At 64.6% G+C, this 106,403-nt stretch carries 133 protein-coding genes (1 of these 133 running past the window's edge); 86 read left to right on the top strand and 47 right to left on the bottom strand.

Features of this window, described 5'->3' with window-relative positions:
• Window positions 1–299, bottom strand: partial view of a lanthanide-dependent methanol dehydrogenase XoxF5 gene (gene xoxF5 / locus QX132_RS30135; RefSeq protein ID WP_315796437.1) — the beginning only. It extends 1,507 nt beyond the left edge of the window; only the first 299 of its 1,806 coding nucleotides appear in the window; it begins with the start codon at window positions 297–299; the stop codon falls past the left edge of the window.
• Window positions 300–706: 407 nt separating this feature from the next.
• On the opposite strand from xoxF5, the gene QX132_RS30130 reads away from it, so the two are divergent.
• Window positions 707–1,654, top strand: coding sequence for a helix-turn-helix domain-containing protein (locus QX132_RS30130; RefSeq protein WP_315741265.1), 948 nt, complete (start codon window positions 707–709; stop codon window positions 1,652–1,654).
• Window positions 1,655–1,674: 20 nt separating this feature from the next.
• Here the strand turns inward: QX132_RS30130 and QX132_RS30125 are convergent, their stop codons facing one another.
• Genes QX132_RS30125 through QX132_RS30115 form a run of 3 tightly spaced genes read right to left on the bottom strand, consistent with a single transcriptional unit; the run spans window position 1,675 to window position 4,641 of the window.
• Window positions 1,675–2,577 (bottom strand): transporter substrate-binding domain-containing protein, encoded by a 903-nt coding sequence (locus QX132_RS30125; RefSeq protein ID WP_315796620.1) that lies wholly within the window; start codon window positions 2,575–2,577, stop codon window positions 1,675–1,677.
• A gap of 32 nt (window positions 2,578–2,609) precedes the next feature.
• Window positions 2,610–2,951 (bottom strand): cytochrome c, encoded by a 342-nt coding sequence (locus tag QX132_RS30120; protein ID WP_315771598.1) that lies wholly within the window; start codon window positions 2,949–2,951, stop codon window positions 2,610–2,612.
• 25 nt (window positions 2,952–2,976) lie between these two features.
• Window positions 2,977–4,641, bottom strand: coding sequence for a methanol/ethanol family PQQ-dependent dehydrogenase (locus QX132_RS30115; protein WP_315796440.1), 1,665 nt, complete (start codon window positions 4,639–4,641; stop codon window positions 2,977–2,979).
• Between the two features lie 382 nt (window positions 4,642–5,023).
• Here QX132_RS30115 and QX132_RS30110 point away from each other — a divergent pair, with 382 nt between their 5' ends.
• Both QX132_RS30110 and pqqA read left to right on the top strand, forming a co-directional pair.
• Window positions 5,024–5,296: a hypothetical protein gene (locus QX132_RS30110; protein WP_315741268.1), complete on the top strand. Its 273-nt coding sequence runs from the start codon at window positions 5,024–5,026 to the stop codon at window positions 5,294–5,296.
• A 217-nt stretch (window positions 5,297–5,513) separates the two neighbouring features.
• Window positions 5,514–5,594 (top strand): pyrroloquinoline quinone precursor peptide PqqA, encoded by an 81-nt coding sequence (gene pqqA, locus QX132_RS30105; protein ID WP_009031067.1) that lies wholly within the window; start codon window positions 5,514–5,516, stop codon window positions 5,592–5,594.
• A 168-nt stretch (window positions 5,595–5,762) separates the two neighbouring features.
• Here the strand turns inward: pqqA and QX132_RS30100 are convergent, their stop codons facing one another.
• On the bottom strand, window positions 5,763–6,071 hold the full coding sequence (locus QX132_RS30100) for an EthD family reductase (protein WP_315796444.1): 309 nt from the start codon (window positions 6,069–6,071) through the stop codon (window positions 5,763–5,765).
• A 215-nt stretch (window positions 6,072–6,286) separates the two neighbouring features.
• Here QX132_RS30100 and QX132_RS30095 point away from each other — a divergent pair, with 215 nt between their 5' ends.
• Window positions 6,287–6,499, top strand: coding sequence for a hypothetical protein (locus tag QX132_RS30095; protein ID WP_315741270.1), 213 nt, complete (start codon window positions 6,287–6,289; stop codon window positions 6,497–6,499).
• 30 nt (window positions 6,500–6,529) lie between these two features.
• On the opposite strand, the gene QX132_RS30090 is transcribed toward QX132_RS30095, so the two are convergent.
• The 4 genes from QX132_RS30090 to QX132_RS30075 are packed head-to-tail and all read right to left on the bottom strand — an operon-like array spanning window position 6,530 to window position 9,335.
• The gene (locus QX132_RS30090; protein WP_315741271.1) at window positions 6,530–6,877 is read right to left on the bottom strand and encodes a hypothetical protein; all 348 of its coding nucleotides are present in this window, start codon (window positions 6,875–6,877) and stop codon (window positions 6,530–6,532) included.
• A 40-nt stretch (window positions 6,878–6,917) separates the two neighbouring features.
• Window positions 6,918–7,628, bottom strand: a complete 711-nt coding sequence (locus tag QX132_RS30085) for an ABC transporter ATP-binding protein (RefSeq protein ID WP_315741272.1) — start codon at window positions 7,626–7,628, stop codon at window positions 6,918–6,920.
• Entirely contained in the window at window positions 7,618–8,355 is a 738-nt protein-coding gene (locus tag QX132_RS30080; protein ID WP_315741273.1) for an ABC transporter permease, read from the bottom strand. The genes QX132_RS30085 and QX132_RS30080 overlap by 11 nt, the downstream gene beginning before the upstream one ends.
• Window positions 8,355–9,335 carry an ABC transporter substrate-binding protein gene (locus QX132_RS30075; RefSeq protein WP_316163580.1) on the bottom strand — a complete coding sequence of 327 codons (981 nt, stop codon included), beginning with the start codon at window positions 9,333–9,335 and terminating at the stop codon, window positions 8,355–8,357. Before QX132_RS30075 ends, QX132_RS30080 begins: the two co-directional genes overlap by 1 nt.
• Before the next feature lie 86 nt (window positions 9,336–9,421).
• On the opposite strand from QX132_RS30075, the gene QX132_RS30070 reads away from it, so the two are divergent.
• Entirely contained in the window at window positions 9,422–9,781 is a 360-nt protein-coding gene (locus tag QX132_RS30070) for a hypothetical protein (RefSeq protein WP_315811365.1), read from the top strand.
• Window positions 9,782–9,801: 20 nt separating this feature from the next.
• Here the strand turns inward: QX132_RS30070 and QX132_RS30065 are convergent, their stop codons facing one another.
• Window positions 9,802–10,623 (bottom strand): quinoprotein dehydrogenase-associated SoxYZ-like carrier, encoded by an 822-nt coding sequence (locus QX132_RS30065; protein WP_316163579.1) that lies wholly within the window; start codon window positions 10,621–10,623, stop codon window positions 9,802–9,804.
• A gap of 56 nt (window positions 10,624–10,679) precedes the next feature.
• The gene (locus QX132_RS30060; protein WP_316163578.1) at window positions 10,680–11,606 is read right to left on the bottom strand and encodes a quinoprotein relay system zinc metallohydrolase 2; all 927 of its coding nucleotides are present in this window, start codon (window positions 11,604–11,606) and stop codon (window positions 10,680–10,682) included.
• Window positions 11,607–11,767: 161 nt separating this feature from the next.
• On the opposite strand from QX132_RS30060, the gene QX132_RS30055 reads away from it, so the two are divergent.
• Together QX132_RS30055 and QX132_RS30050 are read left to right on the top strand one after the other, a co-directional pair.
• Entirely contained in the window at window positions 11,768–12,649 is an 882-nt protein-coding gene (locus QX132_RS30055; protein WP_315796450.1) for a substrate-binding domain-containing protein, read from the top strand.
• Window positions 12,646–13,206 carry a PQQ-dependent catabolism-associated CXXCW motif protein gene (locus QX132_RS30050; protein WP_316163577.1) on the top strand — a complete coding sequence of 187 codons (561 nt, stop codon included), beginning with the start codon at window positions 12,646–12,648 and terminating at the stop codon, window positions 13,204–13,206. Before QX132_RS30055 ends, QX132_RS30050 begins: the two co-directional genes overlap by 4 nt.
• A gap of 32 nt (window positions 13,207–13,238) precedes the next feature.
• Here QX132_RS30050 and QX132_RS30045 read toward each other — a convergent pair whose 3' ends face one another.
• The 5 genes from QX132_RS30045 to QX132_RS30025 form a co-directional block, all read right to left on the bottom strand.
• The gene (locus QX132_RS30045; protein ID WP_316163576.1) at window positions 13,239–13,850 is read right to left on the bottom strand and encodes a hypothetical protein; all 612 of its coding nucleotides are present in this window, start codon (window positions 13,848–13,850) and stop codon (window positions 13,239–13,241) included.
• Window positions 13,847–14,701 carry an ABC transporter permease gene (locus QX132_RS30040; protein WP_316163575.1) on the bottom strand — a complete coding sequence of 285 codons (855 nt, stop codon included), beginning with the start codon at window positions 14,699–14,701 and terminating at the stop codon, window positions 13,847–13,849. The genes QX132_RS30045 and QX132_RS30040 overlap by 4 nt, the downstream gene beginning before the upstream one ends.
• Window positions 14,698–15,513, bottom strand: a complete 816-nt coding sequence (locus QX132_RS30035) for an ABC transporter ATP-binding protein (protein ID WP_316163574.1) — start codon at window positions 15,511–15,513, stop codon at window positions 14,698–14,700. Before QX132_RS30035 ends, QX132_RS30040 begins: the two co-directional genes overlap by 4 nt.
• On the bottom strand, window positions 15,510–16,478 hold the full coding sequence (locus QX132_RS30030; protein WP_316163573.1) for a YVTN family beta-propeller repeat protein: 969 nt from the start codon (window positions 16,476–16,478) through the stop codon (window positions 15,510–15,512). The genes QX132_RS30035 and QX132_RS30030 overlap by 4 nt, the downstream gene beginning before the upstream one ends.
• Before the next feature lie 221 nt (window positions 16,479–16,699).
• Window positions 16,700–17,908 carry an ABC transporter substrate-binding protein gene (locus tag QX132_RS30025; protein ID WP_315796454.1) on the bottom strand — a complete coding sequence of 403 codons (1,209 nt, stop codon included), beginning with the start codon at window positions 17,906–17,908 and terminating at the stop codon, window positions 16,700–16,702.
• Window positions 17,909–18,050: 142 nt separating this feature from the next.
• Between QX132_RS30025 and QX132_RS30020 the strand changes: the two genes are divergently transcribed.
• Window positions 18,051–18,530: a DUF3280 domain-containing protein gene (locus QX132_RS30020; RefSeq protein WP_315796621.1), complete on the top strand. Its 480-nt coding sequence runs from the start codon at window positions 18,051–18,053 to the stop codon at window positions 18,528–18,530.
• Window positions 18,531–19,178: 648 nt separating this feature from the next.
• Here QX132_RS30020 and fghA read toward each other — a convergent pair.
• Together fghA and QX132_RS30010 are read right to left on the bottom strand one after the other, a co-directional pair.
• Window positions 19,179–20,024 carry an S-formylglutathione hydrolase gene (gene fghA, locus QX132_RS30015; RefSeq protein ID WP_316163572.1) on the bottom strand — a complete coding sequence of 282 codons (846 nt, stop codon included), beginning with the start codon at window positions 20,022–20,024 and terminating at the stop codon, window positions 19,179–19,181.
• 85 nt (window positions 20,025–20,109) lie between these two features.
• Entirely contained in the window at window positions 20,110–20,730 is a 621-nt protein-coding gene (locus tag QX132_RS30010) for a response regulator transcription factor (protein ID WP_315713180.1), read from the bottom strand.
• Between the two features lie 154 nt (window positions 20,731–20,884).
• Here QX132_RS30010 and QX132_RS30005 point away from each other — a divergent pair, with 154 nt between their 5' ends.
• From QX132_RS30005 to QX132_RS29990, 4 genes are all read left to right on the top strand, one after another.
• Window positions 20,885–22,231, top strand: a complete 1,347-nt coding sequence (locus QX132_RS30005; RefSeq protein ID WP_316163571.1) for an ATP-binding protein — start codon at window positions 20,885–20,887, stop codon at window positions 22,229–22,231.
• Window positions 22,232–22,436: 205 nt separating this feature from the next.
• Entirely contained in the window at window positions 22,437–22,625 is a 189-nt protein-coding gene (locus QX132_RS30000) for a DUF2934 domain-containing protein (protein WP_315771581.1), read from the top strand.
• A gap of 59 nt (window positions 22,626–22,684) precedes the next feature.
• On the top strand, window positions 22,685–22,840 hold the full coding sequence (locus tag QX132_RS29995) for a hypothetical protein (protein ID WP_315740937.1): 156 nt from the start codon (window positions 22,685–22,687) through the stop codon (window positions 22,838–22,840).
• A gap of 271 nt (window positions 22,841–23,111) precedes the next feature.
• Window positions 23,112–23,972, top strand: coding sequence for an SDR family oxidoreductase (locus QX132_RS29990; RefSeq protein WP_316163570.1), 861 nt, complete (start codon window positions 23,112–23,114; stop codon window positions 23,970–23,972).
• A gap of 82 nt (window positions 23,973–24,054) precedes the next feature.
• Here QX132_RS29990 and QX132_RS29985 read toward each other — a convergent pair whose 3' ends face one another.
• Window positions 24,055–24,297 (bottom strand): bacterioferritin-associated ferredoxin, encoded by a 243-nt coding sequence (locus QX132_RS29985; protein ID WP_315740939.1) that lies wholly within the window; start codon window positions 24,295–24,297, stop codon window positions 24,055–24,057.
• A gap of 65 nt (window positions 24,298–24,362) precedes the next feature.
• Window positions 24,363–25,217, bottom strand: a complete 855-nt coding sequence (locus QX132_RS29980; RefSeq protein WP_315811376.1) for a xanthine dehydrogenase — start codon at window positions 25,215–25,217, stop codon at window positions 24,363–24,365.
• A gap of 396 nt (window positions 25,218–25,613) precedes the next feature.
• Between QX132_RS29980 and QX132_RS29975 the strand changes: the two genes are divergently transcribed.
• Window positions 25,614–26,462 (top strand): SDR family oxidoreductase, encoded by an 849-nt coding sequence (locus tag QX132_RS29975; RefSeq protein ID WP_315771573.1) that lies wholly within the window; start codon window positions 25,614–25,616, stop codon window positions 26,460–26,462.
• A gap of 425 nt (window positions 26,463–26,887) precedes the next feature.
• Entirely contained in the window at window positions 26,888–28,627 is a 1,740-nt protein-coding gene (nifA, locus tag QX132_RS29970) for a nif-specific transcriptional activator NifA (protein ID WP_315740942.1), read from the top strand.
• A gap of 334 nt (window positions 28,628–28,961) precedes the next feature.
• On the opposite strand, the gene QX132_RS29965 is transcribed toward nifA, so the two are convergent.
• Window positions 28,962–30,164 (bottom strand): integrase core domain-containing protein, encoded by a 1,203-nt coding sequence (locus tag QX132_RS29965; RefSeq protein ID WP_315796132.1) that lies wholly within the window; start codon window positions 30,162–30,164, stop codon window positions 28,962–28,964.
• 347 nt (window positions 30,165–30,511) lie between these two features.
• On the opposite strand from QX132_RS29965, the gene QX132_RS29960 reads away from it, so the two are divergent.
• Genes QX132_RS29960 through QX132_RS29940 form a run of 5 tightly spaced genes read left to right on the top strand, consistent with a single transcriptional unit; the run spans window position 30,512 to window position 35,651 of the window.
• Window positions 30,512–30,706: a 4Fe-4S dicluster domain-containing protein gene (locus tag QX132_RS29960; protein WP_006609648.1), complete on the top strand. Its 195-nt coding sequence runs from the start codon at window positions 30,512–30,514 to the stop codon at window positions 30,704–30,706.
• Window positions 30,707–30,744: 38 nt separating this feature from the next.
• Window positions 30,745–32,262 carry a Fe-S cluster assembly protein SufB gene (gene sufB / locus QX132_RS29955; protein WP_315811378.1) on the top strand — a complete coding sequence of 506 codons (1,518 nt, stop codon included), beginning with the start codon at window positions 30,745–30,747 and terminating at the stop codon, window positions 32,260–32,262.
• Between the two features lie 37 nt (window positions 32,263–32,299).
• Entirely contained in the window at window positions 32,300–33,061 is a 762-nt protein-coding gene (sufC, locus tag QX132_RS29950; RefSeq protein WP_315740944.1) for a Fe-S cluster assembly ATPase SufC, read from the top strand.
• Between the two features lie 19 nt (window positions 33,062–33,080).
• Window positions 33,081–34,406 (top strand): Fe-S cluster assembly protein SufD, encoded by a 1,326-nt coding sequence (gene sufD / locus QX132_RS29945; protein WP_316163569.1) that lies wholly within the window; start codon window positions 33,081–33,083, stop codon window positions 34,404–34,406.
• 3 nt (window positions 34,407–34,409) lie between these two features.
• On the top strand, window positions 34,410–35,651 hold the full coding sequence (locus QX132_RS29940; protein WP_316163568.1) for a cysteine desulfurase: 1,242 nt from the start codon (window positions 34,410–34,412) through the stop codon (window positions 35,649–35,651).
• A gap of 487 nt (window positions 35,652–36,138) precedes the next feature.
• Here QX132_RS29940 and QX132_RS29935 read toward each other — a convergent pair whose 3' ends face one another.
• Entirely contained in the window at window positions 36,139–36,600 is a 462-nt protein-coding gene (locus QX132_RS29935) for a SufE family protein (protein WP_315740947.1), read from the bottom strand.
• A gap of 46 nt (window positions 36,601–36,646) precedes the next feature.
• Complete coding sequence (locus QX132_RS29930; RefSeq protein WP_315740948.1) at window positions 36,647–37,039, bottom strand: response regulator; 393 nt, start codon at window positions 37,037–37,039, stop codon at window positions 36,647–36,649.
• A 449-nt stretch (window positions 37,040–37,488) separates the two neighbouring features.
• Here QX132_RS29930 and nifH (QX132_RS29925) point away from each other — a divergent pair, with 449 nt between their 5' ends.
• The 10 genes from nifH (QX132_RS29925) (at window position 37,489) to hspQ (ending at window position 46,581) form a co-directional block, all read left to right on the top strand.
• Window positions 37,489–38,376, top strand: coding sequence for a nitrogenase iron protein (gene nifH / locus QX132_RS29925; RefSeq protein WP_315740949.1), 888 nt, complete (start codon window positions 37,489–37,491; stop codon window positions 38,374–38,376).
• Window positions 38,377–38,450: 74 nt separating this feature from the next.
• Window positions 38,451–39,953: a nitrogenase molybdenum-iron protein alpha chain gene (nifD, locus tag QX132_RS29920; protein ID WP_315740950.1), complete on the top strand. Its 1,503-nt coding sequence runs from the start codon at window positions 38,451–38,453 to the stop codon at window positions 39,951–39,953.
• Window positions 39,954–40,035: 82 nt separating this feature from the next.
• A complete protein-coding gene (gene nifK, locus QX132_RS29915; RefSeq protein WP_315740951.1) occupies window positions 40,036–41,595 on the top strand; it encodes a nitrogenase molybdenum-iron protein subunit beta in 1,560 nt (519 codons plus the stop codon).
• Between the two features lie 127 nt (window positions 41,596–41,722).
• Complete coding sequence (gene nifE, locus QX132_RS29910; protein WP_315796469.1) at window positions 41,723–43,396, top strand: nitrogenase iron-molybdenum cofactor biosynthesis protein NifE; 1,674 nt, start codon at window positions 41,723–41,725, stop codon at window positions 43,394–43,396.
• Between the two features lie 10 nt (window positions 43,397–43,406).
• Window positions 43,407–44,804: a nitrogenase iron-molybdenum cofactor biosynthesis protein NifN gene (nifN, locus tag QX132_RS29905; protein WP_316163567.1), complete on the top strand. Its 1,398-nt coding sequence runs from the start codon at window positions 43,407–43,409 to the stop codon at window positions 44,802–44,804.
• 25 nt (window positions 44,805–44,829) lie between these two features.
• A complete protein-coding gene (nifX, locus tag QX132_RS29900; protein ID WP_315756230.1) occupies window positions 44,830–45,225 on the top strand; it encodes a nitrogen fixation protein NifX in 396 nt (131 codons plus the stop codon).
• Window positions 45,226–45,235: 10 nt separating this feature from the next.
• Window positions 45,236–45,706, top strand: a complete 471-nt coding sequence (locus tag QX132_RS29895) for a NifX-associated nitrogen fixation protein (protein ID WP_315740955.1) — start codon at window positions 45,236–45,238, stop codon at window positions 45,704–45,706.
• A gap of 17 nt (window positions 45,707–45,723) precedes the next feature.
• The gene (locus QX132_RS29890) at window positions 45,724–45,924 is read left to right on the top strand and encodes a CCE_0567 family metalloprotein (protein WP_012045814.1); all 201 of its coding nucleotides are present in this window, start codon (window positions 45,724–45,726) and stop codon (window positions 45,922–45,924) included.
• A gap of 23 nt (window positions 45,925–45,947) precedes the next feature.
• Window positions 45,948–46,235, top strand: coding sequence for a ferredoxin III, nif-specific (fdxB, locus tag QX132_RS29885; protein ID WP_015665404.1), 288 nt, complete (start codon window positions 45,948–45,950; stop codon window positions 46,233–46,235).
• A gap of 19 nt (window positions 46,236–46,254) precedes the next feature.
• Window positions 46,255–46,581 (top strand): heat shock protein HspQ, encoded by a 327-nt coding sequence (gene hspQ, locus QX132_RS29880; RefSeq protein ID WP_315785954.1) that lies wholly within the window; start codon window positions 46,255–46,257, stop codon window positions 46,579–46,581.
• A 269-nt stretch (window positions 46,582–46,850) separates the two neighbouring features.
• On the opposite strand, the gene QX132_RS29875 is transcribed toward hspQ, so the two are convergent.
• The 3 genes from QX132_RS29875 to QX132_RS29865 form a co-directional block, all read right to left on the bottom strand.
• On the bottom strand, window positions 46,851–47,168 hold the full coding sequence (locus QX132_RS29875) for a hypothetical protein (RefSeq protein WP_316163566.1): 318 nt from the start codon (window positions 47,166–47,168) through the stop codon (window positions 46,851–46,853).
• A gap of 30 nt (window positions 47,169–47,198) precedes the next feature.
• Window positions 47,199–48,041: a sulfurtransferase gene (locus tag QX132_RS29870; RefSeq protein WP_316163565.1), complete on the bottom strand. Its 843-nt coding sequence runs from the start codon at window positions 48,039–48,041 to the stop codon at window positions 47,199–47,201.
• 66 nt (window positions 48,042–48,107) lie between these two features.
• Window positions 48,108–48,566, bottom strand: coding sequence for a hypothetical protein (locus QX132_RS29865; RefSeq protein ID WP_315785950.1), 459 nt, complete (start codon window positions 48,564–48,566; stop codon window positions 48,108–48,110).
• A 197-nt stretch (window positions 48,567–48,763) separates the two neighbouring features.
• Between QX132_RS29865 and QX132_RS29860 the strand changes: the two genes are divergently transcribed.
• Window positions 48,764–49,183 (top strand): Rieske (2Fe-2S) protein, encoded by a 420-nt coding sequence (locus tag QX132_RS29860; protein ID WP_315756225.1) that lies wholly within the window; start codon window positions 48,764–48,766, stop codon window positions 49,181–49,183.
• 71 nt (window positions 49,184–49,254) lie between these two features.
• On the opposite strand, the gene QX132_RS29855 is transcribed toward QX132_RS29860, so the two are convergent.
• Window positions 49,255–49,863, bottom strand: coding sequence for a hypothetical protein (locus QX132_RS29855; protein WP_315785949.1), 609 nt, complete (start codon window positions 49,861–49,863; stop codon window positions 49,255–49,257).
• Between the two features lie 324 nt (window positions 49,864–50,187).
• Here QX132_RS29855 and QX132_RS29850 point away from each other — a divergent pair, with 324 nt between their 5' ends.
• From QX132_RS29850 to QX132_RS29755, 20 genes are all read left to right on the top strand, one after another.
• Complete coding sequence (locus QX132_RS29850) at window positions 50,188–50,508, top strand: HesB/IscA family protein (protein ID WP_257170758.1); 321 nt, start codon at window positions 50,188–50,190, stop codon at window positions 50,506–50,508.
• A 38-nt stretch (window positions 50,509–50,546) separates the two neighbouring features.
• Window positions 50,547–50,837 (top strand): NifU family protein, encoded by a 291-nt coding sequence (locus QX132_RS29845; RefSeq protein ID WP_315713137.1) that lies wholly within the window; start codon window positions 50,547–50,549, stop codon window positions 50,835–50,837.
• A gap of 9 nt (window positions 50,838–50,846) precedes the next feature.
• Window positions 50,847–52,058, top strand: a complete 1,212-nt coding sequence (gene nifS / locus QX132_RS29840) for a cysteine desulfurase NifS (protein ID WP_316163564.1) — start codon at window positions 50,847–50,849, stop codon at window positions 52,056–52,058.
• Entirely contained in the window at window positions 52,058–52,279 is a 222-nt protein-coding gene (gene nifT, locus QX132_RS29835) for a putative nitrogen fixation protein NifT (protein ID WP_315713133.1), read from the top strand. Before nifS ends, nifT begins: the two co-directional genes overlap by 1 nt.
• A complete protein-coding gene (locus tag QX132_RS29830; protein ID WP_315740964.1) occupies window positions 52,279–53,145 on the top strand; it encodes an SIR2 family protein in 867 nt (288 codons plus the stop codon). Before nifT ends, QX132_RS29830 begins: the two co-directional genes overlap by 1 nt.
• A 264-nt stretch (window positions 53,146–53,409) precedes the next feature.
• Window positions 53,410–54,972 carry a nitrogenase cofactor biosynthesis protein NifB gene (gene nifB / locus QX132_RS29825; RefSeq protein ID WP_315756221.1) on the top strand — a complete coding sequence of 521 codons (1,563 nt, stop codon included), beginning with the start codon at window positions 53,410–53,412 and terminating at the stop codon, window positions 54,970–54,972.
• Window positions 54,973–55,027: 55 nt separating this feature from the next.
• Entirely contained in the window at window positions 55,028–55,252 is a 225-nt protein-coding gene (locus QX132_RS29820; protein WP_006609676.1) for a YfhL family 4Fe-4S dicluster ferredoxin, read from the top strand.
• A gap of 10 nt (window positions 55,253–55,262) precedes the next feature.
• Window positions 55,263–55,592 carry an iron-sulfur cluster assembly accessory protein gene (locus tag QX132_RS29815; protein ID WP_315740966.1) on the top strand — a complete coding sequence of 110 codons (330 nt, stop codon included), beginning with the start codon at window positions 55,263–55,265 and terminating at the stop codon, window positions 55,590–55,592.
• A gap of 11 nt (window positions 55,593–55,603) precedes the next feature.
• Window positions 55,604–56,137, top strand: a complete 534-nt coding sequence (locus tag QX132_RS29810) for a hypothetical protein (RefSeq protein WP_315771545.1) — start codon at window positions 55,604–55,606, stop codon at window positions 56,135–56,137.
• Entirely contained in the window at window positions 56,130–56,903 is a 774-nt protein-coding gene (locus tag QX132_RS29805; RefSeq protein WP_315740968.1) for a 4Fe4S-binding leucine-rich repeat protein, read from the top strand. The genes QX132_RS29810 and QX132_RS29805 overlap by 8 nt, the downstream gene beginning before the upstream one ends.
• Window positions 56,900–57,223, top strand: coding sequence for a nitrogen fixation protein NifZ (locus tag QX132_RS29800; RefSeq protein ID WP_315740969.1), 324 nt, complete (start codon window positions 56,900–56,902; stop codon window positions 57,221–57,223). The genes QX132_RS29805 and QX132_RS29800 overlap by 4 nt, the downstream gene beginning before the upstream one ends.
• A complete protein-coding gene (locus QX132_RS29795; RefSeq protein WP_315740970.1) occupies window positions 57,220–57,459 on the top strand; it encodes a nitrogen fixation protein NifZ in 240 nt (79 codons plus the stop codon). The genes QX132_RS29800 and QX132_RS29795 overlap by 4 nt, the downstream gene beginning before the upstream one ends.
• A 15-nt stretch (window positions 57,460–57,474) precedes the next feature.
• The gene (locus QX132_RS29790) at window positions 57,475–57,831 is read left to right on the top strand and encodes a DUF3024 domain-containing protein (RefSeq protein WP_315740971.1); all 357 of its coding nucleotides are present in this window, start codon (window positions 57,475–57,477) and stop codon (window positions 57,829–57,831) included.
• Between the two features lie 19 nt (window positions 57,832–57,850).
• Complete coding sequence (locus QX132_RS29785; RefSeq protein ID WP_316163563.1) at window positions 57,851–58,111, top strand: hypothetical protein; 261 nt, start codon at window positions 57,851–57,853, stop codon at window positions 58,109–58,111.
• Between the two features lie 2 nt (window positions 58,112–58,113).
• Window positions 58,114–59,328 (top strand): DegT/DnrJ/EryC1/StrS family aminotransferase, encoded by a 1,215-nt coding sequence (locus QX132_RS29780; protein ID WP_315740973.1) that lies wholly within the window; start codon window positions 58,114–58,116, stop codon window positions 59,326–59,328.
• A gap of 36 nt (window positions 59,329–59,364) precedes the next feature.
• Window positions 59,365–59,673, top strand: a complete 309-nt coding sequence (locus QX132_RS29775) for a 2Fe-2S iron-sulfur cluster-binding protein (RefSeq protein WP_315740974.1) — start codon at window positions 59,365–59,367, stop codon at window positions 59,671–59,673.
• Between the two features lie 12 nt (window positions 59,674–59,685).
• Complete coding sequence (locus QX132_RS29770) at window positions 59,686–59,898, top strand: hypothetical protein (protein ID WP_284423618.1); 213 nt, start codon at window positions 59,686–59,688, stop codon at window positions 59,896–59,898.
• Window positions 59,899–59,936: 38 nt separating this feature from the next.
• The gene (locus QX132_RS29765; RefSeq protein ID WP_315796480.1) at window positions 59,937–60,251 is read left to right on the top strand and encodes a DUF6156 family protein; all 315 of its coding nucleotides are present in this window, start codon (window positions 59,937–59,939) and stop codon (window positions 60,249–60,251) included.
• 12 nt (window positions 60,252–60,263) lie between these two features.
• Window positions 60,264–60,431: a hypothetical protein gene (locus QX132_RS29760; RefSeq protein ID WP_315796482.1), complete on the top strand. Its 168-nt coding sequence runs from the start codon at window positions 60,264–60,266 to the stop codon at window positions 60,429–60,431.
• A 16-nt stretch (window positions 60,432–60,447) separates the two neighbouring features.
• Complete coding sequence (locus QX132_RS29755; RefSeq protein WP_315796484.1) at window positions 60,448–60,906, top strand: group II truncated hemoglobin; 459 nt, start codon at window positions 60,448–60,450, stop codon at window positions 60,904–60,906.
• 254 nt (window positions 60,907–61,160) lie between these two features.
• Here the strand turns inward: QX132_RS29755 and QX132_RS29750 are convergent, their stop codons facing one another.
• The 4 genes from QX132_RS29750 to QX132_RS29735 form a co-directional block, all read right to left on the bottom strand.
• On the bottom strand, window positions 61,161–61,403 hold the full coding sequence (locus QX132_RS29750) for a hypothetical protein (RefSeq protein WP_315740978.1): 243 nt from the start codon (window positions 61,401–61,403) through the stop codon (window positions 61,161–61,163).
• Window positions 61,404–61,429: 26 nt separating this feature from the next.
• Window positions 61,430–62,188 carry a dienelactone hydrolase family protein gene (locus QX132_RS29745; protein ID WP_316163562.1) on the bottom strand — a complete coding sequence of 253 codons (759 nt, stop codon included), beginning with the start codon at window positions 62,186–62,188 and terminating at the stop codon, window positions 61,430–61,432.
• A gap of 37 nt (window positions 62,189–62,225) precedes the next feature.
• Window positions 62,226–62,588: an iron-sulfur cluster assembly protein gene (locus tag QX132_RS29740; RefSeq protein ID WP_315741024.1), complete on the bottom strand. Its 363-nt coding sequence runs from the start codon at window positions 62,586–62,588 to the stop codon at window positions 62,226–62,228.
• 92 nt (window positions 62,589–62,680) lie between these two features.
• On the bottom strand, window positions 62,681–63,172 hold the full coding sequence (locus QX132_RS29735; RefSeq protein ID WP_315740980.1) for a hypothetical protein: 492 nt from the start codon (window positions 63,170–63,172) through the stop codon (window positions 62,681–62,683).
• Window positions 63,173–63,444: 272 nt separating this feature from the next.
• On the opposite strand from QX132_RS29735, the gene QX132_RS29730 reads away from it, so the two are divergent.
• From QX132_RS29730 to QX132_RS29720, 3 genes are read left to right on the top strand one after another with little or no spacing between them, the layout of a single operon-like run.
• On the top strand, window positions 63,445–63,678 hold the full coding sequence (locus QX132_RS29730) for a BolA family transcriptional regulator (protein ID WP_315740981.1): 234 nt from the start codon (window positions 63,445–63,447) through the stop codon (window positions 63,676–63,678).
• 48 nt (window positions 63,679–63,726) lie between these two features.
• Window positions 63,727–64,056, top strand: a complete 330-nt coding sequence (grxD, locus tag QX132_RS29725) for a Grx4 family monothiol glutaredoxin (RefSeq protein ID WP_316163561.1) — start codon at window positions 63,727–63,729, stop codon at window positions 64,054–64,056.
• Window positions 64,053–64,415, top strand: a complete 363-nt coding sequence (locus tag QX132_RS29720) for a (2Fe-2S) ferredoxin domain-containing protein (RefSeq protein ID WP_316163560.1) — start codon at window positions 64,053–64,055, stop codon at window positions 64,413–64,415. Before grxD ends, QX132_RS29720 begins: the two co-directional genes overlap by 4 nt.
• A 19-nt stretch (window positions 64,416–64,434) precedes the next feature.
• On the opposite strand, the gene QX132_RS29715 is transcribed toward QX132_RS29720, so the two are convergent.
• The gene (locus tag QX132_RS29715) at window positions 64,435–64,854 is read right to left on the bottom strand and encodes an ArsC/Spx/MgsR family protein (protein WP_315740984.1); all 420 of its coding nucleotides are present in this window, start codon (window positions 64,852–64,854) and stop codon (window positions 64,435–64,437) included.
• A gap of 1 nt (window position 64,855) precedes the next feature.
• Window positions 64,856–65,287, bottom strand: coding sequence for a response regulator transcription factor (locus tag QX132_RS29710; RefSeq protein ID WP_315741025.1), 432 nt, complete (start codon window positions 65,285–65,287; stop codon window positions 64,856–64,858).
• Window positions 65,288–65,705: 418 nt separating this feature from the next.
• On the opposite strand from QX132_RS29710, the gene nifH (QX132_RS29705) reads away from it, so the two are divergent.
• The 11 genes from nifH (QX132_RS29705) to QX132_RS29655 all read left to right on the top strand — a co-directional run bounded on the left by nifH (QX132_RS29705) (window position 65,706) and on the right by QX132_RS29655 (window position 74,803).
• Complete coding sequence (nifH, locus tag QX132_RS29705; protein WP_315756203.1) at window positions 65,706–66,593, top strand: nitrogenase iron protein; 888 nt, start codon at window positions 65,706–65,708, stop codon at window positions 66,591–66,593.
• An 83-nt stretch (window positions 66,594–66,676) separates the two neighbouring features.
• Complete coding sequence (locus QX132_RS29700) at window positions 66,677–67,411, top strand: nitrogen fixation protein NifQ (protein ID WP_316163559.1); 735 nt, start codon at window positions 66,677–66,679, stop codon at window positions 67,409–67,411.
• A gap of 17 nt (window positions 67,412–67,428) precedes the next feature.
• Window positions 67,429–67,923 carry a Fur family transcriptional regulator Irr gene (gene irr, locus QX132_RS29695; RefSeq protein WP_315756201.1) on the top strand — a complete coding sequence of 165 codons (495 nt, stop codon included), beginning with the start codon at window positions 67,429–67,431 and terminating at the stop codon, window positions 67,921–67,923.
• 316 nt (window positions 67,924–68,239) lie between these two features.
• Window positions 68,240–69,379, top strand: coding sequence for a homocitrate synthase (gene nifV / locus QX132_RS29690; protein WP_316163558.1), 1,140 nt, complete (start codon window positions 68,240–68,242; stop codon window positions 69,377–69,379).
• Window positions 69,380–69,381: 2 nt separating this feature from the next.
• Entirely contained in the window at window positions 69,382–70,173 is a 792-nt protein-coding gene (cysE, locus tag QX132_RS29685) for a serine O-acetyltransferase (protein WP_316163557.1), read from the top strand.
• The gene (gene nifW, locus QX132_RS29680) at window positions 70,170–70,508 is read left to right on the top strand and encodes a nitrogenase stabilizing/protective protein NifW (RefSeq protein ID WP_315740990.1); all 339 of its coding nucleotides are present in this window, start codon (window positions 70,170–70,172) and stop codon (window positions 70,506–70,508) included. The genes cysE and nifW overlap by 4 nt, the downstream gene beginning before the upstream one ends.
• 262 nt (window positions 70,509–70,770) lie before the next feature.
• On the top strand, window positions 70,771–71,616 hold the full coding sequence (locus QX132_RS29675) for an electron transfer flavoprotein subunit beta/FixA family protein (protein ID WP_315713075.1): 846 nt from the start codon (window positions 70,771–70,773) through the stop codon (window positions 71,614–71,616).
• A gap of 36 nt (window positions 71,617–71,652) precedes the next feature.
• Window positions 71,653–72,759, top strand: a complete 1,107-nt coding sequence (locus QX132_RS29670) for an electron transfer flavoprotein subunit alpha/FixB family protein (RefSeq protein WP_315740992.1) — start codon at window positions 71,653–71,655, stop codon at window positions 72,757–72,759.
• A gap of 22 nt (window positions 72,760–72,781) precedes the next feature.
• A complete protein-coding gene (locus tag QX132_RS29665; protein ID WP_315740993.1) occupies window positions 72,782–74,089 on the top strand; it encodes an FAD-dependent monooxygenase in 1,308 nt (435 codons plus the stop codon).
• 41 nt (window positions 74,090–74,130) lie between these two features.
• Window positions 74,131–74,427 carry a ferredoxin family protein gene (locus tag QX132_RS29660; RefSeq protein ID WP_172112536.1) on the top strand — a complete coding sequence of 99 codons (297 nt, stop codon included), beginning with the start codon at window positions 74,131–74,133 and terminating at the stop codon, window positions 74,425–74,427.
• 169 nt (window positions 74,428–74,596) lie between these two features.
• Window positions 74,597–74,803, top strand: coding sequence for a molybdopterin-binding protein (locus QX132_RS29655; RefSeq protein ID WP_315741026.1), 207 nt, complete (start codon window positions 74,597–74,599; stop codon window positions 74,801–74,803).
• 27 nt (window positions 74,804–74,830) lie between these two features.
• Here the strand turns inward: QX132_RS29655 and QX132_RS29650 are convergent, their stop codons facing one another.
• The gene (locus tag QX132_RS29650; RefSeq protein ID WP_315741027.1) at window positions 74,831–75,394 is read right to left on the bottom strand and encodes a DUF2478 domain-containing protein; all 564 of its coding nucleotides are present in this window, start codon (window positions 75,392–75,394) and stop codon (window positions 74,831–74,833) included.
• 73 nt (window positions 75,395–75,467) lie between these two features.
• On the opposite strand from QX132_RS29650, the gene modD reads away from it, so the two are divergent.
• A complete protein-coding gene (gene modD, locus QX132_RS29645) occupies window positions 75,468–76,343 on the top strand; it encodes a ModD protein (protein WP_316163556.1) in 876 nt (291 codons plus the stop codon).
• Window positions 76,344–76,356: 13 nt separating this feature from the next.
• On the opposite strand, the gene QX132_RS29640 is transcribed toward modD, so the two are convergent.
• From QX132_RS29640 to QX132_RS29625, 4 genes are all read right to left on the bottom strand, one after another.
• Window positions 76,357–78,702, bottom strand: coding sequence for an ABC transporter substrate-binding protein (locus tag QX132_RS29640; RefSeq protein WP_315796497.1), 2,346 nt, complete (start codon window positions 78,700–78,702; stop codon window positions 76,357–76,359).
• A gap of 103 nt (window positions 78,703–78,805) precedes the next feature.
• Entirely contained in the window at window positions 78,806–79,723 is a 918-nt protein-coding gene (locus QX132_RS29635) for a sel1 repeat family protein (RefSeq protein ID WP_316163555.1), read from the bottom strand.
• A gap of 503 nt (window positions 79,724–80,226) precedes the next feature.
• Window positions 80,227–80,772, bottom strand: coding sequence for a carboxymuconolactone decarboxylase family protein (locus tag QX132_RS29630; RefSeq protein WP_315740997.1), 546 nt, complete (start codon window positions 80,770–80,772; stop codon window positions 80,227–80,229).
• Window positions 80,773–80,774: 2 nt separating this feature from the next.
• The gene (locus QX132_RS29625; RefSeq protein ID WP_315713058.1) at window positions 80,775–81,329 is read right to left on the bottom strand and encodes a peroxiredoxin; all 555 of its coding nucleotides are present in this window, start codon (window positions 81,327–81,329) and stop codon (window positions 80,775–80,777) included.
• Between the two features lie 595 nt (window positions 81,330–81,924).
• On the opposite strand from QX132_RS29625, the gene QX132_RS29620 reads away from it, so the two are divergent.
• Entirely contained in the window at window positions 81,925–82,059 is a 135-nt protein-coding gene (locus QX132_RS29620; RefSeq protein ID WP_409999314.1) for a hypothetical protein, read from the top strand.
• A 5-nt stretch (window positions 82,060–82,064) separates the two neighbouring features.
• Here QX132_RS29620 and QX132_RS29615 read toward each other — a convergent pair whose 3' ends face one another.
• The 3 genes from QX132_RS29615 to QX132_RS29605 are packed head-to-tail and all read right to left on the bottom strand — an operon-like array spanning window position 82,065 to window position 84,625.
• A complete protein-coding gene (locus QX132_RS29615) occupies window positions 82,065–82,775 on the bottom strand; it encodes a DUF1045 domain-containing protein (protein ID WP_316163554.1) in 711 nt (236 codons plus the stop codon).
• 6 nt (window positions 82,776–82,781) lie between these two features.
• Entirely contained in the window at window positions 82,782–83,966 is a 1,185-nt protein-coding gene (locus QX132_RS29610) for an alpha-D-ribose 1-methylphosphonate 5-triphosphate diphosphatase (protein ID WP_316163553.1), read from the bottom strand.
• Window positions 83,963–84,625 (bottom strand): chloramphenicol acetyltransferase, encoded by a 663-nt coding sequence (locus QX132_RS29605; RefSeq protein WP_315741000.1) that lies wholly within the window; start codon window positions 84,623–84,625, stop codon window positions 83,963–83,965. The genes QX132_RS29610 and QX132_RS29605 overlap by 4 nt, the downstream gene beginning before the upstream one ends.
• Before the next feature lie 181 nt (window positions 84,626–84,806).
• Between QX132_RS29605 and phnC the strand changes: the two genes are divergently transcribed.
• The 9 genes from phnC (at window position 84,807) to QX132_RS29560 (ending at window position 93,184) form a co-directional block, all read left to right on the top strand.
• Window positions 84,807–85,616 (top strand): phosphonate ABC transporter ATP-binding protein, encoded by an 810-nt coding sequence (phnC, locus tag QX132_RS29600; RefSeq protein ID WP_315741001.1) that lies wholly within the window; start codon window positions 84,807–84,809, stop codon window positions 85,614–85,616.
• 79 nt (window positions 85,617–85,695) lie between these two features.
• On the top strand, window positions 85,696–86,628 hold the full coding sequence (gene phnD, locus QX132_RS29595) for a phosphonate ABC transporter substrate-binding protein (protein WP_316163552.1): 933 nt from the start codon (window positions 85,696–85,698) through the stop codon (window positions 86,626–86,628).
• Between the two features lie 95 nt (window positions 86,629–86,723).
• Window positions 86,724–87,608, top strand: a complete 885-nt coding sequence (phnE, locus tag QX132_RS29590; RefSeq protein ID WP_315741003.1) for a phosphonate ABC transporter, permease protein PhnE — start codon at window positions 86,724–86,726, stop codon at window positions 87,606–87,608.
• Window positions 87,605–88,453: a phosphonate ABC transporter, permease protein PhnE gene (gene phnE / locus QX132_RS29585; RefSeq protein WP_316163551.1), complete on the top strand. Its 849-nt coding sequence runs from the start codon at window positions 87,605–87,607 to the stop codon at window positions 88,451–88,453. Before phnE (QX132_RS29590) ends, phnE (QX132_RS29585) begins: the two co-directional genes overlap by 4 nt.
• Window positions 88,454–88,612: 159 nt before the next feature.
• Complete coding sequence (locus tag QX132_RS29580; protein WP_316163550.1) at window positions 88,613–89,620, top strand: ABC transporter substrate-binding protein; 1,008 nt, start codon at window positions 88,613–88,615, stop codon at window positions 89,618–89,620.
• A gap of 52 nt (window positions 89,621–89,672) precedes the next feature.
• Entirely contained in the window at window positions 89,673–90,488 is an 816-nt protein-coding gene (locus QX132_RS29575; RefSeq protein WP_316163549.1) for an ABC transporter permease, read from the top strand.
• 4 nt (window positions 90,489–90,492) lie between these two features.
• Complete coding sequence (locus tag QX132_RS29570; RefSeq protein WP_316163548.1) at window positions 90,493–91,278, top strand: ABC transporter permease; 786 nt, start codon at window positions 90,493–90,495, stop codon at window positions 91,276–91,278.
• A gap of 5 nt (window positions 91,279–91,283) precedes the next feature.
• Complete coding sequence (locus tag QX132_RS29565) at window positions 91,284–92,345, top strand: ABC transporter ATP-binding protein (protein WP_315811424.1); 1,062 nt, start codon at window positions 91,284–91,286, stop codon at window positions 92,343–92,345.
• Window positions 92,342–93,184, top strand: coding sequence for a phosphodiesterase (locus QX132_RS29560; protein WP_316163547.1), 843 nt, complete (start codon window positions 92,342–92,344; stop codon window positions 93,182–93,184). Before QX132_RS29565 ends, QX132_RS29560 begins: the two co-directional genes overlap by 4 nt.
• Window positions 93,185–93,219: 35 nt before the next feature.
• Here the strand turns inward: QX132_RS29560 and phnF are convergent, their stop codons facing one another.
• Complete coding sequence (gene phnF, locus QX132_RS29555) at window positions 93,220–93,945, bottom strand: phosphonate metabolism transcriptional regulator PhnF (RefSeq protein WP_316163546.1); 726 nt, start codon at window positions 93,943–93,945, stop codon at window positions 93,220–93,222.
• 119 nt (window positions 93,946–94,064) lie between these two features.
• On the opposite strand from phnF, the gene phnG reads away from it, so the two are divergent.
• Genes phnG through QX132_RS29510 form a run of 9 tightly spaced genes read left to right on the top strand, consistent with a single transcriptional unit; the run spans window position 94,065 to window position 101,023 of the window.
• Window positions 94,065–94,520 carry a phosphonate C-P lyase system protein PhnG gene (gene phnG / locus QX132_RS29550; RefSeq protein ID WP_316163584.1) on the top strand — a complete coding sequence of 152 codons (456 nt, stop codon included), beginning with the start codon at window positions 94,065–94,067 and terminating at the stop codon, window positions 94,518–94,520.
• A complete protein-coding gene (gene phnH, locus QX132_RS29545; protein WP_316163545.1) occupies window positions 94,520–95,131 on the top strand; it encodes a phosphonate C-P lyase system protein PhnH in 612 nt (203 codons plus the stop codon). Before phnG ends, phnH begins: the two co-directional genes overlap by 1 nt.
• Before the next feature lie 3 nt (window positions 95,132–95,134).
• Window positions 95,135–96,238 (top strand): carbon-phosphorus lyase complex subunit PhnI, encoded by a 1,104-nt coding sequence (locus tag QX132_RS29540; RefSeq protein WP_316163544.1) that lies wholly within the window; start codon window positions 95,135–95,137, stop codon window positions 96,236–96,238.
• Window positions 96,235–97,119, top strand: a complete 885-nt coding sequence (locus QX132_RS29535) for an alpha-D-ribose 1-methylphosphonate 5-phosphate C-P-lyase PhnJ (RefSeq protein ID WP_315741013.1) — start codon at window positions 96,235–96,237, stop codon at window positions 97,117–97,119. The genes QX132_RS29540 and QX132_RS29535 overlap by 4 nt, the downstream gene beginning before the upstream one ends.
• Window positions 97,112–97,906: a phosphonate C-P lyase system protein PhnK gene (gene phnK, locus QX132_RS29530; RefSeq protein ID WP_315741014.1), complete on the top strand. Its 795-nt coding sequence runs from the start codon at window positions 97,112–97,114 to the stop codon at window positions 97,904–97,906. Before QX132_RS29535 ends, phnK begins: the two co-directional genes overlap by 8 nt.
• A gap of 18 nt (window positions 97,907–97,924) precedes the next feature.
• Window positions 97,925–98,623 carry a phosphonate C-P lyase system protein PhnL gene (gene phnL / locus QX132_RS29525; protein ID WP_316163543.1) on the top strand — a complete coding sequence of 233 codons (699 nt, stop codon included), beginning with the start codon at window positions 97,925–97,927 and terminating at the stop codon, window positions 98,621–98,623.
• Window positions 98,624–98,638: 15 nt separating this feature from the next.
• Window positions 98,639–99,796, top strand: coding sequence for an alpha-D-ribose 1-methylphosphonate 5-triphosphate diphosphatase (locus tag QX132_RS29520; RefSeq protein WP_315756178.1), 1,158 nt, complete (start codon window positions 98,639–98,641; stop codon window positions 99,794–99,796).
• Complete coding sequence (gene phnN / locus QX132_RS29515; RefSeq protein WP_315741017.1) at window positions 99,793–100,434, top strand: phosphonate metabolism protein/1,5-bisphosphokinase (PRPP-forming) PhnN; 642 nt, start codon at window positions 99,793–99,795, stop codon at window positions 100,432–100,434. Before QX132_RS29520 ends, phnN begins: the two co-directional genes overlap by 4 nt.
• Window positions 100,412–101,023, top strand: a complete 612-nt coding sequence (locus QX132_RS29510; protein ID WP_315741018.1) for a pyridoxamine 5'-phosphate oxidase family protein — start codon at window positions 100,412–100,414, stop codon at window positions 101,021–101,023. Before phnN ends, QX132_RS29510 begins: the two co-directional genes overlap by 23 nt.
• A 46-nt stretch (window positions 101,024–101,069) precedes the next feature.
• On the opposite strand, the gene QX132_RS29505 is transcribed toward QX132_RS29510, so the two are convergent.
• Window positions 101,070–101,291 (bottom strand): hypothetical protein, encoded by a 222-nt coding sequence (locus tag QX132_RS29505; protein ID WP_315741029.1) that lies wholly within the window; start codon window positions 101,289–101,291, stop codon window positions 101,070–101,072.
• 319 nt (window positions 101,292–101,610) lie between these two features.
• On the opposite strand from QX132_RS29505, the gene QX132_RS29500 reads away from it, so the two are divergent.
• Window positions 101,611–102,642 (top strand): YbhN family protein, encoded by a 1,032-nt coding sequence (locus QX132_RS29500; RefSeq protein ID WP_316163542.1) that lies wholly within the window; start codon window positions 101,611–101,613, stop codon window positions 102,640–102,642.
• On the opposite strand, the gene QX132_RS29495 is transcribed toward QX132_RS29500, so the two are convergent.
• The gene (locus tag QX132_RS29495; protein WP_315741019.1) at window positions 102,580–102,903 is read right to left on the bottom strand and encodes a multidrug efflux SMR transporter; all 324 of its coding nucleotides are present in this window, start codon (window positions 102,901–102,903) and stop codon (window positions 102,580–102,582) included. The two genes, QX132_RS29500 and QX132_RS29495, sit on opposite strands and share 63 nt — an antisense overlap.
• A gap of 195 nt (window positions 102,904–103,098) precedes the next feature.
• Window positions 103,099–103,359: a hypothetical protein gene (locus QX132_RS29490; protein WP_315756174.1), complete on the bottom strand. Its 261-nt coding sequence runs from the start codon at window positions 103,357–103,359 to the stop codon at window positions 103,099–103,101.
• A 213-nt stretch (window positions 103,360–103,572) separates the two neighbouring features.
• On the opposite strand from QX132_RS29490, the gene QX132_RS29485 reads away from it, so the two are divergent.
• Complete coding sequence (locus tag QX132_RS29485; protein ID WP_315785888.1) at window positions 103,573–104,547, top strand: quinone oxidoreductase; 975 nt, start codon at window positions 103,573–103,575, stop codon at window positions 104,545–104,547.
• A 91-nt stretch (window positions 104,548–104,638) separates the two neighbouring features.
• Here QX132_RS29485 and QX132_RS29480 read toward each other — a convergent pair whose 3' ends face one another.
• Both QX132_RS29480 and QX132_RS29475 read right to left on the bottom strand, forming a co-directional pair.
• Window positions 104,639–104,914, bottom strand: a complete 276-nt coding sequence (locus tag QX132_RS29480) for a hypothetical protein (protein WP_315741022.1) — start codon at window positions 104,912–104,914, stop codon at window positions 104,639–104,641.
• Between the two features lie 218 nt (window positions 104,915–105,132).
• The gene (locus tag QX132_RS29475) at window positions 105,133–105,999 is read right to left on the bottom strand and encodes a hypothetical protein (protein WP_316163541.1); all 867 of its coding nucleotides are present in this window, start codon (window positions 105,997–105,999) and stop codon (window positions 105,133–105,135) included.
• Between the last annotated feature and the right edge of the window lie 404 nt (window positions 106,000–106,403).

Genomic DNA, 106,403 nt, shown 5'->3' with positions numbered 1-106,403 from the left:
GCATACACCTTGTTCGGGAACGGCGTATGCACATACATCAGGTTGCCGATGATGAGCGGTCCGCCTTCATGGCCGCGCAGCACGCCGGTGGAGAAGGTCCACGCGACCTGCAGCTTGCCGACGTTCTGGGCGGTGATCTGGTTGAGCTTGGAGTAACGCGTATTGGCGTAGTCTCCCGCCGGCATCACCCAGTCCTTCGGGTTGGCCGACATCTTGACCAGCTCTTCACTGGCCCACGCGCCACCCGCGGCAAGCGCCGCGACTGACGTCAGACATGTTGCGAGTAGCACTCTTCGCATCGTCTTTCCTCCCGGGTTCAACTGAGGTTCCGCATCACGCGGCCCAGTATTCGTTTTCGGCATCATTGATTATCCACTTCCCAACCGGGAAACTTGCCCAAAAGAGAAAAGAGCTTGCTCAAGAGTGAAGCGAATAGAAGTTTTTGAAGGAGATTTTGCTTTGCTGGTCCGCAACATGAGGGCCACTCTTGCTGCGCAGCATCAATTTGCAGCATCGCGGTTCCACCGAGGGTTGACGTTTCCCTTGACCTTACAGAGATGAAGGCGGAGGATCACGCAGGGCGCGTTATGGAACGAGTGCGCCGCGAAAGAGCCGCAGCCTTAAAATGGGAGCAATCTTGCTGCAGTCTCGTTCGCCGTCCTGCGGCGGACCCGTTGCGTTTCGATCATGAATCGGTGGATGAAACATGTCCGATACGATCCGCTCGCTTAATACTTCGGGCTTCTCGCCGAAGAGCCAGATCCAGCGTTGGTCAGATGCACTGACCGACCTGTGCGGACGTTTCGATGTCGATCCGCTGGAGGGGGCCTCATTCGAGGGGCGCATCAATTTCACGACGGTGTCGCGCCTGAAGCTCTGCCAGATCGAGGCCAGCCAGCACCGCATTGCGCATTCCTATGCGCGTGCGCAAAAGGCGGCACATCCCTACATCAAGATCTTGTTCCAGACTTATGGAACGTCCTATTTCGAGCAGGATGGCCGCCAGATCGAGATCGGCCCCGGCGATTGCCTCGCCTACGATGTGTCGTCGCCGCACACGATCATCAGCCCCGCGTTGACGCGCCATGACGTTGTCATCGTGCCCAAGGAGCTGTTGCAGGAGCGGGGCTTCCGGTCGGAGAAGATGCCGGCATACAAGCTGTCGGCGCGGAGCGGGACCGGTCGGATTGCTCATGACGTCACCCATGCCGCGTTCGACGAGGCGACCCGGCTGTCGCCCAACTCGGCGGCCAGCGTCGCCGAGTCGCTGATCGATCTGCTGCTGCTGCCGCTGCGCGAAGCCGATCGAATGCTGGACCGTGCGGGACCCGAGGCGGTCTATATCCGCGCTCAAGCCTTCATCCGCGAGCATCTGCGCGATCCCGATCTGTGCATCGATCAGATTTCGGCGGCCCTGGGTTGCACCAAGCGCTACCTTCACATGGTCTTCAGCGATCGTGGGATGACGGTCAGCGACTACATCTGGCGGGCCCGGCTTCAGCATTGCCGGCAGGAGCTGGAGACGCAGAGCGGCAAGACCATCACCGATGTCGCGTTCTCATGGGGTTTTTCGAGCTCGTCGCACTTCAGTCGCGTCTTCCGCAAATATTTCGGCGTCGTTCCATCGTCGGTTCACAAGACTGCGGCGCGCTGAGCGGTCGTGGAGCGACCGCGCTAGCGTGCGTCGCTCCGGATGATCCTCTGGAATGCATCGCCGAGAATCACCGGCTCGCGCGGCGGAAGATAGGTCAGTCCGGCGGACCGACCGAGATTCGCCAGGGCCCCGGAGCCGTCGAGCTCCGTCAATGCCTTGTCGACCGATGTGATGAGCTCGGCCGAACTGGCCAGCCCGACATAACCTCGGTTCACGCCGATCGGATAGCTGTAGCCCGACCCGCCGAGCTTGGTGTCGGGATGAGCCGCCCGATACGCATCGAAACGTCTGCTATCGAGCAGGGTCGCGTCGAACTTACCCTGTTCGAGCGCGCCGAGCAGATCGTCCCGCGCCGGAATCAAATGAGTGATGTCGTCGATCAGCCGTCCCTTGTCGAACGTCATCAGGATGGCATCCGCCAACGTGCCGCTCTCGATTGCCAGCCGCAGCCCGGCCAGATCGCCGATGTCGGTGATCGGGCGCGGTTTCGCGGAAGGTCCGAGAACGACGGTCAGTGTTGAGAACATATACGGCTTGCTCGGCATCAGCGTGCCGAGCGGAACACGGCGACGGCGATCGTCGCGCGTGGCGCCATCGAAGTCCGGCAGCTTGGCCGTCTTGACGCCCGGCGCAACCAAACCGTCCTGCGTGAACGCATAGCTGCCGAGCAACGAACAGCGTCCGTCCGATAGCAGTGCATTCGCCTCCAGCGCTGGACTGGAATCTTCGTCCAATTTGCTCTCGTACCACTGGATCTCGAGCTTCCTGCCGAGGCGATCGGCGATCGCCTGACCGAGCAGGACATCGAAGCCGCCGCCGGGCTTGCCACGATGATGGACCGAGAGCGGCGGAAGATTTTCGTCGAGGCAGATGCGCAGCACGTCGTCAGCGGCTGAAGCCGCTGACGACACCGTCGAAATCATCAAGGCGGCCAACCAACAGCAGAGATGGCGTATCACTGCGCTCTCCGGCTCGAAACGTAGGCCCACAGCGCGGTGATCTCGTCATCGCTGAGAATGTCGCCCCAGGGCGGCATGCGGCCGTTCTTGCCCTGCTTCACCGTGGTGACGAAACGAGGCTGGTCATCGGGAAACCGGCGCAGGTCGGGCGTCACAGTGCCGGAGTTCACCATGTTGGGCCCGTGGCAGTGCGAGCACTTCTGAGCGAACGTCGTCTTGCCGAGGTCGACCTGGCTGTGTGCAGCGCTGCCATCTTGTTGTTGGGCGAGGGCGGTCGTCGATGGCACGGCCAAAGTCGCCATGACGGCGGCGAAGGCCGCCGCCGTTCTCATGAACATGGTCTGTCTCACGGGCGATCCGCACTCAATTCTTGACCGCGAAGACCCACAACGAGCCGCCTGCCGGAACGTTGGCGAGGCGCTCGTCACCGGAGAACAGCGAGTAGACGCCGCCGTAGCCGGAGGTGACAGCGACATACTGCACGCCGTCCTGCTGCCAGGTGACGGGCTGGCCCTCGATGCCGGAGCCGGTCTGGAACTGCCACAGCTTCTTGCCGCTGTCGGCGTCGAAAGCTTCGAACTCGCCGGTCAGCTTGCCCGAGAACACCACGCCGCCTGCCGTGGACAGCACGCCGGAGAAGCGCGGGATGTCGCTCGGCTGCTCCCACTTGGTCTTGCCGGTCATCGGATCGATGGCCTTGAGCTGACCGCGCGGCCCTTCCGGCCAATCCCACAGATCCGTCAGGTCCATGCCGAGGTACCACTCGCCGGCCTTGTAGGTCGCAGGCTCGGTCTTGTAGTGACCGCCGAACACGAGCGTATTGGCATAGGCCAATCCCGTTTGCGGATTGAACGACATCGGCTCCCAGTTCTTGCCGCCGAGAATCGACGGATAGACCGTGACCTTCTTGCCCTCGCGCGCATCACGCGTCACGTCGGTCTCGACCGGCTTCCCGGTCTTCAGGTCGATGCTGGAGGCCCAGTTCACCTTCACATAGGGGTTGGCCGCGAGCAGCTTCCCATTGGTGCGATCGAGCACGTAGAAGAAGCCATTGCGGTTGGCGTTCATCAGCACCTTGGTCGGCTTGCCCTCGACGTTCATGTCGGCGAGCACCATCTCCGCGACCGCGTCGTAGTCGAACGGATTGTTCGGCGAGAACTGGAAGTGCCACTTCATCTTGCCGGTCTTCGGATCGAGCGCGAGCACCGAGCAGGTGTAGAGGTTGTCGCCCGGGCGCACCGCCGCGTTGAACGGTCCGGGATTACCGACGCCCCAGAACACGGTGTTCTGCTCGGGATCGTAGGAGCCGGTGATCCAGGTCGAGCCGCCGCCCAGCTTCCAGGTGTCGCCCTTCCAGGTGTCGCCGCCGGGTTCATCCGGGCTCGGGATCGTATGCGTGCGCCACAGGTGCTTGCCTGTCGCAGGATCCCAGCCATCGATGAAGCCGCGGGTGCCGAACTCCGCGCCCGAGATGCCGGTCAATACGACGCCGTCGGCCACCAGCGGCGCGACGGTCATCGAGTAGCCTTCCTTGATATCGGCGGCTTTCTGGCGCCACAGCTCCTTGCCGGTTTTGGCATCGAGCGCAATCACGTTGGCATCGAGCGTCGTCCGGAACACCTTGCCGTCGTACAGTGCGGCGCCGCGATTGATGATGCCGCAGCAGACCACGCGCGGCGTCTCGGCGGGATAGTCGATCTTGCTCTTCCAGATCTGCTTGCCGGTCTTGGCGTCGACGGCCATCGTCGCATTGTGGGTCGTGACGTAGAGCACGCCCTGATAGACCAGCGGCTGCGATTCTTCACTGCGATCATCGGCGAAACTGTAGTTCCAGACCGGGACCAGGTTCTTGGCGTTGTCCTTGTTGATCTGGGTGAGCGGGCTGAACCGCTGCAGATTGTAGCCCATGCCGTAGTTGAGGACGTTTGCCGTATCAGTTGCACCCTTGACCAACTGATCGGCGCTCTGCGCGCTTGCACCATGTGATGCAAAAATGGCGAGGCCTGCGGCCAGCGCGATCCGCTTCATTCATTTCCTCCGAGATTTTTATGCGCGCCTATCCTGACGCTGCGGGAACAACACTCCCCTCGAAATCAGGAACCGTCAATACGAAAAGGTGGCAACGATCCTCGTCTCATCGGGAAGCCTTCCTCGTCCGATTCGGACGGGACAGCCAAGCCGTTGTCGCTGCTCGCTGATCGAGTTCGGCATGATGGCACCGCTCCTATGCTGCGTTGCGGCATGAAGATTGCTTCACTGCATCATGCCGGGACAACAGAGGAGTAGGCGGATGAGACGAACCATCCTTTGGCTCGGCATGCTTTGTTGCCTTTGGGTGAGTGCGAGTGCGCGTGATCTCGGTCAGTGGGGAGCGGTCGATCCTGCATTGCGTCAATGGTACGAGGCGTTGATGCAGCCCGATGTCCCGACGGCATCATGCTGCGGTGAGGCTGACGCCTACTTTGCCGATGAGATCCATGTCCGCAACGGCAAGACCTATGTCATCATCACCGATGACCGTCCCGATGAGCCGCGTGGCCGTCCGCACATCGATGTCGGTACCGAAATCGAGGTCCCCGATCACAAGCTGAAGTGGGACAAGGGAAATCCGACGGGGCACGGCATCATCTTCCTGAGCCGCAATCGATATGTGTTCTGCTATGTGCAGCCGGGCGGTGCGTGAGCGAAGCTGCCGTCCCGCTCAGGGGGCACGTCCTACGAGGATTGAGGCGGAACGGCGTCCAGCCAGGCGGCTGGATTTTTGTTTCGTTCAATCGATCGCCAACCGCTGGGAAATGCTCCACGGTTGCGGAGCCTTGCGTTCCACCTGATGCGGTCCTAGCTTCGACGTCGGCGCGAGCAATGCGTCAGTCAATGATAGTCGAACTTGGGAGCTTGAAATGGCCTGGAAGACACCGAAGATCGTCGAAGTGCCGGTTGGCATGGAAATCAACATGTACGCCTGTGCGGCGCGCAAGTAGCGCGTAGCGGTCTGCCAAGCCACGAAGAGCAAAATTTGCTTCGGACTGGCTTGGCGGATCCATTCTGCAGACGACCCGCGAGATCGTCCCGGCGACCGGCCTCTCGGCCGATCGGGTATGACGGGCACACCGCCGAACGTTGGTGACGGCCTGAGGACCGTCCAAGGATCAAACGTCCTGCGTGTCGAAGATATACAGATCGACGCCGCCATCGGCGAAGTTGGGCAGATCGCCCGCCGCCGCCTTGCCTTCGGCAGAGCCCATTCCCGCCTGCAGCGCCTGCATCGAATCGAATACCAGGGTGGCAACGAGGTGGATGTTGGTGGCGCCCGCCGGCCCATTCACCGGGCCGCGGCTGATATCGTAGCTCTTCAGGCCGGGAATCTTCTTCGCCAGCGGCACGTGGACGTTCATGTAGTGTTTGTCGAACGCCTCGGCGCTCTTGGGGGTCTTGTAGAGTACGAGAACCTTGGGCATCTGCTTCCTCCGCATTCGCTCTTTTTGAGGTCGATCGACCGAGTCCATTGCAGCCGATCTGCCGGTTCGGATCAAGCGTCAGGGCCGGCTTGGCCCGGGGATGGTCGTTCCAGCCTTGGTTCCGCTGGATAATTTGTTGTGCAAAGAGAAACTGATGCAGCCGGATGTCGTAGTTTCAGGTACGTTGCTTCAGGCTTATTGAAGGACAACGAGCCATGAGCCCCATCGATCTCGTCATCACCGTCTGCGCAGTCCTGTCTCCGGCCACCTGCGAGGAGCAGCATCTCGTTTTCGCAGATGGCGGCGCCTCCCTGCAGCAATGCGCGATGAAGGCGCCGCCCTACATCGCCCAGTGGATCGGCGAGCACCCGAAATGGACGGCAGTGCGGTGGCGCTGCGAATATCCGCACACTAACGACAAGGCCTGAGGCCGGTTTGGCCGTCGGCGCGCTGGCTGCCTACTTCGTGCACTCCTTGAGGTCCTTGTCCGCGACCGAGATCACGGCGTCGGCCTTGATGTCGAGGCCGCGTACGACGCACTGCCGCTCGCCGGCATAGCTCACCTTGGCGTCGTAGCGCCCAGGCTCGATGCCGGTGAGCTTCAGCCGTTCGTCGTGATCGAGCTCTTTGTCCTTGTCGCTCAGCGTCTGGTTCGGACCCCAGTTGTTCTGGCCGGCCGGAGAGAGCTGAAAACCGGTCATCGTTGCGGTGGTCAGATTCCAGAGCCGGATGCCCTTGCTTTGTGCGACGGCTGCGAGCGGCATGGCGAACAGAATGGTTGCCGTCACGGCGAGTTCGCGTTTCATGGCATTTCCCTGGGTTTCCGACGTCCTTTGATTGCCATGACTATGACACGGAAAAATCCAGTCGCGCCAGATCGGCCTTGGTCGCCGCAACGGTGTCGTTGTTGCGCTGCGCGCGCGGCAGGTCGATCGGGACTGAATGAAGCAGACGGGCGGGGCGCGAGGATAGCAGGAAGATCCGGTCGCCGAGCCGCGCCGCGTCGTCCATGCTGTGCGTGACCAGGAGCGTGATCATCGGCCTGTTGGCCACCAGCGTCGCAATCTCCTCGCGCAGCCGCGCGGCGAGCGCGTCGTCGAGCGAAGCCAGCGGCTCATCCAGGATGAGGAAATCCGGCTCGACCGCAAAGGCGCGCGCCAGCGCGACGCGGCGGGCGAGGCCGAGCGACAACTCGCCTGGAAAATGGCTGCGATGTCCCTCGAGCTCGAGCACGCCGAAGATCGCGGCCAGCCTGTCCTCGGCGACACCGGGCGCTGCCAGCCGGACGTTGTCCTCCACCGATCGCCACGGCAGCAGCCGCGGCTCCTGGAACACCATCGCCAGCCGGGCTCCCTCAGGCCGCGATACCTGGCCCTGATAGTCGTTGTCCAGACCGGCGAGAATCCGCAGCATCGTGCTCTTGCCGCACCCGGAGGGGCCGACGACGACGCCGACCTCGCCCCGCTGCAGCGCAAAAGCAATGCCCGCAATCACCTCCTGGCGCTTGCCATTGGCGCTGGTGTAGCTCTTGGACCTGATATCGACCTCAAGCCGCACGGAGCCGCCACCTCGATGCGCGCTGCTCGAACGGCTGGACGATGACGGCCTCGATCACCAGCACCACGGCAGCAAAGCTGAGCGAGTAGGCGAGCAGCAGCGGAATGTCGAACAGCTGGAAGGCGACGCCGATCTCGAAGCCGATGCCGTTGGGCCGTCCGAGCAGTTCGGCCACCAGCACGATCTTCCAGACCAATGAAAGGCCGGAGCGCGCGGCAGCCGCAATATAAGGTGCGAGCTGCGGCAGCAGGACGTGGCGGAGGATGCGTCCGCGCGAAAAGGCAAACACCTTGGCCATCTCGTCGAGCGATGGATCGAGCGCGCGGGCGCCTTCGCGCAAGGTGACGACGGCGGTCGGCAGCTTGTTGATCGCGATCGCCGCGATCGCAGCGACCTCGGTGAGACCGGCCCAGATATAGGCGAGCACGATCACCACCAGCGCCGGCAGATTGAGCAGCAGGATCAGCCAGGGATCGCCGAGGCGGTTGGCGAGCTGGCTGCGCCCCATCAAAAAGCCGATTGCCGAGCCGAGTGCCATCGACAGAGTGAAGGCGAGGGCGACGCGGGCGAGCGTTGCGCCGAGATGCAGAAACAGCGCGCCGGACCGCGCCTCCGCCACCGCAACCGCAAGCACGGCCGATGGCAATGGCAGCTTGGCGCTGCCGGCGACAGCCGCGGCAATCCACCAAGTGGCGAGCAGAAGCGCAAAGGACAACAGCCGCAGCACTAATCCCTCGCATCCGCCCTGTAGTAGGTGCCGGGACTGAGCTCAGCCGCGGGGCCGACCAGATCGCGGCCGCCGATCGAGGCGAGCACGCCGTAGAGAACGCGGGCGTCGGCCTCTTCCTCGGCCACCGGCCGGCGCGGAATACCTTCGCGATAGCGGTCGCGATAGGCGCGCAAGGTGGCGTCGTCCTGTGCGCCGGTCAGCGGGGCGATCGTTTGCCAGTCGGCGTCGGAAGTCGCCAGGATCTCCTTGGCCTTGGCCGTGACGGTTAGGAAGCGTGCGACGAGATCGCGATGCTTGGCGGCCCAGTCCTCGTCGAAGACATAGCCGATCATCGCGGTGCGGCCCTTGGCGCCGAATGGCGGCAGCAGGTCCTCGACCCCGGCGAGCCGGCGGAAGCCCTTGGCTTCCAGCGCCGCGCAGAAATTCCAGTAGTTCAAGCCCGCATCCATCTCGCCGTCGGCCAGTTTGGCGGCCAGCAGCGGCGGTGCCCCATAGGTGATGGTTGCCTGCGATTTCAGATCGACGCCGTCGCGCTTGAGCGTGGCCTGCAGCAGCAGCCAGCTCTTGTCGAGCGGGCCGCCGGCCACCGCGAGCTTGCGTCCCTTCAGATCGGCAAGCGTCTTGATCGGTGAGGTCGCCGGCACCATCACGGCGCCGAGCGCGCTCGAATAGGGATAGAAGGTCAGCTTGGCGCCGAGCGCACGCTCGCGCGACACCCACAGCCAGTCCGATACCATGATATCGGCATTGCCGGCACGCAGCGCGATCTTGCCGGCCTCCGGGCTCGCAAGCTCGACCGCATCGATCGCGATATCCGCCTGCTTGTCCAGCTGGCGGGCGCGGATCACGGCCAGCTCCCAGGCGAAGGTGCCGGTCTTCTGCACTGCAACCTTGACGGTCTCGGCGGCGCAGCATGCCGTGACCGGCAGCAGGGCGCAGGCGACAATCGCCATCAACAAACGACCGATCTGCGTCATGAGCCCGTCTGCATTTCCTCGAGATGTGTTCTTTTCAGCCTCATTCTCTTAGCATAGCTTCGGCTGCGATGCCGCGGAGGACTGTGATGCGTAGTGCTGTTCCGGTAGGACCGATTGTCGCCACCCTCATTGCCATGATCGCGCTGCGCGGGTCGGCTCACGCCGAGGATCTCAACGACTATCCGACCTCTGCGCGGGCCGAATATGTGTTCGGCTGCATGAAGGCCAATGGCGAGACCCGGGAGGCGATCGCGCAGTGCTCCTGCTCGATCGACGTGATCGCCTCGATCCTTCCCTATGAGCGCTACGTCACGGCCGAGACCGTCCTCAGCATGTCCCAGGTGCACAGCACTCTCGGCACCCAGTTCCGCACGTCCGAGCAGGCCGCCAACGCGCTGAACGATCTCCGTCGGGCGCAGGCCGAAGCCGAAGTGAGATGCTTCTGAAGCGCTGCCGCTCTGCCGCATCAAGTCCCTGAGCCGTCGGCCGGCCAGTCGTGCTCGAACACGTGGCCCTGCGTATCCTTCGCTTCCGCACGGAATTGCTTGGCGCCGTTCGACACGTAGGTGAAGCGGATATTGGGATCCTCCGAGATCGAGATGCCGCCTTCGACCGCCAGCACCAGGCTGCCGTCCTGCGACAGCGTCAGCTGGTCGATGAAGAAGGCCGGAATGTAGAGCTGCGTCACCTGGTCCATCTGGAGCCCGGAATTGTTGGGATGCCCGACCATGACCTGCGCTTCGCGGATGCCGCTCGTGGCGCCGTCGCTGCTCTGCGTGAACTGCCGGTAGCGCATCTGGCCGATGCGCGCCTTGGCCTCGTCCGGATTCTTCGCCGCCGGGGCCGAGCAGCCTCCGGAAGCCTTGACGAAGGTCTTGACCACATAGAGCTGGCCGTCGGTGAGCTCGGCCACCGCATGCACATCCGTGTAGTTGTTGACGCGGACCCGCGTCGAGATCGCGGTCACGTTGGCGTCCGCGCCGAGCGTGAACTTGGCCGCCATGGGCGCGGGATTCTGGTCGATCACCAGCGTGATGGTCTTGATGCGGCGCTCGTCGGCGGGCGACAGTTTGCTGCGCAGGGTGACCGGAACCACCGAGGCATCCTCGGCGCGCGTCGGCATCTCGATCGACAGCACATTGCTGCCGTCCTGCATCGCCTTGTTGTTGAAGATGTCCTGGACGAGTCCCGGCCAGGGATCGTAACCATCAGCGGCCTTCGCAGGTGCGAAGGCAAGCGCGAGGCATGCCCCGAGAAGCAGGGTGGACGGCAGGTGGAGCCGGATCATGGCGCAATCCTCCTCGGGCAGTCGGGTGAATTAACGATCATAGCGCGTTGCCGCCCTCATTCCCATTCCATTTCCGAGAATGCCGCCGTTGCGTTGCGGGCATTGTAGTCGTCGAACAGCTCCCATTTGCCGCGCTCCGATCCGGCGGCCCCAGCGGCGTCCGCGATCGGCTTGCCCGCCTTGATCAGCCCGCGAACGTCGTGGGCCAATATGTCGAGGTAGCGACGCTCGTCGCTGAGCGCCAGTGGCCACGGGCTGACAGGGCCATGGCCCGGGACGACGCGCTCGGCCGGGATGGTCGCGAGCGCGGCCATGTCGGAAATCCAGCCACGCAGGCTGCCATCCATCACCGGGATGTGACGCAGGAATACGAGATCGCCGGCGAACAAGATCCGGCTCCGGTCATCATAGACGGACAGGTCGCAGTCGCTATGCGCGGTGCTCCAGGCCTTGAGCGTGAGGGTACGGCCGCCGAGGTCGAGCATCATCTCGTCGTCCACGAGGATCGACGGGGCGACGAGACGGACCTCGTCGATCAGCTCGGCGCCCATCAGGCGCCGGAACGCCTCGATGTAGTGCGGTCCGCGCAATGCAAGCGCGCGCGGCAGGTTCTTGGCGCCGACGAAGCGCGTGCCGTCGCCCTCGAATGCCGCGTTGCCGAATGCGTGATCCGGATGGGCGTGAGTGTTGACGACGTAGCGCACCGGCTTGGCGGTACGGGCGCGGATCGCTGCCAGCAGCGCGCGGCCTTCGCGGACGCTGCCGCCGGTGTCGATCACGGCGACCGCGTCGTTGCCGATGACGAAGCCGACATTGGCGATGGCGCCTTCGTTCTCGGCATTCATCAGCGCCGTCTGGCCGACATGAACGAACACGCCGGGCGCGATCTCGCTGACCTCGAGTTCCGGCGGCATGGCAAGAGCGGCGCTGCCGAGCGCCAGCGCCCCCCAGGCGGTGATCGCGATGATCAATTGTCTCACCATCGGCTTGCCTTGCTCGCGTGAGAGGTGTGCGTCAGGCGATGGACGTTGCGGTGCAGCAATGGGTCAACTCTTCGCGATGACGGCGGCTGTTGCACCGGAGCGGCCGGCGGCCTAGCATTTTCAAAAATACCGCGATGCGTTCGATAGGGATGGAAATACGGATGACGAAGCGTCACAAACTTGCCTGCTCGCTGGCCGTTGCCGCGGGGCTCACTCTGCTCGGGCCGGCCGCCTCCTACGCCCAGAGCAATGACGGCCTGGACCTGTCGATCGAGCTGGTCGATCCCAAGGTGCTCAGGGTCTGCGCCGATCCGCGCAACCTGCCGTTCTCGAACGAGAAGGGCGACGGCTTCGAGAACAAGCTGGCCGAGTTCTTTGCCGCCAAGCTGCAGAAGAAGGTGGACTACACGTTCTTCCCGCAGGCCACCGGATTCGTGCGCATGACGCTCGGCTCGCACCGTTGCGACGTGATCATGGGCTTTCCCCAAGGGGACGACCTGGTGCAGAGCACCAGTCCCTATTACCGGACGGCCTACGCGATCGTGACCAAGCCGGGCTCCGATCTCGCCGATGTGACGACGCTGGAGGATGCCAAGCTCAAGGGCAAGCACATCGGCATCGTGGCGGGCACGCCGCCGGCGACCAACATGGCGCTGGCCGGGCTGATGCCGACCGCAAAGCCCTATCCGCTGATGATCGACACCCGCGTCGATTCCTCGGCAGAGGCGATGATCAACGATCTGAAGTCCGGCGATATCGATGCCGGCGTGCTGTGGGGCCCGATGGCCGGGTACTACGCCAAGCAGGCGAGCCCGCAGCTGCACGTGACGCCGCTGGTGAAAGAGACCAGCGGGCCGAAGCTGATCTATCGCATTGCCATGGGCGTCCGTGGCGCGGACCAGAACTGGCGCCGTCAGCTCAACAGGCTGATCCAGGAGAACCAGGGTGAGATCAACAAGATCCTGCTGGACTTCGGGGTGCCGCTGCTGGACGAGAGCAATCATCTGATCACCGCCGAGGCTGCGGCGAAGACATCGCCATGATCGTTCGGCTCGCCGCGGCGGCGTTGGCAGGCGTGCTGCTGATCGCCGCGGCGGTGCGAGCCGATGATCTCGTGCCGGAGCCGGACAGCTACCGGACCGAGAACTACCGCGCGCCGGTGCCGACGACCCTGGCCGGTGCGCGCGTGCTGTCGACGCGGGAGACCGAGGCGATCTGGCGCGCAAAATCGGCCGCCTTCGTCGACGTGCTGCCGCGCCCGCCCAAGCCGAAGAATCTGCCGGCAGGGACGGTGTGGCGCGAGCAGCCGCGCCTGGACATTCCCGGCAGCATGTGGCTGCCCGACACCGGTTATGGTGTGCTGGCGCCCCAGACTGAGGACTATCTTAAGCGCGGGCTGGCGCACGCGTCGGGCGGCGACCTCGGTCGTCTGCTCGTGTTCTACTGCCTCGAAGACTGCTGGATGTCGTGGAATGCCGCCAAGCGCGCGCTGACCTATGGCTATCGCAACGTCGCCTGGTATCCCGACGGGACCGACGGCTGGAGCCGCGCCGACCTGCCGCTGCAGCAGACGCAGCCTGAGCCGCGGCCTGAGGAGTGAGCGGGGAGGGCGGCGAGAGCGCATCAAAACAGCTACTCCATGTCCTGCTGGATCTCCCGGGCCAGCGCGAACAGGCGCTGGTCGATTGCGGTCGGCACCTCGCAGACGAACTTCATCACGCGACGCCGATCCTCGAAGATGCGCGTCTCCCAGTTCAACTGGTTGGTCATTTCCTCGACCTTGGCCTGATCCGGCGCGGCGCTGCTCTGCATCTCCTGCAGCTTGATCGTGTCGCCGCGCACTTTGTCGACGGCCTCGCGCTGCTTGCGCATGACGCGCTCGAGGCCGTTCATGACCGATGTCCGCTGCGCGTTCAGCGTGTCGAACAGCCCGACGAACAGCAGCTTGCCCTTGCGTGTCTTCTCCTCGGACGTTCCGGTCAGGAAATCGGCCACGTCCTTCTGCGCCTGCTCCAGCGGGATACGGCGCGCCGCAAGCTTGGCGACGAGCTCGGCCACCTTCGCATCGTCCTTCCAGCTCGCGCCGACATCGTCGATCGGCGGGCCGGACCACACCGCCGCGATGGAGATTTCCGGCACCTTGGCCTGCGGGCAGGGCCAATCCGGATAGCGCGGATCGGCGGCTTGCGCAGCACTGGCTGACGCAGCGATGGCGACGGCCGCCAGTGTCGTTCTGAACCTCATGCCTCGCCTCCGGGACCGCGCCTGACAAACCCCCGCGACGGATCGTAGGCCAGGATCGCGCCGATCATGAATACGGCGGTGCAGCCGCCGACCACCGCGAGCGAAACCCAGTTCAGCTTGCCGTACAGCGCAAAGCGGATGAGCTCGACCGCGTGGGTGAAGGGGTTGGCTTCGCAGAGATAAGCCAGCCAGGGACTGCCTTCCTCGACGCGCCAGAGCGGGTAGAGCGCCGATGAGGCGAAGAACATCGGGAAGATCACGAAGTTCATGACGCCGGCGAAATTCTCGAGCTGCTTGATGCCGGAGGAAATCAGCATGCCCAGCGCGCCGAGCATCAGGCCGGATAGGATCAGCGCCGGCAGCACCGTCAGATAGCCCATCGGCGGCGGGGTGATGTCCCAGAACCAGGCGATGGCGAGAAACGCATAGACCTGCAGCACCGAGACGGCGGTGCCGGCGAGCAGCTTGCAGAACAGGAGATAGCCGCGCGGCAGCGGGCTCACCAGCAAGGTGCGCATGTTGCCCATCTCGCGGTCATAGACCATCGACAGCGACGACTGCATGCCGTTGAACAACTGAATCATCGCCATCAGGCCGGGCGCGATATAGACCTCGTAGAGGATGTAGGTCTCGTAGGGCGGGATGATCGAGATGCCCAGCACCTGGCGGAAGCCGGCGGCGAAGATGAACAGCCAGACCAGCGGCCGTACCAGCGCCGAGACGAAGCGCTCGCGCTGATGCAGAAAGCGCAGGCCCTCGCGCCAGACGATGCCGGTGAGGCAGGTGATGTATTCGCCGGCCGTGAAGCCGCTGCGTGTGGGTGGGGGGGCGTGCACGGTGGTGACGGTCATGGCTCGGAGCTCCGCGCCGGACTGGCCTGGGTCGTCAGCCGCGCGAACGCCGCGTTGACGTCGGTCGCACCGGCCTCGGCGATGACCTGCGGCACGGGCCCGCGCGCCAGCACGCGGCCTTGATGCAGCACGACGAGATCGTCGGTCGCGGCGATCTCATCGAACAGATGCGTCGCCCAGAGCACGCCGATGCCTTGCTCGGCGACGAGCTGACGGACGTGACCGACGATGTCGGCGCGGGCCTTGACGTCGAGGCCGACGGTGGCCTCGTCGAGCAGCAAGAGGCGCGGCCGGTGCAGCAGGGCGCGAGCAATCTCCAGCCGGCGCATCTGGCCGCCGGAGAGGTCGCGCACCTTGCTGCCGGCGCGGTCGGCGAGGCCGATGCGCGCCAGCAGCTCCTCGCTGCGCGCGCGGGCCTCGCGGCGCGAGATGCCGTGCAGCGCGGCGTGGTAGAGCAGGTTCTGGGTCAGCGACAGATCGAGATCGAGCGTGCGCGGCTGGAACACGACGCCGAGCAGCCGCAGCGCCTCGCCCGGCGTCCGGCCGATGTCATGGCCGAAAATGCCGATCTGGCCGGTCTGCACCGCGAATAGCCGCGTGATGAGCGAGAACAGCGTGCTCTTGCCGGCGCCGTTGAGGCCGAGCAGGGCGGTGAAGCTCGCAGGCTGGACGGCGAAGCTGACGTCGTTCAGCGCCTTGCGTGCACCGTAGGAATGGCTGACGCCGGCGATCGACAGCGCCGGGACATGCTCGGGCGCCGTCTGCGATGCAGAGCCTGTCGAGTCGAGAGCGGGGGCGTTTTGCGTCGTCATGGCTGTGCAATCGTGATGCCCCAGGGCAGCTCGCCGACCTGGATGGTCTTGATCACCTTCTGCGCGGCGACGTCGATCACCGAGACGTCGTTGGAGACGCCGTTGGTGACCAGAAGATATTTCTCATCCGGCGTGAACTCCATGTGCCAGACGCGCTGGCCGACCAGGAGATATTTCTTCACCTCGTGGGTGGTGCCGTCGACGACCGCGACGCGGTTGGCGGGGCCGAGCGCGACGAAGCCGGTCTTGCCGTCCTTGGTCAGGGCGATGCCGACCGGCTGGATCGCCTCGCTGCGCAGGCCGGGCACGGCGAACTTGATCTTGCCGGTGACCTCACGCTTGGCCGGATCGATGATCGAGACGGTGCCGCCGATTTCGGCGGAGACCCACAGCTCCGAGCCGTCGCTCTTGAACTCGGCAAAGCGCGGCCGCGCATCGACCAGCACGTTGGCGACGATCTTGCGCGTCGCCGTGTCGATGAAATGCGCCATGTTGGTGGTTTCGGAGGTGCAGATCAGGATCTTGCCGTCCGGGCTGAGCATCATGCCCTCGGGCTCGACGCCGACCTGGACGTCGCCGATGCGGACGCGCTTCTCGAGGTCGAGCACCGTGACCGTGTTGTCGTTCTCGTTGGCGACATAGAGCGTCTTGCCGGCGGCGTCCTGCGCGAACAGCTCGGGATCGGGGCCGGAGGGCAGGGTGTCCACCACCTCCATCTTCTTGGCATCGATCACCTGGATCGTGTCGTCGTCACCGACCGCGACCATCACGAACTTGCCGTCACGCGTGAACGCGATGCCGCGCGGCCGCTGGCCGACCTTGATGGTCTTGGTCACGGTCCAGGTGTCGGTGTCGATGACGGAGACGGTGTTGCCCTTCTCGTTGGACACGAAGGCGACGTAGGCGGAGGCGGGGGCGATGAAGGCCAGGCACAGCGCGGCGGTGAGCAGGCAGGCTGCAAACACAGTGCGCTTCCCAGGTTGATCGCGCAATTTCCTAATTCGACTAGTCGTCCGCTGAACTCGAGATATCGCGGCGCAGACGGTGCGCTCCCTCTCCCCGTTCTTCACGGGGAGAGGGTTGGGGTGAGGGGCTCTCTCCACGAGCACGGTGCTTGGAGAGTCCCCCTCACCCGGCGCCGTCTGTGTCGGACCAAACAGTTTCATCAACATCATCCAATCCGACATCATTGCAGCTTGCACTTGGTTTCGGGGCGGTCGACGCCGAGCGTGTCGAGTTCGGAGACCTGGTGCAGAAAGCCCTCCTGCGGCGAGACCGAGACGATCATGCGGCCGTCGGCAAGCAGGATCGGCTGGCGCAATTGCAGGTTCCAGTCGCGCAGCGAGAGGCGGGTACCCTTGAAGGCGGCGATGGTGAAGTTCGGGCCCTTGAGGTAGTCGGTCATCGTCTTGGCGTCGCCGGAGTTGGTGCGCGAGGCGGCCTCGCCGACCATGCGCACGGCCATCCAGGCCTGCATGTCCAAGGCGTCCATGCGGCGCGACGCGAGCTTCATGAAGCGGTTCTGCAGCTGGGTGGCGCCCCATTGGTCCTGTGAAGGATCCCAACTGGTCGGACGCAGGCCAGCGGAGCCGGCGACGGGCCTCGCATCCCAGGTGCGATAGGGCAAATAGGAGGCGAACACCTCGCTCTCGTCGGCGGTGACCAGCACGTCATAGGCCGGCGCCTTCTGCGTGAACACCGGCATCTGGCGCTGGATCAAGGTCACACCGCTGTCGGTGCGGCGCGCGCCGCCGGTGTCCGCGAAGGTGCGCTCCTCGACGATCTTGGCGCCGAAGCGCGTGGCGGCGCGGCGCAGCGCATCGGCAAACAGTCTGTCATTGTCGTGCGAGCCGGTGACGAGCAGCCAGCGCTTCCACTGCTTCCAGACCAGATATTGCGCGAGGCCATCGGCCAACATCGAGCGCGTCGGCGCGACATGGATGACGTTGGCGCGGCAGTCCTGCTCGCGCAGCCGGTCGTCGGTGGCGCCGACATTGAGCAGGGTGACGCCGCGGCCCCGCAACGCATCTGCGACCTTCAGCAGCGCATCTGCCGGCAGGTCCACGAGGACGAATCCCGTCTTGCCGGCGAGCTCATTGGCGGCCTGCGCGGCGTCCTCGTCATCCTTGACGCGGCGGTCGATCAAAGTGAAGCGCTGGTTGAGGAACTTGCCGGTGGTGTTGTTGTCCTCGATCGCGAGCTTCGCGCCGGCCACGCCATCATCGGCCGCAGGCTGGTCGAGCGGCGACAAGGTCTGCGGCACGCTGGCGCGGCCGAGATAGCCGATCGCGATGTCGACCGGATCCGCCGCGCTGGCGGCAGTTGCGGCGGCGATGAGGCCGATCGCGCCCATCAGAGATCGGGCCAGAACTCCCAGGACCACATGTCCTCCCATTGTTCCCTCGTCCTTGTCCGGCGAGGTTTCGTTTTGCAAGATGAACGAATTGGCCTAGCTTTCAACCCCACTTTTGGCCGCTGTCGCGTCATTTCGGATCACGACCTTGAAACCTGCCGTTCTCCCCGCGTTCCTGATCCTGATGTCTGCGACATCAGTGCATGCCGAGCCGACCAAGGTGGCGGTGTTCGACTTCGAGCTGATCGACACCAGCCTGCAGGGCGAGGTGCAGGGCCCGCGCCAGGACGAGCAGAACAGGCTGGCGCATGCGGCCGAGCAACTGCGCGCGGCGCTACATGACTCCGGACGTTTTCGCGTGCTCGACATCGCTCCCGTTAACGATGCGGCGCACCACAGCAATCTGCAGGCTTGCGGCGGCTGCGACGTCAAGCTCGCGGGCGACATCGGCGCCGATCTCGCCATCACCGGGACGGTGCAGAAGGTCTCCAATCTCATCCTCAACATGAACATCTATCTGCGCGACGTTCACACCGGCAAGCCGGTCGCGGCGATGACTGCGGATATGCGCGGCAACACCGACGAATCCTGGACGCGCACCATGGCTTGGCTCGTCCGCAACCGCCTGCTGGCGCCGAACTACGGCGCGCCGCAGGCGCAGTAGCCGACGAGATATGACGGTGCATTCTCGCGGCGGATGACGCCCGAGCTTTGCGTGCCGGTCGCCCCTTGGAAAACAAGAGGCGCAGGGAAGGCCGGGAGCCTGCCGCCCCCATGGCCCGCCTGCAGGAAGAAATGCAGGCGGCAGGTACCACAGGTTCGGCTGGGACATCCCGGCCCTCCCTGCGCGGATGGTCTTAACGGTTGCTTCGCGTTCTCCCCGGTGCGCCGGGCTTTCTGGTCACCGTGCGCGACGACGCGCTGTGAGCACGCCGCCGCGGAGGCATCGGCATCGGGATGCCAGGACCACGCGACTTGGCCGTACGCCGTGACGCGTTCGTCCGCACGCTCTCACGGGGCATGTGATGCCCTGAGCATGCTGCGCGCCGCCGGCGTCCACCGCATCCCACCTCCACGTTCGTGACGACCGCGATACGCCCTCTCGACGAGGCGGGATGGGGCTAAACAATCACGATTTCCGTAAAAACGAAAGTGAAATTTTTGTCGCCGCCGGGCTGGACACTGGGATCGCCTTGTGGCGCCGAGCGAAATCCGCCTCGTCACGCACGTGGAATCCGGGCGCCGGGGAGACAAAATCGCCTCGACGGGCGCGTCATCGCACCCGTCGGGCAAATCACGTCCGCGGCTGATATCAGCGTGCGAGCCGCGCCGCGTGCCAGCGCAGGTGATCGGCCATGTAGGTCGAGATGAAGTAGTAGCTGTGGTCGTAGCCTTCCTGCTTGCGCAGCAAGAGCGGGATGTTCGCTTTCTCGCACGCCGCCTTCAGCAGCTCGGGGCGCAGCTGCTGGGTCAGGAACTGATCGGCGGTGCCGACATCGACCAGCAGGTCGGAGACGCGCGCGCCATCCTCGATCAGCGCCACCGCATCGTGCTTGCGCCACGCCGCCTTGTCGGCGCCGAGATAGCCGCCCAGGGCCTTCTCGCCCCACGGCACCAGTGAGGGCGCGACGATCGGCGAGAACGCGCTGGCCGCGCGATAGCGGTCCGGGTTGCGCAGCGCCACGGTGAGCGCGCCATGGCCGCCCATCGAGTGGCCCATCACCGACTGCCGGCGCGGGTCGACCGGGAAGTTCGCCGCGACCACGCTCGGCAGCTCCTCGGTGACGTAGCTCCACATGCGGTAGTTCTTCGCGAACGGCTCCTGCGTCGCGTCGACATAGAAGCCGGCGCCGAGGCCGAAATCATAGGCATTGTTGGGATCGCCCGGCACGCCGTCGCCGCGCGGCGAAGTGTCGGGCGCCACGAAGATCAGGCCGAGCTCGGCGCAGGCGGCGCGAAACTCGCCCTTTTCGGTGACGTTGGCGTGGGTGCAGGTCAGGCCGGAGAGATACCAGACGACCGGCAGCTTCGCGCCGTCGGCATGCGGCGGCACGAACACCGAGAACGTCATCTCGGTCTTGGTCTCCTGGCTGGCGTGGCGGTAGACGCCCTGGACGCCGCCATGGGACTTGTTCTGGGAGACGGTCGTGAGGGTCATGGGATCACCTGTTCGGCAATGATGTCGGGCCGCTGGCGCGCGTGCCGCCAACGCGTGTCAAGCTGCGTCGTTCAATCGGGGCGAGTCAAGCGACGCCGTTCTCGATCGCCAAACGCACCAACTCGCCGGATGTTCGCACGCCGAGCTTCTGGCGGATGATCGAGGAGGTGTTGGCGACGGTCTTGTAGGACGAGTGGATCAGCCAGGCAATCTCGGACAGGCTCTTGCCGGCGCTGAGCAGGCGGAGGATCTCGAGCTCGCGCGAGGTCAGCTTCGCCAGCGGGCTCTGCGCGACCGCGGCGCCCGCGAAGGCGATGCTGCGGGCGATCGCCGGCGGCAGATAGCTGCCGCCGCGCGCGACCTCGCGGATCGCCTCGGCGAGATCGTTCGGGTCGCCGCTCTTGGAGACGTAGCCCTTGGCGCCGATGTCGATGGCGCGCGCCGCGAACACCGGATCGTCGTTCATGCTGAACATGATCAGCCGGGCGTTGGCATCGTGGGCGAGGATGCGCCGCGCCAGCTCGAAGCCGGAGACGGTCGGCAGGTTGATGTCGACGACGCAGACGTCCGGCCGGCGCGCGATGAAGCTGGCTTCGCCGCTCTCGGCATCAGCGGCCTCGAGCAGCTCGAGGTCCGGATCGGTCGAGAGCAGGGCCCGGCAGCCCGATGCCACAATGGGATGGTCATCGACGATCAGTACGCGCATGGCCTTGGGGTCCCGGACTTCCAACTCGCGTCATTGTTGCGATGCATCATGGATGCATGCTGCGCGGTCTGGCATCATGTTGCAATTAGATCGCCGGCGGATTTGTCTGTCAATGTGAGGACGCGTGAAACCCGGTGGCTTTGAGGCGGAGAGAATGTGGCAGAATTGGTCGTTGCGGACCCGCATCAACGTGCTGCTGGCGCTGCTGCTGACGCTGGGCCTCGCCATCAACATCGGCCGTCTCGTGCTGGAGGCGGCGCCGCGCGTGCTGGCCGAGGACCAGAGCGTCATCCGCCTGACACGGGCCTTCGTCGAGACCATCATGGACGAGGTCAATGACGCGCCCGATCCGGACGCGCGCCTCGATCGGATCGTCGGCGATCTCCGACAGCTTCGTCACGTCAGCGTGAGACGGCAGGGAATGCCGGCGCAGACTCTGCCCTCTCCGGGCGTCGGCCGCGCGGCGCCGGCGTGGTTCATCGCACTGGTGCATCCCGACAAGACCTCGGTCAGCATGCCGGTCATCGTCGCCGGCCGGAGCGACACGCTGGTGATCACGTCGCATCCCGACGACGAGATCGCGGAAATCTGGGACGGCATCGTCACCCAGCTCGTCGTCGGCTCGCTGGTCGGGCTGGCGTTGTTCGCGATCACCATGCTCGTGGTCGGCCGCGCGCTGGCGCCGCTGGCGGATCTATCGGAGGCGATGAGCCGGATCGAGGCGGGCGCCTATGATACCCGCGTCAAGCCGGGCGGCGCGCCCGAGCTCGCGGCGCTCTGCGCCAAGCTCAACCATCTCGCCGGCGCGCTCGGCGAGGCGGTGGAGGAGAAGCGCCGTCTGGCCGAGCGCACGGTGTCGTTGCAGGACCACGAGCGCAAGGAGATCGCGCGCGAGCTGCATGACGAGTTCGGGCCGCATCTGTTCGCGCTGCGCGCCCATGCCAGTGCGCTGATGCGGCTGCCGGAGGCTGCGACGCTCGACGTCGCGGCGATGCGCCGGCACGGCCAGGCGATCCTCGACCAGGTCAACGCCGTGCAGCAGTTCAACCGCCGCATCCTCGAGCGGCTGCGGCCCGTGGGTCTCGCCGAGCTGGGCTTGCGCGAGGCGCTCGGCGCATTGGTGCGGCTGTGGCAGGAGTCAAGGCCGGAGGTCGTGATCGAGACCAGGTTCACCGACACGGTCGTGCGCAGCAATGAGACGGCGGAGCTGACGATCTACCGGGTGGTGCAGGAAGCGCTGACCAACGTGTTCCGCCACGCCGAGGCCACCGCGGTCGACGTCACCATCGAGCCGCTGCAGCAGACGACGGCCGGCCACCGCCGCAGCTACACGCGGGTGCGCGTCCGCGACGACGGCCGCGGATTCAGTTCGGAGCACAAGCTCGGCTTCGGCCTCACCGGCATGCGCGAGCGGCTGCTGGCGCTCGGCGGCACGCTGACGGTGGCCTCCACCGGCACGGGCGTCACGATCGAGGCCATGGTGCCGGCCGACGCGGCTTAGGCCGGAACGAGACGACGGCCCGTCCTCACCGTTGACAGTGCCAAACCGGAACTGTCGTCGCCTGCGGCGCATCATCGTCAGCACGGCCTTGCCGTGGAACATCGCCCCACGTTCTCCATTGCCCAAGCAGGACGTGCGCCGGATGCACGTCTTCGCCTTCCTCGCGTCCGAGGAGAACAGAGCTTGCTGCAATCAGGGACGAGCCATGGGACAAATCGACGAATTGGGCCTCGAGGACCGCATCCGCAAGCGCGCCCACGCGCTGTGGGAGCAGGCCGGGCAGCCGCAGGGCCGGGAGGATGAGTTCTGGCACCAGGCCGAGCACGAGATCCGCGAGATCGAGCAGTTGCACGACGAAGCGACGGCGCCGCCGCCGACGATGCTGCCGGGTTGAACGCCGTGCGTAGCGCGGGGGTCCGGCTAGCGATCCTCAAACGATCAAAGGACGAACTGATGAGCAAGGAAACACCGAAGGACGATCCGCGTCAGCGGACCGATGAAGGATCGATCAAGCAGACCGACAAGCCATGGACAGGAAACCCGGAGAAGGAGCAGCGCTCCGATTCCAAGAAGGATCTGGAGAAGTGGGCTGAGACCAAGACCCACTAACGACTAAAGCAAGACCCGTTGGCACGCGCTGCGTCGCGCGTGCCGATGGTTCTCCCGTCGATAGTTCGCCAGACGAATCCGATTTTCCAGGTCAGGCAGTGTGACCTGGGTCGGGTCGTGAGGGATCTGCTTCCGTTGCTGCGGCGTTATCCTCGCCGAATCCGGTTTGCCCGGCACGTCGCGCGGACCGAGCTGAGGCCTCCGAGCTCGGCAGCAGGAACGCTGACGCCGTGCTGCGATTGACGTTGCAGCATTCGTCAGGAGAGCCGCGATGTCCGATCACTATCCGAAGCCGCCGTTTCCGCCGCAGTCGCAACCGATGCCGGGCACCACAGCCCGGATGGAGCCGCGGCCCGACCATGGCGAGACCAGCTACAAGGGATCAGGCAAGGTCGCGGGCATGAAGGCCGTCATTGCCGGCGGCGACAGCGGCATCGGCCGCGCGGTGGCGATCGCGTATGCGCGCGAAGGCGCCGATCTGGTCATCGCCTATCTCAGCGAGCATGATGACGCCGGCGAGGTGAAGACGCTGATCGAAAAGGAGGGACGGAAGGTCATTCTGATGCCCGGCGACATCCAGGACGCCAGGCATTGCCGCGCCATCATCCAGCGCGCCGTCGATGAACTGGGCGGCCTCGACATTCTCGTCAACAACGCCGCGCGTCAGGCATCCTTCAGCGACATCGGCGACATTTCCGACGAGGAGTGGGAGCTGACCTTCCGCACCAACATCCATGCGATGTTCTACCTGACCAAGGCGGCGGTGCCGCACATGAAGCCGGGCAGCGCGATCGTCAACACCGCGTCGATCAATGCCGACATGCCCAACCCCGGTCTGCTGGCCTATGCTGTCACCAAAGGCGCCATTCAGAACTTCACCGGCGGACTTGCGCAGTTGCTGGCCGAGAAGGGCATCCGGGTCAACGCCGTGGCCCCCGGTCCGATCTGGACGCCGCTGATCCCTTCGACCATGCCGGAGGAGAAGGTGAAGAGCTTTGGCCAGCAGGTGCCGATGAAGCGTGCCGGTCAGCCGGCCGAGTTGGCGACCGCCTATGTGATGCTCGCTGATCCACTGTCGAGCTACATGTCGGGGACGACGGTTGCCGTCACCGGCGGCAAGCCGTTCATCTGAGATCGATGCACATCGTCTGCTGTCGCATTTGTCCGACATCCGACAAGTGCGTGACGTCGGCACGTCATAAGCCGTGCCGGCGCTACGCGGCGGACATCATCGCGCATGGCGCGGGCTCGGCCTGCACCGGCCACACCGCCGCAGCGGCCCTATCACCCTGCCGCTCGTCGAGAATCCGCTTCACCGAGCGTGAGCAGAGGCCGCATTGGACCGTGCAGCCGAGACAATCATACACTTGCGCCGGCGAGCCGAAGGTGATGTCGGCCGCCGTGACGATGTTGCGAATGGCCGTGTCGCTGATGACGTTGCAGGAACAGATGATCATGGCTGTTGCTCGCTCCTGCAAACGATAAGCAACCGGGATGCCAAGGCCGGCGCGCCGGATACGGGCTAATCAGAATCGTTCGAAACGATCTGATCGGCGGGCACGCTCGCGCTCGTCCTGATGCAGTTTGCGGCGTGCAGCCGTATTGCGGCCAGCGTCGCCTGGGCGAGCGCCTGTCCCTGCGCATCGATCCCGGTCCACTGCGCATGGCGGCCGCGTGGATCGATCTCGGCGAGCGCGATGCCGGCCGGCACGTCGCTGCCGTCGCGGACGATGCCGCGCAGGATGCCGTCATAAGGGGCCGTGACCGGTGCGCCGGAGAGATGGCCGATCACGAAGCCCTTGTAGATGCGCGTGCCGATCTCGATCGGGGTATGCCATCGGCCCTCGTGCGGCGAACGCACCAGGCGCTCGACGCCGACGAGCGCGCCGACATCATCCGTTGCCAGCGTCCAGCCCTCGCGCACGATCTGGCCGAGCCGGTCCGGCCGGGTCTCGATCGCGATATCGCAATTGGCTGTTGGCGAGAAGCCCGGACCGATGCCGATCGAGAGCCGCGTCATGCCGCGCAAATTCGGGGTCACCTCGCGCCGCTGCATCCGCGCGTCGATCAGGACGTCGATGGTACGGACCGGCAGGAGATCGAGCAACCCGAGCGGGGTGACCAGGACGTGCCGGGGATCGCCGAGCGCCTTGAACACCTCCATCGTGCTCTCGATGCGCTCGCCGGTCACGTTCTCGATGCGGACGGTGTCGCCGAACAGAGCGTCGTGAAACGCCATCTTGCGGCGCATGACCGGCGGATTGGGATCATGCGACAGCACCACGCAGAAGCCCGCACGATGCAGATGCACGCCGATCGCGGACGCGACGTCGTTGGTCCCGAGGACCACGGCGAAGCGCACTGCATTCGTCCTCATGTCCCGGTTCATACGGCGTTGGCGTCTCGTGGCTGTCGTCGTGCGGCTGGCAAGCCGTCTTCCCGTTCGAATGATCAAATCCGTCGAGCAAGAGTTGGACCATCAGCCATCGTTTTGAAAACGATCGCTCTTTGAAGGTCTTGCAAAGGACGAAGCACAAAGCCGACGCTGGATGTGTCCAGAACGCGCCAATCTGTCGCGAACCCGACAGAAAAGGGCTGCTTTGCCCGCCGTTTTCGCTGGCCCGGAATCTGCACAACCGACGCATGGCAATACCGCTGATATTTCCGATCGTCGCGGAGCCTGCGCCCAGACCACGTCTGAGGCAAAGGCAGCAGCCGAAGCTTGGCAGCCGGCGTCCTGGTGGCGTTGCGGCGCAGGATCAGGACGGATGACGTGAGTCTCGTTCTCGACCAGGACGTCCGCGAGCCCGCCATGGCGGCGGCCGAGACCATCGCGGCGTGCCCGTTCCATCGAGACATGGCGGCCGCCGAGCGGCCCGCGCGCACTGAGCAGAAAACGCTCGTGCTGACCGGCGGCTCGCGCGGCATCGGTCATGCGACCGCAAAGCTGTTCTCCGACGCCGGCTGGCGCATCATCACCTGCTCGCGCCAGCCGTTCGACGGTGCTCGCTGTCCGTGGGACGCCGGTCCCGACAACCACGTCCAGGTCGATCTCAGCGATCGCAAGGCGATTCCGCGCGCGATTGCCGACATCAAGCAGCGGCTCGACGGCGCGCCGCTGCATGCCTTGATCAACAATGCCGCGATCTCTCCGAAGGCCGGCGACGGCGGCCGGCTGGATTCGCTGTCGACTTCGGTCGAGACCTGGATGACCGTCTTTCACGTCAACTTTCTCGGACCGATCTTGCTCGCGCGCGGGCTGTTCGAGGAGCTGAAGCGCGGGCAGGGCGCGGTCGTCAACGTGACGTCGATCGTCGGCACCCGCGTCCATCCGTTTGCGGGCACCGCCTATGCGACCTCGAAGGCGGCGCTCGCCTGCCTGACCCGCGAGATGGCGCACGACTTCGCGCCGCATGGCATCCGCGTCAACGCCATCGCGCCCGGCGAGATCAAGACCGAGATGGTGTCCCCGGAGACCGAGGCGCGGTTCTCGCCGCTGATCCCGATGCGCCGGATCGGCGCTCCGGAGGAGGTCGCCAAGGTGCTGTTCTTCCTGTGCTCGGATGCGGCGAGCTACGTGACCGGCGAGGAGATCCAGATCAACGGGGGGCAGCACCTCTAGGTTGATCACAGCCGCGCGCGGCCGACACGCGGATGTGAACACGTCATACCCATGGCTTGCAGCCGAAGGCGACGAGCGGCGGGCCGAAGGTGGAAAGTTGGTGTTCAGTGTTGTCCGTTGCGATCCGGTCGCAAACAGGCCGACGAATGCGCGGATATTAGGTGTCGAGAAGACAACGCGAAATCGTTAGGCGCACCGTTTTTGTCGCCCGCGCGGACGTGCAATGCACGCATCGTGACGGGTGCAAACTCATTTGTTAACATCATGAAAGCCTGCAGCTTTTCTGTTCTGTCCGTTGCACACTACTTCTGCGGCAATGCAGCAAAGTTAGGCACGACAATCATCTGCAGTTGGGGGAGGATGTTAGAACATCTACAATCACGGGCGGCTTCACCGAGGCGTTCGTGACGATCAGAGAAGCGGCCATGGTCCAAACGGAAACACGTCAGGTCGAAGCTCAGGACGTCAGGTCCAACGCCGCTCCGATCCCGCTCAGCGAGATCGCCCTGACGGGCATTTTCGAAATCTCGAAGATCCTGGCGGCGCCGACGCGGTTGGAGATCACCCTCGCCAATGTCGTCAACCTGCTGCAGTCCTTCATGCAGATGCGCCACGGCGTGGTGTCGCTGCTCGCCGATGACGGCATTCCCGATCTTGCGGTGGGGGCCGGGTGGAGCGAAGGCAGCGATCAGCGCTATCGCGAACGTCTGCCGCAGAAGGCGATCGACCAGATCGTCGCCACCGCCGTGCCGCTGATCGCGGAGAACGTCGCCGATCATCCCGCCTTCAGCGCCGTCGACGCGGTGACGCTCGGCGTCGGTGCCGACACCCGCGTGTCCTTCCTTGGCGTTCCCATCCGCATCGACCAGCGCGTCGTCGGCACGCTGACGATCGACCGTGTCTGGGACGGCCGCGCCGTGTTCCGGCTCGATTCCGACGTTCGCTTCCTGACCATGGTCGCCAACCTGATCGGCCAGACCATCAAGCTTCATCGGGTCGTCGCGCGTGACCGCGAGCGGCTGATGGCGGAAAGCCACCGGCTGCAGAAGGAGCTGTCGGAGCTGAAGCCGGCGCCGAAGGATCGCAAGAAGGTGCTGGTCGACGGCATCGTCGGCGACAGCCCGGCGCTGCGCGCATTGTTGGAGAAGATCAACGTCGTCGCCAAGTCGAATGCGCCGGTGCTGCTGCGCGGCGAATCCGGCACCGGCAAGGAGCTTGTGGCGAAGGCGATCCATGAACTGTCCAATCGCGCCAAGCGGCCGTTCATCAAGATCAACTGCGCCGCATTGCCAGAGACAGTGCTGGAATCGGAGCTGTTCGGCCATGAGAAGGGCGCCTTCACCGGCGCGATCAACGCGCGCAAGGGCCGCTTCGAACTGGCCGACAAGGGCACCTTGTTCCTCGACGAGATCGGCGAGATCTCACCGGCGTTCCAGGCCAAGCTCCTGCGCGTGTTGCAGGAGCAGGAGTTCGAGCGCGTCGGCGGCAATCAGACCATCAAGGTCGATGTCCGCATCGTCACCGCCACCAACCGCAACCTCGAGGAGGCGGTGTCGCGCAACGAGTTCCGCGCCGACCTCTACTACCGGATCAGCGTGGTGCCGATCAAATTGCCGCCGTTGCGCGAGCGTCGCAGCGACATTCCGCAGCTGGCGCGCGAGTTCCTGCGCCGCTTCAATTGCGAGAACGAGCGCGACCTGACGTTCGACGTCAGCGCGATCGAGGTGCTGATGCATTGCGGCTTCCCCGGCAATGTGCGCGAGCTGGAGAACTGCGTGCAACGGACCGCGACCATGGCAACGGGCTCGGCGATCAGCATGGACGACTTCGCCTGCAGCCGCAACGAGTGCATGTCGGCGATCCTGTGGAAGGGTAACACGGTAACCCCGCCACCGCCGCGCGGCCAGCCCATGGTGCCGCTGCCGATCCTGCCGCGGACGTCGGCGCCGATCGAGGCTCCCGTCGAGTTGCCGGCCATCGATGCCGATGACGGCGAGTATTCCGAGAGTACGGAGGGCGGCGCGGTGCCGGAGCGCGACCGCATCGTGCAGGCGATGGAGCGCTCCGGCTGGGTCCAGGCCAAGGCCGCGCGCCTGCTCGGCCTCACGCCGCGCCAGATCGGCTACGCGCTGAAGAAGCACAATATCGAGGTGAAGCGGTTCTGAACGGGTTGGGTCTCATGAGGGGCGCGCAGATGGCGCGCCCTTTTTTATTTCACGTGCATGCTGTCGCCCGCGTAACGATAGTCGTGAAACTCGAGATCGCGCCCCGGCGACGGTCGGCTCCCCTCCCCCTTGCGGGGAGGGGTCGGGGGTGGGGGTCTCCGGGCGCTGATCGTCGTGAGTTCGCTCGCTGTACTCACGTCCGCTGAGCTGCTCGTTACATCACACGTCGTCACTCCGCTGGTGACAGCATTAGCGCGCATCACGTGCAGCGTGCTCTGACCGACCGGGTTGATCCCTGACATTTTGGACCGGGCTGATCCCTGACACTATTCGATCACTGCTGTGTTGTCTCCGCCGTTTCCTGCGCGACGCGGAGCCGCGCACGCGGCGGAGCAAAGCGCAGGAAACGGCGGTCGCGGTCGATCAGCCCGAGGTCTCGGCCCCAGAAGCGGACGATGTGGCCGCCGGTATCGTGCTTGGCGAGGCCGATGAGTTCGCCGGCGAGCGCTTCGCCAACGAAGACGTGCTCGCCTTGCCATTTGATGTCCCCGGTGGGACGCACGCGGCGGACCTCGTGATCGGCGTCGTACCAGGGATCATCGAGACGGTCTGGCATGAAGCGCACCGGCCTGCGCCAGAGCTTGACGGGGGCCACCTGGTCGAGCGCCTCGTGCGGCCGCTCCTCGTTGAAGTGGCGGCGAAAGGCGTCGAAGCGTCGCTGCTGCTCGGCGGCCGTGTCTGCCGGTGGCTTCGACGTCTCGGCCTTCAGCGTGCGGTGCATGCGCTCGTGCCGGCCGTTGTCCTGCGGGCTCGCTGGTGGGATGTAGCGTGGCTCGATGCCGAGCTTGAGCCACCACACCGAGAGCGCCGAAAGGCCGCCAGCTCCCGTCGATCCGAACGGTACTCCATTGTCGGAGCGGATCGCGTCGGGAAGGCCGATATCCTTGAAAACGCGCTCCAGAGCGCCCTTCACGCCAGCCCAGGTCGGATCGACAATGCGCACCTCGATGAGATAGCGGCTCGCCGCATCGGTGATGGTGAGCGGATCGCAGCGCGTGCCATCGCCAGTGCGGAACCAGCCTTTGAAGTCGATCGCCCACTCGTCATTGGGGCCCTCCGCCGGCGTGATCAGCTCGCCTTGCGCGATCGCCCGACGTCGGCGTGGCCGCGCTTCGACCAGGCCTTCACGCTTCAGGAGGTCGCCGATCGTCGAGGCCGCCGGCCAGTCGACCTCCGTTCGCTCGCGCGCGAGCCAGGCCTTGATCTTCTTGGGGCCAAAATGCGGAAACCGTCGTCGTGTTGCGATGATGCGCCGTGCCAGCCGGTCCGCTGTGGCGTGCGGGCAGTTCTGCACGGCGTGGCTCTTCTCCTCGAACCACTGCGGATCCCCGCTCGCGCGGCGGCGCTCCCAAACGTAGAACGTCTCCCGGCTGATGCCGTGCCGCGCGCACAGCTCCGTCACCGAAAAAGCTCCCGTGTCGTACTCCCGAAACAACCCGATACGCTGCTCCACAGGACTGCTCTCCCTGAAAGGCATCGACCGATCCTCCTTCGAATCGGACGAAGCTTGCCTGTCAGGAATCAACCCGGTCTGAATTGTCAGGACTCAGCCCGGTTCATACCCTCGTGGACCCCCACCCCCGACCCCTCCCCGCAGGGGGGAGGGGGCTCACTGCCTTCGTGGCGGGGGCTCGACCCAAACGCGCACGCGACTTCATGCGGCCTGTCGCACTTGCGACATGCTGTCGGGAGAGCGACAGCTGACCGGCGTAGCGATCTTTAGAATCCTCCTTAGAAATCAACCAAATGCTCTCTGGCACGCGGCTTGAAAGATACCCCGTGAATGACGTCGTCCGATGTCGCAGGGATCGCGGGGAGCTGCACATGACCTACAAGATCATCGCCTCACAATGCACGGTCTGCGGGGCTTGCGAGTTCGAATGTCCGAATGCGGCCATCCGGCTGAAGAACGACATGTACATCATCGATCCGAAGAAGTGCACGGAGTGCGAGGGCCACTTCGACGCGCCGCAATGCGCTGCCGTCTGTCCGGTGCCGGACACCTGCGTGCCCGCCTGACGCGGGCCACGACGGAAACATTGCAAGCGGAGTGAGAGATGGCAGCGGTTCAGGAGACCATTGATCGGGTCAAGGGCATCGACGTCGATCAATATCGCTACGGATTCGAGACCGTCATCGAGTCCGAGAAGGCCCCGAAGGGGCTGTCGGAAGACACGATCCGCTTCATCTCAGCCAAGAAGAACGAGCCGACCTGGATGCTGGAGTGGCGGCTGGAGGCGTACCGCCGCTGGCTGACGATGACCGAGCCGACCTGGGCGCGCGTCGGATACCCGAAGATCGACTATCAAGATCTCTATTACTACGCCGCGCCGAAGCCGAAGAAGAAGGTCGCCTCGCTCGACGAGATCGATCCGGAGATCCTGAAGACTTACGAGAAGCTCGGCATTCCCCTGCGCGAGGTCGAGATCCTCGAAGGCGTCGAGCGGCCTGCGGCGGCGGAAGCGGATGTCGACGGCGAGGCCGCGGCGCCGCGCAGCAAGATCGCCGTCGATGCCGTGTTCGACTCGGTGTCGGTGGCGACGACGTTCAAAGAGGAACTGAAGAAGGCCGGCGTGATCTTCATGCCGATCTCCGAAGCGCTGCGCGAGCATCCCGACCTCGTCCAAAAATATCTTGGCACGGTGGTGCCCACCACCGACAACTATTTCGCGACGCTGAATTCGGCGGTGTTTTCCGACGGCTCGTTCGTCTACATCCCGCCGGGCGTGCGCTGCCCGATGGAGCTGTCGACCTACTTCCGCATCAACGAGCGCAACACCGGCCAGTTCGAGCGTACCCTGATCATCGCCGACAAGGGCGCCTACGTCTCCTATCTCGAAGGCTGCACGGCCCCGCAGCGCGACGAGAACCAGCTGCATGCCGCCGTGGTCGAGCTGGTCGCGCTGGATGACGCCGAGATCAAATATTCGACGGTGCAGAACTGGTACCCCGGCAATTCCGAAGGCGTCGGCGGCATCTATAATTTCGTCACCAAGCGTGGTGACTGTCGCGGCACAAATTCGAAGATCTCCTGGACCCAGGTCGAGACGGGCTCGGCGATCACCTGGAAATATCCGAGCTGCATCCTGCGCGGCGACAATTCCAGCGGCGAGTTCTATTCGATCGCGATCTCGAACGGCTTCCAGCAGGTCGATAGCGGCACTAAGATGATCCATCTCGGCAAGAACACGTCGAGCCGGATCATCTCCAAGGGCATCGCCGCCGGCAAGTCGCAGAACACCTATCGCGGCCTGGTCAGCGCCCATCGCAAGGCCTCCGGCGCGCGCAATTTCACCGCCTGCGACTCGCTCTTGATCGGCGACAAATGCGGCGCGCACACCGTGCCCTACATCGAGGCCAAGAACTCCTCCGCGGTGTTCGAGCACGAGGCCACGACGTCGAAGATCTCCGAGGACGTGCTGTTCTACTGCATCCAGCGCGGGCTCTCCCAGGAGGAAGCGGTCGGCCTGGTCGTCAACGGCTTCGTCAAGGATGTGCTGCAGCAATTGCCGATGGAGTTCGCGGTCGAGGCGCAGAAGCTGATCTCGATCAGCCTCGAAGGATCGGTTGGATGACGGCGTCGCGCCGCGACAGCATCAGAAGGAGTGTTCGATGACGGCCTTGCTCGAAATCAAGGGGCTCCATGCCGAGATCGCAGGCGGACGGAAGATCATCCAGGGTCTGGACCTGACCGTGAACAAGGGCGAGATCCACGCCATCATGGGCCCGAACGGCGCCGGCAAGTCGACGCTGTCCTACGTGCTGGCCGGCAAGCCCGGCTACGAGGTCACGGCCGGCGAGGTCTATCTCAATGGCGAGGACCTCTTGGCGATGTCCGCCGACGAGCGCGCCGCCAAGGGCGTGTTCCTCGCGTTCCAATATCCGTTGGAGATCCCCGGCGTCGCGACGCTCACCTTCCTGCGGGCCGCCTTCAACGCCCAGCGCAAGGCGCGCGGCGAGGAGGAGCTGTCCTCGCCGGACCTGATCAAGCGCGTGCGCGAGATCGCCAAGACGCTGAACATCGATGCCGACATGCTGAAGCGGCCGCTCAATGTCGGCTTCTCCGGCGGCGAGAAGAAGCGCAACGAGACCCTGCAGATGGCGCTGCTGCAGCCGTCGCTCTGCGTCCTCGACGAGACCGATTCCGGCCTCGACATCGACGCGCTGAAGGTCGTCGCCAACGGCGTCAACGCGCTGCGCTCCGCCGAGCGAGGCATGATCGTGATCACCCACTATCAGCGGCTCCTCGACTACATCGTGCCCGACATCGTCCATGTGTTCGCGGCGGGCCGCATCGTCCGCACCGGCGGCAAAGACCTCGCGCGCGAGCTCGAGGCGACCGGCTACGCCCAGTACCAGAGCGAAGCGGCTTAAGGCGCCGGGGAGGACGAACATGGGCGTCGTGATCCGCAAGACCAAGGCCGAACTCGGACTGGCCGATCTGTATCAGGGCGCCCGCCGCTATCTGCCGGGCGGCGAGGAGATCACCGCGGTGCGCGCTGCTGCGTTCGACCGTTTCAATGCGGTCGGCCTGCCGCACCGGCGCGTCGAGGCGTGGCGCTACACCGATTTGCGCACGCAGATGAAGGAGGCCAAGCGGCTCGCCTCGCTGCCCGACGACGCGGCAAAAACCAAGGCGCGCGAGGCGAGCGACTTGTTCGCGGGCGCTGGCTTCCGCAAGCTGATGATCGTTGACGGTGCCTTCGTGCCCGAGCTGTCCGACCTCGCCGATCTCGAGCCGGGCCTCACCATCCAGCCGATGGCCGACGCGCTCGCCGCCGACAAGCCGCTGCTGTCGCAGCGTCTCGGCCCCGTCGTGCCTGACGACGATCCGGCGTTGGCGCTCAACACCGCACTGGCTGCCAATGGCGTCGTGATCCTGGTGGCGCCGGGCACGGCACTGAGCCGACCAATCCACGTCGCGTTCGTCACGACGAACTGGGTCGCAACCTCGATGTACACGCGGTCGCTGGTCAATATCGGAACTGGGGCCAGCGCCACCATCGTCGAGTCGCATCAGGGGCCCGACGGAAGCGAATATCAAGTCAACACCGCGATGCAGCTCGTCGTCGGCGACGAGGCGCGGATCGACCATGTCAAGGTGGCCCGGGAGGGCAACAGCGCGCTGCACATCTCCTCGCTGCTCGCCAATATCGGCGCGCGTGCGACCTTCAATCAGCTTGGCTTCGTCGCCGGCGGCAGCCTGGTGCGCAACCAGCTGTTCGTGCACATCGCTGGCGAGGGCACCGTGGCCGACATCCGCGGCGGATCGCTGCTGTCCGGCGCCCAGCATGCCGACACGACCTTGGCGATCGAGCATGCAGCCGAGAACTGCCAGAGCCGCGAGACCTTCAAGGCGGTCGTCGGCGACACCGCGCGCGCGGTTTTCCAGGGCAAGATCACGGTCAGTCCCGGCGCGCAGAAGACCGACGCCAAGATGATGTCGCGGGCGCTGCTATTGTCCGACGAGGCCGAGGCCGACAGCAAGCCGGAGCTCGAGATCTTCGCCGACGACGTGCAGTGCGGCCACGGCACCACGACCGGCGCGATCGACGACGAGCTGCTGTTCTATCTGATGGCGCGCGGCATTCCGCCCAAGGAAGCCAAGGCGCTGCTGATCCAGGCCTTCGTTGGCGAGATCATCGAAGGCGCCGCCGATGAGAGCGTGCGGGCGGCGTTGACCGAAGCGATGCTGGGCTGGCTCGGACAACGGGAGTAGGTGATGCATGCAGCGGTGAACGGAAGCGGCTACGACGTTGGCCGCATCCGTGCGGACTTTCCGATCCTCGGCATGCAGGTGCACGGCAAGCCGCTGGTCTATCTCGACAACGCCGCCTCGGCGCAGAAGCCGCAGGCCGTACTGGACCGGATGAACCAGGTCTATACGTCCGAATACGCCAACGTGCATCGGGGGCTGCATTATCTCGCCAACGCCGCCACCGAGGCCTATGAGGGCGCCCGCGGCAAGGTGGCGTCGTTCCTGAATGCCGGAAGCCCTGAGCAGATCATCTTCACGCGCGGCGCCACGGAAGCCGTGAACCTGGTCGCGCAGACCTTCGGCCGCGAGCGGATCGGGCCGGGCGATGAGATCGTGCTCTCGATCATGGAGCACCACGCCAACATCATCCCCTGGCATTTCCTCCGGGAGCGCCAGGGCGCGGTGCTCAAATGGGCTCCTGTCGACGACGACGGCAATTTCCTGCTCGACGAATTCGAAAAGCTGCTGACGCCGCGCACCAAGATGGTGGCGATGACGCAGATGTCGAACGTGCTCGGCACGGTCGTCCCGGTCAAGGAGGTCATCCGCATCGCGCATGCGCGCGGCATCCCGGTGCTGATCGACGGCTCGCAGGCCGCCGTGCACATGGAGGTCGACGTCCGCGATCTCGATGCGGATTTCTATTGCATCACCGGGCACAAGATCTACGGCCCGACCGGCATCGGCGCGCTCTACGGCAAGCGCGAGCTCTTAGCCGCGATGCCGCCGTTCAACGGCGGCGGCGAGATGATCCGCGAGGTCTCGCGGGACTGGGTCACCTATGGCGACCCGCCGCATCGCTTCGAGGCCGGTACGCCGCCGATCGTCGAAGCCGCTGGGCTGGGGGCAGCGATCGACTACGTCGCCTCCATCGGCAAGCAGCGCATCGCCGCGCATGAGCATGATCTCGTCGCCTATGCGACCGAGCAGTTGCGCGAGATCAACTCGCTGCGCATCATCGGCAATGCCGCCGACAAGGGGGCGATCGTCTCGTTCGAGATGCAGGGCGCCCACGCCCACGACTTCGCCACCGTCATCGACCGCTCCGGCGTCGCGGTCCGCGCCGGCACCCATTGCGCCATGCCGCTGCTGGAGCGCTTCGGCGTGACGGCGACGTGCCGGGCCTCGTTCGCGATGTACAACACGAGGGAGGAGGTCGACGTGCTGGTGCGGGCGCTGAAAAAGGCGCAGGAATTTTTCTCGTAGCAAGCCCCGCGGAGAGCGCCATGCGGTGATGGCGAGTGCGGATTTGCCGATTTAGCTGCAAGTTGGATCCGAGCTCTTGCCAGAGCGGCGGTAGGCTCCTTCGCCCCGTTTGCGGGGAGAGCGTTGGGGTGAGGGGACTCTCCACGCAGCGAGGTCGTGGAGAGTCCCCCTCACCCGGATTGCATCTGCGATGCAACCCGGCCTCTCCCCGCACGCGGGAGGGCTATCGCATATGGCGATCGAAGTTTTGCGCTGGTCCATCTCCACGACGTCATGGCCGGGCTTGTCCCGGCCATCCACGTCGTTCGGCATGCTGAGAACCACGTGGATGCCCGGGACAAGCCCGGGCATGACGGAGAAAATCATTGGCAGGATCGTTCGCCGAGACAGCTCCGCATGTCCATATGCGATAGCTCTGCCGCACGCGGGGAGAGGCTCAGACCGGGTTCGCCGCAATATACGAGCTTCATCAACTCAACAACCAAACCTACGCCGCCGCCGCCAGCGCCGCCTGGGCGTCGGCTCTGATGCGGCTCACCATCGAGCGGAAGCCGTTGGAGCGCTGCGGGGTCAAATGCTCGCGCAGGCCGAGTTTCTCGAACAGCGCGATCGGATCGGCGGCCAAGATCTCGGATGCGGTGCGGCCGGACACCATCGCGAGCAGGATCGCGACCAGGCCGCGGACGATGTGGGCGTCACTGTCGCCGATGAAGTCGAGCGCCGGCACTGCGGCGTCGTGCCGCACTGTGGTGGCAAGCCAGACCTGGCTGGTGCAGCCCTGCACCTTGTTGCCATCATTACGGTCGGTATCGGGTAGCGGCGGCAGGCCGCGGCCCAACTCGATCACGTAACGGTAGCGGTCGTCCCAGTCGTCGAGCAGCGCGAAATTCTCGACGATGTCCTCGATGTCCGGTGCCCCCGGCGTCGCGGTCTGGGTCATCTTCAACATCATCCCCTCCTCGTCATCGGCTGATCTCCGTGGATACCAGGGCCAGCTATGCCGTCAGGCCCGGCTCGCTACCGCGCCGCGCCAGCACGGAATCGACCGCGTGCGTGACGCCGTCGAAGGTGATCGGCTTGGCGATGATGGCTTCCGCGCCCTGCCGCAGGCCGGCCAGCGCGAGCGGCGACTTGGTCGATCCTGCGACCACGATGATGCCGGCCTGATGCATCGTCCTGGCGAGCATGCCGACCGTCTCGGCGCCGTCGTCCTCCAGGATGCTCATCCCGATGAGGACGGCATGGGGCGTGGTCCGTGCGGCCTTGGTCAATGCGTCGGCGGTCTCCGCGAAGGTGAAGGTCTCGTGACGCTCACTGAGAATGTAGCCGAGCGCCGAGCGGATCACCTGATCGGCTTCAATGACAAAGACGCGCGTCTTGCTCGCCATCAATAGTACTCCTGCTGGCCCGTTCGAAAGCGGGTTTGATCTACATCAAGCAAACTCCGTACCGCCGCTCCTGGCCGGCCTCACGCGAGCGCTCCCCGGTGTTCTCTACGGAAGCGCCGCTCGGAGCCGCGGCGGCATGTGTCGTTTCGGACAGCACGGCGCGGGAGCGTCGGGTGAAAACCCCCGATGTCGGATTTGCAACAAGTACATCCTAGCGCCGAGCTTGGCCGCATCTCTTTCAAAACATGGCCTTTTTAACGATTCCAAAGCTCTGGCACAGCCGTTGCAAAACTGGGCTCAGGCAAAGGTTGAGGGCTGAGTGCACGCCGACGCTTCGGACGAGCGATGCTCTCCTTCCCAATAACCCGTCTGCCGGTTCTGGAGAGAGGACGCGGTCTCGCGATGCAAGGTGCATGCGAGACATTGGCAATCGGTTGATGGAGAGCATCATGGCAGCGCTGCGACAAATCGCATTCTACGGCAAAGGCGGCATCGGCAAGTCGACGACGTCACAAAACACCCTCGCGGCACTCGCCGAGATGGGACACCGGATCCTGATCGTGGGCTGCGATCCGAAGGCGGATTCGACCCGCCTGATCCTGCACGCCAAGGCGCAGGACACCATCCTCAGCCTGGCCGCTGCCGCGGGCAGCGTCGAGGACCTCGAGATCGAGGAGGTCATGAAGGTCGGCTATCGCGACATCCGTTGCGTCGAGTCCGGTGGTCCGGAGCCGGGCGTCGGTTGCGCCGGCCGCGGCGTCATCACATCGATCAACTTCCTGGAAGAGAACGGCGCCTATGAGGACATCGACTACGTGTCCTACGACGTGCTCGGCGACGTGGTCTGCGGCGGCTTCGCGATGCCGATCCGCGAGAACAAGGCGCAGGAGATCTACATCGTGATGTCCGGCGAGATGATGGCGATGTATGCCGCCAACAACATCTCCAAGGGCATTCTGAAATATGCCAACTCCGGCGGCGTGCGCCTGGGCGGCCTGGTCTGCAACGAGCGCCAGACCGACAAGGAGCTGGAGCTGGCGGAGGCGTTGGCGAAGAAGCTCGGCACCCAGCTGATCTACTTCGTGCCGCGCGACAACATCGTGCAGCACGCTGAGCTGCGCCGCATGACCGTGCTGGAATATGCGCCGGACTCGGTCCAGGCCGGCCACTACCGCTCGCTGGCGCAGAAGATCCACGCCAACGGCGGCAAGGGCATCATCCCGACGCCGATCACGATGGACGAGCTCGAGGACATGCTGATGGAGCACGGCATCATGAAGGCCGTCGACGAGAGCCAGATCGGCAAGACCGCCTCCGAGCTCGCCGCCACGGCGTAACCGCCACCGGTCATCCGGCCCATGATCTCTAAGGGCCGGATGACCCCCGCAACCGATCATCGAGGAAAAGCCAGATGAGCGTTATCGAGAAACAAAGCGTGGCCGAGATCAAGGCACGCAACAAGGAACTGATCGCCGAGGTCTTGAAGGTCTATCCGGAGAAGACTGCCAAGCGTCGCGCCAAGCACCTCAACGTGCATGAGAACGGCAAGTCCGACTGCGGCGTCAAGTCGAACATCAAGTCGATCCCGGGCGTCATGACCATTCGCGGCTGCGCCTATGCCGGCTCGAAGGGCGTGGTGTGGGGCCCGATCAAGGACATGATCCACATCAGCCACGGCCCGGTCGGCTGCGGCCAGTACTCCTGGGCGGCGCGCCGCAACTACTACATCGGCACGACCGGCATCGACACCTTCGTGACGATGCAGTTCACCTCCGACTTCCAGGAGAAGGACATCGTGTTCGGCGGCGACAAGAAGCTCGCCAAGATCATGGACGAGATCCAGGAGCTGTTTCCGCTGAACAACGGCATCACCGTGCAGTCGGAATGCCCGATCGGCCTGATCGGCGACGACATCGAGGCGGTCTCCAAGGTCAAGTCGAAGGAGTATGACGGCAAGACCATCGTTCCCGTCCGCTGCGAAGGCTTCCGCGGCGTGTCGCAGTCGCTCGGCCACCACATCGCCAACGACGCGATCCGGGACTGGGTGTTCGACAAGATCCCGGCCGACGCTGCGCCGCGCTTCGAGCCGTCCGACTATGACGTCGCGATCATCGGCGACTACAACATCGGCGGCGACGCCTGGTCGTCGCGTATCCTGCTCGAGGAGATGGGCCTGCGCGTGATCGCCCAGTGGTCGGGCGACGGCTCGCTCGCCGAGCTGGAGGCGACGCCGAAGGCGAAGCTCAATGTGCTGCACTGCTACCGCTCGATGAACTACATCTCGCGTCACATGGAAGAGAAGTACAATATTCCGTGGTGCGAATACAATTTCTTCGGGCCGAGCAAGATCGCCGAATCGCTGCGCAAGATCGCCAGCTATTTCGACGACAAGATCAAGGAAGGTGCCGAGCGCGTCATCGCCAAGTACCAGCCCCTGATGGATGCCGTCATCGCCAAGTATCGGCCGCGACTCGAAGGCAAGACCGTGATGCTGTTCGTCGGCGGTCTGCGTCCGCGCCACGTGATCGGCGCCTACGAGGATCTCGGCATGGAGGTCGTCGGCACCGGCTACGAGTTCGGCCACAACGACGACTATCAGCGCACGGCCCAGCACTACGTCAAGGACGGCACGCTGATCTATGACGACGTGACCGGCTACGAGTTCGAGAAGTTCGTCGAGAAGGTCCAGCCGGACCTGGTCGGCTCGGGCATCAAGGAAAAGTACGTGTTCCAGAAGATGGGCGTACCGTTCCGCCAGATGCACTCCTGGGACTACTCGGGTCCCTACCATGGCTACGACGGGTTCGCGATCTTCGCCCGCGACATGGACATGGCCATCAACTCGCCGGTCTGGAAGATGGCAAAGGCGCCCTGGAAGCAGGTGCCCAAGCCGTTGCTCCAGGCTGCCGAGTAACACCACCACCCACGGCCTGGCTCTCCTTCGGCGGAGAGCCAGCGCTCCCTGATCGACACAGGAAAATAGAGAGGGTTATCCCATGACGCAGAGTGCCGAACATGTGCTCGATCACTTCGAGCTTTTCCGTGGTCCCGAATACCAGCAGATGCTGGCGAACAAGAAGAAGATGTTCGAGAATCCGCGCGATCCCGCCGAGGTCGAGCGCATCCGCGAATGGGCCAAGACGCCCGAATATCGCGAGAAGAATTTTGCCCGTGAGGCGCTGACGGTCAATCCGGCCAAGGCCTGCCAGCCGCTCGGCGCCGTGTTCGTCGCCGTCGGCTTCGAGAAGACGCTGCCGTTCGTGCACGGCTCGCAGGGTTGCGTGGCCTACTACCGCAGCCATCTGTCGCGCCACTTCAAGGAGCCAAGCTCCTGCGTGTCGTCGTCGATGACCGAGGACGCAGCGGTGTTCGGCGGCCTCAACAACATGATCGACGGCCTCGCCAACGCCTACAACATGTACAAGCCGTCGATGATCGCGGTCTCCACCACCTGCATGGCGGAAGTCATTGGTGACGACCTCAACGCCTTCATCAAGACCTCGAAGGAAAAGGGCTCGGTTCCGGCCGAGTTCGACGTGCCCTTCGCCCACACCCCCGCCTTCGTCGGCAGCCATGTCACTGGCTACGACAACGCCATGAAGGGCATTCTCGAGCATTTCTGGGACGGCAAGGCCGGCACCGCGCCGAAGCTCGAGCGCGTTCCGAACGAGAAGATCAACTTCATCGGTGGCTTCGACGGCTACACCGTCGGCAACATCCGCGAGGTCAAGCACATCTTCGAGGAAATGGGGATCGAATACACGATCCTCGGCGACAACTCGAACGTGTTCGACACCCCGACCGACGGCGAGTTCCGCATGTATGATGGCGGCACGACCTTGGAGGACGCGGCCAACGCCGTCCACGCCAAGGCGACCATCTCGATGCAGCACTATTGCACCGAGAAGACCCTGCCGCTGATCAAGAACCACGGCCAGGAAGTTGTCTCGTTCCACCATCCGGTCGGCGTCACCGGCACCGATGCCTTCGTGATGGCGCTGTCGCGCATCACCGGCAAGGAGATCCCGGAATCGATCGCCCTCGAGCGCGGCCGCCTGGTCGACGCGATCGCCGACTCCAGCGCGCACATCCATGGCAAGAAGTTCGCGATCTACGGCGACCCGGATCTCTGCCTCGGCCTCGCCGCGTTCCTGCTCGAGCTCGGCGCCGAGCCGACCCATGTGCTCGCCACCAACGGCAACAAGGAGTGGGCCGAGAAGGTGCAGGCCGTGTTCGACTCGTCGCCGTTCGGCAAGAACTGCCACGTGTATCCCGGCAAGGATCTGTGGCACATGCGCTCGCTGCTGTTCACCGAGCCGGTCGACTTCCTGATCGGCAACACCTACGGCAAGTATCTGGAGCGCGACACCGGCACCCCGCTGATCCGCATCGGCTTCCCGATCTTCGATCGCCACCACAAGCACCGCTATCCGGTGTGGGGTTATCAAGGCGGCCTGAACGTGCTGGTCACGATCCTCGACAAGATCTTCGACGAGATCGACCGCAACACCAACGTGCCGGCCAAGTCGGACTACAGCTTCGATATCATCCGCTGAGTGACGGCGCGGCGGCCTTTCGGGGTCGCCGCGTTTCGATGTTGGGAGCGGGGCTCAAGGGGAGGCATGTCGTGCCTGAGCCTTGTCTTTCGAAAGACGCGCAATCGGTCGTCAACAGGAGAAGCCAATGAGCTCGCTTTCGGCCACGATCCAGAACGTCTTCAACGAGCCGGGTTGCGGCAAGAACGCCAACAAGTCCGAGGCCGAGCGCAAGAAGGGTTGCACCAAGCAGCTGCAGCCGGGCGGCGCGGCCGGTGGCTGCGCCTTCGACGGCGCCAAGGTCGCATTGCAGCCGCTGACCGACGTCGCGCATCTCGTGCACGGACCGATCGCCTGCGAAGGAAATTCCTGGGACAACCGCGGTGCGGCCTCCTCTGGATCCCAGATCTGGCGCACCGGCTTCACCACCGACATCAACGAGACCGACGTCGTGTTCGGCGGCGAGAAGCGCCTGTACAAGGCGATCAAGGAAATCATCGAGAAGTACGATCCGCCGGCGGTCTTCGTCTACCAGACCTGCGTGCCCGCCATGACCGGCGACGACATCAACGCGGTCTGCAAGGCGGCCTCCGCGAAGTTCGGCAAGCCCTGCATTCCCGTCAATTCGCCCGGCTTCGTCGGCCCGAAAAATCTCGGCAACAAGCTCGCCGGCGAGGCGCTGCTCGATCACGTCATCGGCACCGTCGAGCCTGAGGTCACCACGCCCTACGACCTCAACATCATCGGCGAATACAATCTGTCCGGCGAGCTCTGGCAGGTGAAGCCGCTGTTCGACGAGCTCGGCATTCGCATCTCCGCCTGCATCTCCGGCGACGGTCGCTACAAGGATGTGGCGTCGTCGCACCGCGCCCGTGCGGCGATGATGGTGTGCTCCAAGGCGATGATCAACGTCGCCCGCAAGATGGAGGAGCGTTACGGCATTCCGTTCTTCGAGGGCTCGTTCTACGGCATCCAGGACTCCTCGGACTCGCTGCGCGAGATCGCGCGCCTGCTGGTCGAGCGCGGCGCGCCGGCCGATCTGCTGGATCGCACCGAGGCCGTCATCGCCCGTGAGGAGGCCAAGGCGTGGGCCGCGATCGAGCCGTTCAAGCAGCGGCTGACGGGCAAGAAGGTGCTCTTGATCACCGGCGGCGTGAAGTCGTGGTCGGTCGTCGCGGCGCTGCAGGAGGCCGGCATGGAGCTGGTCGGCACCTCGGTGAAGAAGTCCACCAAGGAGGACAAGGAGCGCATCAAGGAGCTGATGGGCCAGGACGCCCACATGATCGACGATATGGCGCCGCGCGAGATGTACAAGATGCTCAAGGACGCCAAGGCCGACATCATGCTCTCGGGCGGCAAGTCGCAGTTCGTGGCGCTGAAGGCTGCGATGCCCTGGCTCGACATCAACCAGGAGCGTTCGCACGCCTTCATGGGCTATATCGGCATGGTCAAGCTGGTCGCGGAGATCGACAAGGCGATCTACAACCCGATGTGGGAGCAGCTGCGCAAGCGCGCGCCGTGGGAGACCGCCAACAATAATTGGCAGGCGAGGGCGATCGCGCAGGCCAATGCGGAAGCCGCGGCGCTCGCCGCCGATCCGGTTGCCGCGGAAGCCGCGCGCCGCGCCAAGAAGATCTGCCACTGCAAGTCGGTCGATCTCGGCACCATCGAGGACGCCATCAAGACTCATGGTCTGAGCGACGTCGCCGGCGTCCGCACTCACACCAACGCCTCCGGTGGTTGCGGGGCATGCGCCGGCCGGGTCGAGGACATCCTGGCGGCACAGAAGGCGCCGGCCGAGCTGCTGCAGGCGGCGGAATAGGGCGGCGCACATGGCCAAAGTCACCATTGGAAAGAAAGCCTGCGCGGTCAATCCGCTCAAGATGAGCCAGCCGATCGGCGGATCGTTTGCCTTCCTCGGCCTGCGCGGCGCGATGCCGCTGCTGCATGGCTCGCAGGGCTGCACCTCGTTCGGGCTGACACTGTTCGTGCGCCACTTCAAGGAAGCGGTGCCGATGCAGACGACGGCGATGAGCGAGGTCGCCACCGTGCTCGGCGGCTATGAGAATGTCGAGCAGGCGATCCTCAACATCCATAAGAGACAGAAGCCGGAGATCATCGGCATCTGCTCGACCGGGGTCACCGAGACCAAGGGCGACGATGTCGACGGCTACATCAGGCTGATCCGCGAGAAGCATCCGGAGCTCGCGACCTATCCGCTGGTCTATGTCTCGACGCCGGATTTCAAGGACGCGTTCCAGGACGGCTGGGACAAGACAGTCGCCAAGATGGTCGAGGTGCTGGTCGACAAGCCGACCTCGACGCGGCGCGATCCGACCCGTGTCAACGTGCTGCCCGGCTGTCACCTGACGCCGGGCGACATCGAGGAGCTCAGGACGATCTTCGAGGATTTCGGCCTGGAGCCGTCGTTCCTGCCGGATATCGGCGGCTCGCTCGACGGTCACATTCCCGACGAGTTCACGCCGACCACGATCGGCGGCATCGGCCTGGAAGAGATCGCGACCATGGGCAGCGCATCCTGGACGATCGCGATCGGGGCTCAGATGAAGCGGGCAGCGGAGGCGATGCAGGCCAGGACCGGCGTGCCATACCGGCTGTTCGAGCGGCTGTGTGGCCTGCTGCCGAATGACGACTTCATGAGCTTCCTGAGCGAGATCTCGGGCCGTCCGGTGCCGGCGAAGTATCGCCGCCAGCGCGGCCAGCTCGCCGATGCCATGCTGGATGCGCATTTCCACATCGGCGGCCGCAGGCTCGCCATCGGCGCCGAGCCGGACCTGCTGTTCGATGTCGCCAGCATGCTCCACGACATGGGCGCACACATTGCCGTCGCCATCACCACGACGCAGTCGCCGGTGCTCGAGCGCATGCCGTGCGAGGAGGTGCTGATCGGCGATCTCGAAGATTTGGAGACCCTCGCCAAGGCGCGAGACTGCGGTCTGATGATGACGCATTCGCATGGCCGTCAAGCTGCCGCGCGTCTCAGAATCCCTTTCTATCGGATCGGCTTCCCGATGTTCGACCGGCTCGGAGCAGGGCACCTGCTGACGGTCGGCTATCGCGGCACGCGCGACCTCATCTTCGCGCTCGCCAATCTCATCATCGCCGATCGCGAGGACAACCATCAGCCGACGCCGGACACCTGGCTCGATCCCTGGGCCGATTCCCAACAGGCGCCGCTGGACTCCGCCGTCGTGGCGCCACTGCATTGACGTGTCAGGAGAAAGGACCGACGACATGAAAGTCGCATTCGCTACCCAGGATCTGAAACGCGTCGACGCCCATTTCGGCTGGGCCAAGAACATCGCGATCTACGATGTCGACACTGCGGGGCATCGCTTCGTCGAGACCGTCGAGTTCGACGGCGATCTCAAGGAGGACGGCAACGAGGACAAGCTGGCGCCGAAGATCGAGGCAATCAAGGATTGCGCGATCCTCTATGTCGCCGCGATCGGCGGCTCCGGCGCCGCGCGCGTCGTCGCCAACAACATCCATCCGATGAAGGTCAATCAGCCCGAGGAGATCAGCGATCTCCTGGGCAAGCTGCAGGCCGTTCTGGCTGGCACGCCGCCGCCCTGGCTGCGCAAGGCGCTCGCCAAGGGCCAGGAACGCGTTCTCGATTTCGAGGAATGAGGAAACCAACATGTCCGATACCGCGGTAGCAGTCGAAACGGTACCCGCCGAGCAGCGGCCCTTCGTCAAGGAGCTCATCAAGGTCTGGCGCGCCCAGGACACCCATGGCGCCTGGGAGGGCAAGAAGGACATCGATCTGCTCGAGCCCTACATCCTGGACAAGGAGAAGCGGCGGGCGCTGCCGATCATCGGCGATCCCGATCCGGAGACGATCTGGCGGCTCGAACTGTTCTTCAACGCGGTCGCGCTGTCGATCGAGAAGGCCACCGGCGTGATGATCTCGCCGATGCTGAAGATGAGCCACGAGGGCTTTGGCCGCATGGTGCTGATCGGCGGCCGGCTGATCGTGGTCAACAAGCAGCTGCGCGACGTGCACCGCTTCGGCTTCGACAATCTCGGCAAGCTGGCCGACGAGGGCGACAAGTTCGTCAACGCCGGCGTCGAGATGATCGAGAAGTTCAAGGACGTCGCAAACTACTAACGGCGAGGATGGAGACAATGAGCGACCTGGACACCCTGAAGGCCGAGATCAAGAAGCTGTCGGCACGTGCCATGGATGCCAAGATGAACCTGCACGACTTGTCGGAGGAGCTGCCCATCAACTGGGACCAGATCCTGCCGACGGCTCAGAAGGCGCATGAAGCCTTTGCCGAGCTGGAGAAGAAGCGAGCCGAGCTGAAGAAGCTCGAGACCGCCTAAGCCCGATTTGAGGACCCGTCATCATGTCCAATTCAACCCGTGACGGCCGCGACTGGCGGCCGGACTATCTGGTCGCCATCGACGCCGGAAAGTGTATCGGCTGCGGCCGCTGCTACAAGGTCTGCGGTCGCGAGGTGATGACCTTGAAGGGCATCAACGACGAGGGCGAGTTCGTCGAGCTCGATGACGACGAGGATGACGAGGTCGAGAAGAAGATCATGGTCATGCACGACACCGGCGCCTGCATCGGCTGCGGCGCCTGCGCCCGCGTCTGCCCGACCAACTGCCAGACCCATTCGCCGGCGGCGTGAGATCATCGAGCGTGCTGACATGGTGCGGATGGAGGCAAAGTTCACGATCGGCCAGGTGATACGGCACCGCGTCTACGACCTGCGCGGTGTCGTGTTCGACGTCGACCTGTCATTCTCGGAAGAAGAGGGCTGGCGCGCCATCACCATGGACACCAGGCTCGACAAGGAGCAGCCGTTCTACTACCTGCTCGCCGAATGCGGCGACAGCAGCTACATCGCCTATGTTCCGGAGCAGAACTTGGTGGCGGACGTCACGGGTGAGCCGGTCAAGCATCCCGATATCGGCGAGCTGTTCGATGTCGACGACGCCGGCAGCTACCGCTACCGCGGGCGGGTTTTTCAGTAGTCATATCCGCCGCTAGGGCCGTCATTGCGAGGAGCCGCAGGCGACGAAGCAATCCAGAGTCCTCGCGCCGCCCTGGATCGCGTCGCTTCGCTCGCGATGACGGCAATGGATTGGTAGGGTGGGCAAAGGCGCCTGGGCGGTTTTTCCACGCCGATTCAGCCAATGCGCCGTGCCCACCATTTTTCGGCGTGCGGGACGAAGATGGTGGGCACGCCATCGGACGCCGCTTCGCGCCGCCCGCTGGCTTTGCCCACCCTACGAATCAATGCCTACTCGATCCCCTGTTCCCGCGCTTTCCACATCGCGGCGATGCGGAAGCGTTCGTTGATCGCGGCGGGGTTGGCGAGGATATCAGCCTGGGCGGCGGCGAACGCGCTCTCGACGATTGCGGCCTCCTCCTTGGTCAAAGTGATGCGGCCGGCCATGTGGGTCGCGTCGGGCGCGGCCTCCCAGATCTTGCGTCGGTTCGGATGCAGCTTGACCTCCACCAGCTCGAACGCCTCGAGCTCGCCTTCGAGACAGATTGCCAGCCCAATCACCTCGACCTTGCGGCCGTCCTGCGTGGTCTTGACCAGGGTTCTTGCCATGCTCGTGCTCCCGTCATTCGTCTGTGCACATCACGCCGCCACCGCCGTGTCGTCGAGCTGGCTCCATTCCGCCCAGGACCCGTCGTAGACGGCAACATCCGGACGTCCCAGCCCATAGAGCGCCAGCGCCAGCATGCATGACGTGATGCCCGAGGCGCAGGTGGTGACGATCGGCTTCTCCAGATCGATGCCGGCACTCGCGAATCGGGCTGCGAGCGCGTCGGGCGCCATGAGCACGCCCGTGTCCGGGTCGACCAGATCGGCCCAGGGCAGATTGATCGCGCCGGGGATGTGGCCCTGGCGCTTGAACGTGAACACGTCCGCTTGGGTGCCATCGAACTTGCCGGGCCCACGGGCGTCGACCAGCTGCGCGCCGCCACTCTGCACGGCGGCCGAGGTGGTCACAAGCTCCGGCCTGAAGCTTGCGCTGAAACTCGCCGGCACCGGGCGCACCGGCGTCATCTCGGCCGGCCTCTTCTCCTTGGTCCATTTGCCGAAGCCGCCGTCGAGCAGGGCGACGTTGTCGTGCCCGAACACGCGGAACATCCACCACACGCGGCCCGCGGCGGAGCCGCCATAGTGGCGGTCATAGACGATGACGCGGTCAGAATTGCTGATGCCGAGCAGCCCGACCTTGTGGGCGAAATCCTCCGCTGACGGCAGCATGTGCGGCAGCGGGCTCGACTTGTCGGCGACCTGGTCGATGTCGAAATGCACCGAGCCCGGCAGATGCCGGCCGCGATATTGCGTACGGCCATCGAGATTGGTGCTCGGATGATGCCAGGTGCAGTCGAGGATCTTGGTGGCGGGATCGGTGAGATGTTGCGCCAGCCATTCGGAGCTGACCAGGGCGTCAGAGAAGTCTGTGCTCATGCATTCGCTCGCGATGTCGTTAAACCAACAGGAGGGACCTGGTCCAAGGCGTGACGGCGTCCGCCGTCACAGCGTCTTCGGCATCGGATAGCCCGGGCGTGGATGCGTGTCGTAGTATTCCGGACGCTCCGGCCAGCCGCCTTCGGCGATGATCTTGAAGGTCGCGACCGTAACCGGCGCGCCGGGCGAGCATGACACTTCGGTGAACTTGATCTCGCGCTCGCCTGGGCCGGCGGAGAAATCGGCGACAGTGGTGCCGTCCGCCTTGCGCGCCCGCGCAAAGCCGGGCGTGCCGACGGTGGCCGCCGGCACGGACGTCGCGACGAAGTTCGGCTGCTCGAGGCCATCCACCGCGGGGGCGAAGGCGGGCGAGCCGAACGTGAAGGTCGCGAGCACGCCGCTGCGGTCGACCGGCTTGTCCGCGGTGATCGGACGCGCCACCGAGTAGACCGTCAGCGTGCCGCCCTCCAATGCCGCCTTGATGTCGTCGAGCGAGCTCTCGACGAATTCCAGTGCCACGTTCATGTCGATCTCCTTACAAAGCCGTACTCGCAGGAGAAATTTTCAAGTTCTGTGCCAGTCTCTCGCAGCAGCGAAGAAAGCCAGGCGGACGGGCGGAGTTGCGCGAATCTTGCAACGCGTTCCGCAGGCGAGCCGACCGCCGCTCCCGCTGCGCTGAAGCGGCCGTGTCGGAGATGCGCCAGACATCGATGAGGCCCGACATGACGACCGACGTCGCCTACGCCATCTGCAGCTTCAACGACATCCCGAGCCGCCGCGCCATGGGCTTTCAGCTCATGATCGTGGCCGAGGACGGAACGCAACGTCCGTGGCCGATCTTCGTGATCCGCTGGGGCAAGCAGGTGTTCGGATATCTGAACATGTGCCCGCACGATAAGGTCAATCTCGACTGGGAGCGAAATCAGTTCCTGGACGGCAACGGCCTGCGCATCCTGTGCGGCAAGCACGGCTCGCTGTTCGAGATCGGCACCGGGCTCTGCGTCGACGGCCCGTGCAAGGGCGAGAGCCTGACGCCGGTGGCGTTGAGCGTCCTCGATGGCGACATCTGTGTGACCGGCGTGACCTTGGTCGAGGATGAAGAGGATGAGGACGAGACCGGCCTGCAATGCGAGGAAGGCTGAGGCTGCGATCCCGGCGAAGTCCCGACGGCAACTGCCGGGACTTCATCTTGCATATGAAGAAAAGGACGATGTCAGACCGGTCGGTTCTCGTTGCGGTTCTTGACCGGCTCCATCCTGGCCAGTGCATCCGCGTAAGGCACGAGATCGTAATTCTCACTGAAGTCCTTGGCGGTGTCGAGCACGTAGTCGAGCTTGCCTGCGGTATCGAGCTTCTTGATGTCGTTCTTGTCGATCGACAGCAGGTCCAGCATCTCCTTCCACACTGTGGATTCGTCGCAAGGCAGGACATAGAACGTCACGTCGCCCATCTTGATGCGATACTTCGCCAGGAGGTCGATGTTGTTGCAGAACATGAAGTACTTGCCGTTCGGCTGCAGCAGGTTCTTGAGCACCTCGACCGCCGTCTCGAGATAGGCCAGCGAGTGGATGTAGCCGACCAGCACCGGAATGGTCGCCTCGCCGTCGTTGACGATCGTCAGCACCTGCTCGATCGAGAAGTCCGGCGGCCGCTTCTCGTCGGCGACCTGGGTCTGGAATTTCAGCGCGATGTCGCCGCGGAAGCCGAACCGTCCCGGCCTGGTGGTCGGCGCTTTGAGTACGGCGTTCAGCAGTCGTCCTTCCTTGTCGAGTTGCGCGAGCGCGGTGGTCTCGATCGCAACCGTCTTCTCCAATGTCGTCATCAGCAATCCCCTCGCATGTCCTGGTGAGCCGTCTCGCCGCACGGCGCGGTCGAAAAGGGCTGGAATGCAAATTGTCTGCCGATGTGTGCTGCGTCTTGATTTACTTGGTCTTTCGCCCGCGACCTCAGAGCATTGTCGGGTTTCCGCCGCGACATCCTTTCGGCACCTCCGAGGCCGGCGCAAATCATCCGTGTCGGAAACCCGACATGCGTCGGAAACGCCACAGCGACTTTGCGAAAAACCGTGTCGTTTCAGTTAATTGCTGCATGGCATGAGACTTGCCACTCCTGTTCGCAACAGCCGAATGGGAAAGGCGAGACGATGATGATCAATCTGACCGACAGCGCCATCAATGCGGTTCGCAACGCGATCACGACCTCCGACAAGCCGGTCGACGGCCTCAGGATCATGGTCGAAGCCGGTGGCTGCGCCGGGCTTAAATACAATATGGGCCTCGTCAGCGGCAGCGAGCCGGAGGACACCGTGATCGAGCGCGAGGGCGTGCGCGTGCTCGTCGATCACAAGAGCCTCGAATATCTCGAAGGCACGACGATCGATTTCGTCATCGCGCTGGAAGGCTCCGGCTTCACCTTCGAGAATCCGAATGCCAAGTCAAGCTGTGGCTGCGGCAAGTCGTTCGCTTGATTCTTCGCTCGATCATTCAACACGCGAGAAGTGAAACCATGCTGGTCGAATCCCAGGGCATCGTCGAAGCGCCGTCGCAGATGAGCGAGCGCGAGCGGATCATCCGGGCCGTGATCGAGGAGGTCCGTCCGAACCTCAAGCGCGACGGCGGCGATTGCGAGCTCGTCGAGATTGATGGCAACAAGATCATGGTCAAGCTCGCCGGCGCCTGCATCTTCTGCAAGCTCGCCAGCGCGACGCTCGAGGGCATCCAGGCGCGCATGATCGAAAAGCTCGGCGAGTTCGTTCGCCTCGTTCCGGTGGCCGGCGCAGCCAAGGCGCGGCATTAAGGAGCGGTCTTGCGTCCGGTCTATCTCGACAACAACGCGACGACCCGTGCGGATCCTGAGGTCGTCGCCGCGATGTTGCCGTTCTTCTCGGAGCAGTTCGGCAATGCGTCGTCCTCGCATGCGTTCGGCAGCGAGGTGGCCAGCGCCGTGAGACAGGCGCGCAAGGGCCTGCAGGCGCTGTTAGGGGCCGCCTTCGACCACGAGATCGTCTTCACGTCGGGCGGCACGGAATCCGATAACAGCGCGATCCTGTCGGCGCTGCAAACCCAGAGCGGCCGCGACGAGATCGTCACGACGGCGGTGGAGCATCCCGCAATCCTGTCGCTGGTCGAGTATCTCAGGGACAAGCGCGGCCTCGCGGTGCACCTGATCGGCGTCGATGCGGCCGGTTGCCTCGATCTCGAGGCCTACAAGCGCGCGCTCGGGCCCCGCACTGCGATCGCCTCGGTGATGTGGGCCAACAACGAGACCGGCACGCTGTTCCCGATTCCGGAGCTGGCGAAGCTCGCACATGACGCCGGTGCGCTGTTTCATACCGATGCCGTTCAGACTGTCGGCAAGGTCGCGATCGATTTGAAAGCTGCCGGCGTCGACATGCTGTCGTTGTCGGGCCACAAGCTGCACGGCCCCAAGGGTATCGGTGCGCTGTATGTCAGAAAGGGCACGCCGTTCGCGCCGCTGGTGCGCGGCGGCCCGCAGGAGCGCCGCCGCCGCGGCGGCACCGAGAACGTGCCTGCGATCATCGGTCTCGGCAAGGCGGCCGACCTCGCCGGACAACATCTTGCCGACGAGCAGGGCCGGGTGCGCGTGCTGCGCGACCGGCTGGAGCAGGGCATCATCCAGGACGTCGGCCATTGCGCCGTGCTGGGCGATATCGAGCACCGGCTGCCCAACACGTTGAACATCGCCTTCCAGCATCTCGAAGGTGAGCCGATCGTGATGCGCCTGAATCAGGCGGGCATCGCGGCTTCGCTCGGCTCGGCCTGCGCGTCCGGCTCGATGGAGCCGTCGCATGTGCTGCGCGCGATGAACGTGCCGTCGGATCTGCTCCGCGGCGCCGTCCGCTTCTCGCTATCGCGCGACACCACCGACGACGACATCACGCGCGTGCTGCAGGTCCTGCCCGACATCGTCGCCAGGCTGCGTGAGACCTCGCCGGCCTGGCTGCAGCATCATCCTTCACAATCGGCGGCCCCCCTTCGATCCACGGAGCTCACGTAATGAAAGTCATGATCCGCCGCTCGCCGGAAACGGGCCTGTCGATCTACGTCCCCAAGAAGGACCTCGAGGAGCCCATCGTCGAGTCCGAGCACGAGTCCTTGTGGGGTGGCTGGATTCGCATCGCCAATGGCTGGGTGCTCGAACTGCCGCAGATGGCCGCCGACACGCGGCTGCCGATCACGATCAATGCGCGCAAGCGCGGTGGCGAAGGGGACGAGTGATGAATGCGCCGCTTCCTCATATCGACATCGTCAGACAGGCTGATGCCGAAGCCCTGCTCAAGGACGTCGTGGCCCGGCTGAAGGCCGGCAAGGTCGTTCCGTATCTCGGTCCCGGCGTCTCGGAGCAATCCGGCGCGGCGGTGCCGATGAATCCTGAAGCGCTGGCCGCGTTCTTCGGCACCAAGGTGGCGCTGCCGCGCCGCGCCAAGGGCAATGCGTGGGCTTCCGCGCAGCACATCGAGAGCACGCGCCACCGCTCGACGGTGACGGCGCTGATGGCTGAAGCCTTTGCCGCGCCCGTCGCGCCGACACCGCTGCAGCAGTATCTGGCGTCGCTGCCGCTGCCGATGGTCGTCGACAGCTGGTATGACGGCGCGATGCGGACGGCGCTCGCCGGGCGCGGCGATTGGGGCGAGGTGCAGGGCATCACGCGGGCCGGAATCGGCGAGGACCGCTGGTATCGCTTCTACGACGCTGCGGGCGCCGAGAGCGATCGTGAGAAGGCCGGAAGCTGGACCACGCTGCTCTACAAGCCGCATGGCGGGACCACGCCAGCCAAGAACTTCCTGATCACAGACGCCGACTATGTCGAGGTCCTGACCGACATCGACATCCAGACGCCGATACCCGACACGGTCAAGGACCGGCGCACCGACCGAAGCTTCCTGTTCATCGGCTGCCGCTTCAACGACCAGTTGCTGCGCACCTATGGCCGTCAGGTGATCAAGCGCTCCGGCGCCGAGCATTACGTCCTGGTCGAGCCTGACTCATTGTCGAAGAACGAGCTGAAGTTCTTCATCGCCGAGCGGTTGACGCCGATCGCGATTCCGCTGGCCCGCGCGACCGAGATCATCATCGGCGGCTGAGCGAAACCACGACACCGGAAATCGAACAGCGCGGCCGCGAGCTGCGCTGTTTTGCCGTTCGTTCCTGTGTCCCAATTCGAGTCTGTAACGTTTCTAACAACGCCCGAAACGAGAGCCTTTCGCATGTTGGCAAGGCGACAGGCGCGAGGATCTGGCTAAGGCGTTGATAGTCTGACGAAATGATCTTGTACGCGGCGTGGCACGCGAGTTGCTGAACCCTAGCCCAAGGCGGTTTGCGGCTCGCCAGCAACGTAAGGAGCGGACATGGACGCGTCAGTGCAGCACGAACAGGCGACGATACCGGACGGCGACAAGCTGAGCTCGGTGATGCAGACCATCGCGGAACACAAGGGCTGCGGCACCTCGGGCGGCAGCGGCAAGGCGAGCTGCGGCTCGGGCGCCGGCGAGAACGACCTGCCGCCGGAGATATGGGAGAAGGTGAAGAACCATCCTTGCTACAGCGAGGAGGCGCATCATCACTACGCGCGCATGCACGTCGCCGTCGCGCCCGCCTGCAACATCCAGTGCAACTACTGCAACCGCAAATATGACTGCGCCAACGAGTCGCGTCCGGGCGTGGTCAGCGAGAAGCTGTCGCCGGAACAGGCCGCCAAGAAAGTGCTCGCTGTCGCCTCGACCATTCCGCAGATGACCGTGCTGGGCATTGCCGGTCCGGGCGATCCGCTCGCCAATCCGGAGAAGACGTTCAAGACCTTCGAGCTGATCGCTCGCACCGCCCCCGACATCAAGCTCTGCCTGTCGACCAACGGCCTCGCGCTGCCCGATCACGTCGACACCATCGCCGGCTTCAACGTCGATCACGTCACGATCACCATCAACATGGTTGATCCCGAGATCGGCGCCAAGATCTATCCGTGGGTGTTCTGGAAGCACAAGCGCTACACCGGCGTCGAAGCCGCCAAGCTCCTCACCGATCGGCAGCTGCAGGGGCTGGAGATGCTGACCGAGCGCGGCATCCTCTGCAAGGTCAACTCGGTGATGATCCCGGGCGTCAACGACAAGCACCTCGTCGAGGTCAACAAGGCGGTGAAGTCGCGTGGCGCCTTCCTGCACAACATCATGCCGCTGATCTCCTCGCCGGAGCACGGCACCGTGTTCGGCCTGACCGGCCAGCGCGGCCCGACCGCGCAGGAGCTGAAGGCGCTGCAGGACGAGTGCGAAGGCGAGATGAACATGATGCGGCATTGCCGGCAATGCCGTGCCGACGCGGTGGGCCTGCTCGGCGAGGACCGCTCCGCCGAATTCACCACCGACAAGATCATGGCGATGGAGGTGAACTACGACATCGACAGCCGCAAGGCGTATCAGGAGGCGGTCGAGCAGGAGCGTGTCGCCAAGGTCGTGGCGAAGCAGGAGGAGCTCGCCTCGCTCGCCGGCCAGTCCAGCGACATCAAGCTGCTGATCGCGGTTGCGACCAAGGGCTCGGGCCTGATCAACGAGCATTTCGGACACGCCAAGGAGTTCCAAGTCTACGAGCTTTCCACGGCCGGAGCCAAGTTCGTCGGTCACCGCCGCGTCGACCTGTACTGCCAGGGCGGCTATGGCGACGAGGACAGCCTGGAGACCGTCATCCGCGCCATCAACGACTGCCATGCGGTGTTCGTGGCCAAGATCGGCGGCTGCCCGAAGAGCGACCTGCAGGCCGCGGGCATCGAGCCGGTCGATCAGTTCGCCCATGAGTTCATCGAGAAGTCCGCGATCGCCTGGTTCAAGAGCTACCTCGACAAGGTGAACAGCGGCGAGATCCAGCACGTCGTGCGCGGTGACGCCGAAATTCGCCAGGGCGCCCTGATCTCGGCAGCGTGACATCAGACCCCGGCGGCGCCGTCGCGTCGCCGGGCCCCTTCGACAGGAGCCTTTGATGACCTTGAAGATCATTGCCTCGCAGTGCACGAGCTGCTCGGCCTGTGAACCCGAATGTCCGAACGTGGCGATCTCGGAGAAGAACGGCACCTTCGTGATCGATCCGAAGAAGTGCACGGAATGCATCGGCCATTTCGACGAGCCGCAATGCGCGGCGGTCTGCCCGGTCGACAACACCTGCGTGATCGACAATTCGTTCCCGCGCTACCAGCCGCCGGCTTGAGGAGAGCCAGATGAATTTCACCCTTACGCCAGCCGCGCAGAAGTTCATGCGCATGATGCTGCGGGCTGACGGCACTGCGGGCTCTGGCTTCCGTCTCGCGGTGTCGCCCGGCGGTTGCTCGGGACTTGCCGCCGATATCACCGTCCTCGCGACGCCGCAGCCCGGCGATGCGGTGGTTGAACGCGATGGCGTCAGGCTGTTCCTGCCGGCGGAGAGCCGTTTGCTGCTCGACGGCGTCACCATCGACTTCGCGGATACCGCGACGCAGACCGGCCTCGTGTTTCACGATCCGAAGCAGGTCTCGTGCTCGACCCATGCCTTGAAGGCGCTGGAGCACTAGGACAGCTCGCCATGCCCACCGACGCCCGGCCCAGCTCTCAGACCGCCATCGAGGACGCGCTGCTTGCCGACGCGCTGCTCGGCGGCGGCCTACCGGAGGAGGCCGAGTATCATCTGTGGCAGGCGGGCCAGAGCTATCATCTCGACGATGTCGCGGAGACGCATCTGAAAAAGGCGGAAGCGCTGGCGCCTGGGCATGCGGCGGTCCTGATCGGCTTCTACCGGTTCTATTTCTACAAGGGACGGCTCGCTGACGCGTTGCGCATCGCCAAGCGGTGCCTCGCCAAGGCGGCCGTCGAGAACCGCTTGCCGCCGCATTGGCGCGACGTTCGCGCCAGTCATGCCGAGTTCGGCAGCTATGACAACATGCTGCCGCGCTTCTTCATGTTCACCTTGAAGGGATACGCCTATTTGCAGATGCGCCTCGGCAATCTCGTCGAGGGACGGCTCGCGGTGCAAAAGCTGCTCGAGCTCGATCCCAGCGACAAGATCGGCGCACGCGTCCTGCTCGAGGTGGTCGACCGGGTGGAGCTCGACGATGAATGACGACATCGACGAGGCCATCGACTGGCAGGGTAACGAGATCAGTTGTGCAGGCTGCGAACACGCGCAGCTCAACGCATCCGGCGGCTGTCGCCTTCGGCACGCCTGCGTGCACGACCGCTACGCCCGCCGCATCGACCGCTTCTTCAACTGGAATCCGGCGCTCGCCAACGGCTACGTCAAGCATCCGCATTTCGAGGTGCGTGCTATCGCGGCCAAGCATGCCAGCCCGTTCTTTCTGCCTCCGCTGCTCGATGATCCCGAGGAGACGGTGCGCTGGAACGCTGCGCGGCGGCTGCCGAAGCGGCTGGTGCTGCGGCTGCGCCATGATCCGCATCGCGAGGTCCGCATCCGGATCGCGACGGTGCTCGATCCGGAAGATCTGATGCCGATGATGATGGACGACGACTATTACGTCCGTCTCGTCGTGGCGCGCCGCATCGTGCCGTCCGTGCTGGGCCGCATGATGGGAGACCCGGAGGCCGAGGTCCGCCGCGTCGTCGCGCGGCGCATCCCGAGCGACTGGCTGCTCGGCATGATCAGCGACCCCGATCCGCGAGTGCGGCTCGAGATCGCCGAGCGCCTCGCGCCGGATCTCCTCACCGCGATGCGCAAGGACGCCGATTGGCGGGTGCGTCACGAGGTGGCGAGCCGGATCGCGCTCAGTGAGCTCGCGGAGCTGGTGCGCGACGAGGACCCGCTGGTGCAGGAGATGGCGCGCGGCCGGCTCGCGAGCCGCTTCGGAGCTGCGATGGAGAAACCGGCATGAGCAACATCGTTCGTGACAGCGAGGTCGTGGAGTTGTCGGCGCCGCCGTATTTCACGTTTGGCGAGAAGGTCAAGGCGAAGCGCACGATCCGCAACGACGGCACCTATGCAGGCAAGGAGATCGGCGAGGTCCTCGCGAAGAAGGGCGAGATCGGCTACGTCGTGTCGATCGGGACCTTCCTGCAGCAGTTCTACATCTACGGCGTCGAGTTTCTCGAAAGCGGGAACCGCGTCGGCATGAAACGCAAGGAGCTCGAGTCCACCGTTCCCCGCGGGGAGGCCGAGGACGAGCTGCCGCTGCCGGGAGCATACAAGTCATGATCGAGCCGCGCCTGCCGAAATATCAATGGGGTCAGCGCGTGAAGGCGCTGATCGATCTCGTCAACGACGGTTCGTTCCCGAATGCGCCGGCCGAGGCCAAGCTCGTCGGCGTTGGCGACTTGGGCGAGATCGTCCAGGTCGGCACCCATACGGAAGCGAACATGCCGATCTATCTCGTCGAGTTCGGCGAGCAGCTGGTGGTGGGCTGTCTCGAAGAGGAGATCGTCCCGGTCTAAGGGAGATGATCAGCCATGGCCGCAACCGCGCTCAAGCCCAGGGTCATTCTGCCCGCACATCCCAACGAGCTGGATCGCAGGCGGATCGAGCGCGCGCTGAAGTCGCGCAAGCGCTATCGCTATGTCGAGCCGACGGTCTTGCCGGTCAACGAGGGGTATCACGTCAGGAGCCCGTGCTGCTCACGCAACATCGACAAGGACGGCGGGGTGATCGACGTCGCTTTGCTGCGTCACGATCCGGCGAATGCGATGTGGAAGCTGTTCTGGAGAGATCACGGCCAGGGAACGTGGGAGCTGCACAGCGTGCACAAGCGGTTGACCGCGGCGGTCGACGAGCTGAACGCCGACCCTGAGCGGATATTCTGGCAGTAGGACGAAGAGGACGGGTGACATGGCACTTGCCGAGCAGGAACTGAATGAGATCGAGCAGGTCCTCAATGGACCCGATGCCGGCAGCGCGGCGTTCGGCGAATTGCGCCGTCGCTTCCCCAAGCTGGTCCTGACGCGTTGCGATGCCTCCGACGTAACCGAACAGCCGTTCCGCAGCTACGCGGCGTTCGACCTGCATCTGCTCGATGCCAGCGACCATTGCGCCGGCGTGACCGACGATCCCGCGAAGGCCACCGGCCTGATCCTGGCCAGGCGGAGCTGATCATGACCAAGCCCTATCTGGTGCATGACGCCGATCGACAGGAGCAGGACGAGGCTGAGTTGACGCCGGTCGGTTTCGACTTCATCCCGTTGTCCGATCCTGACATCACGACGGCGGAGATCGCCGCCGTGGAGGCGACTTTGCGGTCGCCGCGGCTGTCCTGCGGTCCGCTCGTCGAGGAATTCGAAGCGGCATTCGCGGCCTATCTCGGCCGCAAATATGCCATCGCGGTGCCGAGCGGGACGCTGGGCCTGGTGCTCGTCCTCAAGGCTATGGGGATCGGCCCCGGCGACGAGGTGATCGCGTCGTCCTATTCGTTCCGCGAGGTCGCGCACGCGATCAGTATCGTCGGCGCTAAGCCGGTCTTCGTCGATATCGACTACTATTCGGGCACGCTGGCGCCAAGCAAGATCGAGGCGCGCCTCACTGAGAAGACCAAGGCAATCCTGGCCGGCAACACCAACGGGCATCCGGCCAAATGGTCGGAGCTGCAGGCGATCGCCAAGGCGCACAATCTGCCCCTGATCGAGGATTCGACCGAGGCGATCGGCTCGAAATATCAGGGCGCGCTGGTCGGCACCTTCGGCGTCGCGTCGGTGTTCGATTTCTCGCAGCCTTTTGCATTGACCTGCGGTGAGGGCGGCATGGTCGTCACGGATGACGTCGACATTGCGGTCGCCGTACGTCGCCACCGCTTGCACCGGCTGGACGAGCGCGGTTCGGTCGTGGTCAGCAGCAGCCCGTCCCACCAGGCTGTCATGAGCGACGTGACGGCGGCGCTGGGCCTCGCACAGCTGAGGCGAGTCGACGAGATCCTCGAACGCCGCAAGCTGATCGAGCAGATCTATTATAGCCAAGTGCAATCGTTCGAGGGAATCAAGGATCCCTATGTCGGGCCTGATGTCACCGAGGTGAACTGGTTCCTGTATCAGGTGCATCTGGGCACGCGGTTCTCGAAGTCGAGCCGCGATTCGATCGTCGAGGATCTCAGGGTCGAACAGGTCGAGGCGATCGCTTATTCCAATCCGCTGCATCTGCAACGACACTATTTCAACATGGGCTATCGGCGGGGCGACTATCTCGTGACCGAGAAGGTCGCCGATCGCGTCGTAGCCCTGCCGTTCCACGTCCACCTGACCACGGACCAGATCGCCTTCATCGTGGCGACCATGAAGGACGCATCGGTCAATGTCGGAGCGGGCGCGGCGATCTACTGACGAGTTCTGATCTCAAACTGGAAGAGGAGAATCCAAGTGGCGACATTGACGGTAATGCCATCAGGCAAGACGATCGAGGTGGGCGAGGGCACCACCATTCTCGCGGCGCTGCTCGGCGCCGAGGTCGACATCCAGCACAAATGCGAGGGCCAGGCGAAGTGCGGCTCCTGTCACATCTTTCTGCAGGAGGGACGCAAGGGCGTGTCGAAGGTCTCCAAGCTGGAGAACGAGAAGCTCGACACCATCGTCGGCGTCGGCTCGAAATCCCGGCTCGCGTGCCAGGCGACCATCCTGGGCACCGAGAACGTCAAGATCGAGTTGCTCGGCTTTGGCTCGGGTCTGTAACAGGAGGATCAGATGGACAATGTGACGCTCCATGTCCGCTTTGCCAATGACGGCACGGTGGCTGAAATCAGCGAGCGGCCGGTCGGCCTGACGCCGCAGCAATGGTTCGACAAGTTGAGTGAGGCGATCGGAATGAAGGCCTATCAGACCTTCGCCGGCGGCCGCGGCGTGTTTAAGGTGGCGCGCGACCAGATCGAGGCCTTGAAGACCGCAGCCGTGTCGTGACGGCTGCACTGCGGACTCATGCTTGAAGCGGCTGCGTAATGACGGATACAGGGCGGGATTGCCGGTTCTTCGTCTCGTATACGGGCATCAAGCTGCCGCTGCGGCTGGTCACGGCGATCGCGCCGGAGCAGCTGTCGAACCGCAACACCTTCATCCGCGGCTATTTCGATGCCGCGGGTGCGCTCACCGGATTCGAAAAGATCGTCTATGGTGAGATCGAGCTCACGCATCGCTACAGCTACCATGCCAATGGGGCGCTGAGCCGGGCCGAGATCGTGATGCTCGACGAGGATCCGGTGACGCTCAATTTCGACGAGAACGGCGTCCCTGTCGCTGGACAGGCCGCTGCGTGAGGAGGAGGGATCGTGACCGTCGCCAAGCTGATCGAGGCTCTTGCCAGCATGCCGAAGGACGCTATCGTGTTGATGGACAACGGCGGCGGATTGTCGCGTGTCGATACGCTGGAGCTTGTGGACGAGCAGGGACCCGGCGCCCCGGCTGAGGTCATCCTGCAGCCGAGCTTGGACGAGTAGAGACAGGAACGGCCGGATGGCGGACGCTGGGACTTCAGAGACTGGAACTCCGGGCGCAGGGCCGGTCGCGACCCCCTATGAGCGGATCGGCGGTGCCGTCGTGGTCGACCGTCTCGTCGAATCCTTCTACCATCGAATGGATACTTTGCCCGATGCCAAGGGCATCCGCGCCATGCACGGCAGCAATCTCGGGCCTATCAAGCACATCCTGAAGCGCTATCTCTCCGAATGGCTTGGCGGCCCCAAGCTGTACTCGCCCGAGAAAGGCCATCCGCGGCTGCGCCAGCGTCACATGGGCTTTGCCATCGGCAATGCCGAGCGCGACGCCTGGCTGCTGTGCATGCGCGGCGCGCTCGAGGAGACGGTGACCGACGTCCAGGCGCGGCACGACGTCGACGCCGCCATGACGAAGCTCGCCGACTGGATGCGCAACCAGGCCGGCAACCCGCACGATGCTCGCGCCGCGCGGCCATAGGCCTGCGGTTGCGTCATTGCGAGGAGCAAGGCGACGAAGCAATCCAGAATCGTCGTGTTGCGCTAGATTGCTTCGCTGCGCTCGCAATGACGGAGACTGCGCCGACGCCTAGGGTGGGCAAAGCGAAGCGTGCCCACCGCGACTCCATCAGCCGATGATAGCCGATGGAATGATGGGCACGGCGAGCTTCGGGCAAGCCTAGCAATTGCCGCCGGTGGCGCCTTTGCCCACCCTACGGCTCCGGAACGGCCGAGCTAATACAATGGCACGCCGAAGAAGTTCTCGTCGTCGCCGCCCCAGGCGCGGTGTAGCGCCAGGGCGTTCTGCCATTGCATCATCTCGGCCTCGCTGGCATTGCGATGCGTGATCCTGCCGTCCGGCACCTCGGCGAGCAGAAAAGGCTTGCCGTTGCGGATGAAGCGGTTGAGATCCTTGGTGTCGTTGGGGCGCACGACGCAACGTGGCCGCTCGTCGATGAGGATGGTGGTCGGCAGCATCGCGGCGCTCTCACTCCATCGGATTGTCAATCAGCCGGCGGTCCCATGTCGTCGTCGGCTTTCTTCTTCTTTTTCTTGTCGGTCTTGGCCAGCGCATAGGCGCCGGCGTTCTTCAGCGTGATCGGCGGCTGCCCGACGATATATTGCGAGATCCACGCCAGGGTCCGGTCATGTGCCAGCGTGGCTGCAGATTCATCATAAGTCTCGCCGTCACCGTCGAACGCATGCGCGGCATTCGGATAGGAGAACGCGCTGACCTCGGGATGATAGGCGCGGAACATGGTCACCTCCGCGAACGGCACGACGATGTCGGCCTCGCCGAAATGGAGCAGCGTCGGAATCTTGCGCTTGGCGCCGGCCGCGTTGACGACACCTGTCGCGTAGTAACTCACCGCGCAGGCCACACCGGAGACGCGGTTGGCCGCGTCGTAGGCGAGACCGCCCCCGGCGCCGAAGCCGACCACCGCCACCTTGCCGCATTCCTTGACGCTGTCGACCGTTGACTGGATCTCGGCGAGCAGCGGCGCTGCCGGGTCCGGCACGGTCTTGGCCGGCTCGCCCTCCGTTGCCGCGTCGATCGCCGCAGGAGGCGACAGCTCCGGCGCAATCACGACATATCCGCTGGCCGCAAAGGCATCGGCGACCTTGCGCAGCTTGCCGGCAGCGCCGGTGCCATCCGGCAGGACGACGATCGCCCCCTTCGGCGCATCGGCTGGATCGGCACGAAACGCCTGAAAGGTATGGCCGTCGCTGGCGGTCAGCTTGATCGTGCTCTCCGTAGGCATGTGATGCTCCTGCTCCTGTTGGCGCGGCTCGCGCGCGTTACAACAAACCCAGCTCCAGCGCGGTCTCTTCGGACATGCGCGACTTGTCCCATGGCGGCTCGAACACGAGCGTGACTTTCACCGACGCGACGCCGTCGACGGCCTGTACGGCGTCCTCCACCATGCGGACGATCTCGCTTGCGACCGGGCAGCCAGGCGCCGTCAGGGTCATGTCGATCTCGACGACGCCGCCGCCCTCGTGCGCGATTCGATAGACCAGGCCGAGATCGTAGACGTTCACCGGAATTTCCGGGTCGTAGACCGTCCGCAACGCGGCAATCACGCTCTCGGCGGCATTCCGGGAGCCGCTCGCTACGGCGTTCTGTGCCGGGGAAGGAGAGGGCGGGGCGTGCATCGTCATCATGCGTTGGTTCCTCTCATGATCCTGGTTCGCACCGGGGGATGGTCGTTGGAATTCGTGTCATGTTCGCTCTGCTCATGCTTGGCGTCGCCTCAATCAGAACCGAGCCCCTCGGCCAGCGCGGCGACGACCGGCCATCCGACGGCGCCGGCGGGATCCAGTCGCCGCAGCGCCGCGAGCATTTCGGCAGCCCCCTCGGAATCAGTCTTGCGCAGATGAATGAAGGCGAGTGCCTTCAGTGTGTAGAGCGCGAAGCGGCCGGCGCCATCCGGCAGCGGATCATGCGGCGTCCAGTGCCGCCAATCACGTGGCCAGCCGGCTTGGCGCGCCGCTTCCGCAAGGCCCAGCTCGGCGACCGCCTCTGCCTCGTCGAGATGGCCTTGATAGGTGTGAATCTTGTACAGACAGAAGTAGGTCGGCAGCTGCTGCGGAGCGGTCGCCAGCGCCTGGCGAAACAGCCGGTCCGCCTGCGCGTGGTCGCGGCGGTACGCCGCCACGCCCTGTTGCAGCAGCGCATCGATCTCCTGCGGCAGATCGCCGAAGTTGATCGTGTCGGGTTCGCTGACGAGTTCGAGCATCTGCATTGACCTCGATCAAATCACTGCAAGACGCGGACCGTTTTCGAGCGGGTGCAGCGGCGCCAGAGTCGGTACAAGGCGGGGTGGAAGAACGGGCCGATGTTGGATTTTGAACGCGGCCTCTTCGCTGCCCCGTGGCTGATGTAGCAAAGACGACGCAACGCGGGCGGTTTGGCCTGGGCAAGTCGTCAGATGCCGACGAGCCGGCGATTGCCGCCCGCAAATGACTGGTTCGGAGCTTGCATGAGGCCTTCATCAATCCAGCGGGAGTGGCAGCGATGGCGATGGCAGCAACGGATATCGAGCGTCTGATCAAGGAGGCGTTCCCGGATGCCGTCGTCCTGATCGAGGATCTGGCAGGCGATGGCGACCATTATTCGGCGCGCGTCACCTCACAGGCTTTCGTTGGAAAGAGCCGGGTGCAACAGCATCAGATGGTCTATTCGGCTCTCAAGGGCCAGATGGGCGGCGTGCTGCATGCGCTGGCGCTCGAGACGTCATTGCCGAAGTGATCGTTGCGATCCGGCTGATCGGTCGCATTCAGGGAAAGGATCCAGTCTATGTCGACATCCGAACGCATTCAGAAGCTGATCGACAGCAATGATGTCGTGCTGTTCATGAAGGGCGTGCCGGCCGCGCCGCAATGCGGCTTCTCCGCCGCGGTGGCGCAGATCCTGGCCAAGCTGGACGTGGCTTACGAGAGCGTCAACGTGCTCGCCGATCCCTTCATTCGCGAGGGCATCAAGGAGTTCTCCAACTGGCCGACCATTCCGCAGCTTTATGTGAAGGGCGAATTCGTCGGCGGCTGCGACATCGTGCGCGAGATGTTCCAGGCCGGCGAGCTCGCGACGCTGTTCGCCGACAAGGGTATCAAGGCGCCTGCGTCATGAGCGATTCTGATGTTGTCGAGGCGGATGATTCATTCGAGATTCCGCAGCTCTACAAATACCACGCCTTCGTCTGCCTGACGCAGCGTCCGCCCGGACATCCGCGCGGCAGCTGCGGCGCGCTCGGCGTACAGCCGCTGTGGGACCGGCTGACCAAGACCATCGAGGCGCAGCGGCTGACGGACATCGGCGTCACCGCGGCCGGCTGCTTCGGCTTCTGCAGCGCGGGACCGATGATGGTGGTCTATCCGGACGGCGTCTGGTATCGGCCGACCGGGCCCGAGGATATCGACGAGATCGTCGAATCCCACTTCAAGCAGGGCAAGCGCGTCGATCGCCTGGTCATGGTGTTGAAGCGCTGAGCTTGCAGAACGGAGCCGCTCAACGCGGCTCCGGACAAGGTGTCGACCCCTCCGGACGCGTGCAGCCCTGGACATCGTCCAGATCGTCGCCCTGCCGGAGCAGCGAGATCACGGGTTCACGATCGAAGCCGGCGCAGCACCGGCCGCCGGCTTCGATCAATGGCCGACGGATCAGCAGCGGATCCTCGAGCATCAGGTCGATCGCTGCGACGGCTTCGATTGTCTCTGGCTCGATCGCTCCCGATTTCACGCGCGGCGAGGCTGGATTGAACCAGCTCCAGACGGGCGTCCCGGCGAAATACGCCCGCAGCCGCTCGCCGGTCCAGGGCTCGGTCAAGAGATTCCTGGCGACGACATCGTGGCCGGCGCGTGCCAGCATCAGCTTCTGCCGGGCGTTGGTGCCGCAGCCCGGCTTCTCATAGAAGACGACGGTCGTCACGTCAGGCGCCGCCGAGCTGGACCAGCTGCGCGCCGCCGGCGCGGCCGAGAATGGTGTCGACCTTCTTGCGCACCGACTCGATCGTAAGCGGCTTGACCACGGCGCCATGCGCGCCGGCCTTGAGACCTTCGATCGCGATCGCCTCGTCGGCCTTGGCGGTCACGATCAGAATCCGCACGCCTTTGAACTTCGCCAGGATTTCGCGGACGAGCTCGGGGCCGCGTTGCTTCAAGAAGGAAACCCCGAGCAGCACTACGTTCGGTGCCAGCCAATCGACGCCCTTCTCATACGCCTCCTCTGGCGTCGCCAATTCATGTGTCTCGATTTCATCGTGCAACATGAACTGCAGGGCCGCGCGCGTGATCTCGTCGTCATCGATCACGAACACGCGCCGCTGGTCCACCGCCTTGGCCGTTTCCACTCCGATCTGCATTGCATCCTCCTCAACGTTGTCAGCGTCTGTGCCGCAGGGCTGCGGAGGGGGATCTAGCAAATCTCGTTCCGGGTCCTGCACGGCTGAAACGGCGCAGCCGTTGTGTCGTTTCAGACAGGGCTGCGTGTCGTCGCATCTTGCGAAGCATTCCGATGTCGGGTTTGCAACAACCCGCAATCGCGTCCGGATTGCTCGGCATCTCCTTTGAAACATGATCGTTTTGGCGCTGTGCGCGTGCTGGCACAGCGGTTGCAAAACTGCGCTCAGGCAATGGTTGAGGGCTGAGTGCACGCCGACGCTTCGGACGAGCGATGCTCTCCTTCCCAACAACCCGTCTGCCGGTTCGGACACAAAGAGGACGCGGTCACGCTCTGCTGCAAGCGGGCGCGACATAGGCAATCGGTTGATGGAGAGCAGAATGTCATCACTGCGACAAATCGCATTCTACGGCAAAGGCGGCATCGGCAAGTCGACGACGTCGCAAAATACCCTGGCCGCGCTGGCCGAGATGGGTCACCGGATCCTGATCGTCGGCTGCGATCCGAAAGCGGATTCGACCCGCCTGATCCTGCACGCCAAGGCGCAGGACACGATTCTGAGCCTGGCCGCTGCCGCGGGCAGCGTCGAGGACCTCGAGATCGAAGAGGTCATGAAGGTCGGCTATCGCGACATCCGTTGCGTCGAGTCCGGTGGTCCGGAGCCGGGCGTCGGTTGCGCCGGCCGCGGCGTCATCACATCGATCAACTTCCTGGAAGAGAACGGCGCCTATGAGGACATCGACTACGTGTCCTACGACGTGCTCGGCGACGTGGTCTGCGGCGGCTTCGCGATGCCGATCCGCGAGAACAAGGCGCAGGAGATCTACATCGTGATGTCCGGCGAGATGATGGCGATGTATGCCGCCAACAACATCTCCAAGGGCATTCTGAAATATGCGAATTCCGGCGGCGTGCGCCTGGGCGGCCTGGTCTGCAACGAGCGCCAGACCGACAAGGAGCTGGAGCTGGCGGAGGCGCTGGCGAAGAAGCTCGGCACCCAGCTGATCTACTTCGTGCCGCGCGACAACATCGTGCAGCACGCCGAGCTGCGCCGCATGACCGTGCTGGAATATGCGCCGGACTCGGTCCAGGCCGGCCACTACCGCTCGCTGGCCCAGAAGATCCACGTCAACGCCGGCAAGGGCATCATCCCGACCCCGATCACGATGGACGAGCTCGAAGACATGCTGATGGAGCACGGCATCATGAAGGCCGTCGACGAGAGCCAAATCGGAAAGACTGCCGCCGATCTCGCCGCAACGGCTTAAGCAGTCTTGGTACCGGCCTTCCTCCCGTCGGAAGGCCGGTACCTCATCGCATGTCCCGCCGGCAGGCGGCAGGGGATCACGCTATGACCATCGCAATCGTGGGCGTCTCGGAGTCCGTTGCCGCTGGCCTGCAACCGTCGCCGCGCAACGGCTCCTTCGAAGAGGACAGGCGGCACCACGGCCGCCAGATCTACCGCCTGCTGACCGGCGTCGATCCCGACGATGCGCTGATCGACAGCGACATCGGTTTCGACCGTCACGTCATCGCATCGATCCTCGCCGTTTCAGCGATGGAGCATGGCGCGCTGGCGGAGCGAGCCGGGCTTTCGACCGTCGAGCTGATCGCACTGCTGGCGCAGCTGTTTCCTGCAGCCTCGATCGACTCCTCATGGCTGCCGATCACCGGGGCCGTGGCCGCGCCGGACGACGACGAAATCGCGATGGTGCGCGATCTGCTCGCCGCGCAGCGCTCCACGGACGGCGAGGTCGGCCGCTGGCTCGCAGCCATGGTGGCGCGTCGCGCGATGGAGCCCAACCATCTCTGGGAAGACCTGGGCCTGCGCGAGCGCTCCGAGCTGTCGCGGCTCCTGACGCGTCATTTCGCGCCGCTCGCAAGCCGCAACACCAAGAACATGCGCTGGAAGCGCTTCTTCTACCGCATGCTGTGCGAGGACGACGGCTTCGTCATGTGCACGACGCCGGTCTGCACCCAGTGCAACGATTTCGCGCTCTGTTTCGGCGAGGAGAGCGGCGAGAGCCGGATGGCCGAGCGGCGACGCGATGTGGCGCTGCAGGAGGCGGCGGGCGCCGCGATGTGAGTTCGAGGACCGTGACGATGTTGATGGACAGCCAGCTTCGATCCCCGTGCAACTCCGACGGCGGACCTTGTCCCCAGGCAGAGACCTGCGAAGCTGGCGAGATCCTGATGCGTCGATGCGAGGATGCGCTGCGTCGGGCCGGGTTGCGTCCCACCCAGCAGCGTCAGCAACTGAGCCGGATTCTGTTCGGCAGCGGTGACCGCCACATCACCGCCGATGCGCTCTATGGCGCCGCCGTCGCCACCGGCATGAAGATCTCGCAGGCCACCATCTACAACACGCTCAATCAGTTCGTGGAGCTCGGGCTACTGCGGCAGATCGGCGTGGACGGCTCGAAATCGTTCTTCGACACTAATACGACCGTGCATCCGCACTTCTTCTATGAGGACGAAGGCGAGCTCGTCGATGTGCCCGAGCATGTCGCGTTCGAGCAGCTGCCGGAGCCGCTGCCGGGCTATCGCATGGAGCGGATTGACATCGTCATCCATCTGCGCCGCAGACGCCACGCCTGACGGCAGCGCAGGTCGCCGCGGCTTGGCGCTGGGCGACCGAGTCACTTCACCTCGACGTCTGATTCCCGACCCTGTTACGAATCCGACAATCCGTTTTCGCGCAAAAAGTGAAGTAAATTCAATTGATTAGATTCGGGTCCGGCGGTGGCATGGCCGTTGCTGAGTGAATTGCTGGCCGTGATGGAGCGTCGTGCTTCTGGCGGCCGCACACAGGTTGCGACGGAGCGAGTGAATGCCAGACGTCTCCGGACAGCGCGGGCCCAGGAATGCCCGAGAGGCCGGCTCTGCCCACGGGGGCACGGTCTCGGGGAGCCCGATGCCCCGGGTCATCCTGAACGATACCACGCTCCGCGACGGCGAGCAGGCGCCGGGCGTCGCCTTCGCCCTCGGAGAGAAGGTCGCGATCGCCCGTGCGCTTGCCCGTGCCGGCGTTCCCGAGATCGAGGCCGGCACCCCGGCGATGGGGGCCGACGAGATTGCTGCGATCAAGGCGATCGTCGAGGCCGGTCTGCCCGCGACCATCATCGGCTGGTGCCGGATGCGCGAGGCGGATGTCGATGCGGCGATCGCGGCCGGCGTCTCGATGGTGAATGTCTCCATCCCGACATCCGATGTGCAGATCGCCGCCAAGCTCGGTGGCAGCCGCAGCGCCGCGTTGGAGCTGCTCAAGCGCGTGGTCGGCCATGCGCGGAGCCGCGGACTGGCCGTTGCCGTCGGCGGTGAGGATTCGTCGCGCGCCGATGTCGGCTTTCTCGCCGAGGTGATCGCGACCGCGAAGTCGCTCGGCGCCCGGCGCTTCCGCGTTGCCGATACCCTGAGCGTGCTCGATCCCGAGGCGACGTCGGCGCTGGTCGGCGCCTTGCGAGCGACCACGGACCTGGAGATCGAGTTTCACGGCCATGATGATCTCGGTCTTGCCACCGCCAACACGCTGGCGGCGGTCAAGGCGGGCGCGACCCATGCGTCGGTCACCGTGATCGGCCTCGGCGAGCGCGCCGGAAATGCTCCGCTGGAGGAGGTCGCGGTCGCGCTGCGGCAGCTCTACCGGCGCGAGACCGGCATCGTGCTGGCCGAACTCGATCACGTCGCCAATGTCGTGGCGGCCGCCGCGGCGCGCGCCATTCCACTCAACAAGGCCATTGTCGGCGAGCACGTCTTCACCCATGAATCCGGCATTCACGTCGACGGGCTGCTGAAGGATCAGCGCACCTATCAGGCCCTCGATCCGGGACTGTTCGGCCGCTCCAACCGGATCGTGATCGGGAAGCATTCCGGGCTGTCGGCGATCACCTCGCTGCTGTCGGATCTACGCCTGCCGGCGAGCGTCGACCAGGCCCAGCGCATCCTGGCGCGCGTGCGCAGGCATGCCGTCACTCACAAGGGGCCAGTGCCGAAAGAGGCCGTTGCGGCCATCTGGCGCGAAGTCTGCGATCACCCGCTGGCGAGCTTTGCCTGATCATGAGCGACATCGTCGACGCACCCATTGCAAAGCCGATCGTCGCCGAGCTGAGCCGGCCCTCGCTGCTCCGCCTGATCCGCGAGGACATTGCGTGTGTCCGCTCGCGCGATCCGGCGGCGCGCAGCGAAATCGAGACGCTGCTGACCTATCCCGGCATTCACGCGCTGATCTGGCACCGCCTGGCGCATCGGCTGTGGATTCGCGGCTGGCGTTTTCCGGCACGCTTGTTGTCGTGGCTCGGACGTTTCCTGTCGAATGTCGATATCCACCCGGGCGCGGAGATCGGGCGCCGCTTCTTCATCGACCACGGCGCCTGCGTCGTGATCGGCGAGACGGCAGAGGTCGGCGACGACGTCACGCTCTATCACGGCGTCACCCTGGGCGGCACGTCGTGGTCGCCGGGCAAGCGGCATCCGACGCTGGAAAGCGGCGTCGTCGTCGGCGCCGGCGCCAAGATCCTCGGACCGATCACGATCGGACCGCGCACCCGCGTCGGTGCCAACTCCGTCGTCATTCAGAGCACGCCGCCCGATGTCACCGTGGTCGGCATCCCCGCCAAGGTGGTGCGGCCGGAGTTCACCCATCGGCGAACCGTCGGACGCATCGACCTGGATCATCATTTGATGCCTGATCCGGTCGGTGAGGCTCTTTCCGTGATGCTGGACCGGATCGAATTCCTCGAAGCGCAGCTCGCTCACATCAGGCAAAAGATGCGCCAGGGACCGCCGCTTCCGGCGCCGACCTCTTTCTGCGAGGTTGATCCGATCTTGAGCCAAGGAGCAAAGCAATGACTGCGGCATCGCCGAACGTTCTGGACGAACTGAAGAAGACCTCCGCTGCCGAGGAGTTCTTCAAGCTGCTCGGTGTCGACTACGATCCCAAGGTGCTCAACGTCTGCCGGCTGCATATCCTCCGGCGAATGGGGCAGTATCTCGTCAGCGAGGACTTCTCTGACGTTTCCAACGAGGATGTCGCAGCCCGCTGCAAGTCGTTCCTGGAGCAGGCCTATCAGGACTTCCTCGTCTCCACGCCGCTCGATCAGCGGGTGTTCAAGGTGCTCAAGGAGGCGGTGGCGCCGCCGAAACCGGCTCCAAAGCCGTTCGTGTCACTGACGACGCTCAAGTAACGGACGAACTGACGATCACTCCTACGAGCGCCGCCAGCACGACTGGCGGCGTTTCCGCTTTCAGGCGAGCCGTGCGCTTTCAAGCTCCTGTCGCATTCCCGACGCGTGTTGCTTGCGACGTGTCGGGCCTTGGCGGCGAGTTCTCAGCAACAGAGATCAGGTTCATGCGCCAAGGTGTTGAATCCGTGCCGATAATCATTGCGGCCGAAACTGGTACGACAATTGCTGTCCTGATCGCAGACCTACACACCGGAGTGATCGCATGCATATCGTCGTCTGCATCAAGCAGGTTCCGGACTCAGCGCAGATCCGCGTTCATCCGGTGACCAACACCATCATGCGCCAGGGTGTGCCGACCATCATCAACCCCTACGACCTGTTCGCGCTCGAGGCGGCGCTGCAACTGCGCGACAAGTTCGGCGGTGAAGTGACCGTGCTGACCATGGGACCGCCGTCCGCCGAGGACTCGCTGCGCAGGGCGCTGACCTACGGGGCCGACCGCGCCGTGCTGCTGACCGATCGCTTCTTCGCCGGCGCCGATACGCTGGCGACCACCTATGCGCTGGCGACAGCCATTCGCAAGGTCAGCGAGACCTTTGGCGCGCCCGACATCGTGTTCACCGGCAAGCAGACGATCGACGGCGACACCGCGCAGGTCGGCCCGGGCATCGCCAAGCGGCTGGGCCTGCTGCAACTCACCTATGTGGCGAAGATCCGCGAGGTCGATCCGGTGGCGCGCACGATCGAAGCCGAGCGTCGCTCCGAGGGTGGTGTTCAGGTGCTGAAGACCAAGCTGCCGTGCCTGGTGACGATGCTGGAGGCGACCAACGAGATCCGCCGCGGCGCCATGGCCGATGCGCTCCGTGCAGCGCGCGCGCAGATCGTCACCTGGAGCGCCAAGGACGCCGGCGTCGAGGACATCTCGAAGTGCGGCCTGAAGGGATCGCCGACCATCGTGAAGCGGGTCTTCGCGCCGTCGGCCCGGGCGGAGAAGGCAACCATGGTTGACTTCTCGAGTCGCGCGCCGGCCGACGCCCTGATCGAGGAATTGTTCAAGCGGCAGCCGAAGCTCGAAGCCGAACTGACGACGTCAGCGCACGGCTTCTGATCCATACGGCTTTTGACGGACCAAGGGACGACGATCATGAGCGAACCCACCAAAGCACCGCCCGCCGCAGCCGGTCGCGCCGCGACCAAGAAGGAGCTGCCGGAGCATTTCAAGGCCTACAAGCACGTCTGGGTGTTCATCGAGCAGGAGCGCGGCCAGGTTCACCCGGTGTCCTGGGAACTGATGGGCGCCGGACGCAAGCTTGCCGACAAGCTGAAGGTCGATCTCGCGGCCGTCGTGATCGGGCCTCCCGGAGAAGCCGTGCAGCACGCTGCCGCGGAGTCGTTCTGCTATGGCGCCGATCTCGCCTACATCGTCGCGGACGGCGTTCTCACCGACTATCGCAACGAAGCCTACACCAAGGCGCTGACCGACGTCGTCAACACCTTCAAGCCTGAGATCCTGCTGCTCGGCGCCACCACGCTCGGCCGCGACCTCGCGGGCTCCGTCGCGACGACGCTGCTCACCGGTCTGACCGCCGACTGCACCGAGCTCGACGTCGATGCCGACGGCTCCCTGGCCGCGACGCGGCCGACCTTCGGCGGCTCGCTGCTCTGCACGATCTACACGCTGAACTATCGGCCACAGATGGCGACCGTCCGCCCGCGCGTGATGCCGATGCCGGACCGCGTCGAGAAGCCCGCGAGCCGCATCATCGAGCACAAGCTCGGTCTCGTGGAAGAGGACATCGTCACCAAGGTGCTGTCCTTCATTCCGGATCGCGATTCGGCCAAGTCCAATCTTGCCTATGCCGACATCGTCGTGGCCGGCGGGCTCGGGCTTGGCTCGCCGGAGAACTTCCAGCTCGTCAAGGGGCTCGCTTCGGTGCTCGGCGCCGAATTCGGCTGCTCGCGGCCGCTGGTGCAGAAGGGTTGGGTGACCTCCGATCGGCAGATCGGCCAGACCGGCAAGACCATCCGGCCCAAGCTCTACATCGCCGCAGGCATCTCCGGCGCGATCCAGCATCGGGTCGGTGTCGAGGGTGCCGACCTGATCGTTGCCATCAACACCGACAAGAACGCGCCGATCTTCGACTTCGCGCATGTCGGCATCGTCACCGATGCGATCCGGCTGCTGCCGGCGCTCACCGAGGCATTCCGCGCACGTCTGTCGCCGCATTCGCGCGACCGCATCGCGAGCTAGGCACCAGAGAGGGAGCAGGGCAATGATCGAGGAACGGTTCGACGCGATCGTCGTGGGGGCCGGTATGGCCGGCAATGCTGCTGCGCTGACCATGGCCAAGCGCGGCATGAAGGTGCTGCAACTCGAGCGCGGCGAATATTCCGGCTCGAAGAACGTGCAGGGCGCGATCCTCTACGCCGACATGCTGGAGAAGCTGATTCCGGACTTCCGCGAGGAAGCACCGCTGGAGCGGCATCTGGTCGAGCAGCGCTTCTGGATGCTCGACGACAAGTCGCATGTCGGCCTGCACTACAAGTCGGACGACTTCAATGAGGAGAAGCCGAACCGTTACACGATCATCCGTGCCCAGTTCGACAAATGGTTCTCGTCCAAGGTCAAGGAAGCCGGCGCCACCGTGCTGTGCGAGACGACCGTGACCGAGCTGGCGCAGGATGCCTATGGCAAGGTGATCGGCGTCAAGACCGACCGGCGCGATGGCGAGATCCATGCCGACGTGGTCGTGCTCGCGGAAGGCGTCAACGGCCTGCTCGGGACTCGCGCCGGCCTGCGTGAGCGGCCGAAGCCGGAGAACGTCGCGCTGGCTGTGAAGGAGATGCACTTCCTGCCGCGCGAGACGATCGAGGCGCGCTTCAACCTGAAGGGCGACGAAGGTGCCGTCATCGAGGCCGTCGGCACGATTTCCCGCGGCATGACCGGCATGGGCTTCATCTATTCCAACAAGGAGTGCATTTCGCTCGGCATCGGCTGCCTCGTCTCCGACTTCCAGAAGACCGGCGAGACGCCATACGGCCTGCTCGAGCGGTTCAAGCAGCATCCGTCGGTGGCGCCGCTGATCGAGGGGTCGGAAGTCAAGGAGTACTCGGCGCACCTGATTCCCGAGGGCGGCTATAATGCGATCCCGCAGCTCTGCGGCGATGGCTGGGTCGTGGTCGGCGATGCCGCCCAGCTCAACAATGCTGTTCACCGCGAGGGCTCTAATCTCGCGATGACTTCCGGACGCATCGCGGCTGAGGCGATCTTCCAGGTCAAGTCGCGCCGCGATCCGATGACCAAGGAGAACCTCTCACTTTACAAGAAGATGCTGGAGGACTCCTTCGTCATCAAGGATCTGAAGAAATACAAGGACATGCCGGCGCTGCTGCACAACCAGTCGCAGAACTTCTTCCTGACCTATCCGCAGCTCGTCTCCAAGGCGATGCAGAACTTCGTGCGCGTCGACGGGACACCGAAGAAGGAGAAGGAGAGCAGCACCGTGCGCTCCTTCGTGAATGCAAGGTCATGGACCGGCCTGTTCGGCGACGCCTTCAGATTTGCTCGGGCGTGGCGATGATTGGTGAATGAACGAAACAGCTTAGGCGAGGGAGATCAGACATGAGCACGGACGTCGCAGTCAGGGTCGAAGACAAGCTGTTCTACAATCGCTATCAGGTCGATCCCGGCCGGGCCCATATCAAGGTCCGTCCGCATACGACGCCGACGCCGCAGTTAAAGGCGCTTCTCAAGGCCTGCCCGGCACGCTGCTATGAGCTCAACGACAAGGGCCAGGTCGAGATCACGGTGGACGGCTGCATCGAATGCGGCACCTGCCGGGTCATCGGCGAGGCCAGCGGCGATATCGAGTGGAGCTATCCGCGCGGTGGCTACGGGGTGCTGTTCAAGTTCGGCTGATGTCCGGCCGCCTGAGATCGCCCCCGGGGCGGCGTGCTGTCGCAAATGCGACAAACGTGCCGCCGGTCGTCGATGCTATATCGTGACTGATATAGGTCATTGAGTTCGGTCGAGCTTTCTGTTTACATCTCGTTGCAGCAACGACGCTGCAATGGATGAGGAACAGCACGTGAAGCTGAGTGCACGAAACGTCTTGCCGGGAAAAATCATCTCTGTTGAGAAGGGCGCGACCACGGCCCACGTCAAGGTGGAGCTCGCCCCGGGACTCACGGTCTTCTCGGCGATCACCAACGAGGCGGTGGAGGAGCTCGCGCTTGCCGTCGGCGACAGCGTCTCCGCCGTCATCAAGTCGTCGGATGTGATGATCGGTAAATAGGAACGTGGTGCCGAATCGCTGTGCCGATCAGCCGGTCGACGCGTGGCGCGCGCGCAGGTCGAGCCACCAGGTTTCCATCGCGGAACGTGACGGCTGCAGCAGCGTGCCGAAGTCGCCCGCAAAGGTCCGCCAGTCGTCGATGCATTTCTGCGGCACGGCCGTTAGCACCGGAATCCCCGACGTGATTGCGTCGGCCAGCTCGCCACGCAACCCGCTTCCCGAGGCCTCCTGCTTGGAGAACTTGTTGATCACGATGAGGTCGGCGTGGGCCGCGATGGCGCGGTGAACGGCCATGCCGGCTTCGGCAAGGCCCGCAGTGTCGAGCTTGCAGGCGGTCGATCCGGTGCCGAGGTCCTGACAGATCGAGATCGTGTCGCCATTGGCAAGATCGATCACGTCCATTCCGCTTTTCTTGCCGACTTCGTCTCTCGTATTGCGCTGAACGATGCCGCCGACGCGGACGCCCCGTTGCAGCAGCTCCTGGGCAAAGGCGTCCAGCAAGGCATCGGCATCGTCGCCCGGTCCGTAGAGAATGGCGGCGAGACGGGGCTGATTGGGCTCAGCGGAAGTAGGAAGATCGTGCGGGATCATACGGGGCCTGGCGATCGGGGGCGGGCGGCGACCAGGGTTTATATAGAGAATGCAGCCTGTGGAGAAAGAGCAGATGTCGCGCGCGCCGACCACCGCTACGCACCATGATCTGGAAGCGCTGCTCCGCGACGATGTCCCCTATGGCGACCTGACGACGGAGACGCTCGGGATCGGCGCCGAGCCGGGCCTGATGCACTTCGCTGCGCGCGACCGCATGGTATTGGCCCTGGCCGAGGATGCGGCGGCCTTGATCGAGCTCACGGGCTGCCATGTCGAACTGTTCGCCGGCAGCGGAACGGTGCTGGAGGAGGGGGCCCCGATCCTCCGTGCAGAGGGCGCGGCGGCAGGCCTGTTGCGGAGCTGGAAGGTGGCGCAGACGCTCATCGAGATCTGGTCCGGCGTCGCCACCGGGGCGGCTGCGATCGTCGGCGCGGCGCGCGCGATCAAGCCTGGCATTGCGGTCGCCTGCACGCGCAAGAGCGTCCCCGGAACCAAGCCGTTCGCCGTTGCCGCGGTGAAGGCGGGTGGCGCGGTGATGCATCGGCTCGGCCTGTCGGAGACGGTGCTGGTGTTTCCGGAACACCGGGCGTTTCTCGGCGATGCGCCGCTTGCCGATGTCGCTGAGCGGTTGCGGAGGAGTGCGCCGGAGAAGCGGCTCGTGATCGAGATCACCACGGTCGAGCAGGCCGTCGCCGCCGCCGTGGCCGGCTTCGACGTCATCCAGGCCGAGAAATTTTCGCCTGCCGACATCGCTGCGCTGACGGAGCGTATCGCCATCAGCGCGGCGCTGCCGCGGCGGCCGATCATTGCGGCCGCGGGTGGCGTGAATGCGCAGAACGCCGCTGCCTATGCTGCGGCGGGGGCAGACGTGCTGGTCACCTCGGCGCCCTACCTCGCGCGTCCCTGCGACGTGCAGGTGCGGATCAGCCCTGCCTCGGCCACGGCTTGACCGCGCGACCCGGCTACTGTGGGTGCCGCGGAGCGGCGCGCTTCTGGCGGTTGGCTCGCCATTCCATGAATTCACGGAACAGCCGGGGATCGGCCGAAACGCCGCTCGCCTGCAGATCGTTGGCCTGTGCATTCGCCCCCAGCATCTGGGCGGGCGGTGTATTGCGATCGAGCCAGTCCTGTGCCGTCTTGAATCTTGTCCAGCCCGCGATCGGAGCCAGCGGCGCCACCTCCTGCCATTTCGGGTGGTATGGCGGCCGTTGCAGCGCCTGCATGTTGCTGAAGAAGGCCTCGACGAGCAGAGACAGCCGGCGGTGACGGTCGCTGCCGGCCGGCCAGTTGAACGACGCCAGCACGGCCTCGGCCGCGATCGTGTTCACCGGCGCCGAGGCGCCGACGAGGTTCGGATAGTCCTCGGCGGACAATTGCGCCGGCAGATAGTCGTCGTGCAGAGCCTTGTCGTAGTCGACGGGCACGAGATGCAGATTGGGATCGCTGACCTGGCTCAGCCATTGCACCGGCTTGCCCTCGACCGTGATGATCGCGTCGATGTCGCCCTTGCGCAGCATGTCCAGCGCCAGCCGCGGCTCGATATAGAGCAGATGCGGCCTGATCCCGAGGCGCTCGAACACGTTGATCGAGGTGACGAAGGTGCCGCCGTCGGGCAGGTCGACGGCGATGGTCTTGCCGTCGAGCTCGTTCAGGCTGGTGATCGATCTCGGCGCCAGCACGTGCATCTCCTCGTTGAACAGCTTGGCGACATAGACCAGTTGTTCGCGGATGTTGTTGGCGAAGTCCTTGCGCTCGAGAAAGGCCAGGGTGTCCTTGCGGATGATGCCGGCGTCGACGCCGCGCAGCAGCAGGATATCGGCGACCGATTGCACCGAGCCGCGGCCGATCACGGGAAGGATGCGCAGCTCCGTCCCCTTGTCGAGCGCGGATGCGAGGTCCGCGCCCATGTTGGCGTAGGTGCTGCCGAACGAGCCGGTCATCAGCGTGACGGTATTGGCATTCAGCTGGTTGGCCAGATCGCGCTTCGCCGTGCCGTAACGGAAGATGGTCTTGAAGGAATCGCTGACGCTGCCGGGATCGATACCGCTCCGGACCGGACCGAAGCGCTGCCACTTGCCGCCGGTGAACTGCATCATCTGCATCTGCTCTAGCGGCGCGTGATCATGGGTGCTGGTGTTGACGGTGATGCCGGGCGTCAGCATCGGCAATTTGAGGCTCTTCAGGGATGCCGCCTGCTTCATGATATTGTCGCGCGACAGGTCGTCGCCGCAACTCCGCAACACTGCGACCATCGCGTTTGCCGCGAGGTAGCCGAAGGTCGCAAGACCATTGCTTCTCGGTACGTCGGGCAAATAGCGGTCCATGAAGGCGGACCATTCGCGGTAGGATGGATCGCCTGCAGCCGCGGCCTCCTCGCCCTCGTAGTAATAGCCAGCGGATAAGATGCCTTCGGCATTCTGCAGGCCGGCCGGCTGCATCACGGCGGAGACCGATTCCGAGACCGTCGAGATGATGTGGTCCGGACGCCAGCCGAGCTCGGCCGCGCGGCGGATCGCCATCACGGCGAACTTGGGCGTGGTCACGTCGAAGAAGATGTCGGCGCCGGATGCCTTCAACGTGGCGATCTGCTGATTGACGTTGGCGTCCGTCACCTTGTAGGTGGCTTCCGCGACGATCGGAAGCTTGCCACCCAGGCCGTCCTTCAATCCCTTGACGTAATCCTTGCCGAAATCATCGTCCTGATAGAGAAGCGCGATCTTGCCGCGGCTGTGGGTCTCCAGCAGGTACTGGGCATAGACGTGCGCCTCGGCCTGGTAGCTCGGCTGAAAGCCCATGGTCCACGGAAAGTCGTGGGGCTGGTCCCATTGCGAGGAGCCGGATGCCACGAACAATTGCGGAACTTTGTTGGCGTTGAGATAAGGGCGGACCGCCAGGTTGGGAGCCGTGCCCAGGCTGGCGAACATCAGGAGGACATTGTCCTCCTCGACGAGCTTGCGGGTCATCTCGACCGTCTTCTGCGGCGCATAGCCGTCGTCGTAGGAAATGAAGTTGACGCGCCGGCCGTTGATGCCGCCTTCGGCATTGATCTTGTTGAAGTAGGCCGCGATCGTCTTGCCGATGACGCCATAGGCGAGAGCCGGGCCGCTGTAGGGCATGGTGTTGCCGATGCGGATCTCGTTGTCCGCGGCGACCGCTTGATGTCCGGTCAGCGCCAGCGGAGCGGACAGAGCCAGCGCGAGGCATGCGGCTGCTCGAGGGGGGCTGTTCTTTGCATCCCGTGGTCTGCGACGTCGGCTCCATCTGGCGGCCAAGCAGGCGCGAACTGCAGCATGGATGCCGTGCATCATCAGTCCTCCCATCGATATTTGGTTCTCGGGCGCAGCAGGTCGCGGCCGACCGTCTCGCAGGGAGCGGTCCGGGTCGCGTCTCGAGCGCTTCGAGATTTATGTGTTAGCGCGCAGCCGAGATGCGTCGGCTGGCTTCCGGCGATCCTTGCTCCGCAGCCCTGAGATACCAGGCGCGCGCCTTGGCTGCGTCGGGAACGGCACCGAGCAACCGCGATTTCGTCAGTTCGGCCGGGTCATAGGTGCGCGCGAGCAGGAGGGAGGCGTCCGCAATCCCGGCGTCGGAAAGCCGCGTCAGGATCAGGCGCGCGCTGGCGACGTCGCCCGCGGCGAGCAGGTCGCGTCCGCGCTTCATCAGCGCATCGACCTCGTCTCGCGGCAACGGAACGGTCGGGCGAGGCGAGGCCATCGGGAGCGCAGGGGAGGGGGGCGAGACCGCCGGTGCTGCCGCGGCCGGCGCAGGCGACGTGGGCGCCGAGGGCCATGGCCGCATCGCCAGTTCTGTACTGCTGGGAGCCGCGAGCGCGGCGACCGTCTGCGGCGGGTCTTCCTGGGCGACCTTGGCTTCCGCGGGATCGATCTGGGCCAGGCTTTCCAGCACGGCGGTCGGCATGATCGGGCTCTTGCCGCCCGGCGTCGGCCCGCCGTTCTCGAAGGAGACCATGTTGACCACCATCAGGGCAATGGAGGCCGCGATGCCGACGGCGGCGCCGATCTTGATGATGCTGCCCAGCCGCAACGATTTGTCCGGATCCTCCGGCGGCAGGGGCATCACCACGGGATCGAGCTTCGCGCTCCAGGCGCGGTGCACCTCCTCATCGTCGAGGTCAAAGGCCGCTGGCCGCGCCGGCAGGAAGCTTGGCCGGGACACCAGATGATGCGGCAGGGGGACGCCGTCGGCGGGCGGATCGAATGCCGTCGGGCCGGCCTCCGTCTGGCGGCGGCGCGGCGCATATCTGCGGAGCTCTTCGTTCGCCCAGGGCGGCGCTGGTTTCGCCGGATCGTTCTGATCTGGAGCACTCATCACTAGCCTCCTGTCTCCGACGAACGTGTCGTGGGAGATAGCTTCAGGACGTCGGGCGCGCGCGGTCCAACCGAAGCGCGCATGATGCGACATCGGGGACATTGCATCAACGCTTCCGTCGAGACCGACAGGTCCGGTTTCCTTCCGACATGCACGCCATCGTTTTCGCGCGCCCTGGTCACAATCGATGTTGCTTGGTCCCTAAGCTGATCAATGTTCTTGTCGGGAAGGGTGAGTAGGTAAGGCTATTTGATGGAAATTTCCCGGCGCGCCGCATCGGTGATTGCTCGCGATGCGCGAGACCGAGGCCGAGTTCTGCGCTTTGCGGAAAGATCGGCTGGAGTATCAGGATGCCGCAGTCATCTCGACTTTGCCGCGAGGTCAGGGGCTTAGCGGACCGAGGAGTTGCAGGCGCGCCGCGAAACTCTGCAACTCAGGCGAGAAAGGGCGAAAAACAAATGCGGCCGGACAATGCCGGCCGCATTCACATATCCGATCGATTTTTATTCCGCCGCCAACGCGACGGACACACAAGCGGCTTCGATCGCAACGGCAACCGACTGGATGATGGCGGCAAAGCGTACGGCGGTCTGGATCGTGGCCGCGGGCACGCCCGCGTCCTGCAGGACCTTCTCGTGCGAATCGATGCAGGTGCCGCAGCCGTTGATGGCGGACACCGCGAGCGACCACAGCTCGAAATCGGCCTTGTCGATGCCGGGGTTGGCGATGACGTTCATCCGCAGCCGGGCCGGCATCGTCGCGTACTCCTTGTTCGAGGCAAGGTGCACGAAGCGGTAGTAGACGTTGTTCATGGCCATGATCGCGGCGGCCGATTTCGCCGCCGCCAAAGCGGCGGGCGACAGCTGCGCGGCCGCAACCGATTCCAACGCCGCCACGACGCTCGGATTGCGAGTCGCAATCGCGCACGCGACGAACAGGCCATATTTGGCCTGCGGCGACAGCGTCTCGTCGGAGGCCATTGACGACAGGTTGAGCCTGATGTCCTTGGCGAAGTCCGGGATCTGGTCCTTCAGTTGCTCGATCGACATGATCAGGCGACCTTCAGGGTCTCGCCGCCGACTTCGCGGTTGCACGGGCAGAGCTCGTCGGTCTGCAGCGCGTCGAGCACGCGCAGCGTGTCCTTCGGAGCGCGGCCGACATTCAGGTTGGTCGCATAGACGTGCTGGATCGTGTTGTCGGGATCGACGATGAAGGTGTAGCGGTAGGCGACGCCGTCGGGCGAGCGGACGCCGAGGCCGTCGACCAATGCGCCCTTGGTGTCGGCGAATTGCCAGATCGGCAGCTTGTGCAGATCCTTGTGGTCGCGCCGCCAAGCCAGCTTGCAGAACTCGTTGTCGGTCGAGCCGCCGAGCACGACGGCGTCACGATCCGCGAAATCCTTCGCAAGGCGCGCGAACTCGGCGATCTCGGTCGGGCAGACGAAGGTGAAGTCCTTCGGATAGAAGAAGATGATCTTCCATTTTCCGGGGAAGCTGGTCTCGGTCAGGGTCTCGAAGGCGCTCTCGCCCTTCTCCTCCTGAAGATGAAAGCCGGGTTTCACGCCGACGATTTCAAACGATGGCAGCTTGCTTCCGATTCCGAGCATTGGGGCACTCCAAGAAAATTATTGCGCTGCAATAGCGAGGCTCATTGTGCATTGCAAGCGATATGCCATTCGTTTTTAATATCAGTGGATTGTCGAAAACCCGACACTTGGCGGCAACATGCAGCAAGTGCGAGGTCGTGGCGATGGGGAGCTTGTGGATGGAGCTGGCTTAGAGCGTCGGCTTCGTGACATTGCGATCGGACATCGAGCGACGACAGCTGGAGCGCGCGCGTCGTCGCCACGGCAAAAGGAGGTTGATGTCCCGCTGAGTCGGAGTGCCATGCGACCTCGTGTTGACGGTCTCGACGGCGGCCGACGTGCAATTTCTTTGTGCGGCCGAAGTGGCAAAATTGACATTATCGCCTTAGTAGCGATGCACGTTTGACCACGGCGACTCCTGAAGCGGCAGCAAGGCGACAAGCCGTCGGCAGATCACGGCGCGGCACGATGCAAGGTGTGGCACAGCGCACAGTGTTGTCAGCTTTTCAGCAGATCGCGTCTGTTATTTCGCCTTGCTGCGCGATGATCTGACCATAGTCTCCTCGCAGATTTTCATCGGCCTGGATGCGCCGCAGGCCTGGATCTGCGCTGCGAGGTGCGCGAGAAGCTGATTGCATTCCTGCAGCGGGAGATGCGCGAAGCCTTGCCGCGCGAGCGCGCCGACATCGCCCCGCCGCTCTCGGTGTTCGGCCGCGAGGCGCCGCCGCACCATGCAGCCATGCCGAACTGACGCCGCTAGCTGCCTTGGACGGCCGTGAGCGGCCAGTCTCCGATGATGCGGAAACGCTGGTGGGCACTGGGCTGGCGGAACAACACAATCCTGTCGATCCGGAGCTCTGTCAGTGACAGTGCAGCGAATCTCTCCTGCAGCATCGTCAGGATCGGCCGGCGCCGTTCGTCGGACAGCCGGCAGGTCAGCGTCATGTGGAAGCGGAAATCCTCCATGACATAGGGATAACCCCAACGATCGAGATGATCGCGCTGCCGTGGTGTCAGCAGATCCGGCTTGCGCCGAGCACGGTCGTCGGCGGTCATCGGTGCGCGAAACGGCTCGAAGGCCTGGACACAATCGGCCGCGAACTGCTGCAGGATGGGGGACGGCTCGCCAGGGATCATCGCGATGAATCCGCTGATCGCGTCCACGATCGGACGGATGGCCGGGACGGCTCGCGGCGTGGCCGCGAACTCAGCACAAGCGGCGCAGAGCGCGGCTTCGCTCTCCGCATCCGCCAGCTCGAACGGAGCCTTCAAGGTCGCGTGAAAGCCGTATTTGCGCGGGTCTGCGGTCAGCTCAGCCCAGTCTGGAACCGCGCGGACGATCTCGCTCGGAAAGCTGCGGTCATCGCCGCTCCACGCGTCGTAACCGAGCAGGCGCGCGCCGAATTCCGCCAGGTCGGCTGTTGCTGGTGGAGCATAGTAGATCGCATAGCGCGGAAATTTGGCCATGGTTCGCTACTCCGCCGCCATGGCACGCGCCGGCCGGGCGTTCAGCCGGTCCGTCTCGGTGAGATAGACCAGCCGGCCGGACGCGATCACAGCGACGACGCGGGGGCGCAACGGTACGCGGTCGTCGACCAGAATGATATCGGCGCGGCGGCCCTCGGCGAGCATGCCGCGGTCCGCCAGCCCGGCTGCGCGTGCAGGGCCGCCCGAGATCAGATCCCAGGCGCGCGCCAGCGGAAGAACGCCGTCGGCCGCAAGCCGGTACGCTGCCAGCAGTGGCGCGGGATAGTAGTAGTCGGAGGCCAGCACCGAGCAGAGGCCCTTGGCGATCATGTCGCTCGCCTTCGTCCACCCGGTATGGCTGCCGCCACGGACGACGTTGGGCGCGCCGAATACGATCGCGTCGCCCCCTTGAGCGGCCTCGCGCGCGGTCTCCTCGTTGACCGGAAACTCTGCGATGGTCACCCCCTGGCTGCGAAACGCCTTGCGCATGGCCGGGCTGTCGTCGTCATGCGACAGCATGCGGACACCAGCCTTGCGTGCGATGTCGGCCAGCCGCGCGATTGAAGCCGGAACGGCATCGGCGCGAGAGGCGATGCGCGCAACCAACCGGTCGAACTCCGCGCCGGGCAAGCCGGTGCGGTCGACCATGCGCTGGCGCTTGTGCGGCTTGTCCAGACTCGCCACCGTCGAATCCATGTGGTCGTTGAAGGCGAACAGGTCGACGCGCCGGTCGGCGAGCCACCGCCCGACCTCCTCCTCGTCGTCGAGATTGAAGGTCTCGTGGCGCAGATGGAAGCGCGTGTCGGCTGCGAGCCGCGGGCGCAGCGCTTCGATCGATTCGAGTAGGCGCCGCGCATTGTCGGCGCTGCGCAGGCCCGGCTCCCATGACCAGGTCGTCGCGTGAAAGACGGTGGTGATGCCATTGCTGATGGCCTGGCGGTCGCTGTCGATCAGCGCAACGTCTGTCGGGAAATCGACCCCGGCGCGCGGCATCATTTGGCGCTCGAACGCATCGCCGTGGATGTCGACGATGCCGGGGAGCACGGTGAGCCCCTCCGCATCGAGTTCGAGACCCGACCGGCGTCCCGGTGTCCCGATGCCAGCGATCACGCCGCCGGATATGATCAAGGAAGTGTCTACGAGGTCGGTATCGGCGAGGCAGCGGCCCCGCGAGATGGAGATATCGGTCATGGGGCGGCACTCTGCCGCACCGCGACGCGCGCGTCGAGGGCAGCCTCGTATTTGTCGAGAAACGCAGTGATCGCGAGCTTGCGGAAATCCGGCAGCGCCGCGCGCAGCGCCTCGTGATTCCAATCCCACCACGCCAGATCCAGCAGCCGCTGCTCGACCTCGCGCGGAAACCGGCGCTTGATCGGCCGCGCCGGATTGCCGGCGACGATGGTATAGGCCGGAACGTCCTTGGTGACGATGGCTCCGGCCGCCACGACCGCGCCGGTGCCGATGTTGCGGCCCGGCAGCACGATCGCGCCATGGCCGATCCAGACATCGTGTCCGATCTGGACATGATGCTCTCTCCGCCAGGCGAAGAACTCCACATCGTCGGGCTCTCCTGGAAAATAGGCGCTGGCGCGATAAGTGAAATGGGCCTGCGTCGCCCTCTGCATCGGGTGGTTGCCCGGATTGATCCGGGTCATCGCCGCGATCGAACAGAACTTCCCGATCGTCGTGTAGGTGATCTGGGAATCGTTGACCACATAGGAGTAGTCGCCCATCGTCACCTCCTGCAGGATGGTGCGGGCGCCGACCTCACAATAGGCGCCAAGCGTCACGTCCTGGAGCTTGGCCGAAGGGTCAACGGTTGGTTCAATTGAAAGCGACTTGCCGGCCATCTCACGTCCTGACTCTACTCTCTACATCTGTGAAGGTGTCGGATCTCCCCTATGACAGGCGCGTGACATCTGCATGACTGCGACCGGCGTGTGGACGAGTGCGGCGCTGCGGTGTCGCTGTCACATAACTGTAGAATCCAGACGCTAGCGATAGGCCAGAGCGAGGCGTCTGGAGAATTCAATGCTGGTGGTGGATGGCCTGACGTGCCGTTTTGGCATGAAAGCCGCAGTCGACAATGCATCCTTCTCAGTTGCACCCGGCAGCTTCGTCGGCGTGATCGGGCGTTCCGGCGCCGGCAAGTCGACCTTGCTGCGGTCCATCAATCGTCTGAGCCCGGTGAGCGGCGGCCGCATCCTCTTCAAGGATCTCGACGTGACGGCGCTGCGCGGCCGCGATCTGCGGCAGTGGCGTGCGCGCTCGGCGATGATCTTCCAGCAGTTCAATCTGGTCGGCCGATTGGACGTGCTGACGAACGTGCTGATGGGGCGACTCGCCGAAATCCCGTCGTGGCGCTCGCTGGCGCAGCTCTGGCCGGCGGAGGATGTCGCCATGGCGCTGTCCGCGCTCGAGCAGTTCGACATGGCCTCCCTCGCAGCGCAGCGCGCCGATCAGCTCTCGGGCGGGCAGCAGCAGCGCGTCGCGATCGCGCGCGCGATGGTGCAGAACCCCGAGATCATTCTCGCAGACGAGCCGATCGCCTCGCTCGATCCCCGTAACACCAAGATCGTGATGGACGCGCTGCTGCGCATCAACAAGCATTTCGGCATCACCGTCGTCTGCAATCTGCATTCGCTCGATCTGGCGCGCAGCTATTGCGATCGCCTGATCGGCATGGCGACCGGACGGATCGTGTTCGACGACGTGCCGTCGGCGCTGACGGCGCAGATCGCACGTGAGCTCTACGATCTCGAGGCGGACGAGGTGATGGGTTCGATCCATCCGGCACCGGCGGCAACGGTGCCGGCACTCGGCGAAGCCGCCGTGGCCTGAGACGCGGATTTCTGCAAGCTCGAGCTTCCGCATGGCGCGGGGGCGAGACCTGTTACTTACTGCAACAAGAGGGCATGTTATGATCAATCGTCGCATCGTTCTGGCGGGCGTCGCTGCGCTGGCTTTCACGGCCTCGGCGTCAGCCGAGGACTGGAAGGCGAAGTATCCTGAGCTGACCTTCGCCGTGGTCCCGGCAGAGAACGCCTCGGGTGTCACCGAGCGCTGGACGCCTTTCGTGGACTATCTCTCGAAAGAGCTGGGCGTGAAGGTGACGCTGCGTATCGCCAACGATTACGCGGCCGTGATCGAAGGTCAGCGCGCCGGCAACATCCACATCGCGAGCTATGGCTCGGCGTCGTTTGCCCGCGCCCGGCTCACCGGCGTCAAGACCGATGCCTTCGCCAACGACATCAACTCCGACGGCAGCACCGGCTATTATTCGGTGTTCTTCGTCAAGGCGAGCAGCCCGTACCGGAAGGTCGAAGACCTCAAGGGCAAGAATCTCGGCCTCGTCGATCCGAACTCAACGTCGGGCAACAACGTGCCCCGCTTCGAGCTCAACAAAATGGGCGTGACCGACGCCGAGACGTATTTTGGCAAGGTTGTCTTCACCGGCAGCCACGAGAACGCGGTGCTGGCCCTGTCCCAGGGGACTGTCGACATCGCGGCCAACCAATGGACGAGCGACAACGATTCGACGTTGGCCCAGATGCTGACCAAGGGCATGCTGAAGAACGCTGACGGTTCGCCGATGAAGAAGGACGACTTCCGCATCATTCACAAGTCGGCGCCGATCATCAACGGCCCCTACGCCTACAACACGGACCTGCCGGACGATCTGAAATCGGCGATCGCCAAGGCCTTCTTCGATGCGCCGATCAAGGACAAGGCCGCCTTCGACCGTCTCTCCGACGGCCAGAAGAAGGGCTTCCACCCTGCCACGACGAAGGACTGGGACGGCACGATCGACCTGATCAAATTCGTCGACAGCCTGCGGAAGAAGGCGTCCTGATCGACGATCCATCGATGGTGAGCCGGGTCCCGTGGGGCCCGGCTCGTCCGTTGAAGAATCCCTCACACGTCCGAACCAAGAGCAGCACGAAGCCGATGGCTGTTGCCGTTTCGATCCTTCCGAGCCAGCAGCTTGCGGCTCTGAACGAGACCTATCGGCGGGCCGTTTCGCGCCGTCGATTGCGTCTTGCCCTGTCCGCCATGGTATTCCTGGCGGTGCTCTTCGCCGCGGCCATCGGTGCCGAGGTCAATCTGCGGACGTTCTATACTTACTTCGGCAACTTCATCAGCTACTTCGATCGCATCTTCACGCTCGACGACGGGCAGCGGGTCTGGACCAATCTGCCCGAATGGTTCTGGGGCTTCAAGAAGTGGATCAAGCTGCTGGCAGAGACGCTGCTGATCAGCTACGTCGGCACGATGGCCGGAATGCTCGTCGCATTCGGTCTCAACTTCCTCGCCGCCGAGAACACCTCGCCCGCGCCGTGGATCCGCTTCACGGTGCGCCGGCTCCTGGAATTCGCCCGCACCGTTCCGAGCGTCGTGTTCGCCCTGATCTTCGTCATTGCTTTCGGGCTTGGGCCGATCCCGGGCGTGCTCGCCATCGCCCTTCATTCGAGCGGTGCGCTCGGCAAGCTGTTCTCCGAGGTCGTTGAGAATGCCGACATGAAGCCGGTCGAGGGCGTGCGCGCCACCGGCGCGAGCTGGCTGTCCTGCATGCGATTTGCCGTGCTCCCTCAGGTTATTGCGGGTTTCTCCAGCTACACCTTGCTGCGCTTCGAGATCAACGTGCGCGAGGCTTCCGTGATGGGCTTCGTCGGCGCCGGCGGCATCGGCCAGGAGCTCGTGGTCGCGATCCGCAAGTTCTACTATTCCGACGTCAGCGCCATTCTCGTCATGATCGTGGTCACGGTGTTCCTGATCGATATCGGCACCGGCTGGCTACGCGGCCGCCTGTTCGGCTCGGAGGCCCGCACATGAGCATCTCCGGCTCACCGGACGCGAAGCAGCTTGCCGAGCGCTACCCGCATATTTTCAATCGGTCCCTGTCCGCACGTTTCGCAACGCCGGTCGTGCTGCTGCTGGCTCTGGCCATCTTCGTCTTTGGTCTCGTCGATCTCGACTTCTCGCCGTCGCGGATGCTGTCCGGCCTCGGCCAGCTCGGCTGGATCGCGCGAATGATGCTGCCGCCAGATCCTGGCTCGTCGCTTCCGATCTATCTCAAGGCGCTCGGCGAGACGCTCTCGATCGCGGTGCTCGGCACCACCTTGGCGGCCGTCTTCGCGCTTCCGGTTAGCCTGCTTGCGGCCAGGAATATCGTCCCGTCGGCCGTCTTCCGCTTTCCGGTGCGTCGCCTGTTCGACACCATTCGCGGCGTCGACACGCTGATCTGGGCGCTGGTCTGGATCAACGTCGTCGGCCTCGGGCCCTTCGCCGGCGTGCTGGCGATTGCGGTTTCGGATTTCGGTGCGCTCGGCAAGCTGTTCTCGGAGGCGATGGAGAGCGCCGACCGGAAGCAGGTCGAGGGCGTGCGTGCGGCCGGCGGCAGCGCGTTGCACGAGATCCGCTTCGGCCTGCTGCCGCAGGTTCTTCCGGTGATTGCCGGCCAGGTGCTCTACTTCATCGAATCCAACACGCGCTCGGCGACGATCATCGGCATCGTCGGCGCGGGCGGCATCGGGCTACAACTGGCCGAGCAGATCCGCGTGCTGGAATGGCAGAAGGTGTCGTTCCTGATCCTGATGATCCTGGTGGCGGTGGCCGCGATCGACTGGATCTCGGGCAAGCTGCGCTTTGCGATCATCGGCCGCCGCGCCATCGCCTGACCGGAGGGGCATCCGAAGGTTGCGATCGTTCGCCTACGAACGGTCAGGATGCGGTGCCGGCAGTGTGTGCTGCACCGACTGTCGCAAATCCTTCATGTGCCGCCTTTAGGGGAAGCTCCGGAACTGGCTGCCATGCCAGGACATACGGAGTCCGTCTTCATGAAGCTCACTCGCCTCGTTCTCGCGCTGCTCGCGCTATGTGTTGCCGCATCATGGCAGCCGGCCAAGGCCGCGGACGTCATCTGCTACAACTGCCCGCCGGAATGGGCCGACTGGGCCTCGATGCTCAAGGCGATCAAGACCGATCTCGGCTACGACATTCCACACGACAACAAGAACTCCGGCCAGGCGCTGGCGCAGATCCTCGCCGAGAAGAGCAACCCCGTCGGCGACATCGGCTATTTCGGCGTCACCTTCGGCATGAAGGCGAAGGCGCAGGACGTGCTGGACGCCTACAAGCCCGCGAACTGGGATCAGGTCCCCGCCGGCTTGAAGGATGCGGACGGCTACTGGACCACGATCCACTCCGGCACGCTCGGCCTGTTCGTGAACAAGGACGCGCTCGGTGGCAAGCCTGTTCCGGCCTGCTGGAAGGATCTGCTCAAGCCCGACTATAAGGGCATGGTGGGCTATCTCGATCCGAGCTCGGCGGCCGTCGGCTATGTCGGCGCCGTTGCCGTGAACCTTGCGCTCGGCGGTTCGCAGGCCAATTTCGAGCCGGCCCTTACGTTCTTCAAGGATCTACGCAAGAATGATCCGATCGTGCCGAAGCAGACGTCCTATGCGCGCGTCGTCTCGGGCGAGATCCCGATCCTGTTCGACTACGACTTCAACGCCTACCGCGCGAAGTATACCGAGAAGGGCAATTTCGAGTTCGTCATTCCCTGCGAGGGCTCGGTGGTCTTCCCCTATGTGGTCGGCCTGGTGAAGAACGCGCCCGACAAGGACAAGGCGAAGAAGGTCATCGACTATCTGCTCTCCGACAAGGGCCAGGCGATCTGGACCAATGCCTATCTGCGTCCGGCGCGCCCGATCGAGCTGCCGGAATCGGTGAAGAACAAGTTCCTGCCGGACAGCGACTACGCTCGCGCCAAGAGCGTGAATTGGGGCGATATGGAAGCCGCACAAAAGGGCTTCGTCGACCGCTACCTGTCCGAGGTTCGCTAAAGGAGCGCCGCGCCTCCGCCGGAGACGATCCGGCGGAGGTGCACTTGATCACATGTCGCACAAATCCTTCGTCCGGCTCTGTTTGCTGCCCCTGGGAGCCGTCACCTCGGCATTCTTTCTGTTGCCGATGGCGAGGCTGCTCGTCACCGGCGCCGAGGGACCGCACGGTCTGGCCGAATATCTCGCGATCATCCTCGAGCCGCGCTACCGCACGACACTTCTCAACACGCTGGCGCTGGCGGCGGCCACCACGATCGCGACCCTGGTCATTGCGACGATCGCCGGCCTGTTCCTGCAGCGTCACCGGTTTCCGGGCCGCGCGGTCCTGGTCGCGATCCTGACGTTTCCGCTCGCGTTCCCGGGCGTCGTGGTCGGCTTCATGATCATCCTTCTGGCTGGCCGCCAGGGGATGATCGGGGAGGTCTCGTCTCGGCTCACCGGCGACAAGCTCGTATTCGCTTATTCGATCTACGGGCTGTTCCTCGGTTATCTCTATTTTTCGATTCCGCGGGTGATCCTCACGATCATGGCTGCCGCGCAGAAGCTGGACCCCGGTTTGGAGGAGGCGGCCCGATCGCTCGGCGCGAGCCCCTGGGCCGTGCTGCGTGACGTGATCCTGCCGGCGCTGACCCCGGCGCTGATCGCGTCCGGCGCGATCGCGTTCGCGACGGCGATGGGTGCGTTCGGAACGGCATTCACCTTGGCCACGAACATCGACGTGTTGCCGATGCTGATCTACACGGAGTTCACGCTGGCCGGAAACCTGGCCACCTCGGCGGCGCTCTCGGTCGGCCTTGGCCTGATGACCTGGCTGATGCTCGCATTGGCGCGCTCCTTCGCCGGCAGCTCGGTGGCAGCGGCAGGGTAGGCACGTGCGCGACAGAGTCATCTTCATCCTTCAACTGCTGTTCACACTTCTGGTCGCCGCCTTCCTGGCCGTGCCGGCCGGCCTTTCGATCGCCGCGGGCGTGACTGTCAACTACTTCCGCGGCATTCAGTCCGGCGTGACACTGCAGTGGGTAGTCCAGGTCTGGGAGCTCTACGCGGGCACGATCATGGCATCGATCCTGATCGCGCTGGGCACGCTGGCGGTCACGCTCGTGGTCGGTGTTCCCGCTGCCTACGCGCTCTACGTTCGCGGCGGACGGCTGGCGCGGCTGGTCGAGGAGATCATCACCTTGCCGCTCGCGATTCCCGGGCTCGCCATCGCGCTGGCGCTGTTGCTCACCTACGGCGGGGTGGGAAGCTTCCGCCGCTCATGGCTGTTCATCCTCGCTGGCCATGTGATCTTCACGATGCCATTCATGGTGCGGTCTGTCATGGCGGTGTTCTCGACGATCGACGTGAAATCGCTCGACGAAGGCGCCGCATCGGTCGGAGCCGCGCCATGGCGCCGCTTCATCGACGTCATCGTTCCCAACGCCGCGCCCGGCATCCTGGCCGGCAGCCTCATGGTGGTGACGCTATCTCTCGGAGAATTCAACCTGACCTGGATGTTGCATACGCCGCTGACCAAGACGCTGCCGGTCGGCCTCGCCGACAGCTACGCATCGATGCGGCTGGAGGTCGCATCCGCCTACACGCTGATCTTCTTCGTCATGATCATCCCGCTGCTGGTGGCCATGCAATGGATCGGCGAGAGAGGGAGCCTGCGGTGAGCACGATGACCCGGCATGGAGCCGCGCTGAAGGTCGAGAATTGCGGCAAGACCTTTGCCGACGGGACCTGCGCGCTCGCGCGCGCCACGCTCGACATCGCGCAGAGCGAGACGCTGGTGCTGCTTGGGCCGTCCGGCTGCGGCAAGACCACGTTGCTGCGGATCGTGGCCGGGCTCGAAACACCCGATGCGGGCGGGCGCGTGCTTTTCGACGGCAAGGATCTGACGAGGCAGCCGATCGAGAAGCGCAACGTCGGCATGGTGTTTCAATCCTACGCGCTGTTCCCCAACATGACCGTCGCGGACAATATCGGCTACGGGCTCAAGATCCGCGGCGTGCCTAAGCCGGAGCGCGCCGCGCGGGTCGCGGAGCTGGTCACGCTGACCAACCTCGCCGGCCTCGAAGATCGGCGAATCGATCAGCTCTCGGGCGGCCAGCGCCAGCGCGTCGCGCTGGCGCGCGCGGTCGCGATACGGCCGAGCGTGCTGCTGCTCGACGAGCCGCTCACCGCGCTCGATGCGGCCTTGCGAGAGCGCCTGCGCGGCGAGCTCAACGGCCTGTTGCGTACGCTCGGAATCACGGCAATCTACGTCACGCATGACCAGGCCGAAGCCATGGAGCTCGGGGACCGCATCGTGGTCATGCGCAAGGGCGCCATCGCCCAGGTCGGGACGCCGCGCGAGATCTATTTCACGCCAGCCGACCGCTTCGTCGCGGAGTTCGTCGGCGCGGCCAACATCATCGAGGCTCCGATCGACGGCGACCACCTCGTTCTGCCCGGAGGGAGACAGCGGATCGCCGAGGCTGGCTCGCGCAGCAAGGCGATGGCGATGGTTCGACCGGAAACGATCGGGATCGTCGGCGCGGCGGCATCGTGCCTGACCGGCCTCGTCGACAGCGTCCGCTTCGCCGGTGATCGCCAGCGGATCGTCGTCCGCGACGCCGCCGCCGTTCCACTGACGGTGGACGCACCGAATACGATCAGGGTCAGCGCGGGTGAGCGGATCGGCCTGTCGATTGAGCCGAGCGCCATTCGTCTGCTGCCGGAGCAAGGTGGATCAGCATGAGCACGCGTCCTGTCACCATCGCCCAGATATCCGACCTGCACATCAAGGCGCCCGGCCGGCTCGCCTACCGCCGCGTCGATACGGCGCGTGCGCTGGCCCGTTGCATCACGGAGCTCAACCGGTTCGAGCCGAAGCTCGATCTGGTGGTGATCTCGGGCGATCTCGTCGATACGCCGTCGTCGGCCGAATACGATCATCTCAAGGATCTTCTCGCCGAGCTCGAAACTCCATTCGTCGCCGTGCCCGGCAATCACGATTCACGCGAGCTGATGCGCGCGGCGTTTCCGGGCACTCTCCATGGTGGACCTACCGGTCCGCTGAACCGGCATGTGGCGTTGGCCGATCTCGATCTGCTTCTGCTCGATTCCAGCGTGCCCGGCCATCCGCATGGCGAGCTCGATGAGGCGAGTCTGCAATGGCTCGACGCCGCGCTGTCCGGATCCAGCAAAAGGCCGGCCCTGCTGTTTCTGCATCATCCGCCGTTCGCCACCGGCATCTGGCACATGGACCGGCAGAACCTGCGCAGCGCCGACGATCTCGCGGCCGTCCTCGCGCGCCATCCGCGGGTGCAACTGATCGGATGCGGTCACGTTCATCGCGCGACGCTGACCCGGTTTGCGGGCATCCCCTGCACGATCTGCCCGGCACCGAACCATGCCGTCGCGCTCGACCTGGCCGAGCTTCGCCCGCCATCCTTCCGGATCGAGCCGCCGGCCTTTCACCTTCATGCCTGGTTTCCAGGACCGGGATTCGGAACGGTCGTCACTCATCAGGTGCCGATCGGGGATTTCGACGGGCCGCATCCGTTCTTCAATCAGGACGGCACGCTCATCGACTGAGGGCGCAAGAACGAAGCGAGGCGGCGGGGTCTGGTCTAGCTCTCGACCTCGAACGTCACGCGCTCCGCCGCGAAGCGCGAGCGCTTGCTGACCAGCGGCGTCCCATCGGCATCGATGTCGGTGCTGTCGACCACCAGCACCGGACGGCCCAGCGCGAGGTCGAGCCGTGCGGCGTCGCTCGCGTCGGCGATGGCCGCCGTGATCCTGGTCGCGCCGCGGCGATAGTCGCGAATGCCGTAATGCGCAAGCAGCGCCGTCATCGAGCGGAGCGACGCGAAGATGTGGCCGGCCTCAGGAAATCGCTCGGACGACAGCCAGGACGTGCTGACGCAGATCGGGGTCTTGTCGGCAAGACGCAGCGCCTCGATTCGGACCAGCGGCGCCCCCGTCTTCAGTCGGAGCTCGTGCGCGAGTTCGCGCGTCGCCGACTCCTCGGACGCTGCGATCAACTGCCCGCGCGGCTCGCGCCCGCCGGCGCCCACGATCTCGGAGAACCTGGTTCGCGATCTCAGGGGATATGACAGACGAGGCGCTTCGACATAAGTGCCGCTGCCGCGCTCGGCGCGCACGAGGCCGCGCTCGGCCAAGGTCGCGAGCGCGCGACGCACCGTATGACGGTTGACGCGGTAGGTTTCGGCGATCTCGGTCTCGCCGGGCAGGCGGGTGCCGGCCGCGAAGCGGCCGTCGGCGATGTCGCGCTCGATGCCGTCGGCCACCCGGCGCCACAGTGCCACGCCCGAGTCGGCGCCCTGCATGCTCATCTGCGGTTCTCCGCTGCGCGACCTGAAAATCACGCCCATGTCATCAAACAGTCATGGCGCTTCGTTACGAAGTTGTCTATTAACATAGACAACTTCGCGATAGCAAGATCGGGATGAAGATGGAGGGCGAGACCGCGATGCAGGACCGGCGCAGGACGGCGATGCGGGTATTGGCGCATGCCTCGCATGCGGACATCCGCGCCAGGCTCGACGGACTGGCGCTGCCTGAGTATCGCGACCTGCGTCCGGCGGAGAATGGCCTTGTGATGCTGCGGGGCCGGATCGGCGGTGATGGTGCGCCCTTCAATGTCGGCGAGGCGACGGTGTCGCGCGCTGCGGTACGGCTGGAGAGCGGCGAGGTCGGGTTCGGCTATGTGCTGGGACGCGACGCCGCCAAGGCGCGTCTGATGGCGCTGTGTGACGCGATGATCCAGTCATCAAGCCACACGCGATCGATCGAGACGCAGGTGGTTGCGCCGCTGCAGGCGCAGATGCGCACTTCGCGCGAGCACCGCGCAGAGGAGGCTGCGGCCACGCGTGTCGATTTCTATACGATGGTGCGAGGAGAAGGCTGATGGCTGCCGCCGCTTCCGATCTGCAGCCTGGTTTCGCCGACAATGTCCTGTCCGCGCAATCGACCTTCCGTACCGTCATGGAGGCCATGGCGCGTCCGGGAAATGTGCGGCAGGTCGAGGTCAATGTCGGCCGGCCCTCGTCCTTGATGCCTGGTGCCGCCGCGCTCGCGTTGACTCTGTTCGATCACGATACGCCGATCTGGCTCGATGCGCCGCTCGCCGGCACGCCCGAGGTCGGCGCCTGGCTCAAGTTTCACACCGGGGCGCCGATCGTCGCCAATGCCGCGCTCGCCTGCTTTGCAGTGGCGGCAGACCCCGAAGCGCTGCCTGATCTGAATTCATTCGCGCTCGGCAGTGCTGAGTACCCCGATCGCTCGACGACGCTGATCCTGCAGGTGCCGAGCTTGTCCGGAGGGCCGGCGTTCAAGCTGCGCGGTCCGGGCATCGACGGGACGACATTGTTCCGTGCAACGGTCGCGCCCGCCGACCTGTTCGAGCGGCTGTCGATCAATGAGAAGCTGTTTCCGCGTGGTGTCGATGTGGTGCTGGTCGATGGTTCGTCCATCGTCGCCATCCCGCGAACGACCCGACTCGTTTCCGCAGGAGAGTGAGGCATGTATGTTGCCGTCAAGGGTGGCGAGCGCGCCATCGAGAACGCGCACCGGCTGCTGGCGCATGAACGCCGGGGTGATCGCGATGTGCCCGAGCTTTCGCTGGCGCAGATCTCCGAGCAGTTGGGGCTTGCCGTCGATCGCGTGATGACCGAGGGCTCGCTGTACGACCGCGAGCTCGCGTCGCTCGCAATCAAGCAGGCGCGTGGCGATCTGATCGAGGCGATCTTCCTGGTGCGCGCCTTCCGCGCGACCTTGCCGCGCTTCGGCGCAAGCGAGCCGGTCGACACCGGCGCGATGCGGGTGCAGCGGCGCGTCTCGTCGACCTTCAAGGACATTCCGGGCGGCCAGGTGCTCGGGCCGACCTTCGACTATACGCATCGGCTGCTCGATCCGCAGTTGGCGGCCGGCGCCGAGCCGGAGCCGCCGGCCCGTGCCGAGGCGCCGAATGCGCCGACGCCACGTGTCACCGACATTCTCGGCCAGGACGGGTTGATCGAGCCGTCGCCGCAAGCCGAGGTTGGCGCGCCGGTCGGCGATCTCACCCGCGATCCCCTAGGCTTTCCCGCCGATCGTGATCTGCGGTTGCAGAATCTCGCGCGCGGTGACGAGGGGTTTCTGCTCGCGCTCGGCTACTCGACCCAGCGCGGCTATGGCCGCAACCATCCCTTCGCCGGCGAGATCCGCTTCGGCGAAGTCGAGGTCGAGTTCTTGGCCGAGGAGATCGGCTTTGCGGTGCCGCTCGGATCGGTCGAGCTGACCGAATGCCAGATGGTGAACCAGTTCAAGGGGTCGGCCACCGAGCCGCCGTGCTTCACGCGCGGTTACGGTCTCGCCTTCGGGCAGAGCGAGCGCAAGACGATGTCGATGGCCCTCGCCGACCGAGCCTTGCGCGCGCGCGAGCTGGGCGAGGATATGGTTGCACCGGCGCAGGATGAGGAGTTCGTGATGTCGCACTCCGACAATGTGCAGGCGACCGGGTTCGTCGAGCATCTGAAGCTGCCGCACTATGTCGACTTCCAGTCCGAGCTCGGCCTGCTGCGCAAGCTGCGCCTGGAATTCGCCGAGGCCAATGCCGCTCCTGAATTGAAGGAAGCTGCGGAATGAACGCGCCGACGTACAACTTCGCTTATCTCGACGAGCAGACCAAGCGGATGATCCGCCGCGCAATCCTGAAGGCGATCGCGATTCCCGGCTATCAGGTGCCGTTCGCGAGCCGCGAGATGCCGATGCCCTATGGCTGGGGCACCGGCGGCGTACAGGTCACCGCCGCCATTCTCGGTCCCGACGACGTGCTCAAGGTCATCGATCAGGGCTCGGACGATACGACCAATGCGATCTCGATTCGCAAGTTCTTCGCCAAGACCGCGGGCGTCGCGACCACGACGTCGACGGAAGAGGCGAGCGTGATCCAGACCCGTCACCGAATTCCCGAGGCGCCGCTTCACGAGGGGCAGGTGCTGGTCTATCAGGTGCCGATCCCGGAGCCGCTGCGTTTTCTCGAGCCGCGCGAGACCGAGACCCGCCGCATGCATGCGCTGGCCGAATATGGCCTGATGCACGTGAAGCTCTATGAGGACATCGCACGCTTCGGTCACATCGCGACGTCCTACGCCTATCCGGTCAAGGTCAATGCGCGCTACGTGATGGATCCGTCGCCGACGCCGAAGTTCGACAATCCCAAGATGGACAATTGCCCGGCGCTGCAATTGTTCGGCGCGGGACGCGAGAAGCGAATCTATGCCATTCCGCCGTTTACATCGGTCGTCTCGCTGGACTTCGAGGACCATCCGTTTACGCGCTACAAGTTCGACGCGCCCTGCGCGCTGTGCGGCGCAGAGGATTCCTATCTGGACGAGATCGTGACCGACGACAAGGGCAGCCGCATGTTCGTGTGCTCCGATACCGATTACTGCGAGGGCCGCCAGGCGTCCGGACATCGTGGCGCGCAGAGCGCCGCCCCGCACAGGGAGAGCGCCCATGGCTGAGATGATCAGCGCCTCCGATCAGCCGCTGCTCGTCGCCGAGGGGCTTGCAAAGAGCTACGGCCGGTTGGCGGCATGCCGCGACGTCTCGTTCGTGCTCTATCCAGGCGAGGTGCTCGCCATTGTCGGCGAGTCCGGCTCGGGCAAATCGACACTCTTGCAGATGTTGTCGGCGCAACTGGCGCCGACGGCTGGCCGCGTGTCCTATCGGATGCGTGACGGGGTGCTGCGCGATCTTGCCGGGCTCGGGGAGTCCGAACGCCGTTTTCTGTTCCGCACCGATTGGGGCTATGTCCATCAGGACCCGGCGCAAGGCCTGCGCATGGCGGTTTCGGCGGGCGCCAATGTTGGCGAGCGGCTGATGGCGGTCGGCTGGAATAACTATGGCCGGATCAGGCAGACCGCCTCGTCATGGCTCGCGCGCGTGGAGATCGACGTCGCCCGCATCGACGATGCGCCGCGGACCTATTCCGGCGGCATGCGGCAGCGGCTGCAGATCGCGCGCAATCTCGTGACCGAGCCCAGGCTCGTGTTCATGGATGAGCCGACTGGGGGGCTCGACGTCTCCGTGCAGGCGCGCCTGCTCGATCTGATGCGCAGCCTCGTCAACGAGCTCGGCCTCGCCGCCATCGTCGTGACCCACGATCTGGCCGTGGCGCGGTTGCTGTCTCATCGTGTGATGGTCATGAAGGAGGGGCGGGTGATCGAGACCGGCCTCACCGACCAGGTGCTCGACGATCCGCGCGAGCCTTACACGCAGCTCCTCGTATCCTCGATCCTGCCGCCATGATGCAATGAGCCCAATGCGATGACCGTGATGATCGATGTCGAAAGTGCAGAGAAGACCTTCACCATGCATCTGCAGGGCGGCATATTGCTGCCCGTGGTGCGCGGCGTGTCGTTCCAGGTCAAGGCGGGGGAATGCGTCGTGTTGTCGGGACCGTCGGGCGCGGGCAAGTCGTCGATCCTGAAGATGATCTTCGGCAACTACCGTTGCGATGGCGGCCGCATCGGCGTCCGGCACCAGGGCGAGATGACCGATCTCGCCGGCGCCGAGCCGCGCCTGGTCCTGAATGCGAGGCGGCAGACCATCGGCTATGTCAGCCAATTCCTGCGCGCGGTGCCGCGCGTCCCTGCACTCGATGTCGTTGCCGAACCGCTGCTCGCGGCCGGCCTGCCGCGCGACGATGCGCGGGTGCGGGCGGGTGGGCTGCTGCGACGGCTGAACATTCCCGAACGGCTGTGGTCGCTGCCGCCGTCGACCTTCTCGGGCGGCGAGCAGCAGCGGGTCAACATCGCGCGCGGCTTCATCTCCGAAGTTCCGGTGCTGTTGCTCGACGAGCCGACCGCGTCGCTCGATGCGGCGAACCGTGCGGTCGTGGTCGACCTGATCGCAGCCAAGAAGAAGGACGGAGTGGCGATGCTCGCGATCGTGCATGATGACGAGATCCGCGCCCAGATTGCGGATCGCATGGTCGACGTCATGACATTCGCCGCGGCGGCGTAAAGGGACAAATTGCAGATGAGCGCGAACATGTCCGATCTCGTGATAGGAAATGCCAGGCTGGTCCTCGCCGACCGCGTCGTCGAGCAGGGCTGGGTGGCGATCGCGGGAGGCCGGATCGCCGAACTGGGCGAGGGGGCAGCGCCGGTTGGCAGCCTGGATGCCGGCGGCGACCTGTTGATGCCCGGCCTGGTCGAACTGCACACCGATCACCTCGAAGCGCATTTCGTGCCGCGCCCGAAGGTCTATTGGGATCCCGTTGCTGCCGTCATTTCCTATGACGGGCAGCTTGCGACCGCGGGCATCACGACGGTGCTGGATTCGCTGCGGGTGTGGAGCGAAGAGGGCGCCGAGGGCGTCGACGGCCAGGCCAATGTGCTCGCGGATGCGATCGCGACGGCGCGCGACGGCGGGCTGCTGCGGTCCGATCACTTTCTGCATCTGCGCTGCGAGGTGCCGATGCCGACCGTGGTCGAGGAGGCGCGGCAACTGGCCGGGCGCCCGGATGTGCGGCTGATGTCGCTGATGGATCATACGCCCGGGCAGCGCCAGTTTCGCGACGAAGGCAAGCTGCGCGACTACTATCGCGGCAAGAGCGGCGGCAAGACCGATGCAGAGCTCGACGTGATGTTCGCACGCCGCTTCGCCTATCAGCAGGCCTATGCGGCGCCGAACATGCGCGACATCGTTGCGCTGGCGAAGACCCATGACGTGCCCCTGGCCAGTCATGACGACACCACCGAGGAGAACGTCGCGGACGCGATCAAGGACGGCATCGCAGTCGCGGAGTTTCCAACCACGATGGAAGCCGCGCGGGGCCTGCACCAGGCGGGCATCAGCATCCTGATGGGCGCTCCCAACGTCGTGCGCGGCGGGTCTCACTCCGGCAATATCGCCGCCGTGGACCTCGCGCGCGAGGGCCTGCTCGACATTCTGTCGTCGGACTACGTACCGTCGAGCCTGCTGATGGGCGCGCTGCAATTGCCGCAGCGGGTGCCCTCCATCGATCTTGCCGCAGCCGTCCGCACCGTCACCAAGGCGCCCGCCGATGCCGTCGGCCTGCATGATCGCGGTGAGATCGCCGCAGGCAAGCGTGCGGACTTGATCCGTGTTCATGTCGCGGGACAGTTGTCGGTCGTGCGCAGCGTCTGGCGGGAAGGGCAGCGGGTGGCATGAGCGGAACCGAGGTTGCATCGGCGAAGACATCCGAGAAGCTCGGTCCCGGCCGCCTGATCCTGGTGGTCGGGCCGAGCGGCGCGGGCAAGGACACCTTGCTCAACGTGGCGCGCCGCGAATGCGCCAGCGATGACCGGATCGTTTTTCCGCGGCGGATCGTCACGCGCGAGGCCTCGGCTTTCGAGGATAATCTCGAGATGAGCGCGTCCGCTTTTCGTGAGGCGCTCAGCGCCGGTGAGTTCGCGCTGCATTGGGAGGCCCACGGACATGACTACGGCGTGCCGCGCGCGATCAAGAATGACATCCTGGCCGGCCGCATCGTGGTCGTGAACGTCTCGCGAACGATCATTCCCGCCGCGCGCCGGGACTATGCCGACGTCATCGTCGTCGCCATCACTGCGCCGGCAGATGTTCTCGCCGAACGGCTCGGCAAGCGGCACCGTCCGAGTGACGGCGATATCGGTGAGCGTCTTCACCGGGCGGTGAGCGAAGACACCGTGGCGGATGTCACGATCGTTAATGTCGGCGATCCCGAGCCGCACGGTCACAGGCTGGCGGAAATCATCAAGCGACCGATCGACGCAGAACCGATCGGATCCGAGGGAGGAGGCGGCCATGTCGATCATCACCACGATTGAGCAGCTCGAGGCGATCTATGGCGAGACGGGGCTGGCATCGACGGCGAAGGTGGCTGATCGCGTGACGCCGCACTACCGGATCATGATCGAGAAGTCGCCGTTCGTGGCGCTCGCGACCTGCGGTCCTGAAGGTCTCGACTGTTCGCCCCGCGGCGATCTTCCCGGCTTCATCCGTATCCACGATGACAAGACCCTGATGATGCCGGATCGCCGCGGCAACAATCGCGTGGATTCCCTGCGCAATATCGTGCGCGATCCGCGGATCGGTCTGCTGTTCCTGATTCCGGGATCGGGCAATACACTGCGTGTGAACGGACACGGTCATCTGTCGACGGCTCCCGATCTGTTGGAGTCGTTCCGGATGGAAGGCAAGCCGCCGCGCTCCGTCCTCGTCATGGCGGTGGAAGAGATCTACTTCCAATGCGCCCGCGCGATCGTTCGTGCCGATCTCTGGAACCCTGACAAGCGCGTCGACCCGCGGCAACTGCCGACACCGGGACAGATTCTTGCGGCGATGACGGCCAACGATATCGACAGCGCGGCGTACGATCGCGAGTGGCCCGAGCGCGCGCGGAAATCCTTGTGGTGAATTCGGCGCGCGGCTCTTCAAAAAGGGAAGGCCGGGCTCCGAAAGATCAGGCTGCGACGTCGAGCAGGCGTGAGGATCCTCTGATGAGAACCTTGCGCCCGGCGACGGTGAGCGTCGCGGCGCCATTGTCGATTGCGACGAGTCCAAATGCAGTGAGCTCGTCGACAATCACGCCGTTCAGCCTGCGGCGTTCACGCGCGGGAATGCGAAGCGCCTTCAGCGTCTCCCATTGGTCCGGCGTGAGCTCGTGTTCGATTTCCGCGTTCATGCTGCCTCGAATGTTGACGTCCCGCACCCGTCTTAGAAAGTCCGCGTGACGAAGATGCGACCTTCATGCATCCGTACTGATACGGTTCACGTCATTACGCTCGAACCCACCGGCGATTAATTCAAATTTGAATGATCGCGAATGTGGTGCTGCATTGCAGCTCGCCGTGTTGGTAGCGGTGAACGATCGTCCGGCGTTAACAGATAATTAAGGTGTGTGGGCGGCGCACAACGGTAACGCCGCTGTCACATCGGTGTGTCAAACGGCGCCATCGTCCTGCTCGAATCGGCCGGCGCATGTTTGAAACGAAACACGTTGAATGGCTGACCTGACCGACGTTTCGCCGCTGCAGTCGAACCGCAGAATCTGGTTGCGCAGCCTGGGCGGACTGGCCCTGAGCCTCTCGATTGCGGCTGTGGCCGTGTATGTCCTGGCACGCGCCGTCAAGAAGCTCGACTTCGCTCATGTTCTGTCGATCGTCGAGGCCACGAACCTTCATCTGATCGCGATGGCGCTGGCGTTCATCGTCCTCTCCTACGCCAGCCTCACGCTCTACGACCTGTTCGCGTTGCGGACGATTGGCCGGCGGGACATTCCCTATCGCGCGGCCGCGCTCGGCAGCTTCACGAGCTACCCGATTGCGCACGGCATCGGCGCGGTCGCGTTGATCTCACCGCTGGTTCGATATCGGATCTACGCGCCGTACCGGCTCGGTGCGATCGACATCGCCAATATCAGCTTCCTCACCGGACTGACCTTCTGGCTCGGAAATCTCACCGCGCTCGGCCTGAGCTTGATGATCGATCCGGACGCCTTCGGATGGGTGGAGTATTGGCCGCCGGCGCTCAACCGTCTCGTTGCCGCGGCACTGCTTTGCGCCGTTGCCGCGTTCGTCGTGTGGAGCTGGCCGGGGCGGCGAAGCGCCCGCTGGCCCGTTCGATTGCCGTCCGGGCCCGCTGTGCTGCTGCAGATCCTGGTCGGACTGGTCGAGCTCAGCACCGCGGCGCTGGCAATGTACGTCCTCATGCCGGCGGAACTCGGCATCGATCTCGCGCGGTTGATGGCGGTCTTCATTGCCGCGACCTTGCTTGGATTTGCCAGCCATGCCCCGGCCGGCATCGGCCTGTTCGATGCAACGATCCTGCTGGGCCTGGGCGGCGATCAGGAGCGGCTGCTCGCGGCGCTGCTGATCTTCCGTGCGCTCTATCACCTGCTGCCGTTCGTGCTCGCCCTCGCCGTGTTCGGCTGCGTCGAACTCTCGCGATCCTGCTGGAGATCGTCGCCCGTGTCAGACCGGCGAGTTCAGCTTCAGCCCGATCATGCCGGTGATGATCAGCGTGAGGCAGAATAGCCGCGTCGGATCCGCCGGCTCGCTGTAGAGGATCATGCCGGCGAGGATGCTCCCGGCCGCGCCGATCCCGGTCCATACCGCATAGGCGGTGCCAAACGGCAGTGAGCGCAGCGCGAGCGACATCATCGCGAAGCTGAGCAGAATGGCGATCACGGTGGCGACGCTGGGCCAGAAGCGCGTCAAGCCGTCGGAATGCTTCAGGCCGAGCGCCCAGATGATCTCGAGAGCTCCAGCCGCGAACAGAGCAAGCCAGCCGTTCATGAGGGCCGTGCACCCAACGGCGTGACATCGCCCACGGATCCGAGGCCGGCCTCGCGAAGCCGCGGATCGCCTGCACCCAGCAGTCCGGCCATTTCGTCATCTCCGCGCCGGTCGAACCTGCCGTCCATCTGCATGGTTTGCGCGACGCGCATATGACAGCTGCGAGCGCCACGCAGTCATCGGCGTGCGTCGGGTCTATCTCTCCTCCATCATCGTGAATACGAATCCCGTCAGCGTCGCGCCGACAGCAAAGGACAGCGTCAACACACCGACGAAGATCACGAACGTCACGTGCGGATCGAGACTATGGGCGATCAGAGTCGAGATGCCGAACGCATCCAGTTGGGTCAGCGCGAAGGCGAAGCCGAGCCCCATGGCGATGCCCATGAAGGTGTGGCAGGCCAACTCGATCAGGATGGCCAGATAGATCGCTGCGCTGCGTCGTTTGGGCGGCATGGGGCTCGGACTCCACGCTATGGCCCATGAACGCTGGAACGGCAAACGTTGTTCCTGTGCCGGCTGGCAAAGCCGATTGCCAAACCGAGCCGACAGCGGCTACGGATGACCGAGGTTCGGCCGCGGAAGAACAAGGGCTCGAACGGCCCGCAAGGGCGCCGGCGCGGCCGGGCGGCGCGGCGTCGCGCAATCCGACAGGGAGGATGACAACCCATGACGAACGCCATTCGTTTCCACAAGACCGGCGGTCCCGAGGTCCTCGCTTGGGAGCAGATCGAGGTCGGCAAGCCCGGCCCCGGCGAGGCGCGCATCCGCCATACGGCGGTCGGGCTCAACTTCATCGACATCTACAATCGCTCCGGGCTCTATCCGGTCCAGCTTCCGAGCGGACTGGGCAGCGAGGGCGCCGGTGTGATCGAGGAGCTGGGCGAAGGGGTGACGGACCTGAAGGTGGGCGACCGCGTCGCCTACGGCTCGTCGCCGCTCGGCGCCTATTCAGAGGCGCGGCTGATGCCGGCCGCGCTGCTGCTGAAGCTGCCCGATGACATCGATGACAAGACCGCCGCGGCGATGATGCTCAAGGGCCTGACCGCCCAGTACCTGATCCGGCAGACCTACCGCGTCAAGGCGGGCGAGACCATCCTGCTGCATGCCGCTGCCGGCGGCGTCGGCCTCATCCTCAGCCAGTGGGCCAAGCACCTCGGTGCCACCGTCATCGGCACGGTATCCAGCGACGACAAGGCGCAACTGGCCAGGGCGCATGGCTGCGAGCATACCATCATCTATACGCGCGAGGACTTCGTCGCGCGCGTCGGCGAGATCACCGGCGGCAAGAAGGTGCCTGTCGTCTATGACTCCGTCGGCAAGGACACGTTCCTGAAGTCGCTCGATTGCCTCGCGCCCCTCGGCTACGCCGTGCTGTTCGGCCAGTCCTCGGGCGCCGTCGATCCGCTCAATCTCGGGCTGCTCGCGCAAAAGGGCTCGCTGTTCGTGACCCGGCCGACGCTGTTCACCTACGCGGCCAAGCGTGAAAGCCTGGTCGCGATGGCCAACGAATTGTTCGACGTGGTCAAGTCGGGCGCGGTGAAGATCGAGGTCAATCAGACCTATCCGCTCAAGGACGCGGCTCGGGCACACGCCGATCTCGCGGCGCGCAAGACGACCGGCTCGACCGTCTTTCTGGTCTGATCCGACGTGCCCTTCCGGGGGGGCTGCTGCAGGTGCCGGCTCACCCGTTTCGTCGTCGCCGCACCATGTGGCACGGGCCGGCGCAGTCCGGTCAAACCTGCTCGTGCTTGCGCAGATCGCGAAGGTGATCGAACTGGACCGCCTGCAGGTCGGCGTCCCGCCCATCGATCTCGGGCAGGGCGGCTTCGGACATGATATCGGCCGTGACGTCCGCAACCGACCGGTCGACGATCTCGTGGATGAAGCTGACGTTCGAATATTCCCCCGACGCGATACGCGCAACGACGTCGCGCCGGGTCATTTCAGGATCGACCACGGCCTCGCGTCCGCGCCGGCCGTAGTCGATCATCACGACGAAATACTGCATGGAGCGCCGGTTCGCCTTCGGCTGACTGTGATGCTCCATTATTTCTTTAAATCAGAATTTTGTCAAGGCTGATTCGGTCCACCCTCGCCTCAGCCGACTCCATCCTCCGCCTGCGCGGCCATGACCACACCGGCATCGGCCGCAGAAATAGTCCAGGCGATGTAGCGTGGCGTGCGGAAGCATGTTCCCGCACGCCATGAGGACCGCGTGATCGCCCATCACTGCACGTTGAACGTCGCGCCGGGACATTCGGTGGTCACGCTGATCGGGATCCCCTGCGCCGCCGCCGCGGTCGGCTTCGGCTTCGCAACCACCTTCCAGCGGCCGGGCTTGTTCAGCCAATATCTGTGCCTCGATGTCGCAATGCGGCGCTCGGTATAGGTCGTGCCCTTCCAGATCAAGGGGCCCTTCGGCTTCGGTGCCGCGATCTCATGCCACGGTCCGAACTCGCCGAAGTCCATGAACCACAGATGCCATTCGAGCTTCTGATATTCATGATGGGACGCGACCACCTCGACGATGGGGCGGCCGTTCAGCCACGACACCTCGTCCTCGAGCGGCTTGATCTGCTGGCAACGGGTATGCAACGGCTCCTGAACGCGAAGCAGATCGTCTCGCTGGCTTTGCGTGAGCATCGCCGAGGTGACGGGCAGTCCCACGTTCGGATCATCGGCCGGATATGAGCAGATCGGCACCGTCGGCGGCCCCTGGCCCGTCCAGGGATTGTTGCTGCAATAGACTCGCCTGGTCACCGACGAAATGCCGGTGGTCGCCGTTTCCTCCGCCTTTCCGGTTTCCCGGTCCCAGACACCGCTGAACGTCGTCTTTTGATTCGGCGGACAGGCCACGGTCTTGTGGGCCGTCCACCAGTGCGAAACCTCGAATTCATAGTACGAGTAGCGCGGCTCCGGATACAGCACGGCTCTGACGCTGGTCAGCGCGTGGTGCGCTTCGCACGCCGTTCCATAGGTATCCAGCCAGCACACGAGGTGGAAGTTTTCGTTCGGCCAGCATCCCGCACGCGCCGACGACGTGAAGCCGAGTGCGGCGATCACCAAGGTAAAGGCAAGAAGATATCTCCGCATGGCGTTTCCCATGATGGCGTTTCCCCATGTCCCGCCTGTGCAGCCACAGGTTGACGATGAGTTTGCTCCGGCGCGGCGCCTGGTCCTTGATCGGGATCAATCCGCTTGCGCGACGTCCTCAACGTCGGCCGGACGTCGGCGATGACGCGACGGCGCCGCTGGCGGGCGCGTGTATCGTCGGGGCGGGTCACCGCTTGGAGCCGAGATAGCGGAAGACCAGCCTGTCCCACCGCCGCCTCCGAATGCCGACTGCTACGTCCATAGCGATGAGCTGCGGGTCGAGGACTGATCCGGGCGCCAGGCGCGGCTAGCGGCAAGGCGTCACGCCCGTCGAGGCTGGGCAAGAACTCAGTGTTCACGGTAAGATTTGGGGGCATGACGAATCGGCCGTTCAAGAGCGGCGA

Origin of the sequence: Bradyrhizobium sp. SZCCHNRI20481 (genome assembly GCF_032485055.1) — a bacterium.
In the GTDB taxonomy this organism is placed as follows: domain Bacteria; phylum Pseudomonadota; class Alphaproteobacteria; order Rhizobiales; family Xanthobacteraceae; genus Bradyrhizobium.
The sequence above is the reverse complement of the archived record's forward strand: the minus strand, read 5'-3'. Positions and strand labels throughout refer to the sequence as shown.

Excerpts from the sequence above, each read along its gene's own strand:
- QX132_RS30130 (WP_315741265.1), top strand. The coding sequence starts at position 707 with ATGTCCGATACGATCCGCTCGCTTAATACTTCGGGCTTCTCGCCGAAG.
- QX132_RS30125 (WP_315796620.1), bottom strand. The coding sequence starts at position 2,577 with ATGATTTCGACGGTGTCGTCAGCGGCTTCAGCCGCTGACGACGTGCTG.
- QX132_RS30120 (WP_315771598.1), bottom strand. The coding sequence starts at position 2,951 with ATGTTCATGAGAACGGCGGCGGCCTTCGCCGCCGTCATGGCGACTTTG.
- QX132_RS30115 (WP_315796440.1), bottom strand. The coding sequence starts at position 4,641 with ATGAAGCGGATCGCGCTGGCCGCAGGCCTCGCCATTTTTGCATCACAT.
- QX132_RS30110 (WP_315741268.1), top strand. The coding sequence starts at position 5,024 with ATGCAGCCCGATGTCCCGACGGCATCATGCTGCGGTGAGGCTGACGCC.
- pqqA (WP_009031067.1), top strand. The coding sequence starts at position 5,514 with ATGGCCTGGAAGACACCGAAGATCGTCGAAGTGCCGGTTGGCATGGAA.
- QX132_RS30100 (WP_315796444.1), bottom strand. The coding sequence starts at position 6,071 with ATGCCCAAGGTTCTCGTACTCTACAAGACCCCCAAGAGCGCCGAGGCG.
- QX132_RS30095 (WP_315741270.1), top strand. The coding sequence starts at position 6,287 with ATGAGCCCCATCGATCTCGTCATCACCGTCTGCGCAGTCCTGTCTCCG.
- QX132_RS30090 (WP_315741271.1), bottom strand. The coding sequence starts at position 6,877 with ATGAAACGCGAACTCGCCGTGACGGCAACCATTCTGTTCGCCATGCCG.
- QX132_RS30075 (WP_316163580.1), bottom strand. The coding sequence starts at position 9,335 with ATGACGCAGATCGGTCGTTTGTTGATGGCGATTGTCGCCTGCGCCCTG.
- QX132_RS30070 (WP_315811365.1), top strand. The coding sequence starts at position 9,422 with ATGCGTAGTGCTGTTCCGGTAGGACCGATTGTCGCCACCCTCATTGCC.
- QX132_RS30065 (WP_316163579.1), bottom strand. The coding sequence starts at position 10,623 with ATGATCCGGCTCCACCTGCCGTCCACCCTGCTTCTCGGGGCATGCCTC.
- QX132_RS30060 (WP_316163578.1), bottom strand. The coding sequence starts at position 11,606 with ATGGTGAGACAATTGATCATCGCGATCACCGCCTGGGGGGCGCTGGCG.
- QX132_RS30055 (WP_315796450.1), top strand. The coding sequence starts at position 11,768 with ATGACGAAGCGTCACAAACTTGCCTGCTCGCTGGCCGTTGCCGCGGGG.
- QX132_RS30050 (WP_316163577.1), top strand. The coding sequence starts at position 12,646 with ATGATCGTTCGGCTCGCCGCGGCGGCGTTGGCAGGCGTGCTGCTGATC.
- QX132_RS30045 (WP_316163576.1), bottom strand. The coding sequence starts at position 13,850 with ATGAGGTTCAGAACGACACTGGCGGCCGTCGCCATCGCTGCGTCAGCC.
- QX132_RS30040 (WP_316163575.1), bottom strand. The coding sequence starts at position 14,701 with ATGACCGTCACCACCGTGCACGCCCCCCCACCCACACGCAGCGGCTTC.
- QX132_RS30035 (WP_316163574.1), bottom strand. The coding sequence starts at position 15,513 with ATGACGACGCAAAACGCCCCCGCTCTCGACTCGACAGGCTCTGCATCG.
- QX132_RS30025 (WP_315796454.1), bottom strand. The coding sequence starts at position 17,908 with ATGGGAGGACATGTGGTCCTGGGAGTTCTGGCCCGATCTCTGATGGGC.
- QX132_RS30020 (WP_315796621.1), top strand. The coding sequence starts at position 18,051 with ATGTCTGCGACATCAGTGCATGCCGAGCCGACCAAGGTGGCGGTGTTC.
- fghA (WP_316163572.1), bottom strand. The coding sequence starts at position 20,024 with ATGACCCTCACGACCGTCTCCCAGAACAAGTCCCATGGCGGCGTCCAG.
- QX132_RS30010 (WP_315713180.1), bottom strand. The coding sequence starts at position 20,730 with ATGCGCGTACTGATCGTCGATGACCATCCCATTGTGGCATCGGGCTGC.
- QX132_RS30005 (WP_316163571.1), top strand. The coding sequence starts at position 20,885 with ATGTGGCAGAATTGGTCGTTGCGGACCCGCATCAACGTGCTGCTGGCG.
- QX132_RS30000 (WP_315771581.1), top strand. The coding sequence starts at position 22,437 with ATGGGACAAATCGACGAATTGGGCCTCGAGGACCGCATCCGCAAGCGC.
- QX132_RS29995 (WP_315740937.1), top strand. The coding sequence starts at position 22,685 with ATGAGCAAGGAAACACCGAAGGACGATCCGCGTCAGCGGACCGATGAA.
- QX132_RS29990 (WP_316163570.1), top strand. The coding sequence starts at position 23,112 with ATGTCCGATCACTATCCGAAGCCGCCGTTTCCGCCGCAGTCGCAACCG.
- QX132_RS29985 (WP_315740939.1), bottom strand. The coding sequence starts at position 24,297 with ATGATCATCTGTTCCTGCAACGTCATCAGCGACACGGCCATTCGCAAC.
- QX132_RS29980 (WP_315811376.1), bottom strand. The coding sequence starts at position 25,217 with ATGAGGACGAATGCAGTGCGCTTCGCCGTGGTCCTCGGGACCAACGAC.
- nifA (WP_315740942.1), top strand. The coding sequence starts at position 26,888 with ATGGTCCAAACGGAAACACGTCAGGTCGAAGCTCAGGACGTCAGGTCC.
- QX132_RS29965 (WP_315796132.1), bottom strand. The coding sequence starts at position 30,164 with ATGCCTTTCAGGGAGAGCAGTCCTGTGGAGCAGCGTATCGGGTTGTTT.
- QX132_RS29960 (WP_006609648.1), top strand. The coding sequence starts at position 30,512 with ATGACCTACAAGATCATCGCCTCACAATGCACGGTCTGCGGGGCTTGC.
- sufB (WP_315811378.1), top strand. The coding sequence starts at position 30,745 with ATGGCAGCGGTTCAGGAGACCATTGATCGGGTCAAGGGCATCGACGTC.
- sufC (WP_315740944.1), top strand. The coding sequence starts at position 32,300 with ATGACGGCCTTGCTCGAAATCAAGGGGCTCCATGCCGAGATCGCAGGC.
- sufD (WP_316163569.1), top strand. The coding sequence starts at position 33,081 with ATGGGCGTCGTGATCCGCAAGACCAAGGCCGAACTCGGACTGGCCGAT.
- QX132_RS29940 (WP_316163568.1), top strand. The coding sequence starts at position 34,410 with ATGCATGCAGCGGTGAACGGAAGCGGCTACGACGTTGGCCGCATCCGT.
- QX132_RS29935 (WP_315740947.1), bottom strand. The coding sequence starts at position 36,600 with ATGTTGAAGATGACCCAGACCGCGACGCCGGGGGCACCGGACATCGAG.
- QX132_RS29930 (WP_315740948.1), bottom strand. The coding sequence starts at position 37,039 with ATGGCGAGCAAGACGCGCGTCTTTGTCATTGAAGCCGATCAGGTGATC.
- nifH (WP_315740949.1), top strand. The coding sequence starts at position 37,489 with ATGGCAGCGCTGCGACAAATCGCATTCTACGGCAAAGGCGGCATCGGC.
- nifD (WP_315740950.1), top strand. The coding sequence starts at position 38,451 with ATGAGCGTTATCGAGAAACAAAGCGTGGCCGAGATCAAGGCACGCAAC.
- nifK (WP_315740951.1), top strand. The coding sequence starts at position 40,036 with ATGACGCAGAGTGCCGAACATGTGCTCGATCACTTCGAGCTTTTCCGT.
- nifE (WP_315796469.1), top strand. The coding sequence starts at position 41,723 with ATGAGCTCGCTTTCGGCCACGATCCAGAACGTCTTCAACGAGCCGGGT.
- nifN (WP_316163567.1), top strand. The coding sequence starts at position 43,407 with ATGGCCAAAGTCACCATTGGAAAGAAAGCCTGCGCGGTCAATCCGCTC.
- nifX (WP_315756230.1), top strand. The coding sequence starts at position 44,830 with ATGAAAGTCGCATTCGCTACCCAGGATCTGAAACGCGTCGACGCCCAT.
- QX132_RS29895 (WP_315740955.1), top strand. The coding sequence starts at position 45,236 with ATGTCCGATACCGCGGTAGCAGTCGAAACGGTACCCGCCGAGCAGCGG.
- QX132_RS29890 (WP_012045814.1), top strand. The coding sequence starts at position 45,724 with ATGAGCGACCTGGACACCCTGAAGGCCGAGATCAAGAAGCTGTCGGCA.
- fdxB (WP_015665404.1), top strand. The coding sequence starts at position 45,948 with ATGTCCAATTCAACCCGTGACGGCCGCGACTGGCGGCCGGACTATCTG.
- hspQ (WP_315785954.1), top strand. The coding sequence starts at position 46,255 with ATGGTGCGGATGGAGGCAAAGTTCACGATCGGCCAGGTGATACGGCAC.
- QX132_RS29875 (WP_316163566.1), bottom strand. The coding sequence starts at position 47,168 with ATGGCAAGAACCCTGGTCAAGACCACGCAGGACGGCCGCAAGGTCGAG.
- QX132_RS29870 (WP_316163565.1), bottom strand. The coding sequence starts at position 48,041 with ATGAGCACAGACTTCTCTGACGCCCTGGTCAGCTCCGAATGGCTGGCG.
- QX132_RS29865 (WP_315785950.1), bottom strand. The coding sequence starts at position 48,566 with ATGAACGTGGCACTGGAATTCGTCGAGAGCTCGCTCGACGACATCAAG.
- QX132_RS29860 (WP_315756225.1), top strand. The coding sequence starts at position 48,764 with ATGACGACCGACGTCGCCTACGCCATCTGCAGCTTCAACGACATCCCG.
- QX132_RS29855 (WP_315785949.1), bottom strand. The coding sequence starts at position 49,863 with ATGACGACATTGGAGAAGACGGTTGCGATCGAGACCACCGCGCTCGCG.
- QX132_RS29850 (WP_257170758.1), top strand. The coding sequence starts at position 50,188 with ATGATCAATCTGACCGACAGCGCCATCAATGCGGTTCGCAACGCGATC.
- QX132_RS29845 (WP_315713137.1), top strand. The coding sequence starts at position 50,547 with ATGCTGGTCGAATCCCAGGGCATCGTCGAAGCGCCGTCGCAGATGAGC.
- nifT (WP_315713133.1), top strand. The coding sequence starts at position 52,058 with ATGAAAGTCATGATCCGCCGCTCGCCGGAAACGGGCCTGTCGATCTAC.
- QX132_RS29830 (WP_315740964.1), top strand. The coding sequence starts at position 52,279 with ATGAATGCGCCGCTTCCTCATATCGACATCGTCAGACAGGCTGATGCC.
- nifB (WP_315756221.1), top strand. The coding sequence starts at position 53,410 with ATGGACGCGTCAGTGCAGCACGAACAGGCGACGATACCGGACGGCGAC.
- QX132_RS29820 (WP_006609676.1), top strand. The coding sequence starts at position 55,028 with ATGACCTTGAAGATCATTGCCTCGCAGTGCACGAGCTGCTCGGCCTGT.
- QX132_RS29815 (WP_315740966.1), top strand. The coding sequence starts at position 55,263 with ATGAATTTCACCCTTACGCCAGCCGCGCAGAAGTTCATGCGCATGATG.
- QX132_RS29810 (WP_315771545.1), top strand. The coding sequence starts at position 55,604 with ATGCCCACCGACGCCCGGCCCAGCTCTCAGACCGCCATCGAGGACGCG.
- QX132_RS29805 (WP_315740968.1), top strand. The coding sequence starts at position 56,130 with ATGAATGACGACATCGACGAGGCCATCGACTGGCAGGGTAACGAGATC.
- QX132_RS29800 (WP_315740969.1), top strand. The coding sequence starts at position 56,900 with ATGAGCAACATCGTTCGTGACAGCGAGGTCGTGGAGTTGTCGGCGCCG.
- QX132_RS29795 (WP_315740970.1), top strand. The coding sequence starts at position 57,220 with ATGATCGAGCCGCGCCTGCCGAAATATCAATGGGGTCAGCGCGTGAAG.
- QX132_RS29790 (WP_315740971.1), top strand. The coding sequence starts at position 57,475 with ATGGCCGCAACCGCGCTCAAGCCCAGGGTCATTCTGCCCGCACATCCC.
- QX132_RS29785 (WP_316163563.1), top strand. The coding sequence starts at position 57,851 with ATGGCACTTGCCGAGCAGGAACTGAATGAGATCGAGCAGGTCCTCAAT.
- QX132_RS29780 (WP_315740973.1), top strand. The coding sequence starts at position 58,114 with ATGACCAAGCCCTATCTGGTGCATGACGCCGATCGACAGGAGCAGGAC.
- QX132_RS29770 (WP_284423618.1), top strand. The coding sequence starts at position 59,686 with ATGGACAATGTGACGCTCCATGTCCGCTTTGCCAATGACGGCACGGTG.
- QX132_RS29765 (WP_315796480.1), top strand. The coding sequence starts at position 59,937 with ATGACGGATACAGGGCGGGATTGCCGGTTCTTCGTCTCGTATACGGGC.
- QX132_RS29755 (WP_315796484.1), top strand. The coding sequence starts at position 60,448 with ATGGCGGACGCTGGGACTTCAGAGACTGGAACTCCGGGCGCAGGGCCG.
- QX132_RS29750 (WP_315740978.1), bottom strand. The coding sequence starts at position 61,403 with ATGCTGCCGACCACCATCCTCATCGACGAGCGGCCACGTTGCGTCGTG.
- QX132_RS29745 (WP_316163562.1), bottom strand. The coding sequence starts at position 62,188 with ATGCCTACGGAGAGCACGATCAAGCTGACCGCCAGCGACGGCCATACC.
- QX132_RS29740 (WP_315741024.1), bottom strand. The coding sequence starts at position 62,588 with ATGACGATGCACGCCCCGCCCTCTCCTTCCCCGGCACAGAACGCCGTA.
- QX132_RS29735 (WP_315740980.1), bottom strand. The coding sequence starts at position 63,172 with ATGCAGATGCTCGAACTCGTCAGCGAACCCGACACGATCAACTTCGGC.
- QX132_RS29730 (WP_315740981.1), top strand. The coding sequence starts at position 63,445 with ATGGCGATGGCAGCAACGGATATCGAGCGTCTGATCAAGGAGGCGTTC.
- grxD (WP_316163561.1), top strand. The coding sequence starts at position 63,727 with ATGTCGACATCCGAACGCATTCAGAAGCTGATCGACAGCAATGATGTC.
- QX132_RS29720 (WP_316163560.1), top strand. The coding sequence starts at position 64,053 with ATGAGCGATTCTGATGTTGTCGAGGCGGATGATTCATTCGAGATTCCG.
- QX132_RS29710 (WP_315741025.1), bottom strand. The coding sequence starts at position 65,287 with ATGCAGATCGGAGTGGAAACGGCCAAGGCGGTGGACCAGCGGCGCGTG.
- nifH (WP_315756203.1), top strand. The coding sequence starts at position 65,706 with ATGTCATCACTGCGACAAATCGCATTCTACGGCAAAGGCGGCATCGGC.
- QX132_RS29700 (WP_316163559.1), top strand. The coding sequence starts at position 66,677 with ATGACCATCGCAATCGTGGGCGTCTCGGAGTCCGTTGCCGCTGGCCTG.
- irr (WP_315756201.1), top strand. The coding sequence starts at position 67,429 with ATGTTGATGGACAGCCAGCTTCGATCCCCGTGCAACTCCGACGGCGGA.
- nifV (WP_316163558.1), top strand. The coding sequence starts at position 68,240 with ATGCCCCGGGTCATCCTGAACGATACCACGCTCCGCGACGGCGAGCAG.
- cysE (WP_316163557.1), top strand. The coding sequence starts at position 69,382 with ATGAGCGACATCGTCGACGCACCCATTGCAAAGCCGATCGTCGCCGAG.
- nifW (WP_315740990.1), top strand. The coding sequence starts at position 70,170 with ATGACTGCGGCATCGCCGAACGTTCTGGACGAACTGAAGAAGACCTCC.
- QX132_RS29675 (WP_315713075.1), top strand. The coding sequence starts at position 70,771 with ATGCATATCGTCGTCTGCATCAAGCAGGTTCCGGACTCAGCGCAGATC.
- QX132_RS29670 (WP_315740992.1), top strand. The coding sequence starts at position 71,653 with ATGAGCGAACCCACCAAAGCACCGCCCGCCGCAGCCGGTCGCGCCGCG.
- QX132_RS29665 (WP_315740993.1), top strand. The coding sequence starts at position 72,782 with ATGATCGAGGAACGGTTCGACGCGATCGTCGTGGGGGCCGGTATGGCC.
- QX132_RS29660 (WP_172112536.1), top strand. The coding sequence starts at position 74,131 with ATGAGCACGGACGTCGCAGTCAGGGTCGAAGACAAGCTGTTCTACAAT.
- QX132_RS29650 (WP_315741027.1), bottom strand. The coding sequence starts at position 75,394 with ATGATCCCGCACGATCTTCCTACTTCCGCTGAGCCCAATCAGCCCCGT.
- modD (WP_316163556.1), top strand. The coding sequence starts at position 75,468 with ATGTCGCGCGCGCCGACCACCGCTACGCACCATGATCTGGAAGCGCTG.
- QX132_RS29640 (WP_315796497.1), bottom strand. The coding sequence starts at position 78,702 with ATGATGCACGGCATCCATGCTGCAGTTCGCGCCTGCTTGGCCGCCAGA.
- QX132_RS29635 (WP_316163555.1), bottom strand. The coding sequence starts at position 79,723 with ATGAGTGCTCCAGATCAGAACGATCCGGCGAAACCAGCGCCGCCCTGG.
- QX132_RS29630 (WP_315740997.1), bottom strand. The coding sequence starts at position 80,772 with ATGTCGATCGAGCAACTGAAGGACCAGATCCCGGACTTCGCCAAGGAC.
- QX132_RS29625 (WP_315713058.1), bottom strand. The coding sequence starts at position 81,329 with ATGCTCGGAATCGGAAGCAAGCTGCCATCGTTTGAAATCGTCGGCGTG.
- QX132_RS29615 (WP_316163554.1), bottom strand. The coding sequence starts at position 82,775 with ATGGCCAAATTTCCGCGCTATGCGATCTACTATGCTCCACCAGCAACA.
- QX132_RS29610 (WP_316163553.1), bottom strand. The coding sequence starts at position 83,966 with ATGACCGATATCTCCATCTCGCGGGGCCGCTGCCTCGCCGATACCGAC.
- QX132_RS29605 (WP_315741000.1), bottom strand. The coding sequence starts at position 84,625 with ATGGCCGGCAAGTCGCTTTCAATTGAACCAACCGTTGACCCTTCGGCC.
- phnC (WP_315741001.1), top strand. The coding sequence starts at position 84,807 with ATGCTGGTGGTGGATGGCCTGACGTGCCGTTTTGGCATGAAAGCCGCA.
- phnD (WP_316163552.1), top strand. The coding sequence starts at position 85,696 with ATGATCAATCGTCGCATCGTTCTGGCGGGCGTCGCTGCGCTGGCTTTC.
- phnE (WP_315741003.1), top strand. The coding sequence starts at position 86,724 with ATGGCTGTTGCCGTTTCGATCCTTCCGAGCCAGCAGCTTGCGGCTCTG.
- phnE (WP_316163551.1), top strand. The coding sequence starts at position 87,605 with ATGAGCATCTCCGGCTCACCGGACGCGAAGCAGCTTGCCGAGCGCTAC.
- QX132_RS29580 (WP_316163550.1), top strand. The coding sequence starts at position 88,613 with ATGAAGCTCACTCGCCTCGTTCTCGCGCTGCTCGCGCTATGTGTTGCC.
- QX132_RS29575 (WP_316163549.1), top strand. The coding sequence starts at position 89,673 with ATGTCGCACAAATCCTTCGTCCGGCTCTGTTTGCTGCCCCTGGGAGCC.
- QX132_RS29565 (WP_315811424.1), top strand. The coding sequence starts at position 91,284 with ATGACCCGGCATGGAGCCGCGCTGAAGGTCGAGAATTGCGGCAAGACC.
- QX132_RS29560 (WP_316163547.1), top strand. The coding sequence starts at position 92,342 with ATGAGCACGCGTCCTGTCACCATCGCCCAGATATCCGACCTGCACATC.
- phnF (WP_316163546.1), bottom strand. The coding sequence starts at position 93,945 with ATGAGCATGCAGGGCGCCGACTCGGGCGTGGCACTGTGGCGCCGGGTG.
- phnG (WP_316163584.1), top strand. The coding sequence starts at position 94,065 with ATGGAGGGCGAGACCGCGATGCAGGACCGGCGCAGGACGGCGATGCGG.
- phnH (WP_316163545.1), top strand. The coding sequence starts at position 94,520 with ATGGCTGCCGCCGCTTCCGATCTGCAGCCTGGTTTCGCCGACAATGTC.
- QX132_RS29540 (WP_316163544.1), top strand. The coding sequence starts at position 95,135 with ATGTATGTTGCCGTCAAGGGTGGCGAGCGCGCCATCGAGAACGCGCAC.
- QX132_RS29535 (WP_315741013.1), top strand. The coding sequence starts at position 96,235 with ATGAACGCGCCGACGTACAACTTCGCTTATCTCGACGAGCAGACCAAG.
- phnK (WP_315741014.1), top strand. The coding sequence starts at position 97,112 with ATGGCTGAGATGATCAGCGCCTCCGATCAGCCGCTGCTCGTCGCCGAG.
- phnL (WP_316163543.1), top strand. The coding sequence starts at position 97,925 with ATGACCGTGATGATCGATGTCGAAAGTGCAGAGAAGACCTTCACCATG.
- QX132_RS29520 (WP_315756178.1), top strand. The coding sequence starts at position 98,639 with ATGAGCGCGAACATGTCCGATCTCGTGATAGGAAATGCCAGGCTGGTC.
- phnN (WP_315741017.1), top strand. The coding sequence starts at position 99,793 with ATGAGCGGAACCGAGGTTGCATCGGCGAAGACATCCGAGAAGCTCGGT.
- QX132_RS29510 (WP_315741018.1), top strand. The coding sequence starts at position 100,412 with ATGTCGATCATCACCACGATTGAGCAGCTCGAGGCGATCTATGGCGAG.
- QX132_RS29505 (WP_315741029.1), bottom strand. The coding sequence starts at position 101,291 with ATGAACGCGGAAATCGAACACGAGCTCACGCCGGACCAATGGGAGACG.
- QX132_RS29500 (WP_316163542.1), top strand. The coding sequence starts at position 101,611 with ATGGCTGACCTGACCGACGTTTCGCCGCTGCAGTCGAACCGCAGAATC.
- QX132_RS29495 (WP_315741019.1), bottom strand. The coding sequence starts at position 102,903 with ATGAACGGCTGGCTTGCTCTGTTCGCGGCTGGAGCTCTCGAGATCATC.
- QX132_RS29490 (WP_315756174.1), bottom strand. The coding sequence starts at position 103,359 with ATGCCGCCCAAACGACGCAGCGCAGCGATCTATCTGGCCATCCTGATC.
- QX132_RS29485 (WP_315785888.1), top strand. The coding sequence starts at position 103,573 with ATGACGAACGCCATTCGTTTCCACAAGACCGGCGGTCCCGAGGTCCTC.
- QX132_RS29480 (WP_315741022.1), bottom strand. The coding sequence starts at position 104,914 with ATGCAGTATTTCGTCGTGATGATCGACTACGGCCGGCGCGGACGCGAG.
- QX132_RS29475 (WP_316163541.1), bottom strand. The coding sequence starts at position 105,999 with ATGCGGAGATATCTTCTTGCCTTTACCTTGGTGATCGCCGCACTCGGC.